A 92068-nucleotide genomic window follows, 5' to 3' on the forward strand; every position below is an offset into this window, starting at 1 on the left:
CAGGCGGCGTCGATTTTGGGTTTGAGGACGGTGTGGATGTGCTCCGGGGTGAGGGTGGTGAGGGTGGCGTCGTGCAGGGTGCCGGCGGTGTGGAACACGGCGGTGAGGGGGTGTTCGGTGGGGATGGCGGCGAGGAGTGATTGCAGCTGGTGGGGGTCGGTGGTGTCGCAGGCGACGGTGGTGACGGTGGCGCCGAAGTTTTGAAGGCGGGTGGCGAGTTCGGGGGCTCCGGGGGCGTGGGGGCCGCGGCGGCTGGTGAGGAGGAGGTGTCGGGTGCGGCCGGTGGTGGTGAGGTGTTCGGCGAGCAGGGCGCCGAGGGTGCCGGTGCCGCCGGTGATCAGCACCGTCCCCTGCGGATCCAGGGCCGGGACGGGCCCCTCCGGCGTACCCGCCCGGGCCAGGCGCGGCACGAGCAGCCTGCCGTCGCGGACGGCGAGCTGCGGCTCCCCGATCGCCAGCGCCGCCGCGAGCGAGCCGCTGCCGTCCCCGTCGACCAGGACGAACCGGTCCGGGTGCTCGACCTGGGCGCTGCGAAGCAGCCCCCACAGCGCCGACGCGGCCAGGTCGGTGACGTCCTCCTCCGGGCCGGCCGCGATCGCACCCGAGGTGAGCACGACGAGGCGGGCGGCGTCGTACCGCTCGTCGGCCAGCCACGCCTGGAGCGCCTCGGTGGTCCGGGTGACCAGGTCGTGGGTCGCCGCCGGTCCGCCGTCGGTCCCGCCGCCGGGCGCCAGGATCACCAGCCCCGGGGTGGCGTCCGAGGCGAGCAGGTCGGTGAGGCCGGCCAGGTCGAGCACCGGCGGCACGTCCACCGCCGCCCCGGCCGGCGCGTCGATCGGGGTCCAGCGGACCCGGTACAGCGGGTCACCGCCGCGCGGGCCGGCGCTGAGCTGCTTCCCGGCGAGCGGCCGGACGGTCAGCTCCCCGATGGTGACCACCGGCTGGCCGAGCGGGTCGGTGGTGTGCACGACGACCGAGTCCGGGCCGGTACGGGTCACCCGCACCCGCAGCCGGGTCGCCCCGACGGCGTGCAGGGTGATCCCGCTCCAGGCGAAGGGCAGGCGTACGCCGTCTTCGCCGGCCGTGAGCGCCATCGGGTGCAGAGCGGCGTCGAGCAGGGCGGGGTGGATGCCGTGGCCGGTGGTGTCCTGGTCGTCGGGCAGGTGGATGTCGGCGTACAGGGTGTCGCCGTGGCGCCATACCTCGTGGACGCCCTGGAAAGCCGGGCCGTACTGGAGGCCGGTGGTGGCCAGGGTGTCGTAGAAGCCGGTGAGGTCGACGGGGGTGGCGCCGGGCGGTGGCCATTCGGTGTCGGCGGCGGATTGGTGAGCCGGTGCCGTACGGGTGAGGGTGCCGGTGGCGTGTCGGGTCCAGGTGTCGTGCTGATGGCTGTGGATGGTGATGGGCCGGTGTCCCGCCTCCTCTTCGGCGCCGACCTCGACCCGCAATTGCAGGTCGCTGTCCGTGTCGAGGGTGAGCGGCGCCTCGATGGTCAGCTCGTCCAGATAGGGGTGTCCGGTGTGGTGGCCGGCGTGCAGGGCGAGGTCGACGTAGGCGGTGCCGGGGAGCAGCACGGTGCCGGTGACGGCGTGGTCGCCGATCCAGGGTTGCCGGTCAAGGGTGAGCCGGCCGGTGAAGAGGTGTCCCTGCTGGTCGGGCAGTTCGATGGCGGCGGCGAGGAGGGGGTGTTCGGCGGAGGTTTGGCCGAGGTCGGCGGCGTCGCTGATGGTGGCGGGTGCGTGCAGCCAGTAGCGCTGCCGTTGGAAGGCGTAGGTGGGCAGGTCGACCAGGGTTGCCTGCGCCGGCAGCAGCGGTGACCAGTCGACGGGCAGCCCTCGGGTGTGTGCGGTGGCCAGGGCGGTGGTGAGCTGGTCGGTGGTGTCGCGGCGCAGGGTGGGCAGGGCGATGATGTCGCGCTGGTCGGCGGTGTCCTCGATCGGCTGGATGAGCACCGGGTGGGGGCTGACCTCGATGAACGTGGCGTAGCCGTCACGCAGCAGGGCTTCCGTTGCCGTCTGGAATTGGACCGGGTGGCGCAGGTTGTCGTACCAGTAGTCGGCGGTCAACGTGTCGGCCTGGATGCGGTCGCCGGTGAACGTCGAGTAGAAGGCGACGTCGGTGGGGGCTGGGGTGATGCCGTCGAGAGCGGCGAGGATCTCGTCGCGGAGGGCTTCGACGTGGGGGGTGTGGGAGGCGTAGCCGACGGGGAGCACGCGGGCGGGGATGTCGCGGTCCTTGCAGTGGGCCACGATCGCCGCCACTGCCTCCGGGTCGCCGGCAATCACGGTGGCGTTGGGTCCGTTGACGGTGGCGATGTAGGCCTGGGGGGTGGTGTCGAGGCCGTTGACGGTGGCGCGGTGTGCCCGGACATCGGGTCCGCTGTCGCTGCCGTTGCCGTTGCGGTTTCCGTTACGGCTGTCGCTGTCGCTGTCGCTGTCGTGGGCGGGTCGGCCGTCGTCGGTCGGGGTCGGCTTGTTGGCTTGCAGGGTGGTGAGGAGTTCGGTGACCTGGTCGGCGGGTAGGGCGAGGGAGGCCATGTCACCCCGCCCGATCAGCGCCCGCAGGGCTTGGGCGCGCAGCGCGACGATCTTCGCCGCGTCCGCCAGGGGCAGGGCTCCGGCGGCGCAGGCGGCGGCGATTTCGCCTTGGGAGTGGCCGATGACGGCGTCGGGGGTGATGCCGTGGTGCCGCCACACGGCGGCGAGTCCGGTCATGACGGCGAACAGCACCGGCTGGACCACGTCCACCCGGGTGAGCCAGTCGGGGTCGTCGTCGTGCAGCACGGCGTGCAGGTCCCAGTCCACGTAGGGCCGCAGCGCCTCCGCGCAGGCGTCCAGGTGGGCGGCGAAGACCTCGCTCTGGGCGGCCAGTTCGCGGCCCATGCCGAGCCATTGCCCGCCCTGGCCGGGGAAGACGAACACGGTCCGGCCGGTGTGCGCGGCGGTGTGCCGGAGCAGGGCCGGGTGCGGCCGGTCCTCGGCCAGGGCCCGCAGCGCCTCGGTCGGGTCCGGGGTCGGCAGCACGGCGGCGCGGTGTGCGAACGCCGCCCGGGACGTGGCCAGCGCCGCGGTCAGCGCCCCCGAGGACAGGTCGGGTCGCGCGTCGACCAACTCGGCCAGGCGGGCCGCCTGCTCCCGCAACGCGGCCGGCGCCTTGGCCGACAGCAGCCACGGCAGGGCCACCACCGGCTCGGCCGCCGGCCCGGCCTCCGCCTCCGGGGCCTGCTCCAGGATGACGTGCGCGTTCGTGCCGCTGACGCCGAACGAGGAGACGCCCGCCCGGCGGGGGCGGCCGTGCTCCGGCCAGGGCCGGGCCTCGGTCAGCAGGGCCACCGCCCCGGCGGACCAGTCGACGTGCGGGCTGGGCTCCTCCACGTGCAGCGTCCTGGGCAGCGTGCCGTGCCGGAGCGCCTGGACCATCTTGATGATGCCGGCGACGCCGGCCGCGGCCTGGGTGTGGCCGATGTTCGACTTGACCGACCCGAGCCACAACGGCTCCTCGCGCTCCTGCCCGTACGTGGCGAGCAGCGCCTGCGCCTCGATCGGGTCGCCGAGGACGGTGCCGGTGCCGTGCGCCTCGACGGCGTCCACGTCGGCCGTGCTCAGGCCGGCCGCGGCCAGGGCCTGGTGGATGAGGCGTTCCTGGGACGGCCCGTTCGGCGCGGTGAGGCCGTTGCTGGCCCCGTCCTGGTTCACCGCCGACCCGCGGATCACCGCGAGCACCCGGTGGCCGTTGCGCCGGGCGTCGGAGAGGCGTTCCAGCACCAGCAGGCCGACGCCCTCGCCCCAGCCCGTGCCGTCGGCGCCCGCCGCGAAGGACTTGCACCGGCCGTCCGGGGCCAGCCCGCGCTGCCGGCTGAACTCGATGAACGTGGTCGGGGTGGCCATCACCGTCACGCCGCCGGCCAGCGCCAGGGTGCACTCGCCCTTGCGCAGGGCCTGCATGGCCAGGTGGGTGGCGACCAGCGACGACGAGCAGGCGGTGTCGACGGTCAGCGCCGGCCCCTCCAACCCCAGGGTGTACGCGAGCCGCCCCGACGCCACGCTGCCGGCGCTGCCGTTGCCGAGGTAGCCCTCGTAGCCGGCGGGCACCTGGTGCTGCAACCGGCTGGCGTAGTCGTTGTACATGACGCCGGTGAAGACACCGGTGAGGCTGGAACGCAGCCCCTGCGGGTTGATGCCGGCCCGCTCCAGGGCCTCCCAGGCGGTCTCCAGCAGCAGCCGCTGCTGCGGATCCGTGGCCGCCGCCTCGCGTGGGCTGATGCCGAAGAAGTCGGCGTCGAACTCGTCCGCCTCGTGCAGGAAACCGCCGTGCCGGGTGTACGCGGTACCCGGGTGGTCCGGGTCCGGGTGGTACAGGCCGGCCAGGTCCCAGCCCCGGCCGGTGGGGAAGTCCCCGATCGCGTCGACGCCCTCGGCGACCACCCGCCACAGCGCCTCCGGCGAGTCGACCCCGCCCGGATAGCGGCAGGCCATCCCGACGATGGCGATCGGCTCGTCCGACGGCCCGCCCGCCACCGGGGACGGCCGGGCGGTCGCCACCGCGTCCTCGGGCACCAGCCGGCCGCGCACGTACCGGGCGAGCGCCTGCGCGTTCGGGTGGTCGAAGACCAGCGTGGCCGGCAGCCGCAGGCCGGTCGCCGTGTTCAGCCGGTTGCGCAGCTCCACGGCGGTGAGCGAGTCGAAGCCCAGGTCCTTGAAGGACCGCTGCGGCTCGATCAGCTCCGGGCTGCCGTGCCCGAGCACCGCCGCCACCTGGGTGCGGACCAGGTCCAGCAGCAGCCGCTGCCGTTCGCCGTCGCCGAGCCCGGCGAGCCGGCCGGCCAGACCGCTGTCCACCGCCGCGCCCGCCGCGCCCGCCGCGGTGCGCCGTGCCGCGAGGGTACGGACCAGGCCGCGCAGGATGGCCGGGACGGTGTCGGCCCGGCGCAGCGCGGCGAGGTCGAGCAGCACCGGCACCGGCGCTGGGTCGTGCCCAGCGAGCGCGGCGTCCAGCATCCGCAGCGCGGGCGCGCTTTCCAGCGGCAGCACCCCGTCGCGGGCCATCCGGGCCCGCTCGCCCGGGTCCAGGTGGCCGGTCATGCCGCTGGCCTCGGCCCAGAAACCCCAGGCGATCGAGGTGCCGGCCAGCCCGTACGCGGCGCGGTGCTGGGCGAGCGCGTCGAGGAAGGTGTTGCCGGCGGCGTAGTTCGCCTGCCCGGCGCTGCCCAGCACGCCCGCCGCGGAGGAGTAGAGCACGAACGCGGCCAGGTCGAGGTCCAGGGTGGCCCGGTGCAGGTGCCAGGCGGCGTCGACCTTGGGGCGCAGCACGGTGTGGATCTGTTCGGGGGTGAGGGTGTGCACGGCGGCGTCGTCCAGCACCCCGGCGGTGTGGAACACGGCGGTGAGCGGGTGGGCGGTGGGGATGCCGGCGACCAGTTCGGCGACGGCGTCGGGGTCGGCGGTGTCGCAGGCGACCACGGTGGTGGTGGCGCCCAGTTCGGTGAGCCGGTCGACCAGGTCGGTTGCTCCCGGTGCGTCGGCGCCGCGTCGGCTGACCAGTAGCAGGTGCCGGGCCCGGCCGGTGTGGGCCAGGTGCTCGGCGAGCAGCGCGCCGAGGGTGCCGGTGCCGCCGGTGATCAGCACCGTACCGTCGGGGTCGAGCGGCCGCCGCGCGTCCGGGTCCGGTCGCCCGGCGCGGGCCAGCCGGGGCACCAGCACCCGGCCGGCGCGTACGGCGACCTGCGGCTCACCCGTCGCGACCGTCGCGCCGAGCGCCGCCACGCTGGCCGGGGCGCCGTCGGAGTCGACCAGGACGAACCGGTCCGGGTGCTCGGACTGGGCGCAGCGCACCAGCCCCCACAGGGCGGCAGCCGGCAGGTCGGTGACGTTCTCCTCCGGGCCGGTGCCGACGGCGTCGCCGGTCAGCACCACGAGGCGGCTCGCGGCGTACCGCTCGTCGGCGAGCCAGTCCTGCAGCAGGCGGGCGACCTGCTCGGTCAGCCGGTGGGTGGCGGCCACCACGTCGCCGCCGGAGGCCGGTACGCCGAGCACGACCAGCGGCGGCGCGGGCGCGTCGCCGGCCAGCAGGTCGGCCAGCCCGGAGGGGTCGACCGGGTACGGCAGCTCCGCCGGGCCGCCCACCGGCACCGGCGTCCAGTCGACCCGGTACGAGGGGTCGGCACCGGTGGCGACCGGGAGCTGACCGGCCGGCAGCGGCCGTACGGTGAGCGAGCCGATGGTGGCGACGGGCGCGCCGGTCGGGTCGGCGGCGGTCACGGTGACCGCGTCCGGACCGTCGACGGTGAGGCGTACCCGCAGGGCTCGGGCGCCGGTGGCGTGCAGGCCCACCGCCGACCAGGCGAAGGGGAGCCGGACGGTCTCGGCGCCGGCGGCGAGGGTGATCACGTGGAGGGCGGCGTCGAGCAGGGCGGGGTGGATGCCGTACCCGGCGTGGTCGACCTCGTCCGGCAGCCGCACCTCGGCCCAGAGGTCCCGGCCGGCGCGCCAGGCGCGGTGCAGGCCCTGGAAGGCCCGCCCGTAGCCGAGGCCGGTGGCGGCCAGTTCGGGGTAGAACCCGTCGAGGTCGACCGGGATGGCGTCGGCGGGCGGCCAGGCGCTGAGGTCCGCGGCCGGCGGCGCCGCCGTCGCCCCCAGCGCGCCGGTGGCGTGCCGCAGCCACTCGCCGTCCTGCCCGGCGCGGGAGCGGATGGTGACCGGCCGGTGGTCGGTGGCGTCGGGGGCGCCCACCTCGACCTGGACCTGGACCGGCCCGGTGCCGGTCAGGGCCAGCGGCGCCTCGATGGTGAGGTCGTCCAGGTGCGGGTGTCCGGTGTGGTGGCCGGCGTGCAGGGCGAGCTCCACGAACGCCGTGCCGGGCAGCAGGACGGTGCCGGTGACGGCGTGGTCGGCGATCCACGGCTGGCTGGTGGTGGTGAGCCGGCCGGTGAACAGGTGGCCCTGCTGGTCGGGCAGCTCGATCGCGGCGGCCAGCAGCGGGTGGTCGGCGCCGCCGAGGCCCAGGTCCGCCGGCTCGCTGAGCGCGTCCCGGGTGGTGAGCCAGTAGCGCTGGTGCTGGAAGGCGTACGTGGGCAGCGGCACCGGCGGGGTCGCCGCGGGCAGCAGCGGCGACCAGTCGACCGGCAGCCCCCGGAGGTACGCGGTGGCCAGGGCGGTGGCGAGCTGGCCGGTGGTGTCGCGGCGCAGGGTGGGCAGGGCGACGATGTCGCGCTGGTCGGCGGTGTCCTCGATGGGTTGGATGAGGACGGGGTGGGGGCTGAGTTCGAGGAAGGTGGTGTGGCCGTCGCGCAGGAGTGCTTCGGTGGCGGTCTGGAACTGCACGGGGTGGCGGAGGTTGTCGTACCAGTAGTCGGCGCTCAACGTGTCGGCCTGGATGCGGTCGCCGGTGAACGTCGAGTAGAAGGCGACGTCGGTGGGGGTGGGGGTGATTCCGTCGAGGGCGGCGAGGATCTCGTCGCGGAGGGCTTCGACGTGGGGGGTGTGGGAGGCGTAGCCGACGGGGAGCACGCGGGCGGGGATGTCGCGGTCCTTGCAGTGGGCCACGATCGCCGCGACGGCGTCGGGGTCGCCCGCGATCACGGTGGCGTTGGGTCCGTTGACGGTGGCGATGTAGGCCCGAGGGGTGGCGCCGGGTCCGCCCGCGGTGGTGGCGGGTCCGCCGGCGGTGGCGGCGGATCCGTCGGCGGTGGCGGTGGGTTCGTTGACGGTGGTGAGGTGGGCTTTTCCGCGTCGCGCGGCGCGGCCCTTCGTGCGGTCGTCGCCGGCGGTCGTGATGGTGTGCAGGAGTTCGGTGACCTGGTCGGCGGGCAGGGCGAGGGAGGCCATGTCACCGTGTCCGATGAGCGCCCTCAGCGATCGGGCGCGTAGGGCGACGATCTTGGCGGCGTCGGCCAGGGAGAGGGCTCCGGCGGCGTGGGCGGCGGCGATCTCGCCCTGGGAGTGGCCGATCACGGCGTCGGGGACGATCCCGTGGTGCCGCCATACGGCGGCCAGCCCGGTCATGACGGCGAACAGGACGGGTTGGACCACGTCCACCCGGGTCAACCAGTCCGGGTCGTCGTCATCCAGCACCTCACGCAGGTCCCAGTCGACGTAGGGGCGCAGCGCCTCCGCGCAGGCGTCGAGGTGGGCGGCGAACACCTCGCTCTGTTCGGCGAGTTCGCGGCCCATGCCGAGCCATTGGCCGCCCTGGCCGGGGAAGACGAACACGGTCCGGCCGGTGTGGGTGGCGGTGTGCTGGAGCAGCGCGGGGTGTGGGCGGTCCTCGGCGAGCGCGCGCAGGGCGTCGACCGGATCCGGGCCGGGCAGCACCGCCGCGCGCTGCGCGAACGCGGTGCGGGTGGTGAGCAGGGCGGCGGCGACCGCGCCCCGGTCCAGATCCGGGTGCTGGTCGACGTGGGCGGCGAGGTTGGCGGCCTGGTCCCGCAGCGCGGCGGGCGTCTTCGCCGACAGCAGCCACGGCAGCCCGACGACCGCTCCCGCGTCCACCGCGGGCGCTGCTTCCCCGTTGGCTGCGGCCGTCGTTTCCCCGTTCACCGTGGGCGCCGCGGCCGGGGCCTGTTCGATGATGAGGTGGGCGTTGGTGCCGCTGATGCCGAAGGAGGAGACGCCGGCGCGGCGGGGCCGGTCGTGATCCGGCCACGCGGTGTTCTCCGTGAGCAGGGCGACGTCCCCGGCCGACCAGTCCACGTGCGACGAGGGGGCATCGGTGTGCAACGTCTTCGGCAGGACGCCGTGGCGGAGGGCCTGGACCATTTTGATGATGCCGGCGACGCCGGCGGCGGCCTGGGTGTGCCCGATGTTCGACTTGATCGAGCCGAGCCAGAGGGGCTCGTCGCGGTTCTGCCCGTAGGTGGCGAGCAGGGCCTGGGCTTCGATGGGGTCGCCGAGGGTGGTGCCGGTGCCGTGGGCTTCGACGGCGTCGACGTCGGTGGGGGTGAGTCCGGCGTTGGCCAGGGCCTGCTGGATCACGCGCTGCTGGGAGGGCCCGTTCGGTGCGGTCAGCCCGTTGCTGGCGCCGTCCTGGTTGACCGCCGATCCACGGATGACGGCGAGTACCCGGTGGCCGTTGCGGCGGGCGTCCGACAGGCGTTCCAGCAGGATCAGCCCCGAGCCCTCGCCCCAACCGGTGCCGTCGGCGGCCTCGGCGAACGGCTTGCACCGGCCGTCCGGAGCAAGCCCGCGCTGCCGGCTGAACTCGACGAAGATGCCCGGGGTGGCCATGATCGTGGCGCCGCCGGCCAGCGCCAGGGTGCAGTCGCCGCTGCGTAGGGCCTGCACCGCCAGGTGCGTCGCGACCAGCGACGACGAGCACGCCGTGTCCACCGTGATCGCGGGGCCGACCAGCCCCAGCGCGTACGCGATCCGGCCGGAGGCGACGCTCGTGGCGTTGCCGGCGAGCAGGAAACCCTCCAGCTCCCGCGGCTTCTGCCCGGCACGCGGCGCGTACTCCTGGGAGATCACGCCGGTGAAGACGCCGGTCGGGGTGGTCTTCAGGGTGGTCGGGTCGATGCCGGCGCGTTCCAGGGCCTCCCAGGCGGTTTCGAGGAGGATCCGCTGCTGCGGGTCGGTCGCCAGGGCCTCGCGGGGGCTGATGCCGAAGAAGTCGGCGTCGAACGCGTCCGCGTCGTGGACGAAGCCGCCCTCCCGGGCGTACGTGCGGCCCGGCTGGTCGGGCCGGGGGTCGTAGAGCCCGTCGAGGTCCCAGCCCCGCCCGGTCGGGAAGCCGCTGACCGTGTCCACCCCGTCGACCAGCAGCTGCCACAGCTGCTCCGGGGTGTCCGCCTCCCCCGGGTAGCGGCAGGCCATGCCGACGATGGCGATCGGCTCGTCGGCCGCGGCGATCACCGTGGTCGGGGCCGCCGCCCCGGCCGACCCGGTGCCGGCGACCTCGACCCCGATCCGGTCGGCCAGCGCGGCCGGCGTCGGGTGGTCGAAGATGATCGTGGTGGGCAGCCGCAGCTCGGTGGCCGCGTTGAGCCGGTTGCGCAGCTCGACGGCGGTGAGCGAGTCGAAGCCCAGGTCCTTGAACGCGCGGTCCGGGCCGATGCCGTCCACGTCGGCGTGCCCGAGCACCAGGGCGACCTGCGCGCGGACCAGGTCGAGCAGCAGCCGGGCGCGGTCGGCGTCGCCGAGCCCGGCGAGCTGCCGGCCCAGGGAGGAGGTGGCCCGCCCGGCGGACGCGCCGGCCGAGCGTCGCCGGGGGCTCCGCACCAGGCCGCGCAGGATCGCCGGCACGCCGACCTCGGCGGCCTGGGCCCGGAGCCGGGCCAGGTCCAGCGTGGTCGGCACCAGGGCCGGCCGGTCCTGGGCGAGTGCCGCGTCGAGCAGGGCGAGCGCGTGCTCGCTGGCCAGCGGCACCAGCCCGGTACGGGCGATCCGCGCCTGGTCGGCCCGGTCGAGGTGACCGGTGATGCCGCTGGTCTGCGCCCAGAAGCCCCAGGCCAGGGCGGTGGCCGGCAGGCCGTGCGCCCGCCGGTGGTGGGCCAGCGCGTCGAGGTAGGTGTTGGCGGCGGCGTAGTTGCCCTGCCCGCCGGTGCCGAGCGTGCCGGCCACCGAGGAGTAGAGCACGAACGCGGCCAGCGGCAGGTGGGCGGTGGCCGCGTGCAGGTGCCAGGCGGCGTCCACCTTGGGCCGCAGCACGGTGTGGATCTGCTCGGGGGTGAGGGTGTGCACGGCGGCGTCGTCGACCACGCCGGCGGTGTGGAACACGGCGGTGAGGGGGTGGGCGGTGGGGATGCCGGCGATGAGGTGGGCGACGGCGTCGGGGTCGGCGGTGTCGCAGGCGACCACGGTGGTGGTGGCGCCCAGTTCGGTGAGCCGGTCGACCAGGTCGGTTGCTCCCGGTGCGTCGGGGCCGCGTCGGCTGACCAGTAGCAGGTGCCGGGCCCGGCCGGTGTGGGCCAGGTGCTCGGCGAGCAGCGCGCCGAGGGTGCCCGTGCCGCCGGTGATCAGCACCGTACCGTCCGGGTCCACCGCGGCCGGACCAGCGGCCGGCGTCGCGGCGCGGGCCAGCCGCGGGGCGAGCGCCGCGCCGTCGCGGAGGGCGAGCTGGGGCTCCCCGCCGGCCACGGCGGCCGGCAGCAGGTCGAGGCTGCCCGGGGCGCCGTCGTGGTCGGCGACCACGATCCGGTCCGGGTGTTCGGACTGCGCCGACCGGAGCAGACCCCAGAGCGGGGCGGCGGCGAGGTCCTGGACGTCCTCGTCCGGGCGGGTGCCGATCGCCCGGCGGGTCAGCACCACGAGCCGGGACGACCCGGTCCGCTCGTCGCCGAGCCAGGCGGTGAGCAGCGCCGCCGTGCGCTCCACCAGGGCGTGCGCGCCCGCGACGCCGGGTTCCGGCGCGACCGGTGCGACCACCAGCACGTCGGGTACGGCGGCGGCCGTCCCGAGCAGCTCGACGGCCCCGTCGAGGGTGCTGACCGGCCAGGGGTCGGTGTGCGCCGCGACGGTCGGCACCGGCACCCAGTCGACCTGGTACAGCGCATCGTCGGCGCGGGCCGGCGCCGGCGTGCCGCGCTCGACCGGGGTGAGGGTGAGCGCGTCGACGGTCACCACGCGCCCGCCGGCCGGGTCGGCCGCGTCGAGGCGGTACGTCCCCGCGTCGCCCGGCGTCAGGCGTACCCGCAGGTCGGTGGCGCCGCCGGCGGGCAGTGCGACGCCCCGCCAGGCCGACGCCACCCGGGCGGCCGGCGCCGGGTCGGCGAGGGCGACCACGTGCAGCGTCGCGTCGAGCAGGGCGGGGTGGATGCCGTACCCGGTGGGGTCGACGTCGTCGGGGAGCCGGACCTCCGCGTAGAGGTCGTCGCCGGAGCGCCAGGCGGCGGTGAGGGTCTGGTACGCGGGCCCGCAGGCCAGGCCGGTGTCGGCGAGGTCGGTGTAGCAGTTCGTCGTGTCCAGCGGCACCGCTCCGGGCGGCGGCCACGCGGCCGGCTCCGGCTCCGGACCGCCGGCCGGCGCGGCGGTGAGGCGCCCGGCGGCCAGCTCGGTCCACCGGTCGGCGGCCCAGTCGTCGTCCGCGCCCTCCGACGGCCGGGAGTGCACGGCCACCGGCCGGTGCCCGTCCGGCCCGGCCCCGCCGATCTCCACCTGGAGGTGGACGGAGGCGCCGGCGGCCAGCGCCAGCGGCGCCCGCACGTCGAGTTCCGCCAGGTACGGCAGGCCGACCTGTTCGCCGGCCTGCAGGGCCAGCTCGACCAGGGCCGCTGAGGGCAGCAGCACGTGGCCGTCGACGGTCTGGTCGGCCAGCCACGGGTGGGTGCCGGTGGCGAGGCGGCCGGTGAACAGGTAGCTGTCGTGGTGCGCCAGCCGGGTGGCGGCGGCGAGCACCGGGTGGCCGCTGGCGTGCAACCCGGCGGCGCTCACGTCGGCGCTGTTGCCGGCGTGGAGCCAGAAGCGCTGGTGCTGGAAGGGGTAGGTGGGCAGCGGCACCGGTGCGGGGGCGGGCACCGGGTGCAGCGGCGACCAGTCCACGGGCAGGCCGCCGGCGTGCAGTGCGGCCAGGGCGGCGAGCAGCGTGTCGGTCGGCTGCTGCCCGCGTCGCTGGGTGGCGGTGGCGCGGGCGTGCCCGGGCAGCGTCTCGTGGGTCAGCGTGGTGAGCGTGCCGTCGGGGCCCAGTTCGACGAAGTGGGTGACGCCCAGCTCGTGCAGCCGCCGGGTCCCGTCGGCGTAGCGGACGGCGTGCCGGATGTGCCGGGCCCAGTAGTCGGGGTCGGCCAGTTCCTCGTCGGTGGCGAGCGCGCCGGTGAGGTTGGAGACGATCGGGATCCGGGCGGGGTGGAAGGTGACTGCGGCGGCGGCCTGCCGGAACTCGTCCAGGATGCCGTCGGTGTGCGCGGAGTGGAACGCGTGCGCCACGTGCAGCCGCCGGCCGTCGTGGCCCTGTTCGCGCAGGGCCGCGGCGAGCGCGTCGATCTCCACGGGGTCGCCGGCGAGGACCAGCGAGCCGGGGCTGTTGTGCGCGGCGAGGCCGACCCCCGGGTGCCCGGCGAGCAGCGGGGCGACCTCGTCGAGGGTGGCCGCCACGCTGAGCATGGCGCCCGGCGGCATGGCGTTCATGAGCGCGGCCCTCGTGGTGATCAGGGCGGCCGCGTCCGCCAGGGTGAGCACCCCGGCGAGGTGGGCGGCGGTCAGCTCGCCGATCGAGTGGCCGATCAGGTGGTCGGGGGCGATTCCGAAGCTGCCCAGCAGCCGGAACATGGCGGTCTCGAAGGCGAACAGCGCCGGCTGGGTGTAGCGGGTCTGCCCGAGCAGGTCGGTGTGCCGGCCGGACATCACCTCGCGCAGCGGGTGTTCCAGGTGCGGGTCGACGGCGGCGCACACCTCGTCCAGGGCGGCCGCGAAGACTCCGAACCGCTCGGCCAGCTCCGCGCCCATCCCGGGGTACTGGGCGCCCTGGCCGGTGAGCAGGAACGCCACCGGGCCGACCGGCACGGCCGTGTCCCGCACCACGGTGGGGTGTGGCTCCCCGGCGGCCAGGGCCCGCAGGCCGGGCAGCACGTCGCCACCGGCCAGGACGGCCGCCCGGTGCTCGAACGTCGCCCGGGTGGTGGCCAGCGCGTAGCCGACCCCGGCCGGGGCGCACCCCGGCTCCTCCTCGACGTGCGCCACCATTTGCGCGGCCTGGGCGCGCAGCGCGGCGGGCGTCTTCGCCGACAGCAGCCAGGGCAGCGCGACCTGGGCGACCGGCGGCTCCGGGGTGGCGGCCGGCGGGGCCGCGGTCGGTGGGGCCTGTTCGATGATGAGGTGGGCGTTGGTGCCGCTGATCCCGAAGGAGGAGACGCCGGCGCGGCGGGGCCGGTCATGGTCGGGCCACGCGGTGTTCTCGGTGAGCAGCGCGACGTCCCCGGTGTCCCAGTCCACGTGCGACGAAGGCGTGTCGACGTGCAGGGTCTTCGGCAGCGTTCCGTGGCGGATGGCCTGGACCATTTTGATGATGCCGGCGACGCCGGCCGCGGCCTGGGTGTGCCCGATGTTCGACTTGATCGACCCCAGCCACAACGGCTCGTCGCGGTTCTGCCCGTAGGTCGATAGCAGCGCCTGAGCTTCGATGGGGTCGCCCAGGGCCGTGCCGGTGCCGTGGGCTTCGACCGCGTCGATGTCGGTGGGGGTGAGGCCGGCGTTGGCCAGGGCCTGCTGGATCACCCGCTGCTGGGAGGGTCCGTTCGGTGCGGTCAGCCCGTTGCTGGCGCCGTCCTGGTTGACCGCGGAGCCACGGATGACGGCGAGCACCTGGTGGCCGTTGCGACGGGCGTCCGAGAGCCGTTCCAGCACGAGCAGCCCCGAGCCCTCGCCCCAGCCCGTGCCGTCCGCGCCGTCGGCGAACGACCGGCAGCGCCCGTCGGGCGAGAGCCCCCGCTGGCGGCTGAACTCCACGAAGATGCTCGGCGAGGCCATGACGGTCACGCCGCCGGCCAGCGCCAGGGTGCACTCGCCGTTGCGCAGCGCCTGCACGGCCAGGTGGGTGGCCACCAGCGACGACGAGCAACCGGTGTCGATGGTGATGGCCGGCCCCTCCAGACCGAGGGTGTACGCCAGCCGCCCGGATGCCACGCTTGTCGTGTTGCCGGCGAGCAGGAAGCCCTCGACCTCGTGGTGGCGCTGCCCGGCGCGGGGCGCGTACTCCTGGGAGATCACGCCGGTGAAGACGCCGGTCGGGGTGGTCTTCAGGGTGGTCGGGTCGATGCCGGCGCGTTCCAGGGCCTCCCAGGCGGTTTCGAGGAGGATCCGCTGCTGCGGGTCGGTCGCCAGGGCCTCCCGCGGGCTGATCCCGAAGAACTGCGCGTCGAAGGCGTCGGCGTCGTGCAGGAAACCGCCGCGCCGGGCGTACGTGCGGCCGGGCTCGTCGGGGCTCGGGTGGTAGAGCGCCTCCAGGTCCCAGCCCCGGTTGACCGGGAAGTCGCTGGTGGCGTCGGCCCCGTCGAGCACGAGCCGCCACAGGTCCTCCGGGGTCCGGGCGTCGCCCGGATAGCGGCAGGCCATGCCGACGATGGCGATGGGGTCGTCGGCGGCCGAGGCCCGGGGGCGGGGCGCCGGCCCGGTGCTCACCGGGGCGCCGAGCAGTTCGGTGCGCAACCGGTCCACGACGGACTGCGGGTTCGGATGGTCGAAGACGACGGTGGCGGGCAGCCGCAGCCCGGTGGCCGCGTTGAGCCGGTTGCGCAGCTCGACCGCCGTGAGCGAGTCGAAGCCGAGGTCCTTGAAGGTCCGGTGCGGCTCGACCGCCTCCGCGCTGCGGTGCCCGAGGACGACCGCCACCTGCGCGCGGACCAGGTCGAGCAGCATCCGGTCCCGGTCGGCGCCCGCCAGGCCGGCGACCTGCTGCGCCAGGTCCGAACCGGCGACCACCGCCGCGGCCGCCGCGCGGCGGGTCGGCGTGCGGACCAGCCCGCGCAGCACCGCGGGTACGCCGGCGCCGCCGGTGTTGCCGCGCAGCACCGCCAGGTCCAGGGCCAGCGGCACGAGGGCCGGCCGGTCTCCGGCGACCGCGACGTCGAGCAGGGCCAGCGCGTCGTCGGTGGGCAGTGGGCGCAGCCCGGCGCGGGCCATCCGGGCCTGGTCGGTCTCGTCGAGGTGCCCGGTCATGCCGCTGGCCTGCGCCCAGTAGCCCCAGGCGAGGCTGGTGGCGGGCAGGCCGTGCGCGTGCCGGTGCTGGGCGAGCGCGTCGAGGAAGGTGTTGGCGGCGGCGTAGTTGCCCTGACCGGGGCTGCCCAGGATGCCGGCGGCCGAGGAATAGAGCACGAACGCGGCCAGGGGCAGGTGGGCGGTGGCCCGGTGCAGGTGCCAGGCGGCGTCCACCTTGGCCCGCAGCACGGTGTGCAACTGTTCCGCGGTCAGGGTGTGCAGCGTGGCGTCGTGCAGCACGCCGGCGGTGTGGAAGACAGCGGTGAGCGGGTGGGCGGACGGTACGCCGTCGACCAGGGCGCGGACCGCGTCCGGGTCCGCGGTGTCGCAGGCGACGACACGCACGGTCGCGCCGAGTGCCTCCAGCCGGGCGGTCAGCGCCGGTGCCTCCGGTGCGGCCGGGCCGCGGCGGCCGGCCAGCAGCAGGTGCCGGGCCTGGCCGGTGCGGACCAGGTGCTCGGCGAGCAGCGCGCCGAGCGTGCCGGTGCCGCCGGTGACCAGGACGGTGCCCGACGGGTCCAGCGGCGAGGCGGTGGGCTCGGACGGCGTCCGGAGACGGGTGAGCCGCGGCGCGAGCAGGGTGCCGGCCCGGAGGGCGAGCTGGGGTTCGCCGGTGGCGACGGCCGCCGCGACGAGCCGCGGGTCGGCCTCGTCCGCGTCGATGACGGTCACCCGGTCCGGGTGTTCGGACTGGGCCGAGCGGACGAGCCCCCACAGGGCAGCGGCGGGCAGGTCGGTGACGTCGTCGTCGGCCCGGGCGGCGACGGCCCCGCGGGTCAGCACCACCAGCCGGCTGCCGTGCAGCCGCTCGTTGGTCAGCCAGTCGCGCAGGGCGGCGGCCACCCGGCCGGCCAGCTCGTGGGTCGCCGCGGCCACGTCGTCCGTCGGTGCGGTCACCTCGACGACGACCACCTCGGGCGGGGGCTCCTCCCCGGCGAGCAGCGTGTCGAGGCCGGTCAGGTCGGTCACCGGCCAGGGCCGACGGGCCGGTGCGGCGTTCACCGGCCGCCACTCGACCTGGTGCAGCGAGTCCCGGGCGGAGCCGGCGCCGGCTCCGGCCGTGACGGGGGCCAGGGTCAGCGCGTCGACGGTCACCACGGGGGCGCCGGCCGGGTCGGCGGCGGCCAGGGTGACGGTGTCCGGGCCGGTGCGGGCGATCCGCACCCGCAGGGCGCGGGCGTCCACCGCGTGCAGGGTGACCCCGGTCCAGGCGCGGGGGAGTTGCGGCAGCGCGGGGTCGCCGTCGACGGCCAGGGCGTGCAGGGCGGCGTCGAGCAGCGCGGGGTGGATGCCGTAGCCGCCGGCGTCCACCTCCTCGGGCAGGTGGAGCTCGGCGTACGTGGTGTCACCGGCGCGCCAGACCGCTCGGACCGCGCGGAACGCCGGGCCGTACTCCCGGCCGGCCCGCGCGAGGTCGGGGTAGAGCCGGTCGGCGTCGAGCGGCTCGGCGTCGGCGGGCGGCCAGGTCGCCCGCCCGGCGTCGGGGCCGGTGCCCGGCGCCGCGCCGGCGCTGAGCCGGCCGGTGGCGTGGTGGGTCCACTCGGTGCCGGGGCTGATGCCGGTACGGGAGTGGATGGTGATCGGCCGCCGGCCGGACTCGTCGTCCTCGCCGACCTCGATCTGGATGTGCACGGCCCCGTGCTCGGGGAAGGTGAGTGCCGTCTCGACGGTCAGCTCGTCGAGGCGGGCGTACCCGACGTGGCTGCCGGCGTGCAGGCTCAGCTCGACGAAGGTGGCGGCCGGTACGACGGTGCCCGCGGCGACCACGCTGTCGGCCAGCCAGGGGTGGGCGTGCAGGGACAGCCAGCCGGTGAGCAGGTAACCCTCCCCGTCGGCGAGTTCGACGGTCGCGCCGAGCAGCGGGTGGTCCGCGCCGCTGAGGCCCAGCTCGGCGGGTTCCCCGCCCCGGGTGCCGGCCTGCAGCCAGAACCGCTGGTGCTCGAAGGGGTAGGTGGGCAGCTCGACCGGCGGCGCCGCCGGCAGCAGCGGCCGCCAGTCGACGGGCAGGCCGTGGGTGTGCGCGGTGGCCAGGGCGGCGGCGAGCTGGCCGGTGGTGTCGCGGCGCAGGGTGGGCAGGGCGACGATGTCCTGCCCGTCGGCGGTCTCTTCGATGGGTTGGATGAGGACGGGGTGGGGGCTGACCTCGATGAAGGTGGTGTGGCCGTCGCGCAGGAGTGCTTCGGTGGCGGTCTGGAACTGCACGGGGTGGCGCAGGTTGTCGTACCAGTAGTCGGCGCTCAACGTGTCGGCCTGGATGCGGTCGCCGGTGAACGTCGAGTAGAAGGCGACGTCGGTGGGGGTGGGGGCGATGCCGTCGAGGGCGGCGAGGATCTCCTCGCGCAACGCCTCCACGTGGGGGGTGTGGGAGGCGTAGCCGACGGGCAGGACGCGGGCGGGGATGTCCCGCTCCTTGCAGTGGGCCACGGCGACGGCGACGGAGTCGGGGTCGCCGGCGATGACCGTCGCGTTCGGGCCGTTGACCGTGGCGATGAATGCCCGGGCCGTGCCACGGTCGCCGTCAGCCGGGGCCGGCTCGCCGGCGTCGAGCGCGGCGAGGAGGTCGGTGACCTGGTCGGCGGGTAGGGCCAGGGAGGCCATGTCACCGTGGCCGATGAGCGCGCGTAGCGCCTGGGCGCGCAGCGCCACGATCCTGGCGGCGTCGTCCAGGGCCAGGGCTCCGGCGGCGCAGGCGGCGGCGATCTCGCCCTGGGAGTGGCCGATGACGGCGTCGGGGGTGATGCCGTGGTGCCGCCACACGGCGGCGAGTCCGGTCATGACGGCGAACAGCACCGGCTGGACCACGTCCACCCGCGTCAGCCAGTCCGGGTCGTCGTCGTGCAGCACGGCGTGCAGGTCCCAGTCGACGTAGGGCCGCAGCGCCTCCGCGCAGGCGTCCAGGTGGGCGGCGAAGACCTCGCTCCGCGCGGCGAGTTCGCGGCCCATGCCGAGCCACTGCCCGCCCTGGCCGGGGAACACGAACACCGTCCGGCCGGTGTGGGAGGCGGTGTGCTGGAGCAGGGCCAGGTGCGGCCGGTCCTCGGCGAGGGCCCGCAGCGCCTCGACCGGGTCGTCGTCGGGCAGCACGGCGGCCCGGTGGTGGAAGGTCGCGCGGCTGCCGATCAGGGTCGCCGCCACCCGGTCGTGGTCCAGGTCCGGGCGTTCCTGCGCGTACCCGGCGAGGTTGGCCGCCTGCGCGCGCAGCGCCGCCGGGGTCTTCGCCGACAGCAGCCACGGCAGCGGCACGGCGGGCTGCGCGTCAGCGCTGCCGGCCTGCTCGTCCTGGCCGGCCGGCTCGTCCGGGGCCGGATCCTCGCCGGCCGCGTCGGCCACCGGGGACTGTTCCAGGATCAGGTGCGCGTTGGTGCCGCTGATGCCGAACGAGGAGACCCCGGCCCGGCGCGGCCGGTCCCGCTCGGGCCAGGGGGTCGGCTCGGTCAGCAGGGCCACCGCGCCGGCCGACCAGTCCACGTGCGAGCTGGGCGCGTCGACGTGCAGGGTGCGCGGCAGCAGGCCGTGGCGCATCGCCTGGACCATCTTGATCACCCCGGCGACGCCCGCGGCGGCCTGGGTGTGACCGAGGTTCGACTTGACCGACCCCAGCCACAGCGGCCGGTCCGCGGGCCGGTCCTGCCCGTACGTGGCCAGCAGCGCCTGCGCCTCGATCGGGTCGCCCAGCCGGGTGCCGGTGCCGTGCGCCTCGACCGCGTCGACGTCCGCACCGCCGAGGCCGGACGCGGCGAGCGCCTGCCGGATGAGCCGCTCCTGGGACGGCCCGTTCGGTGCGGTGAGGCCGTTGCTGGCGCCGTCCTGGTTCACCGCCGAGCCGCGGATCACGGCGAGCACCTGGTGGCCGTTGCGGTGCGCGTCCGACAGCCGCTCCAGCAGGACCAGGCCGACGCCCTCGCCCCACGCGGTGCCGTCGGCGGCCTCGGCGAACGGCTTGCACCGCGCGTCCGGCGCCAGCCCGCGCTGCCGGCTGAACTCGACGAACATGCCCGGCGTGGCCATCACGGTGACGCCGCCGGCCAGCGCCATGGTGCACTCGCCCTGCCGCAGCGCCTGGGCGGCGAGGTGGATCGCCACCAGCGAGGAGGAGCAGGCGGTGTCCACGGTCACCGCCGGGCCCTCGAAGCCCATCGTGTACGCCAGCCGGCCCGAGGCGACGCTGGTGGTGCTGCCGGTCAGCAGGAAGCCCTCGTAGCCCTCCGGCGCCTGGTGCAGCCGGGGCCCGTAGTCGAGGAACGTCGCACCGACGAAGACGCCGGCGCGGGAGCCGCGCAGCCCGGTCGGGTCGATGCCGGCGCGTTCCAGGGTCTCCCAGGCGGTCTCCAGCAGCAGCCGCTGCTGCGGGTCCATCGCCGCCGCCTCACGCGGGCTGATCCCGAAGAAGCCCGGGTCGAAGTCGCCGGCGCCGTAGAGGAAGCCGCCCTCGCGGACGTAGCTGGTGCCGCCGCGCTCGGCGCTCGGGTCGTAGAGCGCGTCCAGGTTCCAGCCCCGGTCGGTGGGGAAGCCGGAGATCGCGTCGACCTCCTCGGTGAGCAGCCGCCACAGCTCGGTCGGCGACTCGGCTCCGCCCGGGTAGCGGCACGCCATGGAGACGATCGCGACGGGTTCGTCGGTCACCGCGGCCGGGGCGTCGGCCGCGCCGGCCGGCACGGCGCCGACGAGCCGGGTACGCAGGTGCGCCGCGAGCGCCTCCGGGGTCGGGTGGTCGTAGAGCAGCCCCACCGGCAGGCTCAGTCCGGCGGCGGCGGCCAGCCGGTCCCGCAGCTCCACCGAGAGCAGCGAGTCGAAGCCCAGCTCCTTGAAGGTGCGGCCGTCCGCGACCGTCTGGGCGGTGACGTGCCCGAGGACGATCGCGACGTGGGTGCGGACCAGGTCGAGCAGCACGCGCTGCCGGTCCGCCTCGGCGAGCCCGGCGAGCCGGTCGGCCAGCGGGTTCCCCGGCGCGCCCCCGGACGGCGCGGCCGGCGCGGGTGCCACCGCGGCCGGCGTGGCGGCCGGCTCGGTCCGGGCCGGGGTGGCCACCCCGTCCAGCCAGTACCGGCGGCGCTGGAACGCGTAGGTGGGCAGCGGCACCCGGCGCGGCGCCGGGCCGCCCGGCCAGGCCAGCACCGCCGGCCAGTCGACCGGTACGCCCCGCACGTACGCGGCGGCCAGGGCCAGCAGGACGGAGCGGGTCTCCGGCAGCCGGGGCCGGAGCAGGGGCACGAAGGTGCCCCCGCCCTCGGGCAGGCAGTCCCGGCCCAGGCCGGACAGCACCCCGTCCGGGCCCACCTCGACGAAGGTCCGCACGCCCTGTTCGTGCAGGGTCCGTACGCCGTCGACGAAGCGGACCGCCCGGCGGACGTGCCGCACCCAGTAGTCCGGGTCGGTGAGCTCGGCCGGCTCCGCCACGGCGCCGGTCAGGTTGGACACGATCGGGATGGTGGGCGGGGCGAAGCTGAGCCGTTCCGCCACGGCGCGGAAGTCGTCGAGCATGGCGTCCATGTGGGGCGAGTGGAACGCGTGGCTGACCCGCAGCCGCTTGGTCCGCCGGCCCCGGTCGCGCCACTGCCCGGCGAGGGCGAGGACGGCGTCCTCGTCGCCGGCCACCACCGTCGAGGTGGGACCGTTGAGGGCGGCCACGTCGACCCGTCCGCCGGCGGGCAGGCTCGCCCGGACCTCGTCCTCGGTGGCCTGCACCGCCACCATGGCGCCGCGCTCGGTGAGCGCCTGCATGAGGCTGCCGCGCGCGGCCACCAGCGCGCAGGCGTCCGGCAGCGACAGGACGCCCGCCACGTGCGCGGCGGCCAGCTCGCCGACAGAATGGCCGAGCAGCAGGTCCGGGGTGAGCCCCGACTGTTCGGCCAGCCGGTACAGCGCCACCTCGACTGCGAAGAGCGCCGGCTGGGTGAAACCGGTCCGGTCGAGCAACGCGGCGTCGGCGGAGCCCTCCGGCGCGGCGAGCAGCTCGCCCAGCGGCCGGGGCAGGTGCGGGTCCAGCTCGGCGAGGACCTCGTCCAGGGCCCGGGCGAAGGCCGGAACGGCGGCCCGCAGCTCCTGGCCCATCCGCACCCGCTGGCTGCCCTGCCCGGAGAAGAGGAAGGCGACCCGGCCGGGGTCGGTGGCCGTGCCCCGTACGACGCTCGCGGTGGGCTCGCCGTCGGCCAGCGCGGCCAGCCCGGCCCGCAGCGTCTCCGGGTCGCCGTCGTCGGCCACCACCACGGCCCGGTGCGGGAACGCGGCCCGGGTGGTGACCAGCGAGTACGCCACGTCGCGCGGCGCGTCCCCGGAGCCGTCGGCCAGCCGGTCGAGCAGCCGCCGGGCCTGCCCGCCCAGCGCGGCGTCGTCCCGCGCGGAGAGCACGTACGCGTTCGCGGCGAACGCCGGCGGGCGCCCGCGCTTTCCCGGGCGCCCGGCCGTGCCCCGCCGCGCCCGGTCCGGACCGGCGGCCCGGTCCCCGGACGCGGGCGGCTCGGTCAGCACCACGTGGCAGTTGGTGCCGCCCATGCCGAAGGAGCTGACCCCGGCGACCAGCGGCGCCGCCGGGTGGGGCCAGTCGCCCAGCTCGGTCTGCACCCGCAGGCGCAGCTCGTCCAGGGGGATGTCCGGGTTCGGGGTCGCGAAGTTGAGGCTCGGTGGCAGCTGCCGGTGCCGGATGCTCAGCGCCGCCTTGATCAGGCCGACCACCCCGGCCGCGCCCTCCAGGTGGCCGACGTTCGTCTTGGCCGAGCCGACGGCCAGCGGTGTCCCGGTACGCCCCGACCCGAGCGCGGCGCCCAACGCCGCCGCCTCGATCGGGTCGCCGACCCGGGTGCCGGTGCCGTGCAGCTCGACGTACTGCACCGTGGCCGGGTCGACGCCCGCGTTCGCGTACGCGTCGCCGAGCACCCGTCGCTGGGCATCCACGCTGGGCACCGTGAGCCCCTCGGTGGCGCCGTCGTTGTTGACGGCGCTGCCGCGGATCACGCAGTAGATCGGGTCGCCGTCGGCCAGCGCGTCGGCCAGCCGCTTCAGCACGACCACCGCGCCGCCCTCGCCCCGCACGTAGCCGTTGGCCCGGGCGTCGAAGGTGAAGCACCGGCCGTCGGGGGAGAGGCCGCCGAACCGCGCCGACCGGATGGTGCTCTCCGGAACGATCATCAGGTTCGCGCCGCCGGCCAGAGCCAGCGAGGACTCGCCGCTGCGCAGGCTGGCGCTGGCCATGTGCACGGCGACCAGGGAGGACGACTGGGCCGCGTCGATGGTGAGGCTCGGCCCGTGCAGCCCGAGGGTGTACGAGACCCGGTTGGCGATGATGCTGCGGTGCGTGCCGGTGACGCTGTGCTGGCCGATCACCTCGGTGCCCTGCCGGGACAGCAGGGTGGCGTAGTCGTCCCAGATCGCGCCCACGAAGACGCCCGTCCGGCTGCCGCGCAGGGTGCCCGGCACGATGCCGGTGTCCTCCAGCGCCTCCCAGGCCAGCTCCAGCACGAGTCGCTGCTGCGGGTCCATGGCGCTGGCCTCGCGGGGCGAGATGCCGAAGAAGTCGGCGTCGAACTCGTCCACCCGCTCCAGGAAGCCGCCGTGCCGGACCGCGCCCGGGTCGTCCCAGCGGTCCGCCGGTGTCTCGCCGATGGCGCTGCGCCCGTCGCGCAGCAGCCGCCAGAACGCCGACGGGTCGGGGGCCAGGGGGAGGCGGCAGGACATGCCGATCACGGCGATCGCCGGCCCGCCCGCGTCGACCGGCTCCGGGACGACCGGGTCGTGGTCATGCTTCATGCGGATCACTGCCCCTCACTCGACCTCGTGCGGACGCCACCGGCGCACCCCTCGGGATGGCACCCACGCCCGGCGCGCTCGACAGCGTGACCAGAGCCCCCAACGGCGGCCTTGTCGGTCGTTAAAGCCGTTCCTGACCGGTGCGGGCCGGGCCGGGCAGCTTTGCCTCCCCTTTAGCCGCCGCGCCGACGATGGCGGGATGACGCCGTCACCCGAGCTGAAGTCGAAACCCCCGAGCCTGACCGACGCCCCGGTCCTGGGGCGCACCGCGCCGGTGCGGCAGATCGCCCTCCCGCACGGCGCTCTCGCCTGGCTGATCACCAACGGAGACGAGGTCCGTCACGCGCTCGCGCACCCGCACCTGATCAAGGACGGCCCGCTGGAGGGCGGCTTTCCCGGCCTGCCGCCGGAGCTGGCCCTGGCGATGAGCAGCGACGTCCTGCACAGCAACCCGCCCGACCACGGGCGGCTGCGCAAGCTGGTCAGCGCCGCCTTCACCCGCCGGCGGACCGAGGCGCTGGCGCCGCGGATCCAGGAGCTGACCGACGATCTGCTGGACGCGTTCGCCGACCGGGACCAGGTCGACCTGGTGCCCGCGCTGACCTTCCCGCTGCCGTTCAAGGTCATCGCCGAGCTGCTCGGCGTGCCCGCCGAGGACTCGGAGATCTTCCAGGGCTGGGCCAACACCATCACCCAGGGCACCCTGGCCCGCCCCGAGGAGTTCATCGGCGCCGCCACCAGGCTGGTCGAGTACGCGCGCACGCTGATCGAGTTGAAGCGCCGGGAGCCGGCCGACGACCTGCTCTCCGGGCTGGTCGGGGTCAGCGACGGCGGCGACCGGCTCAGCGAGGACGAGCTGACCTCGATGGTGTTCCTGATGCTGATCGCCGGGCACGCCACCACCACCAACCTGATCGGCAACGGGGTGCACGACCTGCTCACCCACCCCGAGACGCTGGCCGCCGTGCGGGCCGACCCGGAGCGGCTGCCCACCGCGATCGAGGAGTTCCTCCGCTACGAGGCGCCCCTGCGGATGGCCACCCCACGCCGGGCCGCCGAGGACGTGTCGATCGGCGGGGCCACCATCCCGCGCGGGGACATGGTGTTCATCTCGCTGGTCGCGGCCAACCACGACCCGGCGCTGTTCGCCGAGCCGGAGCGGTTCGACATCGGCCGGGAGAAGAACGCCCACCTCTCCTTCGGGCACGGGCTGCACCACTGCATGGGCGCCCCGCTGGCCCGGTTGGAGGCGCGGATCGCCATCGGCACGCTGCTCGCCCGGTTCCCGAAGCTGCGGCTGGCCGTGCCGCCGGAGCAGTTGACGCGGCAGACGAGCATCCTGATGAACGGGTGGGAGTCGTTGCCGGTCGCGCTGCGCTGACCGTCCCCGTACCGCCGGAGAAGCCCGGCCCGGACATCCGGGCCGGGCTCTCGCGTGGTTCAGGCGTTCGGGACGGGGGCCCGCAGCGTCCCCAGGTACGGGTGCCACAGGTGGTCGGGGTTGTTCTCCACGGCCGCCACCGCCTCCCGCATGGCCACCAGCGCCTTCGGCTCCTCGTCGTCGTAGACGTCGCCCTGGAGCATCTTCAGCACGTCGATGCGGTAGCGCGGGTCCTGGACGAAGGCGGTGAAGAGCACGTTGAGCCGGTAGTAGATGGAGATGAACTCGTACCAGTAGCGGACGCCCCGGCGCAGCTTCCGCTCGTACTCGCCGAAGCGGGCCCGCGAGTAGTCGCCGGCCGCGTGGGCGGCGATGATGTCCTTCGCCGCGATCCGGGCGCTGTTCAGCGCGACGCTCACCCCGCTGGAGAAGATCGGGTCGACGAACCGGGCGGCGTCCCCGATGAGCACGAACCGGTCGCCGCAGATCTCCTTCATCGAGTAGCTGTAGTCGCCCTCGGCCTTGAATGGGCGGACCTGCCGCGCGTCCTGCAACGCCTTGTGCAGGTCGGGCCGGCTGGACAGGAACTCCCAGAAGAATGCCTCGCGGTCGGTGTTGGCCTCGGCGAAGAGCTTCTTCTGGGTGACCACGCCGACGCTGGTGATGGTGTCGGTGATCGGGATCTGCCACACCCAGGTGTCCTGGATCGGCAGGAAGTGGACGAAGATGTAGTCCTGCTTCTCCGCCGACGGCGCCACCGCCGCCCGGTCCAGGTCCTCGAACCAGGTGTGCACGGCGTACTGGTTGAAGACCGGGTCGGAGACCTTGTACTTCAGCTGCCGGCCGAGCAGCGTGCTCCGGCCGGAGGCGTCCACCACCATCCCCACCCGGAACGGCACCTCCCGGGGGCCGAACCGGACCGTCAGCTCCACCGCCTCCGGGTCGTCGAAGTCCACCTTGAGCACCCGCGCACCGGAGAAGACCTTGGCGCCGCGGCCCTCCGCGTGCTTGAGCAGGATCAGGTCGAACTTGCCCCGGTCGACGTGGAACGTGTAGTCCCGGTCGACGCCGGGCTGATCCCGCTCGACGAACATCACCTCGGCGGCCCGGAAGTCGTGGTCCAGGCCGGTGAAGCCGTTGTGCGGCACGTTGCGCGACTCGGCCGACGTCCAGGCCGCGCCGTACTTGCGGGGGAAGCCGGCCGCCTCGATGTCGTCCAGCACGCCGATCTCGGACAGCACCGGGGTGGTGGCCGGCACCAGCGACTCGCCGACGTGCTCCCGGGGGAACAGCTCGCTCTCGAACAGCACGACCGACAGGCCGGCCCCGGCCAGGTAGGAGGCGACGGTCGAGCCGGCGGGCCCGCCGCCGATCACCGCCACGTCATAGTCCACGCTCATGCCGGCCCCCTCAGTTCCGTGTGCTCGTCAGGCCGCCGACGAGCGCGGCGATGGTCCGGATGCTCCGGAAGTTGGCCGCGTCGATCAGCTGCGGCGGCACCGGGGTGCCGAGCCCGTCGCGGATGTAGTTGAGCAGCATCGCCGTCTTCAGCGAGTCGAGGATGCCCAGCTCCAGCAGCGGGGTGTCCTCGTCGATGTCGTACGGCGCGTCCTGCGCGAGGTTCTCCTTGATGAAGGTCGTCAACGCGGCGCTGACGTCGTCCTCGGACACGGTTCTCTCCTCTCCTGGTGGTGCCGGTCGCGCCCCGGTGGGGGCGGGTCGGGGATCGGGGGCGGTCACGGCTGGGCGCCGGCGGGGGCGGCGGTGAGCGCGTCGACCAGGTGCTCGGCGATCGCGGAGACGGTGGGCTGGTTCCACAGCAGGGTGGCCGGCAGCGGGCGGCCGAACCGCTTCTCCAGCCGCCGCCGGATCACCAGGGTCATCACCGAGTCGAGCCCCTGCTCCAGCAGGGACCGGCGGGTGTCCAGGTCGGACACCGGCAGCCGCATCTCGGCCGCGATCTGGGCGCCCACCTCGCTCTGCACGGTGGCCCGCAGCTCCTCCGGCGGCAGGTCGGCGAGCCGGGCCGCCGGCGCCTGCTCGGCCGCGGCCTCCCCGGCGTCCTCCCCGCTGGGCAGCTGGGCCAGCAGCGGCGGGCGGTCCGTGGCCGGACCGGCCGCCAGCACCCGCAGCACCGGCAGGTGACCGCCGCCGTGGCGGTGGGCGTGCTGCCAGGCGGCGAACGCCTGCTCGGGCTCGATGGCGGCCACGGCCCGGGCCTTCAGCTCGTTGTCCACCACGGCGTTGACCGCCATGCCCTGCCCCTGCCAGGAGGTCCACCCGAAGCTGGTGGTGTCGTCGGCGCCGAGCGTGCGGCGATGGGTGGCGAGCGCGTCGAGGAACGCGTTCGCCGCGCCGTAGCTGGCCTGTCCGGCCAGCCCGAGCAGCTGGCCGCAGGAGGAGAAGAGGGTCAGGAAGTCGACGCTGCCGGGCGGGAAGAGCCGGTGCAGCGCCCACGCCCCGTCGACCTTGGGACGCAGCACCCGGCGCAGCGACGCCTCGTCCAGGCCGGCGGCGAACCGGTTGTCCAGCACGCCGGCGGCGTGCACGACGCCGCACACCGGGGGCAGGCCCAGCGTGTCCGGGTCGAGCTGCCGCCGGACCGCCTCCGCGTCGGCGATGTCGACCGCGAGCACGCGTACGGTCACCCCGCGCGCCTCCAGCGCGCGGACCCGGGCGATCCGGTCGCGGGTGGCCGCGTCCGGGCCGCCGTCGCCCGCCGGCCGGTCCCAGCGGCCCCGCGGCGGCAGCCCGGCCCGCCCGGCCAGCACGAGGCGGCGGGCCCCCTGGTCGGCCAGCCAGTCGGCCACCGCCAGGCCCAGGGTGCCCAGCCCGCCGGTGATCAGGTACGTCCCGTCCGGCCGGCAGCGCAGCGGCGGTCGCACCGGGGGCCGGTCCAGCGGGACCAGCCGGGCCACCGACGTGCCGGTGCCGCGCGGGGCGAGCACGTCGTCCGGCGTGGCGGCGCCCAGCAGGCCGGGCAGCGCGTCCAGCCCGCCCTCGTCGGCCGGGTCCAGGTCGACCAGGCCGCCCCACAGCTCGGGATGTTCGGTGGCGAGCACCCGGCCCAGCCCCCACAGCGGCGCGTCGGCCAGCGCCGCCGGGTCGGCGGACTCCCGCACGCCCCGGGTCACCGCCCACAACCGCGGGAAGGCGTTCCGGTCGCCGGCCGCGAGGACGTGCGTGACCTCGGTGAGCAGCCAGGCCTGCCGGGCGGCCGCGGCCGGCACGTCGGCGTCGTCGCCGGGCAGGACCAGCACCGCGCCGGACGGGTCCGGCGGCGGGTCGAGCCCGGCCAGTCCGGCGGCGTCGGCCACGGCACGCAGCGGTACGCCGGCGCCGCTGATCCGCCCGCGGATCGCCGCCGCCAGCGGCCCCGCGCCGCCGACGAGCACCACCTCGCGGGGTGCCCGGTGGTCCGCCGGGGGCGCCGGGCGCGGCGTCCAGGCGATCTCGTACACGAGGTGTTCGGGGCGCACGGGCGCGGTGACCGGCCCGTCGAGCACGCCGAAGCGCACCCCGCGCAGCCGGGCCAGCACCGTGCCGGCGGGATCGGCGACGGTGACGTCGGCACGGTCCGGGACGCTGCCGTCGACCCGCACGTCGACGACCACCTCGGCCGGCGGTTCACCGTCCACCGTCACCTCGTCGACGCCGGCCACGACGCGCAGGACCGGCGGGCCGCCGAAGGCGGCGGGCGCGGCGGAGAGCGCGGCGTCGAACACCGGCGCCCAGGTCGGCGCGGGGGCGGGCTGGTCGACCCGGACCAGGGCGCGCAGCACGCCGTCGCCCTGGGACAGCTCGCGCACCTGCCACGGGAAGGCCATCGACGGTACGCCGACGGCGGCGAGGTGGTCGGTGACCAGGCTCGCCGCGCGGGGCGCCAGGTCGTACCCGGCCGGCGCCGGCCCGGCGGGCCTGGGCGCGGCGGCCGGGCGCAGCGCCGCCGAGGCGTGCTGCTGCCAGGCCGCGTCATCGGCGGCGAGGGTCCGGGAGGCGAGTCGTACCGTGCCGTCCTCGGCGACGACCTGGATCTCCCGGGGGTCGGCCGTGGGCAGCGGGACGCGCAGCGCCACGTCGGTGAGCACCGGCGGGAGACCCTGCTCGGCGCCCGCACGCAGGAACGTGCTCAGCAGCACGGCCGCCGGCACCACCTCGGTGCCGTGGATGGTGTGGTGGCCGGGGTAGGGACGGCTCTCGTCGTCGAGCCGGGTACGCCACAACCCCAGCCCGGCGCCGGCCACGCTGACCGGCGTGCCGACCAGGGTGTGGCTGTCCGGGTCGTGGCCCATGCCGCCGCCCGGCCCGCCGGACGGCGCGTCACGCCAGTGCCGGCGGTGCTGCCAGGGGGTCAGCGGCAGGTCGACCAGCGTGCCGGACGGCTGCAGCCGGGTCCAGTCCACCGGGACCCCGTGGCAGTGCGCCGCGCCCAGGTTGGTGAGGAAGGTGGCCCGCTCGGGGTAGTTGCGCCGCAGCGTCGACCCGACGTACGTCCGGTCCAGGTCGGCGAGGGTCTCGCCGATCGAGTGCGCCACCACCGGGTGCGCCGAGATCTCCACGAACGCCCGGTGGCCGTCCTCCGCGGCCGCCGCCACGGCGTCGCCGAGGCGCACCGGGTTGCGCAGGTTGCCGGCCCAGTAGGCGCCGTCCAGGGGCGCGGCGCCTCGCGGGTCGGCCAGCGAGGTGCGGTACATCGGCACCACCGGCACGGCGGGGGAGAGGTCGCCGAGGGCGGCGGCCAGGTCCGGGCAGAGCGGGTCCATCTGCGGGCTGTGGAACGCCACGTCCGAATTGACCTGCCGGACCAGCACCCCCTCGGCCTGCCAGCGTTCCCGCACCTCGGCCACGGCTTCCGGGTCCCCGGCGACCACGGTGGACGCCGGCGAGGCGGCGATCGCGGCCACCACGTCGGTCCGGCCGGCCAGCCGCCGCGCCGCCTCGTCGAACGGGATGGCAGCCATGGCCATGGCGCCCGCCCCGGCGACCCGGCGCAGCAGGATCGACCGCCGGCAGCTCAGCCGCGCCCCGTCGGCGAGGCTGAGCCCGCCGCAGGCCACCGCCGCCGCGATCTCGCCGACCGAGTGGCCGATCACCGCGGCCGGGGTCACCCCGTATGCCCGCCAAACGGCGGCCAGGCCGACCTGGGTCGCGAAGATCATCGTCTGGATCCGGTCCACCGCGCCCAGGTCGCCGGAGGTGAGCACCTCGCGCGGCGTGAAGCCGATCTCGGCCTGGAAGACCGGGGCCAGCTCGTCCATGACGGCGGCGAACGCCGGCTCGTCGGCGAGCAGCCCCTGCCCCATGCCGGGCCACTGGGAGCCGTGACCGGAGAAGACCCAGACCGGACGCCGGTCGTGCTCGCCGGACCCGGGCAGCGCCCGCCCGGTCGCGACGTGCTGCGCCTGCTCGCCCCGGGCCACGTGGCGTAGCCGGGCGACCAGCTCGGCCCGGTCGGTGGCCACCACCGCGGCCCGGTGCTCCAGGTGGGCGCGGCGCCGGGACAGGGTGTGCCCGAGGTCGGCCGGCGACAGCCCCTCCGCCGACTCCAGCAGCTCGACCAGGTCACCGGCGTGCCGGCGCAGCGTCTCCGGCGACCCGGCGGAGAGCGGGAAGAGCAGCCCGGCCGGGCCGGCCGGCGCCGGCGGCGCGTCGGGCGCCTGTTCGAGCAGGACGTGCGCGATGGTGCCGCCGTAGCCGAAGCCGGAGACACCGGCCCGGCGGGGGCCCGGTCGCCGCGGCCACGGCCGGTGCTCGGTGACCACCCGCAGTCCGGCGTTGGCCCAGTCGATCGCGGGGTTCGGGGTTTCGAGGTTGAGGCTGCGCGGGATCTCCGCGTACCGCAGCGCGAGGATCGCCTTGATCAGGCTGGCCACCCCGGCGGCGGCCTCCAGGTGGCCGATGCTGGCCTTGACCGACCCGATCAGGCACGGCTCGCCGGGCTGCCGGCCGGCGCCGTAGACCGCGCCGAGCGCGCCCGCCTCCAGCGGGTCGCCCAACCGGGTGCCCGTGCCGTGCGCCTCGACGTAGTCCACCGAGGTCGGCGCGACGCCCGCCTGCCGGCAGGCGCGCACCAGGAGTTGCTCCTGCGCGTCCCGGCTGGGGGCCATGATGCCGTTGGTCCGCCCGTCCTGCTGCACAGCGCTGCCACGGATCACCGCCAGCACCCGGTCGCCGTCGCGTTGCGCGTCGGCCAGCCGCTTGAGCACCAGCACGCCGCAACCCTCACCGCGGCCGTAGCCGTCGGCGGCAGCGTCGAACGACTTGCACCGCCCGTCCGGCGAGGTCGCCCCGGCGGCGTCCAGGGTGAGGGTGAGGCCGGGCGCGAGGATCAGGTTGACCCCGGCGGCGATCGCCAGCGAGCTCTCCCCGGTGCGCAGGCTCTGGCAGGCCAGGTGCACCGCGACCAGCGAGGCGGAGCAGGCGGTGTCCACCGCGAGGCTGGGCCCACGCAGGTCCAGCGCGTACGAGATGCGGTTGGCGACCGCGCACATGGCCGCGCCGATGCCGGTCCACGCCTCGATCCGGGGCAGGTCCTCCAGCAGCCGCCGGCCGTAGTCGTCGGACCCGACGCCCACGAAGACGCCGGTGTCGCCGCCGGCGAGGCGGCGGGCCGGGATGCCGGCGTGTTCCAGCGCGTTCCAGGTGACCTCCAGCAGGATCCGCTGCTGCGGGTCCATCAGCTCCGCCTCGCGGGGCGTCACGCCGAAGAACTCGGCGTCGAAGCCCTCGACGTCGCGCAGGAACGCGCCGTGCCGGGTGGCCCGGCGCAGCGCGGCGGCGAACTCCGGCCCCAGGTCGCGGTAGTGGTCCCAGCGCTGCTCGGGCAGCTCGCCGATGCCGTCCCGGCCGTCGCGTAGCAACGCCCAGAAGCTGTCCGGGGAGTCCACGTCGCCGGCCAACCGGCAGCCCATCCCGACCACGGCGACGGCCGCGGGCCGCGTGCCGCTGTTCGCATCGAACACCGGATTGCTCTCCTTCGGGGTGGACCGGTCGGCGGCGTCGGTCACGGCCAGGCCGGTGGGTGGATGATCTGGACGACGGCGCAGGAGACGGTGACGCCCGGCCCGACGCCGAGCATCAGCAGGTGGTCCCCGGGGCCGAGCTGTCCGGTGGTGACCAGGTGCTCCAGGGCGACGACCTGGTCGCTGGCGCCCAGATGCCCGAGGCCGCGCCCCCAGTCCCAGGTGGACGCCGACAGCGGCAGGCCGAGGGCGGAGGTGCACCGCTGCTCGACGATCTCCCGGGAGTAGTTCATGTAGGCGACCCGGGTGACGTCGCCGATGTCGATGCCCGCCTCCGCGAGGGTGCGGTCGACGACCTGGAGCGTCTGCCGCTGGATGTCCATCAGCACGGCGGTGCCGGCGCCGTCGCGCAGGGCGGCCCGGCGGAACTCGGCGCTGCGGGCGGTGAAGTCCAGGGGCCGGGCGGCGGTCGGCCCGGGCGGGAACAGCGCCTCCCCGGCCCGGTGCAGCTCCTCGGCGAGGGCGACGGTGACCGAGCCGACGGCGAGCAGCCGGGCGAAGCCGGGCCGGGCGGTGAGCACCAGGGCGCTGCCCGCGTCGCCCATCAGGTACCCGGGGCCGCCCAGCCAGCGGTCGATCATGGGGGTGCCGAAGTTGTCGGCGGCGACGAGTAGGGCGGTGTGTCGGTCGGGGTGGGCGGTGAGGTAGCTGGCGGCGAGTTCGAGGGCGGTGAACATGCCGTTGCAGCCGTGGTGGAGTTCGACGGCGAGGCAGGTGCCGCCGGTGAGGTGGTGTTGCAGGTAGTACTGGGGTTGCCAGCCGTCGGGTCCTTGGTGCCAGCTGTCGGCGTAGAGGAGCAGGTCGACGTGGGTGGGTGGGTGTTCGGCGCGGGTGAGGGCCTGGGTGGCGGCGTGCAGGGCCATGTGGGGGGCGGGGGTGTCGCCGGCGACGGCGGCGCCGGTGAGGCCGTGCAGGTCGACCTGGTCGGCGGGGTAGTGGCCGTCGGCGACGGCCCTCTCGACGCTGACGATGTCGGGCAGCCAGACCCCGATTCCGCTGATGAACGTCTCCGGCGTACGCACCGTCCGGTCCCTCCCTGCGCCGTTCGTCGGTCGTGTCCGGCCCGGTGCCGTCGGCACCGGGCCGCGGGGTCAGTCGCGGCCCGGCCGCAGCCGGTCGGCCAGCCGGGCGGCCCGGGCCAGCCCGCCGACCAGCACCCGTCGGGGCCCGCGCTGGCCGCGCAGCCGCAGCAGCGAGGAGAGCGTCCAGAGCTGGGAGCTGACCACGTGCCGGGGCGAGCCGTGGGTGTCGTCGTTCTCGACCAGGTGCAGCCGGCGCAGCCGCTGGGGCAGCCGGGCCGCCTCGGCCGGTGGGATGATCTCGTCACGCCGGCTGGCCAGGTACGCCACCGGGATCCCGACGGCGGCCAGCTGGGCGTCGGTGAGCGCCCAGGCGTCGAGCCCGGCGACCAGCTCGGCCCGCTTCGTGCCGGTCAGGTGGGCGAGGGTGTCCATGGTGACGTCCGGCACCCGGGCCTGCCAGGCCTGGTCGGTGAAGAACTCCCGCACCGGCGCCCCGGCGGTCACGATGCCGGCGAGCCGCGGGTCCTCGGCGGCGGCGCGCAGCGCCAGATGCCCTGCGAAGCTGAACGCGATGGCGTACGTGCGCGACACGTCGGCCCGGTCGGAGATTCGGTCGAGCAGGTCGGGCAGCATCCGCCAGCTCTCCGGGCCGTAGCGCAGGGTGTTCTCCCCGGCCCCGGGCAGCTCGGTGCCGACGGCGGCGAACCCCAGCTTCGCGAAGAGCGGCAGGGTGGGGGCCCACTGCTCCTTGACGCTGACGATGCCGCCCAGCACCAGCAGCAGCGGCCGGCGCCCGGCGCCGTCCAGCCCGGCCGTCCAGCAGCCGACCCGGCCGCCGGGCAGCTCCAGGTCGAGCCGCTCGACGCCCCCGTCGTCCTCGCGCCAGCGGTCGAAGGCCGCCACGCAGCGGCGCAGGGCCTCCGCGCGGGCCGGGCCGTCGACGTACGGGAAGCGGGCCATGGCGAAGTGCCGGGCGGCGTCGAGCGGCCGGCCCTCCCGCTCCAGCCGGTCGCCCCGGTCGCTCCACTCCCGGACCCAGGAGCCCGGCTCGTCCCCGGCGTCGGTGCGGATCCGGGCCAGCAGCGCCGGCAGGTCGGGGATCCGCTGGCCGCGGGCGTGCACGGTGATGTAGCGCTTCAGTTCGTCCAGGTCGTTCATGCCCGCTCCAGGTCCGGCTCGCGTGTCGGGTCGGCTTCGTGCGCCGGCGCGTCGCCGGTTGGTGCCGCCGCCGGCCCGGCGCCGAAGCTCTCCAGGCCGGTCTTGATCTCGGTGAGTACGTCGGCCGCCTCGGCGCCGTCGATCACGCGGTGGTCGAAGGCGAGGCTGAGCCGCATGAGCGGGGCGATGGCCAGTTCGCCGCCGCGGACCACCGGCCGGTCGGCGATCTGTCCGACCCCGAGGGTGACCGTGGTGCCGCCCACCGAGTGGAAGCTGTCCACCGGGCGGTGGCCCAGCGAGGTGACCGCGAAGGTGCCGAAGGCGTCGCCGCGCCGGCGCAACGGCCGGGTGCCGAGCCGGAACACCGCCCGGCCGAGCAGCGAGGGCGCCTGGTGCAGCTTGCGGAGCGTGGCGAACTCCGGCATCCGGTCCGGGTCGCCGTCGCGGTAGTGGTCCACCTGGCGCTGGATCTCGTCCAGGGTCGCGGTGTGCAGGTCCGGCAGGACCGCCGCGAGCACCACCCGCTGGCCGTCGACGGTCTTGTCCAGGGTGAGCTTGCCGTTCACCCGGTCGTAGCGGGCCACCCGGGCGCGCAGCCGGCCGCTGATCGCGGCGTTGGCGTCCGGGTGCGCGGCGAGCACCCGGCCGGTCACCCGCAGCAGGTACGTCACCACCGAGTACCGGCGGCCGTCCGCGCGCGCCTCGGCCCGGTGCCGGCCCACCGCCGTCATGTCCACCTCGGTGTCGAGGAAGACCGGCGAGAAGTCCCGGATCTGGTCGAGGAAGAAGAACGTGTGCCGGCGCTGCCGGGCGACGGGGGTGATCCTCATGCCGTCACCGCCAGGTCGTAGATGTCGGCGAGGCTGCGGGCTTCCAGCACGTCGGGCAGCGCGAGGGTCCGCCCGGTCCGCTGCTCCAGCACGGTGAGCAGGGTGAGCAGGTGCACCGAGTCCCAGCCGGCGACCTGGTCGAGGTCGCCGCGGGCGTCCTCGGCGCTGACCGGGATGCCCACCTCGTCGGTGACGAGGTGGAGGAAGTCGTCGAGGCTGTTCATGCGGCGTCCACTCCAATGCGGTCGGTCAGGCGGATGTGCTCGGGCACCGCGGGGATGTCGTGCAGGTCGTGGCGGAAGGTGGTGGCGCCGGCGTCCTCGCCGAGGGGCGTGAAGCCGTACCGGGGCCACAGGTCCGCGACGATCCGGTTCTTGGCGGTCGGCCGGTAGCTCGCCAGCACGGCCGAGGCCCCGCCGGCCCGGGCGTGGCGCAGCACCGCGGCCAGGCACGCCTGCTCGATCCCACGGCCGAAGACCCGGCAGCTGAGCAGGAAGTTCTCGATCCGTTCCAGGTCGCCGTCGCGGCGCAGGAACAGCGCGCCGACCAGCCCGTTCTCGCCGAACCGGTCCCGGCTGCGCACGGTGAGCACCCGGGCGTACGGGTCGTCGAGCAGGTCGCTGACGTCCCGCGGCTGCAAGCGCCAGGTGGTCGGGTTGAACTGGTTGGTGCGCAGCGACAGCTGGGACACCCGGGGCACCTGCTCCGGCCCGGCCTCGCCCAGCTCCACCTCCACGGCCAACTCGGCCAGGTAGTCGGTGAGCGAGGAGAACGACCGGCGGAAGTCCTGCCGGGCCAGCTCGTCGCGGTAGCCGGCGGCCCGGTCCCGGTCCTCGGCGGTGAGCTGGCGGGTGGTGAACCAGCCGTCACGCAGGAGCTTCACCACGTGCAGCGCCGGTTCGTCGTCGACCTGGACCACGGCGGTGCCGGGCAGGGCGTGCCGGATCAGCCCGCACTCGAAGGGGCTGTCGTCGACGAAGACGAAGCTGTCCGGGTGCAGGTTGAGTGCCTGCGCCAGCTCGGTGAGGTTGTCGTGCTTGGGCCGCCAGTTGGCCACCACCCGGACGAAGTCGTCCTCGCGCAGCGTCATGCCGGGGTGCTCGCGCAGCACCTGCTCGACGGCGCTCGCCTCGTTCTTGCTCACCGCGGTGAGCAGCACCCCCTGCGCGCCGAGCTGCCGGGCGACCCGCTGGAAGGCGCGGTGCGCCTCGCCGCGGTAGCTCTCGGCCACCTCGATGCCGTCGATGCCGTCGTCGCCGAGGATCCCGCCCCACACCGTGCCGTCCAGGTCCAGGGCCAGGCACTTCTTGGTCTGCCCGGTCAGGTTCCGGGCCAGGTGGCCGACCTCCCGGGCGTACCCGGCGAGCAGCGGCTCGGACAGGTGCGCCTTGGCGTACACGGTCAGCCGGGGGTCGCAGGCGGGGGACCCCTCCGCGAGTAGGGGGTCGAGGTCGACCACCACGAGGGCGGGGTTCGCCGCGGCCAGGCGCAGCAGCCGGGCGTTGGCCTCCCGCCAGAGCGCGCCCAGCTCGGCCCGGGAGGTCAGGTCGAGGAGCTGGGCGGTGTGCCGCCGCGCCAGCGGCAGCGTGTTCAACACGAGGGTGCCGCGCGAGGTGGACCGGAAGGTGGCGGCGAGCCGCTCGACGAGGTCGACCTTCTCGGCGAGCACGCGGGCCACGTCGGCGGGCCGCCACGGCACCGGCACCTCGTCGAAGACGACCATCGGGTCGAGCACGCAGAGCACCAGGTCCGGCGCCGCCCGGTACAGCTCGCTGCCGGGGTCGGCCAGGTCGAAGACGTACGAGTCGAACGGGGACAGCCGGGCGCGCAGCAGCAGGCCGTGCCGGGCCAGCTCGGCGGTGAGCGCGGGCAGCAGCGGGGCGAGCGTGCCGTGGCCGGTCACCGCCACGGCGACCGTGGGGATGTTCGGGTGTGCGGCGCGTACCTCGTCGGGGTCGAGGCGGGCGAGCAGCCGGCCGGCGCGGGCGAGCTCGTCGTCGTCCAGCCCGTCGAGCAGGGCGCGGACCTCCGGGTAGCGCGTCACCAGCTGCCCCGACCGGTGCAGGTCGAGCAGCGTCCCGGCGGCGGGGGTCGGGGTGTCCACTCAGACCGCCTCCAGCGCGAACCCGGCCTCGATCCACTTGCTGGACTCGATGGCCACGCCGACCGCGCGGTCGCCCGCCGCCATCTTCGGCAGCACCTGTTCGAGCTGGAAGAAGGGGAGCGCGTTGCCGGTGTTGCCGATGTCGGCCACGCAGCTCACCTCACACGCGCCGGTCAGCCCGAGGGCCGCGGTGATCCTGGTGGTCATCCGCCCGGACAACTGCGGTGGGAGCAGGTAGTCGACCTCGTCGTCCGGCCAGTCCAGCTCGTCCAGCACCCGTCGCAGGGTCCGCTGGGCCATCGGCGGCACCGACTCCTCGATCGCCTTGTAGTCCTCGACGACGGGCGCGGTGGGCGGGCCGTCGCCCGCGCCGAACCACTCGACCACCTGGCCCGGCGCCCGGCCCCGGCCGACCAGGCGCAGCTCCACGTGGCGCACCTCGAGCGCGCCGGGCGCCGGGTCGGTCCCCAGCACGGCGGCGCCCGCGCCGTCGCCGAAGAGCACGCCGTTGACCTGCTCGGCCGGGTCCGCCCCGCTGGTGTCCGCGTGCACGTCCAGGTGCTTGGCGCAGCTGTCCGCGCCGAGCACCAGGGCGGTGCGGTAGGGCCCGACCAGGAGCAGCTTGTGCGCCACGTCGAGGGCCTGCACCGCGCCGGTGCAGCCGGACTGCATCTGGTACGTGGGGACGCCGTCGATGCCCAGCCGGTCGGCGACCATGTTGACCGTCGCCGGCATCAGCCGGTCCGGCGAGGAGGTGCCCAGCACCACCAGGTCGACCTCGTCGGGGCCGACCCCGGCGGCGGCCAGGGCCCGGGCGCCGGCGGTCTCGCAGAGGTCGGTGAGGGAGTAGCGGACCTCGCCGGTGTCCAGATCCCGGGCCAGGTGCCGGTTGCGGGTGCCGATGAAGGTGTCCACCCACTGCTCCCAGACGCCGGGCAGACCGAACCGCCGGGCCAGGTGGGCGTTCGACAGGGCCGGCCCGGGCAGCGCGGTGCCGACGGCGAGGAGGTAGGCGGCACGGCCGTCCATGGGGGTCCTTTCTGCAGCGGCGATCCGGCGGCCATCATCGGCACGCCGGCTAAAGCGAGGCTTTCCCCCGGCCGACATTTCCCGTGGTCCGCCGCATTGGCCGGGGCGGATCGGTACCCCGGTCACCGGGGTATAGGGGTTGGCCCGCCCACGGTTGTGGGGTTGGCCCCCCATCCGCCGGTGGATATCTTTCTGCCGAGCCGATTCGGCGGGGGACGACAGGGACCGTCGCCAGCCCGACCAGCAATTTCCGGATCGCCGGTTCCCGGTGTGCGGAATTGGTCAGCCGAATTGGTGCTCGTCGGTGCCGTGTCCGGGGGAGGGCCGTCGACCCGCCCCTGCGTCGCGCCGCCGGCCATGACGAAGAGGTGAACGCATGACGCTGTCCTCCACCCTGGCGACATCGACGTACCGTCCGGTCGTCGACGTCAGCGCGATCCGCTACGGCCTGCTCGGGCCGTTGCGGGTGTTCGGCGGCGCGGGTGACACCACCATCGGTGCCCGCAAGATCCAGATCCTGCTCTGCGTGCTCCTGATCCGGTCCGGCCAGGTGGTCTCCATCGACCAGTTGACCGCGGAGCTGTGGGGCGACAACGCGCCGCGGCGCTCGACGGCCGCGCTCCAGGTCTACGTCTCCCAGTTGCGCAAGTTCCTGCAGCGTCCGGAGGACGCGCAGAACCCGATCGTCACCCGGCTGCCCGGGTACGTGCTCAACGCCGGCGCCGAGCAGGTCGACGTGCACGTCTTCCAGAACCTGGTGCGCCAGGGCCGGCAGGCGGCCCGCGGCCACGACCACGAGGCCGCGGTGGCACTGTTCGAGGAAGGGCTGGCGCTGTGGCGCGGGCCCGCCCTGATGGGCCTGCGGGACAGCCCCGCGGTCAGCGTCTTCGCCACCTGGCTCGACGAGTTCTACCTGGAGTGCGTCGAGGCGATGGTCGAGTCGAACCTCGCTCTCGGCCGGCACCGCGACCTCATCGGCACGCTCCAGGCCCTCGCTGCGGAACATCCGCTGCGGGAGGCGTTCTACCGCCAGCTCATGCTGGCCCTGTACCGCTCCGAACGGCAGGCCGACGCGCTGCGGGTCTACCAGAACGCACGCGCCGTGCTCAGTGACGAACTGGGCCTGGAGCCGTGTCGGGGCCTGCGCGATCTCCAGGCGGCGATCCTCTCCGCCGACGACCGGCTGGACTTCCGGCCGGCCGCGTGATCGCGCGATTCCGCACCCCCTCGCAAGGAGGCTCCATGACCGATCTCGACAGCTCGGTGACCGGCCTGCCCGTCACCCGGCGCTGCCCCTTCGACCCGCCGGAGGAACTGGCGGCCCTGCGGACCCGGGAACCGATCACCCGGATGCGCTACCCGGACGGCCACGACGGCTGGTTGGTGACCGGGCACGCGCTGGCCCGGGCCGTGCTGGCCGATCCGCGGTTCAGCGCCCGGCACGAGCTACGGCACTCGCCGGTGCCCACCCCCGCGAAGCCGATGGCGGCGATGCCGGGCGTGTTCATCGGGATGGATGCACCGGACCACACCCGGTACCGGCAGCTGATCAACCGGCACTTCACCGTCCGGCGGGTCCGTGAGCTGGAACCGATGATCGAGCGGGTGGTGGCGCACCGGCTCGACGCCATGGCCGCCGCGGGCCCCACGGTCGACCTCATGCGGGCCTTCGCCCTGCCGGTTCCGGCGCAGATCATCTGCGAGCTGCTCGGCGTGCCGGAGGAGAGCCACGAGGAGATCCAGCGGCACCGGATGGCCACCGTGGACCCGGAGTCCAACCCCCAGGCGGCCATGGCCGCCACCCGCGCGACCATGGCGTTCATGCTGGAACTGGCCCGCCGCAAGCGCGCCGAGCCCGGCGACGACCTGCTCAGCGGGCTGATCGCCGACGGCGGGCTCGACGACCAGGAGCTGGCGGGCATCGCCCTGCTGATGCTCATCGCGGGTCACGAGACCACCGCCAACATGCTGGGGCTCGGGGTGTACCTGCTGGTGGAGCGGCCGGATCTGGCGGAGGGGATCCGTGGCCGTGACGGCGCGCTGACCGAGACCGCGGTCGACGAGTTGCTGCGGCACCTCGCCGTGGTGCAGTTCGCCTCCCGCGCGGCGCTCACCGACGTCGAGCTCGACGGGGTCACCGTCCGGGCGGGGGAGACGGTCACCGTCTCGCTCTCCGCCGCCAACCGGGACGCGGCGCGGTTCGACGACCCGGAGGAGTTCCGGGCGGACCGCCCGAGCGGCGGGCACCTCTCCTTCGGCCACGGCGCCCACCAGTGCCTGGGCCAGCACCTGACCCGCGCCGAGCTGCGCATCGGGCTCTCCGCGCTGCTGCGGCGCTTCCCCGGCCTGCGGCTGGCCGTCTCCCCGGCGGAGATCGCCTTCCGCGAGGCGGTGCCGACCGTCGGGGTGACCAGGTTGCCGGTGAGCTGGTAGCCGTCCGGCGACCTGCCGGTCAGACGCGGTGGACGGGAGCCACCGCGTCTGACCGTGCGCCCAGCCCGGCCGCCACGGCCGCCCCGGAGCGCACGGCCGTCCGGGGCCGCAGCCCGAGCACGGCGCGCAGGATGGCGAAGAACTCGGCGGGTGCGTCCCGGACGAAGAAGTGACCGCCCGGCACCCGGTGCAGCCGGAACCGCCCGTCGGTGTACCGCACCCAGCCGGCGGCCTCGGCCAGGGCCATCAGCGGGTCGCTGTCGCCCGCGAAGGCGTGCAGGTCGCAGGGGATCGGCACCGGTCCGGGCGTGTAGCTGTGGCAGACCAGCAGGTCGTCGCGGGTCAGCCCGGTGGCCGCGTCCCGCCAGGCGGGGTAGCGCAGCACCAGCTCGGACATCCCGCCGATGCGCCGCAGCAGCCGGGTCAGGTCCTCCGGTGACATGTCCGGCACCTCGCGGATGAAGCGGTGCTGGTCCGGCGCCGGATACGCCCCGACCAGCACCGCCTCCGGGAGGGCGCGGCCGCGGGCGTGCAACGCCTCGGTCAGCGCGTACGCCACCAGCGCGCCCATGCTGTGCCCGTAGAACGCGTACGGCGGGCGCAGGTCTCCACCGAGCTCGGCGATCAGCTGGGCGACCAGGGTGTCCATCCGGCGCAGCCGGGGCTCGCCGATCCGGCCCTCCCGACCGGGCAGCTGGATCGGCAGCAGGTCCACCTCGTCGCCCAGCGCCCCGGCCCAGTCCGCGTACGCCGACGCGGCGCCGCCGGCGTGGTGCAGGCAGAACAGGCGCAGCCGGCGATCGGGCGCCGGGGCCCTGGTCAGACAGCCGGTCAACACAGCACGATCGTCACGTCGTAGCGGGGCGACTCGTCGTCGCCCTCGGTGAGCACCAGCGTGCGGAAGCCGGCCCGGCCCGCGTACCGGCCGCTGATCCCGGTGACCGGGATGGTGGCGGTGAGGCCCTGCACGATGGACGTGGCGTCGACCACCCCGACCGCTTCGAGGCTGCCGTCCGGGAGCTCCGTCACGTTGCGGTGCAGCTGCCACATGTGCGGCATCATGTCGAGCACGACGGCCCGCCCGGTGATCGTGCCGACCCGGCGGCCCTCCGCGTCGAGCAGCGCGTCGGTGTACTCGGCGATCGTGCCAGGGCCGGGCCCCGCCTCGCCGGCGTGGATGACCATCTTCTCCACGACCTCGGTGAGCCCCTCCAGGACGACGCACTCGGCCAGCACGTCCGCGCCGGCCACCTCGTGCGGCTGGATCCGGCCGGCTGCCAGCGCCGCGGCGGTGGCCAGCGCGCGGATGCTGATCGGGTTGGCGTCGGACTCCTTCTCCTGCTCCTTCGCCAGCTCGGCGCGGATGTCGGTCAGTTCGGTCTCGGGCATCGCGCGGTTCCTTCCGCCGGAGCCGGCCGTGGTCGACCGGCCGCGCCGCCAGCCGGCGCGAGCCCATGGTCGGCGGGCGTCCCAAAGCCGGCCCAAACTCCGGCCGCCGTCCGATGTGGGCCGCTCGTGGCCTTGTGCCCGACGCGTGACGTTGGTGCCGCCTTGTCGGCGGTTCAGCCGGAACTGCTGCGCTGGCCCTCCCTCGCAGCCGCCCCGACCGAGAGGAGCCTCCCGTGCGCGTCCTGTTCCTGCCGATGGCCTGGCCCAGCCACTACTACCCGATGGTGCCGCTGGCCTGGGCATTCCGCGGCGCCGGTCATGACGTCCGGGTCGCGGTCCAGCCCACCGCGGCCGCGTCGGTCACCGCCTCCGGGCTCACCGCCGTCCCGGTCGGCGGCTCGTACGACCTGATGGCCGGGCTGGCCCAGGTCAACGAGGCGGTACGCCGCCAGGGCGGCCAGTTGCCGTCGAGCTTCGAGGCGTTGCGGGCGCTGCCCCCGGCCGAGCTGCGCCGCTTCGTCGAGCTGCGCACCGCCCCGCACGTGCACGCGGCCGAGGCGATGGCCGACGATCTGGCGGCGCTGATCCGGGTGTGGCGCCCCGACCTGGTGGTCGCCGATCCGATGGTGATGGTGGCGCCCCTGGTCGCCGAGCTGGCCGGCGCGCCGCTGGTCCGGCATCTGTGGGGTCCGCAGGTGCCGTCGCTGCTCGGGTCGCCGGGGGCCGGGGCGCCGGTCGACCAGTGGCCGGAGGACCTGCGCAAGCTCTTCGACCGGTTCGGTGCCGAGGTACGCGAGGAGTACGGCTCGCGCACAGTCGACCCCACCCCGTCCAGCCTGCAGAGCCAGACCGTGCCGCAGCGGCTGGCCACCCGGTACGTGCCGTACAACGGCCCGGGGGAGCTGCCCGGCTGGCTGCTGCGCCCCGCCGAGCGGCCCCGCATCGGCATGTCCTGGACCACGTCCAACCGGGTGCAGCTCGGTGCCGGGCACTCGCCCGTGCGCGACGCCGTCCTCGCCCTGTCCGCGCTCGACGCGGAGATCGTGCTGACGGTGCCCGCGGCGTCCCGGCCGGGGCTGGGCGAGCTGCCGGAGCGGGTACGCGTGGTGGAGGAGGTGCCGCTGCAGCTGCTGATGCCCAGTTGTGTGGTGACGGTGCACCACGGCGGGGCGGGTTCCATGCTCACCGCGGCCTGCTTCGGCGTGCCCCAGGTGATCGTCCCGCAGGCGCCCGACCAGATGCTCAACGCCGAGCGCCTCGCCGCGGCGGGCGCGGGGGTGACCCTGCCCGCCGAGGCGGCCGCGCCGGAGGCGGTGCTGGCCGCCGTGGAGGGGATGCTGACCGACGACCACTGGGCCGCCGGGGCGGCCCGGCTCTGCGACGAGATCGCCGGCCAGCCGTCGCCCGCCGAGGTCGTCGCGGAGCTGTCTGCCGGCCGCTGAGCCGGCGCGTCGTCCCTGCTCAGAGCCCGTCGGCGCGCGGATTTGTCAGCTAAGGTTGACGCCGCGCGCCGGCGCTCCTAAGCTGGAGGCATGGAAGTCACTCGGCTGGTGAGTCTCGTGAACGCCACCGACGACGACGACCCCCGGGTCGCCCTCGCCGCCACCGCGGAGGCGGCGAAGGAGTTCGAGCGGATCCAGACGGTCCTGGTCCGCCGGGCGCGGGCGCAGGGCGTGACCTGGGCGGAGATCGCCGCCGCGCTCGGCGTCAGCAAGCAGGCGGTGCACAAGAAATACGGCGGCCGGGGGCTGTTCCGCAAGGAGGACTGAATTCCGGTCCCGCCCATCATTCGTCGACACTTCACCTGAAATTGTCCTGAACGACGTCGTGCCCATGTGCGAATCGTCGTTGTAACAACCTGTCAATAAATTGACGATTCCTCGCTGCCCGAAGGATGGCAGGGGCGGCAATTCCTGCCCGGAATCAGGCCGTACCGGTGGGTCGTGACTATGACGAGGAGCAATGCGATGGGAAAGCTGTCGGTGGTACGAGAGGCGGTCGCCGTGGCGGTCTCGGCGAACCTGCCGGTGATCCTGTGGGGTTCCCCCGGCACCGGCAAGACCTCGTCCGTGCTTGCCCTGGGTGAATCGCTCGGCCTGCCCGTCGAGGTCGTGGTCGGCTCCATCCGGGAACCCAGCGACTTCGCCGGGCTGCCGGTGCTGCGCGACGGGCACACCTGGTTCGCCCCGCCGCGCTGGGCCGAGCGGCTCGCCGCCACCGGCTCCGGGCTGCTCTTCCTCGACGAGCTGACCACCGCGCCGCCCGCCGTGCAGGCGGCCATGCTCCGGGTCGTGCTCGAACGCACGGTGGGAGACCTGGTCCTCCCCGCCGACGTGCGGATCGTCGCCGCGGCCAACCCCCCGGCCGAGGCCGCGGACGGATGGGATCTCTCCGCACCCCTGGCCAACCGCCTGATCCACCTGCACTGGGAGGTCGACGCCACCGCGATCGCGGAGGGCTTCACCCACGGATTCGGCGTGCCCGAGCTGGCCCACAAGGAACCGCCGGGCACCGACGAGATCGCCCGGGCGCGGGCCCTGGTCGGCGCCTTCCTGCGCATCCGGCCGGAGCTGCTGCTGGTGGTCCCGTCCACACCCGACCAGGCCGGCCGGAGCTGGCCCAGCCCGCGTACCTGGGAACTGGCCGCGGTGGCGCTCGCCGCCTGCGCGGCCGCCGGGGTCGACGACGCGGTCCGCGCCCAGCTGGTCGTCGGCGCGGTCGGGGAGGCGGCCGGCTTCGAGCTGCTCACCTGGATCCGCAACCTGGACCTGCCGGACCCGGCCACCCTGCTGGCTGATCCGTCGGCGCCGCTGCCGTCCCGGATGGACCAGCTGCACGCGCTGCTCGGGGCGGTCGTGGCGTACGTCCGGGCCGACGGCACCGCGCAGACCTGGCAGCAGGCCTGGACGGTGGTGGCCCGGGTGGCCGGCACCGCCCCGGACGTGGCGGCCAGCGCGGCCAAGGGGCTGGCCCGCTGCCGCCCCACCGGGACCAGCCTGCCGACCACGATGCTCGACCTGGTCCCGATCCTCAGAGCCGCGGGACTGCTGCGGTGAGCCGGCCCGTCGCCCCGTACAGCGAGGAGTTGGCCACCCGCCTCGCGGCGGCCCGGGTCTGGGCCGCGCACCGGGCGCCGTACCTGGCGAACGCGGTGTTCTCGCTGGTGATGGAACCGCTCGCGCCGAGCACGGCGGAACGCACCGGGGAGCTGGTCGCCGATCCGGAGTTCGCCGCGTTCCCCACCGACACCCGCTGGGTGATGCACGTCGACCCGGGCACCGCGCTGACCACCCCGGTCGAGGAGACCGGCTGGTGGATCCTGCACCAGATCGGGCACCTCGTCCGCGGTCACGCCCAGCGCTCGCCGGTCCGGCCGGCCTCCGGACCCGACGCCCCGCTGCACGCGGTCGGCTACGCCGGCGCCCGGGACGAGGACGCCCACCGGTGGAACCAGGCCGCCGACGCCGAGATCAACGACGACCTCGAAGCGGAGGAGCTGGCCGGGCCGGCCGGGGTGATCTCCCCACCGGCGCTGGGCCTGCCGTCGAACCGGCTCGCCGAGGAGTACCTGCCGATGCTCGACGAGCTGGTGGAGCTGCTGCGTGGCACCGGCCGGGACCTCTCCGCCGGGCTGGACTGCGGCAGCGGCGCCGACGGTATCGACCGGCGCTGGGATTCCACCGGCGCCGGCGGGCTCGGCGAGCTGGAGCGGGAACTGCTGGAACGCTCGGTCGCGGTGGGCATCCAGGAGCGGGTCAGCGCCCGCAGCGAGGTGCCCATGGGATGGCAGCGGTGGGCCGAGGAGCGGCTGCGGCCGCGGGTCGACTGGCGCGCGCGGGTCGGCTCGCTGGTCCGCAAGGCCGCCAACCGCAGCTCCGGCCGGGTCGACTACAGCTACCGCCGGCCGTCGCGGCGCTCCGCCGGGCACCCCGACATCATCACCCCGCAGCTGGTCCGCCCGGTGCCCGACACCGTCCTGGTGCTGGACACCTCGGGCAGCGTACGACGCCCGCAACTGGACCAGCTGGTCGCCGAGGTCGCCGAGATCCTGGCGAAGGTCGGCCGGCGGCGACTCCGGGTCATCTGCTGCGACCTGCAGGCACATCCGGTGCAGGAGATCCGCCGCGTCGAGGAGCTGCGCATCGTCGGCGGGGGCGGCACCGACATGCGGGCCGGCCTCGCCGCCGCGACGGAGCTGCGTCCCCGACCCGACCTGGTGGTGGTGCTGACCGACGGGCACACACCCTGGCCCGACCGCCGGCCGCCCTTCGAGTCACTGGTCTGCCTGGTGGGTGACGGCGGCGAGGCGCCGGACTGGGCGTCGTCCGTGCACATCCCCGAGATGGGAGCGACATCATGACCGTGTTCGCCACGGGCGAGGAGGAGCCCCGCCCCAACCCTCTGCGTGAGTGGCTCGACCGGGGATTCACCCTGGCCGAGGCCCGCCGCTGGCGGGAGGCCGGTTTCGCGCCGCAGGGCGCCGAGCGGTGGCGGGAGGCGGGCGTGTACCGGCCGCGGACCGCCGCGGAGTGGCGTACGGCGGGAGCGACGCCGGCCACCGTGGACACCTGGATCCGAGCCGGCATGTCCCCCCGGGACGCGGTGCGCTGGCGCGAGTTCGGGGTGTCGCCCGAGGACGCGGTGCAGCGGTACCTCGCCGGTGAGGAACCGGGCCTGCGCAGTTTCGTCTCCCGGGTGCTGCGGCACCGCTCCGTGCGCGCCGCGGGGCGAGCCCTGGAGCCGAAGAAGTCCGAGGCGATCCGGCGGCTGCTCAAGGCCGGGGTCAGCGCCGAGACGGCCCGGGGGTACGTGGAGAGCGGCTGGGACGGCAAGACGGCCCTGGAGTGGGCCCGGCGCGGCGTGGCGCCGGTGGACGCGGCGGTCCTGCACGCGCTCGGCTTCACCGCCGCCGAGGCGCAGCGGGTGCTGGCCGACGACGTCCCGGCCACCGAGGTGATGACCACCTGGTGGCGTGCGGGCGTCCCGATCGACGAGGTCGCGGCCTGGTGTGCGGCGGGTTTCACCGCCGAGGAGGCGGCCGAGCAGCGCCGACAGGGCGCGGACGTGGAACGGGCCAAGGTGCTGCGGGCCCTGACCGAGGACGAGCAGTGAGCAGTTCCGACAGATCCGACCGGCGAGCAGAAGGAGCAACCATGAGCACGGCACCGCAGCCGGCGGCCGGTGCGCCGCAGGCGTCGATAGGCAAGCTGGCCCTCGTCATCCTGCTGGGCGGCGTCATCGTCCAGCTCGACTCGACGATGACCAACGTCGCGATCAACACGTTCATCCAGGACTTCCACTCCACCATCTCCACCATCCAGTGGGTCGGCACCGGCTACCTGCTGGCCATGACCCTGGCCATCCCGGCCACCGGGTGGGCGATGGAGCGGTTCGGTCCGCGTACCCTCTGGACCGCCACCGTGCTGGTGTTCCTGCTCGGCTCGGTCCTGGCCGGCTTCGCCTGGTCGGCGGAGAGCCTGATCATCTTCCGGATCCTGCAGGGCCTCGGTGGCGGCATGATCGTGCCGATCGCCCAGGCGGTGCTCGCCCAGGCCGCCGGGCCGGACCGGCTCGGCCGGCTCATGGCGGTGATCGCGGTCCCCGCCATGCTCGCCCCCGTGCTCGGGCCGGTGATCGGCGGCTGGCTGGTCACCGATGTCAGCTGGCGCTGGATCTTCTTCATCAACGTGCCGATCTGCCTGCTCACCATCGCGCTCGCCTGGCGGTACATGTCGGGGGCGAAAGCGGTCGTCAACGGCCGGCTGTCCCGCCTGGACTGGATGGGTCTCGCCCTGCTCTCACCGGCCTGCGCCGCGGTGGTCTACGGCCTGGCCCGAGCCGGCAACAAGGGCACCTTCGGCGAGTCCGGCGTCATCGCCTTCGTGATCGCCGGGGTCGTGCTGCTCATCGGTTTCGTGCTGCACGCGCTGCGGGACGACGAGCCGCTGCTGGACCTGCGGCTGTTCCGGGCCCGCAGCTTCGCCGCCTCGGCGTCGGTGGTGTTCCTGTCCGGCATCGTGCTCTTCGGCGCGATCATCCTGCTGCCGCTCTACTACCAGCAGGTGGCCGGGCTGACCCCGCTGCGGGCCGGCCTGCTGCTCGCGCCGCAGGGCCTCGGCATGGCGATCGCGCTGATCATCGCGGGCCGGCTCAGCGACAAGATCGGCCCGCGGCCGATCGTGCTGGTCGGCATCGCCCTGGCCGCGGCGGGTGCGCTCGTCTTCACCCAGGTCGAGGCCGACACCAGCCGGTGGCTGCTGAGCGTGGCGCTGGGCGTCAGCGGCGCGGGGCTCGGCGCGGCGACCGTGCCGGTCCTGGTCGGCGCGTACCGGGGACTGCGGCAGGAGCAGATCCCGCGGGCGACCACCGCGATCCGGATCTTCCAGCAGCTCGGCGGAGCCTTCGCCGGCGCCGTGCTGGCGGTGGTGCTCCAGCACGCCAGCGCCAGCGCGGCGACCGCCGGCCGGGGCGTACGGCCGGACCCGTCGGCGCTGGCCGACGCGTACGGGCAGACGTTCTGGTGGGTGCTCGGCTTCGCCGCCGTCGCGCTCATCCCGGCGCTGCTGCTGCCCGGCAGCCCGCCGGAGAAGCGGACCCCGCCGCAGACCCCGGCCGCGGAGGAGACGCCGGTCGCCAGTTGACCCGGCCACCCGCCCGCCGGCGGCCCCGCGACCGCCCCTCCGGTCGCGGGGCCGTCGGCGTACCAAGCCGGCACAAATGCGGGCTTGGTACCGCTTAAGCCGCCCGGCTCACAGTGGGCGGACCTGAGCGGGAGGAGACGTGGTGCGTACGCCGGAGACGTTCATCAGCGGAATCGGGGTCTGGCTGCCCGACATCGTCAGCGTCGAGAGGGCCGTCGCCGACGGCCACTACCCCGCCGACCAGGTCGACCTGCATGGCCTCACCGGCGCCGCCGTCGCCGGCGACACCCCCGCCCCCCACATGGCCCTGCACGCCGCCACCGAGGCCCTCACCCGCGCCGAACACCCACCCACCCAGGTCGACCTGCTCCTCTACGCCGACAGCTGGCACCAAGGACCCGACGGCTGGCAACCCCAGTACTACCTGCAACACCACCTCACCGGCGGCACCTGCCTCGCCGTCGAACTCCACCACGGCTGCAACGGCATGTTCACCGCCCTCGAACTCGCCGCCAGCTACCTCACCGCCCACCCCGACCGACACACCGCCCTACTCGTCGCCGCCGACAACTTCGGCACCCCCATGATGGACCGCTGGCGGTCCGGGCACGAACACCTGATCGGGGACGCCGGCAGCGCGGTCGTGCTCACCACCCGGCCGGGCTTCGCCCGGCTGCTGGCGGTGGGGGCGGTCGCCGTACCGGAGGCGGAGGAGCTGCACCGGGCCGGCGAGCCGCTGTTCCCGCCCGGGGCGACGCTCGGCCGGACCGTCGACTTCGTGGCCCGGGGCGAGGCGTTCCAGAAGCAGCTGGCGGACAGCCCGGACGCCGCGGCGATGGCGAAGATCGGTGGCAACCTGGTGGCGCTGATCCACCGGACGCTGGACGAGGCGGGCCTGGGCATGGGCGACGTCACCCGGGTCGCGCCGATGAACTTCTCCCGGGCGCTGATCGAGCGTCTGATGGGCGGGCTCGGCCTGACCATGGCGCACTCCACCTGGGACTGGGGCAGCACGGTCGGCCACCTTGGCGCCAGCGACCAGGTGGTGGCTCTGGACCACCTGCTCGCCACCGGCGGGCTCGGCCCCGGGGACCACCTGCTCATGCTCGGCATCGGGCCCGGCGTCACCCTCTCCTGCGCGGTGGTCGGCATCGAGAGTCTCCCCGGGTGGCTGCCGTGACCGAGGCCGGGACGGCGACCCTCGCCGCGACCGCCCCGGTCCCCGTGATCCCCGCTCACAGCCTGCTCGTCTTCCTCCTCGGGCTGGGCGTGCTGCTGCTCGTGGCGCTGCTGCTCGGCCGGCTCGCCCAGCGGTGCGGCCTGCCCGCCGTGGTGGGGGAGCTGACCACCGGGATCCTGCTCGGGCCCACCGTGCTGGGTGCCGTGGCCCCCGGCGTGTCCGACTGGTTCCTGCCCCGGCAGGCGGAGCAGTTCCACCTGCTCGACGCCGTCGGGCAGGTCGGCGTGCTGCTGCTCGTCGGGCTGACCGGGGTGGAGGTCGACCTCGCGTTCGTCCGCCGGCGGGGCGGCGCCGCCGCCCGGATCAGCCTCGCCGGCCTGCTGCTGCCGCTCGGGCTCGGCATCGCGACCGCGTACCTGCTGCCGGGGTCGCTGCTCGGCGCCGACACCGACCGTGACGTCTTCGCGCTCTTCCTCGGTGTGGCGATGTGCGTCAGCGCGATTCCGGTCATCGCCAAGACGCTGCTCGACATGAAGCTGCTGCACCGCAACATCGGTCAGCTCACCCTGGCCGCGGGCGTCATCGACGACATCTGCGGCTGGCTGCTGCTCTCGGTCGTCTCGGCGCTCGCCACCACGGGGGTGCGGGCGGGAACGGTGCTCTTCTCGGTCTGCGCGGTGATCGGCTTCGTCGTCTTCGCGGCGCTGGTCGGCCGGCCGGCCGGCGCCGCGGCGCTGCGGGCCGCCGGGCGCGCCGAGGGCTCCGGGCCGCTGGTCGCGACCACGGTGGTGCTGATCCTGCTCGGCGCGGCGCTCACCCAGTCGCTGGGTCTGGAGGCGGTGTTCGGCGCGTTCGTGGTCGGCTTCGTGATCGGCTCGGTCCCGGGGCTCGACCGGGCGCGGCTCGCCCCGCTGCGCACCACCGTGCTGGCCGTGCTGGCGCCGATCTTCTTCGCCAGCGCGGGCCTGCGGATGGACCTGACCGCGCTGGCCGACGCGCCGGTGCTGGCCGCCGCGCTGGCCGTCATCGCCGTGGCGATCCTGGGAAAGTTCACAGGTGCGTTCCTCGGCGCCTGGAGCAGCCGGCTGAACCGGTGGGAGGCGCTGGCGCTGGGCGCCGGGATGAACGCCCGGGGCGTCATCGAGGTGGTGGTGGCCACCGTCGGCCTCCGGCTCGGTGTGCTCAACACGGCGACGTACACCATCGTGGTGCTGGTCGCCGTGGTCACCTCGGTGATGGCGCCACCGATCCTGCGCCGGGCCATGAGCCGGGTCGAGCAGACCGCCGAGGAGGAGCTGCGCCGGCTCGGCGCCGGCGACCGCTCCGGCGTGGCCGACCTGCGCGGCGGCTGAGCGCCGCGAATCCTGGGAGGATCCCAGGAACCTCGGGACCGTGTCCAGCTTCGCCGGGAAGGCTGTTGCCGTGATCGAGACGACCCACCTGACCAAGCGGTACGGCCCGACGACGGCCGTCGACGACCTGACCTTCGAGGTACGCCCCGGGCTGGTCACCGGCTTCCTGGGGCCCAACGGCGCGGGCAAGTCGACCACCATGCGGCTGATCCTCGGCCTGGACGCCCCGACCAGCGGCTCCGCCCGGGTCGACGGGCGGCGCTACACGGACCTGCCGGCGCCCATGCGGCACGTCGGCGCCCTGCTCGACGCCCGGGCGGTCTACGGTGGCCGGACCGCGCACCAGCATCTGCTCTGCCTGGCCCGGAGCAACGGCATCCCGCGCTCCCGGGTCGCCGAGGTGCTCGGCCTGGCCGGGCTCGAGGCGGCGGCCGACCGGCAGGTGGGCGGCTTCTCGCTCGGCATGAGCCAGCGGCTGGGCATCGCAGCGGCCCTGCTCGGTGACCCGGCGGTGCTCATGTTCGACGAGCCGGTGAACGGCCTGGACCCGGAGGGGATCGTCTGGATCCGCTCGCTGATCCGGAACCTGGCCGCCGAGGGGCGCACGGTGCTCGTCTCCAGCCACCTGATGAGCGAGATGGCGCTCACCGCCGACCACCTGATCATCATCGGCCGCGGCCGGTTGATCGCCGACACCGGCGTCGACGCGTTCCTGCGGTCGCACACCGAGCAGAGCGTGCTGGTGCGGACCGAGCGCGGCGAGGAACTGGCCGCGCTGCTGGTCGAGGCGGGCGCGAGCGTCCGGACGGGCACTGAGGGCGCCCTGCTGGTCTCCGGACTGGACAGCGCCACCGTCGGCCTGGTGGCCGCCGGCCGGTCGATCCCGCTGATCGAGCTGACTCCGCAGCGTACGTCGCTGGAGGAGGCGTTCATGTCGCTGACCCGGGACAGCGCCGAGTTCAGCTCGGCCCGTACGGAGGAGCTGGTCTGATGAGCACCGACACCGATTTCGCCGCCCCGCGGCCGACCACCGTCGCACCGGAGCGGCGACCGACCTTCGCCGACGTGGTCCGTTCCGAGTGGACGAAGTTCCACACCATGCGCTCCACCCGCGTCGTCGTCATCGCCGTGGTGGTGGCGATGGTCGGGCTGGGCGCGGTGATCAGCGCCGGCACGGCCCGCGGGTTCGTCCGGCTCACCCCCGAGGAGCAGGCCGCGTTCGACCCGACGCTCGTCAGCCTCCGCGCCTACTTTCCCGTGCAGTGGCTCGTCGGTGTGCTCGGCGCGCTGGTGATGACCGTCGAGTACCGCACCGGCATGATCCGGTCCACCCTGGCCGCCGTACCCCGGCGTGGCCGGCTGCTGGCGGCGAAGGCCCTGGTGTACGGCGTGGTGGTGGCCGTCCTCGGCCAGGCGGTCGCGTTCGGCGCGTTCCTGGTCGGCCAGCCGATGCTGGCCGCCCAGAATGCGCCGACGGCCGCCCTCGGCGACCCCGGGGTGACCCGGGCGGTCTGCGGCGCCGGGCTCTACCTGGCCGGGATCGGGCTGCTCGGGCTGGCCCTCGGCACCCTGGTCCGGGCCACCGTCGGCGCGTTCGCCATCCTGGTCGCGCTGCCCCTGCTGCCCACCGTGCTGCCGTTGCTGCCCGCCGGGATCGGCGAGGACATCGCCGAGTACTGGCCGACGGTGGCCGGTGAGCGGGTGATGTTCGTGGTGGACATCGACGGGGGACTGGCCCCCTGGCCCGGTCTGGCCCTGTTCCTGGGCTTCGTCGCGGTGGTCCACGTCGCCGCCTACGCGGCGCTGCGCGTCCGGGACGCCTGAAACCCGGGTCCCGCCACTACGGTGGGGACGAAGCCTCGACGGTCGGGACGGTGGTGCGGGTGACCCAGCCGGAGCGCGGCGCCGGCCAGCCGGCGGAACGGCTGCTGGTGGTCGACGACGAGCCGACGCTGCGCGAGCTGCTCTCCGCGACGCTGCGCTTCGCCGGCTTCGAGGTGACGTCGGTGGCCACCGGCGCCGAGGCCATCGAGGCGGCGCGCAGCCGGCAGCCGGACCTGGTCCTGCTCGACGTGATGCTGCCCGACCTCGACGGGTTCGAGGTGGCCCGCCGGCTGCGCGCCGGTGCCCGGGGCGCCGGCGCGCACCTGCCGCTGCTCTTCCTCACCGCCCGGGACACCACCGAAGACAAGATCAACGGCTTGACGCTGGGCGGCGACGACTACGTGACCAAGCCGTTCGACCTGCACGAGCTGATCGCCCGGATCCGGGCGGTGCTGCGCCGCTCCGGCGCTGCCGTGCCGGGCCGGCTGCTGGTCGGCGACCTGGAGCTCGACGTGCCCGCGCAGCGGGTGTCCCGCGGCGGCCGGCCGGTCCGCCTGTCCCCGACGGAGTTCCGCCTCCTGCACCACCTGATGGCCAACGCCGGCCGGGTGGTGCCCAAGGCGGAGATCCTCGCCCACGTCTGGCGGTACGACTTCGGCGGCGACCTGAGCATCGTCGAGACCTACATCAGCTACCTGCGGCGCAAGCTCGACACCGGCCGCCCGAAGCTGATCACGACGGTGCACGGCGTGGGCTACGTGCTGCGCGCGCCCGGGCCGTGATCCCCCGGCCGGGGCGGCTCTCGCTGGCCGCCCGACTGCTGCTGATCACGGTCACCCTGCTGGCGGTCGGGCTGGCGGTCGGTGGCGGCGTGGTGCTGCACACCCTGCGCGACCACCTCGTCGGCCAGGTCGACGCGCGGCTGGAACCGATCGCGCAGGCGGTCTCCCGGCTGCCGTCGGTGCCGGCCGGCGAGGCCGGCGCGCAGGTCGGTGCCGGCCGGCTGGACCTGGCCCGGGATCTGCACCTCATCTACCTGGACGGCGGTGGCCGGACCACCCGGGTGGTCACCCTCGGCCCGGGCGGGAGCGCCCCGGCCGTCGGGGCGACGGCGCTGGCCCACCGGGACGGCCGCCCGTTCGAGCTGCGGCAGGGCGGCCACGACTGGCGGGTGGTGGCGCTGCCGCATCCGGCCGGCGGCGACCCGCACGACACGGTCGCGGTCGCCGCCTCGCTGGACGACGTGACCGCCACGGTCGGGCAGAGCAGCCGGGTCGCCCTGCTGACCGGGCTGGGTCTGCTCGTGCTGCTCGCCGTGACCAGCTGGGCGGCCATCCGGGGGAGCCTGCGGCCGCTGCGCCGGGTCGAGCAGACCGCGGCGGCGATCGCCGCCGGTCACCTGTCGCGCCGGGTGCCGGAGGTGGGCGGCCCGCGTACCGAGGTGGGGCGGCTGGTGGCCGCGCTCAACGGGATGCTGGGCCAGATCGAACGGGCGTTCACCGCCCGGGCCGAGTCGGAGGCGCGGATGCGCCGGTTCGTCGCCGACGTCAGCCACGAGCTGCGGACCCCGCTCTTCGGGATCACCGGCTTCACCGACCTCTACCGGATGGGCGGCCTGCCCGAACCGGCCGACGTGGACCGGACCATGGCCCACATCGCCGCCGAGGCCAGCCGGCTGGCCCGGCTGGTGGAGGACCTGCTCCTGCTCGCCCGGCTGGACGAGTCGCTCGGCCGGTCCACCGGGGACGGCGGCGACCACGGCCTGCCCGTGCGGGCGGCGCCGATGGACCTGCGTACCCTCGCCGCCGACGCCCGCCACGATCTGACCGCGCTCGACCCCGGGCGGCCGATCACGTTGACCGGGCCCGGCGGCGGGCCGGTCGGCAGCGCACCGGCGCTGGGGGACGAGGCCCGCCTGCGCCAGGTGGTGCTCAACCTGGTCGGCAACGTCGTGGCCCACACCCCGCCGGGCACTCCGGTGCGCATCGGGGTCGGCACCGTCGGCGGCGAGGCGGTGATCGAGGTCGCCGACCGGGGACCGGGGCTCTCCGCCGAGCAGGCGGCGCGGGTGTTCGAGCGGTTCTACCGCGCGGACAGCTCGCGCAGCCGGGCCGGCGGCGCGGGCGCCGGGCTGGGGCTCGCGATCGTCGACTCGCTGGTGCGCGCGCACGGCGGCCGGGTGGAGCTGGCGACCGTGCCGGGCGAGGGGGCCACGTTCCGGGTCGTGCTGCCGGTGCCGGCGACCTGACCCCCGCCACGGGACGGGCGCCTTGCCGGCGCCCCCGCGGCGGGGGTCAGCGGATCCGCCGTCAGCTCCCGACCGCGGCGACGGCGGTCGCGGCCGGGCCGAACCAGGTGGCGAGGGCGCGCCGCAGTCCCTCGGTCGGTTCCGTCCGGTCCGCGCCGGCCGGCTGCGCCCAGGCCACCCGCCCGTCCGGGCGGAGCAGCACCAGGCCCGCGTCGATCTCCTCGGACCCCGCCGCGGCCACCACGTCGACCCGGTCGGCCCACCCGGGCAGCGCCACGGGCTCCGCCTCGCCGCCCAGGTCGAGCAGGATTCCCCGGCCGGGGTGCAGCAGCTCGGCCAGCGAGGTCTCCCCGGCGGCGGTCCGCAGCGGCACGTCCGGCAGCCGCCGGCCCAGCAGCGGATGCGTCTCGCCGGCCACCTCCTCGGCCGGGATCTGATAGTCCACGTCGAGCGCGTACGCCAGCTTGACCAGGAACTCGTTGACCTGGTCCAGCTCCACCATCTCGGTCAGCAGCTCGCGCAGCGGAGCGACGTGCCCGAGCGGGTGCAGCAGCACCATCTGGGCCAGCGTGGTGCGGCCGGCCCGGGCGCCCACCGGGTACCGCTCCGCCTCGTAGGTGTCGAGCAGCCCGGTGGGGGCGTGGCCGCGGATCGTGGCGGCGAGCTTCCAGCCGAGGTTCACCGCGTCCTCGATGCCGGTGCTCATCGACTGCCCGCCCAGCGGGAAGTGCACGTGCGCCGCGTCGCCGGCGAGCAGCACGTTGCCCTCCCGGTACCGGTCGGCCTGCCGGGTCGCCGCGTCCCACCGGCCCAGCCAGCGCGGTGTGGCGTCGCCGAGTTCCGCGCCGTCCAACCGCCGGATGCTGTCACGCAGCTCGTCCACGGTGACCGGTGCGGTCCGGTCCGGCGGGCGCAGGTCGAACTCGGCGGTGGCTATCCGTACCACGCCGGGCTCCAGCGGGCCGACCGTGAGGAGGCCACCGGGGAACTCGCCGGCACCGAGGTACGCCAGCAGCGGGTGGTCCTCGCCCACCTCCAGGTCACCGACGATGCCGAGGAACGGCAGGTCCTGGCCGGGGAAGTCGATCCCCGCCAGCCGCCGGACGCTGCTGTCCGGGCCGTCGCAGCCGACCAGGTAGCGGCCCGCGAGCACGTCCTGCCCGCCGTCCGGGGCGCGGACGGTGACCCGTACGCCCGCGGCGTCCTGGGCGAGGTCGACCACCTCCCGCTCCCAGCGGATCTCCGCGCCCTGCTTGGCGGCCCGCTCGGCGAGCACCCGCACCAGGTTGGTCTGGCTGATCACGAAGTTGTAGCCGTGCCGGCCCGGCACGCGCACCGGGTCCAGCCAGATCTGCGCGAAGTGGGCGCGGGGGAACTCGAAGCCGTACTCGCCGACGTGCTCCATCAGCCCGCGCTGGTGCAACAGGTCGACGACGGTGGCGTTGATGGCCATGCCGGGCAGGGCGTCCGTCGGCCCCGACCGCCGCTCGACCACGACCACCGGCACCCGTTGCAGGGCCAGCTCGTGGGCCAGCATCAGGCCGGTGGGGCCCGCGCCGGCGATGATGACGGTGTCGGTCATGAGGAACTCCCTGTCGGTTGTGGTGTCCGGTCGGATCCGGTGGTCTCGTCGCGCAGCAGGGTGCTGAGGTGCCGGGCCAGGTCCAGCGGGGTGGGGTGGTCGTAGAAGAACGCCGGTTCCAGCCGCAGGCCCAGCGCCTCCAGCCGGTTGCTCAGCTCCAGCACGGTGAACGACGAGAACCCCAGCTCCAGGAAGTTGCCCGCCGGGTCGATCGGCTCGGCGTCGTCGTACCCGAGCACCAGCGCCGCCTCCCGGCGCAGCAGGTCGAGCAGCACGGTGTGCTCCTCCCCGGGCGGCGCGGCGGCCAGCCGGTCGCGCAGCGCGGCGAGCGCGTGGCCGCCGTCCGCCTCCTCGACCGGGCCGGCCGCCGCGTCCGCCGGCACGCACGGGCCGGACCGTCGGCGGTGCCAGCCGGCCAGCGACGGCAGCACCGCGTGCAACGCCGCCCGCGCCTCCTCGTCCGCGCCCAGGAGGGTGGCCAGGGCAGCCGTGTCGGCGTTCTCCACCGCCGTCCAGAACGCGGCCTCCTCCCCGGTGCGGGCCGGGCCGGTCGCCGCGGCGGGCTGGTCCGGCCAGAAGCGGACCCGTTCGAACGGGTACGTCGGCAGGTCCGCCACCGGTGCCCGGCTCGGGCGCAGCGGCGACCAGTCCACCGGCGCGCCGGCCACGTGCAGCCTGGCCAGCCCGGTCAACAACGTCCGGACGGCCGGCCTGCGCCGGGCCGCGAGCGGCACCAGCGGCGGGGAGTCGTCCGGCGCGTGCGCGCGCAGCCACTCCTGGGTGAGGGTGGTGAGGGTGGCGTCGGGGCCGAGTTCGACGTACCCGGTGGCCCCGAGCCGGTGCAGCGCCGCGGTGCCGTCGGTGTACCGGACGGTGTGCCGGATGTGCCGGGTCCAGTAGTCCGGGTCGGACAGTTCCGCGTCGGAGGCGACCTGGCCGGTGAGGTTGGAGACGATCGGGAGTCGTGCCGGGTGGTAGGTCACCGTGGCGGCGACCTCCCGGAACCGGTCGAGGATCGGCGCGGTGTGCGCCGAGTGGAAGGCGTGCGGCACGTGCAGCCGCCGGGTCCGCACGCCGTCCTCGGCGAGCCGGGCCGCGACGGCGTCCAGGGCCGCCGGGTCGCCGGCGAGGACCAGCGAGGCCGGGCTGTTGTGGGCGGCCAGGTCCACCTCGGGGTGGTCGGCCAGGACCGGCTCGACCCGGTCCAGGGGCGCGGTGACCGCGAGCATCGCGCCGGCCGGCATCTCGTGCATCAGCCGGGCCCGGGTGGTGATCAGCCGGGCCGCGTCGGCCAGGTCGAGCACCCCGGCCACGTGGGCGGCGGTCAGCTCCCCGACGGAGTGGCCGATCAGCAGGTCCGGGCGGATGCCGAAGCCGGCGAGCAGGGCGTGCATGGCGGTCTCGTACGCGAACAGGGCCGGCTGGATGTAGGTGGTCTCGCCGAGCAGGTCGCCGTGCCGGCCGGACATCACCTCCCACAGCGGCCGGTCCAGGTGCGGATCCAGCTCCGCGCAGGCGGCGTCGAGGGCGGCCGCGAAGACCGGGAAGCGCTCGTACAGGTCGGCGCCCATGCCGGGGTGCTGCGCGCCCTGTCCGGTGTAGAGGAAGGCGAGCTTCCCGCCGGTGGTGGCCCGGCCCACCACCACGCTGCTGGCCGCCTCACCCCGGGCGAGGAAGCCGAGCCGCTGGCGGGCCTCGGTCCGGTCGTCGGCGATCACCACCGCGCGGTGCGCATGCAGGGCGCGGCGGCCGGCCAGCGTGTCCGCCACCGCCGACGGGTCCAGACCGGGATGCCGGTCGAGGTGGTCGGCGAGCCGGGCGGCCTGGGCGCGCAGCGCCGTCGGCGTCTTCGCCGACAGCAGCCAGGGCAGCGGTACGGCGGGCGCGGTCCCGCCGTCCGGCGCGTCCTCCGCCGGGGTGTCCGCCGGCGCCTGCTCGACGATCAGGTGTGCGTTGGTGCCGCTGATCCCGAACGAGGAAACCGCGGCCCGGCGCGGCGCGCCCTCCCGCTGCGGCCACGGCCGCGCCTCGGTGAGCAGGCCGACCGCCCCGCTGCTCCAGTCGACGTGCGGGCTGGGCTGCTCGGCGTGCAGCGTCTTCGGCAGCACCCCGTGGCGCAGCGCCTCGACCATCTTGATGATGCCGGCCACGCCGGCGGCGGCCTGGGTGTGCCCGATGTTCGACTTGATCGAACCGAGCCACAACGGCTCGTCGCGGTTCTGCCCGTACGTGGCGAGCAGCGCCTGGGCTTCGATGGGGTCGCCGAGGGTGGTGCCGGTGCCGTGCGCCTCGACCGCGTCGACGTCCGCCGGGGTCAGGCCGGCGGAGGCGAGGGCCGCCCGGATGAGCCGCTCCTGCGACGGCCCGTTCGGGGCGGTCAGCCCGTTGCTGGCGCCGTCCTGGTTCACCGCCGACCCGCTGATCACGGCGAGCACCCGGTGGCCGTTGCGCCGGGCGTCGGAGAGCTTCTCCAGCACCAGCAGGCCGACACCCTCGCCCCAACCCGCGCCGTCCGCGCCGGCGCCGAACGACTTGCAGCGGCCGTCCGGGGCGAGCCCGCGCTGGCGGCTGAACTCGACGAACACCCCCGGGGTGGCCATCACGGTCACCCCGCCGGCCAGCGCGAGGGTGCACTCGCCGGCGCGCAGCGCCTGCGCCGCCAGGTGGGTGGCGACCAGCGACGACGAGCAGGCGGTGTCCACCGTCACCGCCGGCCCTTCCAGGCCCAGCTCGTACGAGATCCGCCCGGACGCCACGCTGCCGGCGCTGCCGGTGCCCACCTGCCCCTCCAGCCCGGCCGGAGCCAGGAACCGCAGCCGCGCGCCGTAGTCCCCGTACATCACCCCGACGAAGACGCCGGTGCGGCTGCCGGCCAGCCGGTCCGGGTTCAGCCCGGCGTGTTCCAGCGCCTCCCAGCTCGCCTCCAGCAGCAGCCGCTGCTGCGGGTCGATCGCCAGCGCCTCGCGCGGCCCGATGCCGAAGAAGCGGGCGTCGAAGTGGTGAGCGTCGTAGACGAAGCCGCCGGTGCGCGCGTAGCTCGTCCCCTCCCGCGCCGGGTCGGGATCGTAGAGTTCCGCCACGTTCCAGCCCCGGTCGGTGGGGAACTCGTCGATCGCGTCGGTGCCGGTGCTGACCAGCTCCCACAGGTCCTCCGGCGACCGCACGCCACCGGGGTAGCGGCAGCCCATCCCCACGATGGCGATGGGCTCGTGGCCGGCCGACTCGACCTCGCGCAGCCGCTGGCGGGTCTTGTGCAGATCAGCCGTGACCCACTTCAGGTAGTCGATCAGCTTCTCTTCGTTCGTCATGTCGGCACACTTTCCGTGAGCTGCGGCAGGGTCAGCCTCGACCCAGGTCGTTGTCGATGAAGGCGAAGATCTCGTCGGCGCTGGCGGCGTCCAGGCGCTCCCGCACGTCGGCCGCCGCGGGCCGGTCCGCGCCGTCCAGCCGCGCCAGCAGCGCGCGCAGCCGGCCGGCGATCGTCACCCGGTCGTCGTCGGCGGGCCCGCCCCCGGTGGCCAGCACGGCCGTCTCCAGCTCGTCGAGGTGGCGCAGCGCCGCGGCGGCGCCGCCGTCGCCCGGTCCGGCGGTCCGCGCCACCAGGTGCTCCACGAGCGCGGACACGGTCGGGTGGTCGAAGACCAGCGCGGCCGGCAGGCGCAGTCCGGTGGCCGCGGCCAACCGGTTGCGCAGCTCGACGGCGGTGAGCGAGTCGAAGCCGAGGGTCCGGAACGCCCGGTCGGGCGCCACCTGGTCGGCGTCCGCGTGACCGAGGACGGCGGCCACGTGGCCCCGTACCAGGCCGGTCAGCACCCGCCGGCGCTCCGCCTCGGCCAGCCCGGTGAGGTCGGGCGGCGGGGCGGCCACCCGGGGCCGGGCCGCGGGAAGCAGGGACCGCAGCAGCGGCGGGAGACCTGGGTCGTCGGCGTGGGCGCGCAGCGCCGCCAGGTCCAGGGCCGCCGGTACGATCACCGGCTGCTTGTCGCCGGGCAGGGCGGCGTCGAGCAGGTCCAGGGCCAGCTCGGTCGCCATGGGCCGCATGCCCCGGGCGATCCGTGCCCGGTCCACCTCGCCCAGCGTCCCGGTCATCGCGCTGGTCTCGGCCCAGTAGCCCCACGCCAGCGCGGTGGCGGGCAGGCCGGCGGCGCGCCGGTGGTGGGCCAGCGCGTCGAGGAAGGTGTTCGCGGCGGCGTAGTGAGCCTGACCCGGGCCGCCGAGTATGCCCGCCACCGACGAATAGAGCACGAACGCGGCCAGGTCGAGGCCCCGGGTGGCCCGGTGCAGATGCCAGGCGCCGTCCACCTTGGGCCGGAGCACGTCCCGGATCTGCCGGTCGGTGAGGCTGTGCAGGGCGGCATCGTCGAGCACCCCGGCGGCGTGGAAGACGGCCGTCAGCGGGTGGTCGGGGTCGACCGAGTCGAGCGCCGCGGCCACCGTCTCCGGGTCGGCCACGTCCCCCGCCACCACCGTCACCCGCGCGCCCCGCTCGTCGAGGTGCCGCACCAGCTCCGCCACCCCGGGCGCGTCGGCCCCGCGGCGGCTGGTCAGCACCAGCCGCCGTACCCGGTGGCGGTCGAGCAGGTGGGCGGCGAGCAGGCCGCCGAGGGTGCCGGTGCCGCCGGTGATCAGGACCGTGCCGTCGGGGTCGAGCGGGGAGACCACCGGTTCCACGTGGGAGACCGCCCGCACCAGCCGGGGTACGACCACCGCGCCGTCCCGGACGGCCGCCTGCGGCTCGGCCAGGGGTACGCCCGTGGGCTCGCCGTCATGGTCGAGGAGCAGGAACCGGTCGGGGTGCTCCGACTGGGCGCTGCGGACCAGCCCCCACAGGGCGGCCGCGGCGAGGTCGCCGATCTCCTCGTCGGGCCGGGTCGCCACGGCCTGCCGGGTCAGCACCACCAGCCGGCTGGTGGCGAACCGGTCGTCGGCCAGCCAGGCCCGCAGCGCCTCGGCGGTCCGGCTCACCAGCTCCGCCACCGCCCGCGGCGGGGACCCGTCCGGGGCACCGGGCGCGACGAGCACCAGGGCCGGGGCCGGTCCGTCGGCGGCGAGGAGGTCGGCCAGGCCGGCGAGGTCCCGGACCGGTTCCCGGCCCGTCAGCGCGGTCATCGGGGCGGGGCTGGGTTTCCAGTCGAGCTGGAAGAGTGCGTCGCGGGTGCTGTGGCGGCGCAGGTCGGCGGCGGGGAGTGGGCGGACGGTGAGCCCGTCTACCGTGACGACGGGGGCGCCGGCCGGGTCGGTGGCGTGCAGCCGGACGGTGTCGTCGCCGGTCGGGGTGAGCCGTACCCGCAGGTGCCGGGCGCCGGTGCGGTGCAGGGCGACCCCGGTCCAGGCGAACGGGAGCTTCAGCTCGCCGGCGGTGGCGGCGACGGGGTGCAGCGCGGCGTCGAGCAGGGCGGGATGCAGGCCGTACCCGTCGGCGCCCACGTCGTCGGGGAGCTGGACCTCGGCGTGCAGGGTGTCCCCGTCCCGCCAGACAGCCCGGACCCCCTGGAACGCCGGGCCGTAGTGCAGGCCGGCGGCGGCGAGGGTGTCGTAGAGGTCGGTGCTGTCGACGGGGACCGTCCCGGCGGGCGGCCAGGCGGCGGGGGAGTCCGCGGCGGCCGGCGACGGTTCGCCGGTGAGCGTGCCGGTGGCGTGGCGGGTCCAGGCGTCGTCCTCGGTGGGACGGGTGCGGATGGTGAGGGTCCGCCGGCCGTCCGGCTGGTCCGGGCCGACCTCGACGTGCAGTCGCACGTCACTGTCGGCGTCGAGGGTGAGCGGAGCCTCGATGGTCAGCTCGTCCAGATAGGGGTGTCCGGCGTGGTGGCCGGCGTGCAGGGCCAGGTCGACGTAGGCGGTGCCGGGCAGCAGGACGGTGCCGGTGACGGCGTGGTCGCCGATCCAGGGTTGCCGGTCGAGGGTGAGCCGTCCGGTGAACAGGTGTCCCTGCTGGTCGGGGAGTTCGATGGCGGCGGCGAGGAGCGGATGTTCGGTGGTGGTCTGGCCGAGGTCGGCGGCGTCGGTGACCGTGGCGGCGGCGTGCAGCCAGTACCACTGCCGCTGGAAGGGGTAGCTCGGCAGGTCGACCAGGGGCGCCCCGGCCGGCAGCAGCGGCGACCAGTCGACGGGCAGCCCGTGGGTGTGCGCGGTGGCGAGCGCGGTGGTGAGTTGGTGGGTGCCGTCCCGGCGCAGGGTGGGGATGGTGACTGCGTCCCGGTCGCCCAGGGTGTCCTCGATGGGCTGGATGAGCACGGGGTGGGGGCTGACCTCGATGAAGGTGGTGTGGCCGTCTCGCAGCAGGGCTTCGGTGGCGGTCTGGAATTGGACCGGGTGGCGGAGGTTGTCGTACCAGTAGTCGGTGGTGAGGGTGTCGGTGTCGATGCGGTCGCCCGTGAACGTGGAGTAGAAGGCGACGTCGGTGGGGGTGGGGGTGACACCGTCGAGGGCGGCGAGGATCTCCTCGCGCAGTACTTCGACGTGCGGCGTGTGGGAGGCGTAGCCGACCGGCAGGATGCGGGCGGGGATGTCCTGCTCCTTGCAGTGGGCCACGATCGCCGCCACTGCCTCCGGGTCGCCGGCAATCACGGTGGCGTTGGGTCCGTTGACGGTGGCGATGTGCGCCCGTCCGTCGAAGGCGGCCAGGAGTTCGGTGACCTGGTCGGCGGGGAGGGCGAGGGAGGCTATGTCACCTCGGCCGATGAGTGCCCGCAGGGCTTGGGCGCGTAGGGCGACGATCTTTGCGGCGTCGTTGAGGGTGAGGGCGCCGGCGGTGTGGGCGGCGGCGATTTCGCCTTGGGAGTGGCCGATGACGGCGTCGGGGGTGATGCCGTGGTGTCGCCACACGGCGGCGAGGCCGGTCATGACGGCGAACAGCACGGGCTGCACCACGTCCACGCGGGTCAACCAGTCGGGGTCGTCGTCGTGCAGCACCTCACGCAGGTCCCAGTCGACGTAGGGCCGCAGCGCATCGGCGCAGGCGTCGAGGTGGGCGGCGAACACGTCGCTCTGCTCGGCGAGTTCGCGGCCCATGCCGAGCCATTGCCCACCCTGGCCGGGGAACACGAACACCGTCCGGCCGGTGTGCGTGGCGGCGTGCTGGAGCAGGGCGGGGTGCGGCCGGTCGGCGGCGAGGGCCCGCAGCGCCTCGATCGGATCGCTGCCGGGGAGCACCGCCGCGCGCCGCGCGAACCCGCACCGGGTCAGCAGCGTCGCGGCCACCCCGTCGACCTCGACGTCCGGGTGCTGCCCCACGTACGCGATCAGGCGGTCGGCCTGGTCCCGCAGCGCGGCCGGGGTCCGGGCGGAGAGCAACCACGGCAGCGGCGCGGCCGGGACCCGCGCCGGGCGGGCGGCGGGGGCCGGGGATTCCTCCAGGATCAGGTGGGCGTTGGTGCCGCTGATGCCGAACGAGGAGACGCCGGCGCGGCGGGGCCGGCCGCGCTCCGGCCACGCGGTGTTCTCGGTGAGCAGGGCGACCGCGCCGGACGTCCAGTCGACGTGCGGGGTGGGCGCGTCGACGTGCAGCGTCCGGGGCAGGACGCCGTGCCGGAGGGCCTGGACCATCTTGATGATCCCGGCGACGCCGGCCGCGGCCTGGGTGTGCCCGATGTTCGACTTGATCGACCCGAGCCACAGGGGCTCGTCGCGGTCCTGCCCGTAGGTGGCCAGCAGCGCCTGGGCCTCGATGGGGTCGCCGAGGCTGGTGCCGGTGCCGTGGGCCTCGACGGCGTCGACGTCGGTGGGCGTGAGGCGGGCGTTGGCCAGGGCCTGGCGGATGACCCGCTGCTGGGACGGCCCGTTCGGGGCGGTCAACCCGTTGCTGGCCCCGTCCTGGTTGACCGCCGATCCACGGATCACCGCGAGCACCCGGTGGCCGTGGCGGCGGGCGTCGGAGAGCCGCTCCAGCACCAGCAGCCCCACGCCCTCACCGAGCGCGAAGCCGTCCGCCGCCGCGGCGAACGGCTTGCACCGCCCGTCGGGAGCCAGCCCGCGCTGGCGGCTGAACTCGGCGAAGATGCCCGGCGCCGCCATCACCGACGCGCCACCGGACAGCGCCAGGGTGCACTCGCCGTTCCGCAGGGCCTGCACGGCCAGGTGGGTGGCCACCAGCGACGACGAACAGGCGGTGTCCACGGTGATCGCCGGCCCCTCGAACCCGAACGCGTACGCCACCCGGCCCGAGGCCACGCTGGTGGTGCTGCCGGTCATCAGGTACCCGGCGACCTCCGGGTGCGCGTCCACCGAGGCCGGCGCGTAGTTCTGCGCCACCACACCGGCGAACACCCCGGTCGCGCTGCCCCGCAGCGCCGCCGGGTCCAGCCCCGCCTGTTCGAGCGCCTCCCACGCCGTCTCCAGCAGCAGCCGTTGCTGCGGGTCGGTGGCCAGCGCCTCCCGCGGGTTGATGCCGAAGAACTCGGCGTCGAACCCGCCCGCGTCGGGCAGGAACGCCCCACGCGTGGTGTACGTGCGTCCCGCCTGCGGCTCGGCCGAGTAGATACCGGCGATGTCCCAGCCCCGGTCGGTCGGCATGGTGGAGGTGGCGTCGAGCCCGGCCTGGATCGCCGACCAGAGCTGCTCCGCCGAGTCGGCGCCCGGATACCGGCAGGCCATTCCCACGATGGCCACCGGCTCGTCCAGCCCGGCCGCGGCCGGTGCCGCCGTCGCCACGGGCAGCGGCGCGCCGCCGCCCAGCTCGGCGACGAGGAACCGGGCCAGCGCCTCCGGCGTGGGGTGGTCGAACACCAGCGTGGCCGGCAGCCGGAGCCCGGTCGCCGTGTTGAGCCGGTTGCGCAGCTCCACCGCGGTCAGCGAGTCGAACCCCAGCTCCTTGAACGGCCGGCCCGCCGCCACGCCGGCCGGGGTGTCGTGGCCGAGCACGGCCGCCGCCTGCGCCCGTACCAGGTCGAGAAGGTGGTCGCGGCGGCCGGCGTCGTCGAGGGCCGCGAGCCGGTCGCGCAGCGTCGGCCCGCCGTCGAGCGCCGACGCGACCCGGCGGGCGGGCGCGCGTATCAGGTCGGCGAGGACCGCCGGCAGCCCCGCGCCGGCGACCTGGCGCCGCAGCCCGGCCAGGTCCACCACCACGGGTACGAGATGGGGCTGCGCCCCGGCGAGCCCGGCGTCGAGCAGGCGCAACGCCTCCTCGGTCCCGAGCGGGCGCAGGCCGCGGGCCAGCCGGCCGGTGGCGCGCTCGTCGAGCCCGCCGGTCAGGCCGCTGCGCTGCGCCCACGGGCCCCAGGCCAGGCTGACCGCCGGCAGGCCACGGGCCGCGCGGTGGTGCGCCAGGGCGTCCAGGAACGTGTTCCCGGCCGCGTAGTTGCCCTGCCCCGCGTTGCCCAGCGCACCGGCCGCCGAGGAGAACAGCACGAACGCCGCGAGGTCCAGGTGCGCGGTGGCCCGGTGCAGGTGCCAGGCCGCGTCCACCTTCGCGCGCAGCACCGCGTGCCACTGCGCCGGGCTGAGCGACCCGACGGTGGCGTCGTCCAACCCGCCGGCGGCGTGCACCACCGCCGTGAGCGGGTGGGCGGCCGGTATGCCGGCGACGAGGTCGGCGACGGCGGCCGGGTCGGCGGTGTCGCAGGCGACCATGGTGACCGTCGCGCCGGCGTCCCGCAGCCGCTCGACCAGCTCGTCCGCGCCGGCCGCGGCGGCGCCGCGGCGGCTGGCGAGCACCAGGTTCGCGGTCTGTCCTGTCCGCACCAGGTGGGTGGCGACCAGGCCGCCCAGCGTGCCCGTCCCGCCGGTGATCAGCACGCTGCCGTCCGGGTCGAGCGGCCGCCCGTCGCCGGCGCGCAGCCGGCGCGGCACGGTCACCGCCAGCTTGCCGACCGTCCGGCCCTGGCCCAGCTCGCGCAGGGCGGCCGGCGCCAGCCGTACGTCCCGGGCGGTCACCGGGAGGGGCCGCAGCCGGCCGGAGGCGAAGAGCCCGGACAGCTCGACGAGGATCTCCTGGATCCGGTCCGGTCCCGCCTCGGTCACGTCGAACGCCCGGTACCGCACCCCGCCATGGCGGGCCGCCACCTGCTCGGCGTCGCGGACGTCGGTCTTGCCCATCTCGACGAACCGGCCGTTCGGAGCGAGCAGCCGCAGCGACGCGTCGACGAACTCCCCGGCCAGGGCGTTCAGCACGACGTCCACTCCGCGCCCGCCCGTCGCGGCCCGGAACGTCGCCTCGAAGCGCGTGTCGCGGGACGAGGCGACGCGCTCACCGGTGAGGCCCTGTCCGGCCAGCGCCGCCCACTTGCCGGGGCTGGCCGTGCCGTACAGGTCGAGCTGCCAGAGCCGGGCCAGCTGCACGGCGGCGGCGCCGACCCCACCGGCGGCGGCGTGCACGACCAGCGACTCGCCGGCCCGGATCTCCGCCAGGTCCCGCAGCGCGTGGTACGCGGTCACGAAGGCGACCGGCGCGGTGGCCGCCGCCACGTCCGACCAGCCCGGCGGCACCGGCGCCAGGAACCGCCGGTCCACGTCCGCGACCTGGGTCAGCGCCCCGGTGAACAGGCCCATCACCCGGTCGCCCACGGCCAGGTCGGTCACCCCGACCCCGACCGCGGTCACCACACCGGCCGCCTCGCTGCCCAGCTCCACGCTGCCCGGGTACGTCCCGAGCGCCGCCATGGCGTCCCGGAAGTTCAGGCCGGCGGCGCGCACCGCGACCCGGACCTCGCCCGGTCCGGGCGTCTCCGGCAGCGCGTCGGCCGGGGCGAGCGCCAGCCCCGCGTACGACCCTTCCGTCGCCACGGCCAGCCGCCAGCGGCCCTCGGCGGGCGCGACCAGCGCGGCCCCGGCCCGGGGCCGGCCGAGTCGCGGCACCAGCAGGGTGCCCTGCCGGACGGCGAGCTGCGGCTCGCCGGTCGCGACGGCCGCCGCGAGCGCGTCCCGGCTCGCCCGGTGGCCGTCGTGGTCGACGAGGACGAACCGGTCCGGGTGCTCCGACTGCGCGGCCCGGACCAGCCCCCACCCGACCGAGGCGGCCAGGCCGGGGACGTCCTCCCCGGGGTACGCGGCGACCGCGCCACAGGTCAGCACGACCAGCCGGCCCTCGTGCCCCCGCTCGCCGGCGGACCAGGCCTGGAGCAGGCCGAGCAGCTCCTCCCCGGTGGCGTGCGCCGCCGCCGGCAGGTCCGGGTCGTCCGACGTCGGCACCGCGATGACAACCACCTCGGGCAGCGGCCCGGCGCCGGCCAGCAGCAGCCGAGCCCCGGCCACGTCCAGGACCTCGGGGACCGGGTGCTCGCCGGCGGGCGGGGCGACGGGCTTCCAGTCGAGCTGGAACAGGCTCTCCCGGACGGTGCGGTCGCCGCCGAGGTGTCCGGCGGGCAGGGGCCGGACGGTGAGGGCGTCGACGGTGACGACGGGCGCGCCGGTGGGGTCGGTGGCGTGCAGCCGGAGGGTGTCGTCGCCGGTCGCTTCGAGCCGGACCCGCAGGTGCCGGGCGCCGACGGCGTGCAGCGTGACCCCGGCCCAGGAGAACGGCAGCTTCGGGTCGGTGGCGGTCGCGGCCATCGGGTGCAGGGCGGCGTCGAGCAGGGCGGGGTGGATGCCGTGGCCGGTGGTGTCCTGGTCGTCGGGCAGGTGGATGTCGGCGTGGAGGGTGTCGCCGTCGCGCCAGACGGCTTGGACGCCTTGGAAGGCGGGGCCGTAGTGGAGGCCGGTGCCGGCGAGGGTGTCGTAGAAGCCGGTGAGGTCGACAGGGGTGGCGCCGGGTGGTGACCATTCGCTCGGGGTGGCCGGTCCGGGTGCTGGTGCGGTGCTGGTGAGGGTGCCGGTGGCGTGTCGGGTCCAGGTGTCGTGCTGGTGGCTGTGGATGGTGATGGGGCGGTGTCCCGGCTGCTGCTCGGGTCCGACTTCGATGTGTAGTTGCAGGTCGCTGTCCGTGTCGAGGGTGAGCGGCGTTTCGATGGTGAGCTCGTCGAGGTGGGGGTGTGCGGTGTGGTGGCCGGCGTGCAGGGCGAGGTCGACGTAGGCGGTGCCGGGGAGCAGGACGGTGCCGGTGACGGTGTGGTCGCGGATCCAGGGTTGCCGGTCGAGGGTGAGTCGGCCGGTGAACAGGTGTCCCTGCTGGTCGGGGAGTTCGATGGCGGCGGCGAGGAGGGGGTGTTCGGCGGAGGTTTGGCCGAGGTCGGCGGCGTCGCTGATGGTGGGTGGGGCCTGGAGCCAGTAGCGCTGGCGTTGAAAGGGGTAGGTGGGCAGGTCGACCTGGGGTGTCGTCGCCGGGAGCCGCCAGTCGACGGAGAGGCCGTGGGTGTGTGCGGTGGCGAGGGCGGTGGTGAGTTGGTGGGTGGCGTCCCGGCGCAGGGTGGGGATGGTGACTGCGTCACGGTCGCCCAGGGTGTCCTCGATGGGCTGGATGAGCACGGGGTGGGGGCTGACCTCGACGAACGTGGTGTGGCCGTCGCGAAGCAGCGCCTCCGTTGCGGTCTGGAATTGGACCGGGTGGCGGAGGTTGTCGTACCAGTAGTCCGCGCTCAGGGTGTCGGTGTCGATGCGGTCGCCGGTGTAGGTGGAGTAGAAGGCGACGTCGGTGGGGGTGGGGGTGATCCCGTCGAGGGCGGCCTGGATCTCGTCGCGCAGTGCTTCGACGTGCGGGGTGTGGGAGGCGTAGCCGACCGGCAGGATGCGGGCGGGGATGTCGCGCTCCGTGCAGTGGGCCACGATCGCGGCGACGGCGTCGGGGTCGCCGGCGATGACGGTGGCGTTGGGTCCGTTGACGGTGGCGATGTGCGCCCGTCCGTCGAAGGCGGCCAGGAGTTCGGTGACCTGGTCGGCGGGTAGGGCGAGGGAGGCCATGTCGCCGTGTCCGATGAGCGCCCGCAGGGCTTGAGCCCGTAGGGCGACGATCTTCGCGGCGTCGGCCAGGGTGAGGGCTCCGGCGGTGTGGGCGGCGGCGATCTCGCCCTGGGAGTGGCCAATCACCGCGTCGGGGGTGATCCCGTGGTGCCGCCAGACGGCGGCGAGTCCGGTCATGACGGCGAACAGCACCGGTTGGACCACGTCGACGCGGGTGAGCCAGTCCGGGTTGTCGTCGTGCAGCACCTCGCGTAGGTCCCAGTCGACGTAGGTCCGTAGCGCATCGGCGCAGGCGTCGAGGTGGGCGGCGAAGACCTCGCTGTGGGTGGTGAGTTCGCGGCCCATGCCGAGCCATTGCCCGCCCTGGCCGGGGAACACGAACACGGTCCGGCCGGTGTGGGTGGCGGTGTGCTGGAGCAGGGCGGGGTGCGGCCGGTCGGTGGCGAGGGCGCGCAGTGCCTGGGTGGGGTCGTCGGTGGGGAGCACGGCGGCGCGTTCGGTGAAGGTGGTGCGGGTGGTGAGCAGGGCGGCGGCGACCGCGTCGGGGTCCAGATCCGGGTGTTGGTCGAGGTGGGTGGCGAGGTTGGTGGCCTGGTCCCGCAGCGCGGCCGGGGTTTTCCCCGAGAGCAGCCAGGGCAGCGCGGGCGTTGCTTCTGCGGTCGTCGCGGGTGCCGCTTTCCCGTTCGCCGCGGCCATTGCTTCGTTCCGCGCGGGCGCTGTTTCCCCGTTCGCTGCGGCCGTCGCTTCGCCGTTCATCGTGGGCGCCGTGGCCGGGGCCTGTTCGATGATGAGGTGGGCGTTGGTGCCGCTGATGCCGAAGGAGGAGACGCCGGCGCGGCGGGGCCGGTCGTGATCCGGCCAGGGTCGGGCGTCGGTGAGCAGGGCGACGTCCCCGGTGTCCCAGTCCACGTGCGACGAAGGGGCGTCGACGTGCAACGTCTTCGGCAGCGTTCCGTGGCGGATGGCCTGGACCATCTTGATGATCCCGGCGACTCCGGCCGCGGCCTGGGTGTGGCCGATGTTCGATTTGATTGACCCCAGCCAGAGCGGCTCGTCGCGGTTCTGCCCGTAGGTGGCGAGCAGGGCCTGGGCTTCGATGGGGTCGCCGAGGGTGGTGCCGGTGCCGTGGGCTTCCACGGCGTCGACGTCGGTGGGGGTGAGGCGGGCGTTGGCCAGGGCCTGCTGGATGACCCGCTGCTGGGAGGGCCCGTTCGGCGCGGTGAGTCCGTTGCTGGCGCCGTCCTGGTTGACCGCGGAGCCGCGGATGACGGCGAGCACCTGGTGGCCGTTGCGTCGGGCGTCGGAGAGGCGTTCCAGCAGGATCAGTCCGGCGCCTTCGCCCCAGCCGGTGCCGTCGGCGGCCTCGGCGAACGGCTTGCACCGGCCGTCCGGGGCCAGCCCGCGCTGCCGACTGAACTCCACGAAGGTGGTCGGCGTGGCCATGATGGTCACGCCGCCCGCCAGGGCCAGGGTGCATTCCTCGTTGCGCAGCGCCTGGATGGCGAGGTGGGTGGCGACCAGCGACGACGAGCAGGCCGTGTCCACGGTCACCGCCGGCCCTTCGAGCCCGAGCACATACGAGATGCGACCCGACACGACGCTCGCGATGTTGCCGGTGGCCAGGAACCCCTCGACGTCGGGGACCGCGCCGGAGAGGTGCTTGACGTAGTCCTGGCCGTTCGTCCCGACGAAGACGCCCGTGCTGCTGCTGCGGAGCCCGGCCGGATCGAGGCCGGCACGTTCCAGGGTCTCCCAGGCAACCTCCAGCAGGATCCGCTGCTGCGGGTCGGTTGCCAGGGCCTCCCGCGGGCTGATGCCGAAGAAGTCGGCGTCGAACTGGTCGGCATCGGTGACGAACGCGCCGGTGCGGACGTAGGAGCTGCCGGGGTTGTCGGGATCGGGATCGTAGAGCCGGTCGGTGTCCCAGCCGCGGCCGGCCGGGAAGCCGGTCACGGCGTCCTGTCCCGCCACCAGCAGCTCCCACAACCGCTCCGGCGAGGTGCTGCCGGCCGGGAAACGGCAGCCCATGCCCACGATGGCGATGGGCTCCCGCGCCCGCTCCTCGTACTCCCGCAGGCGCCGCCTGGTCTGCCGCAGGTCGGTCGTGGCCCGCAGCAGGTAGTCGTGCAGCTTCTCCTGGCTGACCGTGACCTCGGCCCGCTGGGTCCTGGCGTTCATCGCAGCTCACCGCCCTGGTGGAGTCCGAGTTCGTTGTCGAGCACGTCGAAGAGCTCCTCGGTGGTCGCCGACAGCAGGTCGTCGTCGCCCGGTTCCGGGTTCCGGCTGCCGACGCTCGCCAGCAGCGAACGCAGCCGCGCGGCCACGACCTCCTGCCCGGTGTCGCCGCCGGGGATCGTCGCGATCAGCGCCGCGAGTTCGTCGAGCTGGGCGAGCGCCCGGGCCGACGGGGCGACGACCGGGGGCGCCAGCCGGGTGTGCAGGTGCGCGGCGAGCGTGCCGACCGTCGGGTAGTCGAAGACCAGCGTCGCCGGTAGGCGCAGGCCGGTCTGGTGGTTGAGCCGGTTGCGCAGTTCCACCGCCGTGATCGAGTCGAAGCCGAGTTCCTTGAACGCCCGGTCCGCGTCGACCGACTGGCCGGAGGTGTGTCCGAGGACGGCGGCCACGTGGTCGCGTACCAGATCCTGCAGGACCTGTTCCCGCTCGCCCTCCGGCAGCTGCGCGACCCGGTCGACCAGCGCCGCCGGGTCGGCCGCCGGGCCGGCCGGCGCGGCCGGCACCAGCGGGGCGAGCAGCGGCGGGATCGACGCCCGCTGCGCCGCGTCCGGCGGGGTGGACAGGTCGAGCCGGGCGGCCACCAGCACCGGGGTGCCCGCACCGCCCATCACCCCGTCGAGGACGGCGAGGCCGTGCCGGACGGGCAGCGGCAGGATCCGCGAGCGGGCCATCCGGGCCCGGTCGGCGCTGCCCAGGTCACCGGCCATCCCGGCGTCGTGCGCCCACACCCCCCAGGCCACCGAGGTGCCGGGCAGGCCCGCCGCGCGCCGCTGCCCGGCCAGCGCGTCGAGGAAGGTGTTGGCGGCGGCGTAGTTGGCCTGGCCGGGGCTACCGAGCAGCCCCGCCGCCGAGGAGAAGAGCACGAACGCGGTCAGGTCCAGGTGCCGGGTCAGCCGGTGCAGGTTCCAGGCCGCGTCCACCTTGGGTCGCAGCACCCGCTCCACCTGCTCGCGGGTCAGCGTGGGCGCCAGGCCGCCGTCGTGGACGCCGGCCGCGTGGATGACCGCGGTGAGCGGCCGGTCCGCCGGAATGTCGGCGATCACCCGCGCCAGCGCCCGCTCGTCGGCCGTGTCGCACGCGGCGACGGTGACCTCGACGCCCAGTTCCCGCAGCTCGGCGGCCAGCTCGGGCGCCCCGGGCGCCGCCGGCCCGCGCCGGCTGACCAGCAGCAGGTGGCGGGCGCGGCGGCTCCGGGCCAGGTGCCGGGCGACGAGCTCACCGAGGGTGCCGGTGCCGCCGGTCACCAGGACGGTGCCACCGCCGCCGGGCGCCCGCTCCGGCTCGGGTACGTCCACAGCGGCCCGGACGAGTCGCGGACGTAGCGCCGTCCCGCCGCGCAGGCAGAGCTGTGGATCCTCCCCGGCCAGCGCGTCCGGCAGGGCCCGCGCGGACGCCTCGTCGTCGTCCAGGTCGATCAGCGTGATCCGTCCCGGGTTCTCCGACTGGGCCGTGGTGACCAGCCCCCAGGCGGCCGCGCCGGCCAGATCGCGTACACCCTGGTCCGCGCCGGCGGCCACCGCGCCTCGGGTGACCACGGCCAGTCGGACGGCGGCCAGCCGTTCGTCCGCGGACCAGTCGCGCAGCAGGGTGAGCAGCTCGTCGAGGACGAGTCGGACCCGCGCGGGCGGCTGCCCGTCCGGGGCGGTCGGGACCGGGACGATCAGCAGGTCGGGGGCGGATTCGCCGCGCTCCAGACGGTCGCCCAGCACGGCGAGGGTGGCCAGGCGTTCGGCGCCGGGCAGGGTGACGCCGTCCCGGCCGTCCGGGTCCAGCACGGCCCACCGGCCGGCGTCCACCGGCTCCCCGCGCCGGCCGTCGACCGGTGTCCACTCCACCGCGAAGAGCGAGTCCGCCGGGATCCGGGTGGCCGCCGCGCCGAGCTGCGCGGCCCTCAGCGGCCGGGCGGTCATGGTGTCCACGGCCACCACCGGGGCGCCGGTCGAATCCCACGCGGCGAGCCGGACGGCGTCGGGGGCCGGTCGCTGGATGCGTACCCGCAGCGCGGCCGGGGCGTCGGCGTGCACCGAGACGCCCCGCCAGGAGAAGGGCAGCATGACCGCGTCGTCGTCCGCGACGAGCGCGGCGGGGTGCAGGGCGGCGTCGAGCAGGGCCGGATGGATGCGGTGGCCGCCCGGGCTGAGCGCGGCCGGCAGTTCCACCTCCGCGTAGACGTCGTCGTCGCGCCGCCACGCCCGGCGCAGGTTCCGGAACGCCGTCCCGTACGAGATGCCGGCCGCGTCGAGCCCGTCGTACAGGCCGGCGGTGTCGACCGGGGTGGCATCGGCGGGCGGCCACGACGCGGGCGCGGCGTCGACGTCGGCGGGTTCGCGGGTGAGGGTGCCGGTGGCGTGGGTGGTCCAGCCCGGCGCGGCGCTCGCCCTGGAGCGCACGGCGACGGTCTGGCTCCCGTCCACCTGCTCGGGGCCGACCTCGACGTGTAGTTGCAGGTCGCTGTCGGTGTCGAGGATCAGCGGGGTTTCGATGGTGAGGTCGTCGAGGTGGGGGTGTGCGGTGTGGTGGCCGGCGTGCAGGGCGAGGTCGACGTAGGCGGTGCCGGGCAGCAGGACGGTGTCGGTGACGGCGTGGTCGCCGATCCAGGGTTGCCGGTCGAGAGTGAGTCGGCCGGTGAAGAGGTGTCCCTGGTGGTCGGGGAGTTCGATGGCGGCGGCGAGGAGGGGGTGGTTGGCCGGGTCCTGGCCGAGGTCGCTGGCCTGGCTGATGGTGGGTGGGGCCTGGAGCCAGTAGCGCTGGCGTTGGAAGGGGTAGGTGGGTAGGTCGACCTGGGGTGTCGTTGCCGGGAGCCGCCAGTCGACGGGGAGGCCGTGGGTGTGTGCGGTGGCGAGCGCGGTGGTGAGTTGGTGGGTGGTGTCGCGGCGCATGCTGGGCAGGGCGATGATGTCGCGCTGGTCGGCGGTGTCCTCGATGGGTTGGATGAGGACGGGGTGGGGGCTGATTTCGATGAAGGTGGTGTGGCCGTCGCGTAGGAGTGCTTCGGTGGCGGTCTGGAATTGGACCGGGTGGCGGAGGTTGTCGTACCAGTAGTCGGTGGTGAGGGTGTCGGTGTCGATGCGGTCGCCGGTGAACGTCGAGTAGAACGCGACGTCGGCGGGGGCTGGGGTGACACCGTCGAGGGCGGCAAGGATTTCGTCGCGCAGTACTTCGACGTGGGGGGTGTGGGAGGCGTAGCCGACCGGCAGGATGCGGGCGGGGATGTCCTGCTCCTTGCAGTGGGCGACGATCGCCGCGACGGCGTCGGGGTCGCCCGCGATCACCGTGGCGTTGGGTCCGTTGACGGTGGCGATGTAGGCCCGGGGAGTGGCGTCGGGTCCGTCGGCGGTGGCGGCGGATCCGTCGGCGGTGGCCGCGGGTCGGTCGGCGGTGGCGGCGGGTCCGTTGACGATGGCGGCGGATCCGTCGGCGGTGGCGGCGGGTCCGTCGGCGGTGGCCGCGGATCCGTCGGCGGTGGCCGCGGGTCCGTCGGCGGTGGCCGCGGGTCCGTTGACGGTGGTGAGGTGGGCTTTTCCGCGTCGCGCGGCGCGGCGGCTCTTCGTGCGGTCGTCGCCGGCGGTCGTGATGGTGTGCAGGAGTCCGGTGACCTGGTCCGCGGGCAGGGCGAGAGAGGCCATGTCACCTTGGCCGATCAGGGCCCGCAGCGCCTGGGCGCGTAGTGCGACGACCTTGGCCGCGTCCGCCAGGGGCAGGGCTCCGGCGGCGCAGGCGGCGGCGATTTCGCCTTGGGAGTGGCCAATCACGGCGTCGGGGATGACCCCGTGATGCCGCCACAGCGCCGCGAGGCCGGTCATGACGGCGAACAGCACCGGCTGGACCACGTCCACCCGGGTCAGCCAGTCCGGGTCGTCGTCGTGCAGCACGGCGTGCAGGTCCCAGTCCACGTAGGGCCGTAGCGCATCGGCGCAGGCGTCGAGGTGGGCGGCGAAGACCGGGCTCTGGGTGGCGAGTTCGCGGCCCATGCCGAGCCATTGGCCGCCCTGGCCGGGGAACACGAACACCGTCCGGCCGGTGTGCGCGGCGGTGTGCTGGAGCAGGGCGGGGTGCGGCCGGTCGGCGGCGAGGGCGCGCAGTGCCTGGGTGGGGTCGTCGGTGGGGAGCACGGCGGCGCGTTCGGTGAAGGCGGTGCGGGTGGTGAGCAGGGCGGCGGCGACCGCGTCGGGGTCGAGGTCGGGGTGCTGGTCGAGGTGGGCGGCGAGGTTGGCGGCCTGGTCCCGCAGCGCAGTGGGGGTCTTGGCCGAGAGCAGCCAGGGCAGCGCGGGCGTTGCTTCTGCGGTCGTCGCGGGTGCCGCTTTCCCGTTCCCCGCGGCCATTGCGTCGTTCCCCTCGGGGGCTGCTTCCCCGTTCGCTGCGGCCGTCGCTTCGCCGTTCACCGCGGGCCCCGCCGCCGGCGGCGCCTGTTCGATGATCAAGTGGGCGTTGGTGCCACTGATCCCGAAGGAGGAGACGGCGGCGCGGCGGGGCCGGTCGTGGTCAGGCCACGCGGTGTTCTCGGTGAGCAGCGCGACGTCCCCGGTGTCCCAGTCCACGTGGGACGAGGGTGTGTCGATGTGCAGGGTCTTCGGCAGGGTTCCGTGGCGGATGGCCTGGACCATCTTGATGATGCCGGCGACACCGGCGGCGGCCTGGGTGTGACCGATGTTCGACTTGATCGACCCCAGCCACAACGGCTCGTCGCGGTCCTGTCCGTAGGTCGCCAGCAACGCCTGAGCTTCGATCGGGTCGCCCAGGGCGGTCCCGGTGCCGTGGGCTTCGACGGCGTCGACGTCGGTGGGGGTGAGTCCGGCGTTGGCCAGGGCCTGCTGGATCACGCGCTGCTGCGAGGGGCCGTTCGGTGCGGTCAGCCCGTTGCTGGCGCCGTCCTGGTTGACGGCCGATCCACGGATGACGGCGAGTACCCGGTGGCCGTTGCGGCGGGCGTCCGACAGGCGTTCCAGCAGGATCAGTCCGGCGCCTTCGCCCCAGCCGGTGCCGTCGGCGGCCTCGGCAAACGGCTTGCACCGCCCGTCCGGAGCAAGCCCGCGCTGCCGACTGAACTCCACGAACGTGGTCGGCGTGGCCATGACGGTCACGCCGCCGGCCAACGCGAGACTGCAGTCGCCGTTGCGCAGCGCCTGGATGGCGAGGTGGGTGGCGACCAGCGACGACGAGCACGCCGTGTCGATGGTGACCGCCGGCCCCTGCAGCCCGAGGGTATACGCCAGGCGGCCGGAGGCGATGCTGCCCGCGCTGCCGTTGCCGAGGTAGCCCTCGTACCCGGCCGGAGCCTGGTTCTGCAGGCGGCTGGCGTAGTCGTTGTACATGACGCCGGTGAACACCCCGGTCGCGCTGGCGCGTAGCCGGTTCGGGTCGATGCCGGCCCGTTCCAGGGCTTCCCAGGCGGTTTCGAGCAGGAGCCGCTGTTGGGGGTCGGTGGCGGCGGCTTCGCGGGGGCTGATGCCGAAGAAGTCGTTGTCGAACTCGTCGGCGTGGTGCAGGAACCCGCCGTACCGCGCGTACGTGGTGCCGGGGTGCTCGGGGTCGGGGTCGTACAGGCCGGTCAGGTCCCAGCCGCGGTTGGTCGGGAAGCCGCTGATCGCGTCGACGCCGCCCGCGACGAGCTGCCACAGATCCTCCGGTGAACCCACCCCGCCCGGGTAGCGGCAGGCCATCCCGACGATCGCGATCGGCTCGTCATCGGGTGCGCTGGCGGCGGCCGGCGCGACGGGGCCGGAAGCGGTCGGCGCGAACCGGGTCAGGAGGTGGTCGGCGAGGGCTTCGGCGGTGGGGTGGTCGAAGACCAGGGTGGCGGGGAGCCGCAGGCCGGTGGCGGTGGCGAGCTGGTTGCGCAGGTTCACGGCGGTGAGTGAGTCGAAGCCCAGTTCCCGGAAGGCCCGCCGTGGGTCGACGGCGTCCGCGTCGACGTGGCCGAGCACGGCCGCGACCTCGGTGCGGACCAGCTCCAGGAGGTGACGGGCCCGCTCGGTCTGGTCGAGGCCGGCGAGCCGGCCGGCGAGGCCACCGGCTGCGACGGCGGCGGCCCGCCGTTCCGGGGCGGGGTTGAGCAGGCGCAGGGCGGTGGGGGTGAGCTTGGCGGGGATGAGGGTGGGGTGGCCGGTGTGCAGGGCGGTGTCGAGCAGTCGTAGGGCTTCGTGGGTGGGCAGGGGGAGGATGCCGGCGCGGGTTATCCGGGTCTGGTCGGTGGTGTCGAGGGTGGCGGTGATGTTGCTGGTGTGGGCCCAGAGTCCCCAGGCGAGGCTGGTGGCGGGTAGGCCTGCGGTGTGGCGGTGGTGGGCGAGGGCGTCGAGGTAGGTGTTGGCGGCGGCGTAGTTGGCTTGTCCGGGGCTGCCGAGGGCGCCGGCGGCGGAGGAGTAGAGGACGAACGCGGCGAGGTCGAGGTCGAGGGTGGCGTGGTGCAGGTGCCAGGCGGCGTCGACTTTGGGCTTTAGGACGGTGTGGACCTGTTCCGGGGTGAGGGTGGTGAGGGTGGCGTCGTCGGTGGTGCCGGCGGTGTGGAACACGGCGGTGAGGGGGTGTTCGGCGGGGATGCCGGCGAGGAGTGATTGCACCTGGTCGGGGTCGGTGGTGTCGCAGGCGACGGTGGTGACGGTGGCGCCGAGGTCCTGAAGCCGGGTGGCCAGTTCGGGGGCGCCGGGGGCGCCGGGGCCGCGGCGGCTGGCGAGCAGGAGGTGTCGGGTGCGGCCGGTGGTGGTGAGGTGTTCGGCGAGCAGGGCGCCGAGGGTGCCGGTGCCACCGGTGATCAGGACCGTTCCCTCCGGATCCCACGCTGCGGCACCGCCGTCCCCGGCGGCCGTGGCGCTCATCCGGGCCACCCGCGGGACGAACAGCGCGCCGTCGCGGACGGCCAGTTGAGGCCGACCGGTGGCGGCGGCCGCCGCGAGCAGTTCGTCACCGGCCAGGTCGGTGTCGACGAGAATCACCCGCTCCGGGTTCTCCGACTGCGCCGAGCGGACGAGCCCCCACAGCGCCGCCGCGGGCAGGTCGGTGACGGCGTCGCCCGGCCGCACGGCGAGCGCGCCGCGGGTCACGACGACCAGGCGGCTCGCCGCGGCCCGGTCGTCGGACAACCAGCGGCGCAGGGCCGCCAGGGTACGGTCCACCAGGTCATGCGTCCCGGTGACGACCTCCTGACGCGGCGTCGTGGGGCGCACGACCACCACCGCCGGGACCGGCTCCGGGCCGTCGAGCAGGTCGTCGAGGCCCGGCAGGTCGACGGCCGGCGGCGCCGCTGCCGGAGCCGGCGTCGGCACCGGAACCCATGTGGTCCGGTAGAGGGCGGCGGCATGCGGGTCGATGTCGCCCGTGGACGCGGCGCGCAGCGTCAGCCGCCCGAGCCGCACGGCAGGAGCACCGGCCGGGTCCACGGCATCCACGGCGACGCTCTCCGGTGCCATGCGGGTGAGCCGGACCCGCAGCGAACGGGACCCTCCGGCGGGCAGCGAGACGTCCGACCATTCGAACGGCAGCCGTACGCCCCGGTCGGCGTCATCGAGCAGGACGAGGGGATGCAGGGCGGCGTCGAGCAGGGCTGGGTGGATGCCGTACCCGGCGCTGGCGAGGTCCTCCGGCACCTCGACCTCGGCGTAGACCGTCCCGCCGTCCCGCCAGGCGGCCCGTACGCCCCGGAACGCGCGCCCGTAGTCCACGCCCGCATCGGCGAACCCCGTGTACATCAGCTCGACGTCGATGGGCGTGGCACCGGCGGGCGGCCAGGCCGGGAACGGATCGGCCGCCACCACCGACCCGTACGACAGTCCACCGGTCGCGTGCACGGCCCACTCGCCGTCCGGGTCGTCCTGGACGCGGGAACTGATCACCAGGGACGCCTGTCCCGACTCCCCGGCCGGCCCGACCTCGACCCGCAACTGCCGGCTCGTGTCGGGGTCGAGGGCGAGGGGGGTCTCGATGGTGAGGTCGTCCAGGTGGGGGTGCCCGGTGTGGTGTCCGGCGTGCAGGGCGAGGTCGACGAAGGCGGTGCCGGGTAGCAGGGTGGTGCCGGCGATGGTGTGGTCGGCGAGCCAGGGGTGGGTGGCGGTGGAGATCCTGCCGGTGTAGAGGTGTCCTTGCTGGTGGGGGAGTTCGATGGCGGCGCCCAGGAAGGGATGCCCGGCGCTGCTGAGACCGAGGTCGGTGGCATCGGTGACGGTGGCGTCGGCGTGCAGCCAGTAGCGCCGGTGCTGGAACGGGTAGGTGGGCAGCGGGACGGGTGGGGTGGGGGTCGCGGGGAGCAGGGGTGTCCAGTCGACGTCGATGCCGCTGGTGTGGGCGGTGGCGAGCGCGGTGAGCAGTGTCGTGGTGCCGTCGTGTCCGCGCTGCTGGGTGGGGATGGCGGTGGCGTCGGTGAGGGTTTCCTGGGTGAGGGTGCTCAGGGTCGCGTCCGGGCCGACTTCGATGTAGTGGGTGACGCCGAGGCTGTGCAGGGTCTCGGTGCCGGCGGCGTAGGACACCGTCTCGCGGATGTGCCGCGTCCAGTAGTCGGGGTCGGACAGTTGCTCGTCAGTGGCGAGCTGTCCGGTCAGGTTGGACACGATGGGCAGCGCCGCCGGCCGGTAGGTGACCTGCGCGGCTGCTTCCCGGAAGTCGTCGAGGATCGGGTCGGTGTGTGCGGAGTGGAAGGCATGGGCGACGTGCAGCTTCCGCGCTCGCACCCCGTCCGCGGCCAGGTGACTGGCGATCGACTCGATGTCGTCGGGGTTGCCGGCGAGGACGAGTGAGGTGGGGCTGTTGTGCCCGGCCAGGCTCACGTCCGGATATGCGTCCAGGAGGGGTTGGATGCGGTCCAGGGGCGCGGTGACGGCGAGCATGGCCCCGGGCGGCATGGCGTGCATGAGTCGGGCCCGGGTGGCGACCAATCGTGCGGCGTCGTCAAGGTTTAGGACGCCGGCGATGTGCGTGGCGGTCAGCTCGCCGATGGAGTGCCCGATGAGGAAGTCGGGTCGCACTCCGAAGCTGTCGAGGAGCCGGACCATGGCGGTCTCCGCCGCGAACAGGGCCGGCTGGGTGTAGCGCGTCTGCCCGAGCAGGTCGGCGTGCTCGCCGCACATGACCTCGCGCAGCGGGTGGTCCAGGTGCGGGTCCAGAGCGGCGCAGACCTCGTCCAGAGCGTCGGCGTAGACCGGGAAGCGGGCGTACAGGTCGGCGGTCATGCCGGGGTGCTGGGCGCCCTGGCCGGTGAACAGGAACGCCACCTTCCCGCCGCGGACGGTGGTGCCGCTCAGCAGGTTCGGGTGCGAGCCGCCGGTGGCGAGGGCGTGCAGGGCAGCGATGAGGTCGGCGGCGGTGTGCGGCTCGTTGTCGGGTCTGTCGGGCGGCGGGACGATCGCCGCCCGGTGGATGAACGTGGCCCGGGTGGTGGCGAGGGCGTGCGCGATGGTGGCCGGTTCCAGCTCGGGGTGCTGGTCGAGGTGCGCGGCCAGCCGTGCGGCCTGGGCGCGCAGCGCGGCCGGCGTCTTCGCCGACAACAGCCACGGTGGGACGAGGCCCGTTGCGCCACCGCCCGCAGCCGACCGGCTGGGGACGAGGCCCGGCGCGCCACCGCCCGCAGCCGACCGGCCGGCCTTCGCCGTCGCGTCCGGGGCCGCTGCCTCGGCCACTGCCAAGCCGGTTGCTGCCGAGCCGGTTGCTGCCGAGCCGGCCGCGGTCGGTCGGCCTGCCTCGGGGGCGCCGCCGCTGAGATCGGGGGTGGGGGCCTGTTCGATGATCAGGTGGGCGTTGGTGCCGCTGATGCCGAAGGAGGAGACGGCGGCGCGGCGGGGCCGGTCGTGGTCGGGCCAGGGGGTGTTGTCGGTGAGCAGGGCGACCGCCCCGGCCGACCAGTCCACGTGCGTCGAGGGCGCGTCGACGTGCAACGTCTTGGGCAGCTCGCCGTGTCGTAGTGCCTGGACCATCTTGATGATGCCGGCGACGCCGGCGGCGGCCTGGGTGTGCCCGATGTTGGACTTGATCGACCCGAGCCAGAGCGGTTCGGTCCGGTCCTGCCCGTAGGTGGCCAGCAGCGCCTGGGCCTCGATGGGATCACCGAGGGTCGTACCCGTGCCGTGGGCTTCGACGGCGTCGATGTCAGTGGGGGTGAGGCGGGCGTTGGCCAGGGCCTGGCGGATGACCCGCTGCTGGGCGGGACCGTTCGGCGCGGTCAGTCCGTTGCTGGCGCCGTCCTGGTTCACCGCCGACCCGCGGATGACCGCGAGGACGTGGTGGCCGTTGCGCTGGGCGTCCGACAGTCGCTCCAGCAGGATGAGGCCCACCCCTTCGCTCCAGCCCGTGCCGTCGGCGGCGTCCGCGAAGGACTTGCACCGCCCGTCGGCGGCCAGCCCGCGCTGGCGGGCGAACTCGATGAACGTGCCGGGGGTGGCCATCACGGTCGCCCCGCCGGCCAGGGCGAGCGTGCAGTCGCCGTTGCGCAGCGCCTGGATGGCGAGGTGGGCGGTGACCAGGCTCGACGAGCAGGCGGTGTCGACGGTGAGCGCCGGCCCCTGCAACCCCAGCGTGTACGCGAGCCGCCCGGAGGCGATGCTGCCGGCGTTGCCGTTGCTGAGGTGACCCTCGTAGTCGGCGGGCGTGTGTTGCAGGCGGGCGCCGTAGTCGCCGTACATGATGCCGGTGAACACGCCGGTGTCGCTGTGCCGCAGGGCGTGCGGGTTGATGCCGGCGCTCTCGATGGTCTCCCAGGCGGTTTCGAGCAGCAGCCGGTGCTGCGGGTCGGTCGCGGCGGCGTCGCGCGGGCTGAGGCCGAAGAAGTCGGCGTCGAAGGCGTCGGCGTCGTGCAGGAAGCCGCCGTGGCGTGTGTAGGTGGTGCCGGGGTGGTCGGGGTCGGGGTGGTGCAGGCGGTCGAGGTGCCAGCCGCGGTTGGTGGGGAACTCGCTGATGGCGTCGACCCCGCCGGCGACGAGCTGCCACAGCTGGTCGGGGTTGCTCACGCCACCCGGGTAGCGGCAGGCCATGCCGACGATGGCGACGGGTTCGTCGACCGGCGCGGTGGTGGCGGTGGCCGGGCCGGCGGCCGGCCGGCCGGCGGGGGCCAGTCCGGCGAGCAGGTGGGTGGCGAGGGCGTCCGCGGTGGGGTGGTCGAAGATCAGGGTGGCGGGCAGCCGCAGGCCGGTGGCCGCGGTGAGCCGGTTGCGCAGGTCCACGGCGGTGAGCGAGTCGAACCCGAGGTCCTTGAACGCCCGGTCGGGCTCGACCTGGTCGGCGTCGGCGTGGCCGAGCACCGCGGCGACCTCGGTGCGGACCAGCCGGGACAGCACCCGTGCCTGCCCGGCGCGGTCCAGCCCGGCCAACACACCGGCCAGGCCGGTGGCGTCGGCGGTGGTCGCCGCGCTGGGCCGTACCCGGGACGGCCGGAGCGCGGGCAGGGTCCGCGCGTCCAGGTCGGCCGCCACGAGCAGCGGCCGCCCGTCCGCCAGCGCGGCGTCGAGCAGGGCGAGGCCCGCCGCGTCGGTCAGCGGCCGTACACCGTGGCGGGCGGCCCGGGACCGGTCCCGCGCGTCGAGATGCCGGGTGATGCGGGTCTCCCGCTCCCACAGGCCCCAGGCGAGGGAGGCGCCCGGCAGGCCGCGGGCCGCGCGGTGCTGCGCCAGGGCGTCCAGGAAGGCGTTCGCCGCGGCATAGTTGCCCTGCCCGGCGCTGCCGAGCGTGCCGGCCACCGAGGAGTACGTGACGAACGCGGCGAGGGGCAGCTCCGCCGTCGCCCGGTGCAGGTGCCACGCCCCGGCCACCTTCGGGGCCAGCACCCGGTCCAGTTGCGCGCCGGTGAGGGTGTGCAGCGCCGCGTCGTCGACCACCCCGGCGGTGTGGAAGACGGCCGTGAGCGGGTGCCCGGTCGGGATTCCGGCGACCAGGGCGGCCACCGCGTCCGGGTCGGTGACGTCGCACGCCGCGACGGTCACCTCGGCGCCCGCCTCGGCCAGCCGGTCGAGCAGGTCACCGGCGCCGTCGCCGCCACGCCGGCTCGCCAGCAGCAGCCGCCGGGCCCGGCCGGTCGCCGCGAGATGCTGGGCCAGCAGCGCACCCAGTCCGCCCGTACCGCCGGTGATGAGGACCGTGCCCTCCGGGTCCAGGCCGGCGTCGGCGCCGGTGCCCGGCAGCGTTCGGGTGAGCCGCGGCCGGAGCGCCCTGCCCTCGCGCAGGGCCAACTCCGGCTCGCCGGTGGCGATGGCGTCCGGCAGGGCGGCCCGGCTGGCCGGGTCGGCGTCCCAGTCGACGAGGACGAAACGTCCCGGGTGTTCGACCTGCGCCGAGCGGACCAGCCCTCGCACGGCCGCCCCGGCCAGATCGGCGACCTCGTCGTGCGGGGTCGCGGCGACCGCGCCGGTGGTCAGGACCACCAGGCGGCCGGCGCCGCACCGGTCGTCGGCCAGCCAGCGCCGCAGCAGCGCGAGGGTCTCGTTGGCCAGCGCCGCGACGCCGTCCGGTCCGGCCCCGCCGGCGACGGCCAGGACGACGACCTCGTCGGGCGCGGCGTCCGCGTCGAGCAACCGGTCGAGTCCCGCCGGGTCGAGAATCGGGTACGCCGTGGTTCCGGCCGAGCGGGCCACGTCGACGGCCGTCCACGCCACCGTGAACAGACCGGCCGCGTCGCGGCGGGCGGTCTCGGGCAGCGGCCGGAGGGTCAGCGATTCGACGTCGATGACGGGCCTGCCGGCCGGGTCGGTGGCGCGCACGGTCACCGCGTCTTCGCTGATCCGGCGGAAGTGCACCCGCAGGGTGGTGGCGTCGGTGGCGTGCAGGGCGACGCCCGACCAGGCGAACGGGAGGCGTAACCCGCCGTCTTCCGTGGTGAGGGCGAGCGGGTGCAGGGCGGCGTCGAGGAGGGCGGGGTGGATCCCGTACCCGCTGGTGGTGACCTCCTCGGGGAGCCGCACCTCGGCGTGGATGGTGTCGGCGGAGCGCCACGCGGCCCGCAGGCCCTGGAAGGCGGGCCCGTAGTCGACGCCCGTGCCGGCCAGCGCGGCGTACAGGCCGGTCACGTCCACGGCGATCGCGCCGGTGGGCGGCCACGGCGCCGGCTCGCGCTCGGCGGCCGGCCCGCCCCGGGCGGTCAGAGCGCCGGTGGCGACCACCCGCCAGGTCAGGTCGGTGGCGTACCGGGTCCGGAAGGTGACGGCCCGCCGGTTGTCCCGGTCGGGGGTGCCGACGTGGATCTGGAGCGGGACGTGCGGCGTGTGGCCGTCGAGGACCAGCGGCGCCTCGATGGTGAGGTCGTCCAGGTACGGGTGTCCGGTGTGGTGCCCGGCGTGCAGGGCGAGGTCGACGAACGCGCTGCCGGGGAGCAGGACGCTGCCGGCGATGGCGTGGTCGCGCAGCCAGGGATGGGCGTCGAGGGTCAGCTGGGTGGTGTAGAGGTGCCCCTGGTCGTCGGGGAGTTCGATGGCGGCGCCGAGGAGTGGGTGCCCGGCGCTGCTCAGTCCCAGGTCCGCCGGCTCGGTCAGGGTGGTCCCGTGGTGCAGCCAGTACCGCTGGTGCTGGAACGGATAGGTGGGCAGCGGCACCGGCGGGACCGGGCCGGCGGGGAGCAGCGGTGCCCAGTCCATGCCGACGCCGCTGGTGTGGGCGGTGGCGAGGGCGGTGAGCAGCGTGGTGGTGCCGTCGTGTCCGCGTTGTTGGGTGGGGAGGGCGGTGATGTCGGTGAGGGTTTCCTGGGTGAGGGTGCTCAGCGTCGCGTCTGGGCCGACTTCGATGTAGTGGGTGACGCCCAGGTCGTGCAGGGTTCTGGTGCCGGCGTTGTAGTCGACGGTTTCGCGGATGTGGCGGGTCCAGTAGTCGGGGTCGGCGAGTTGTTCGTGGGTGGCGAGGTGTCCGGTCAGGTTGGACACGATGGGCAGCGCAGCCGGGTGGTAGGTGATCTGCGCGGCGGCTTCCCGGAAGTCGTCGAGGATCGGATCGGTGTGGGCCGAGTGGAAGGCATGGGCGACATGTAGCTTCCGGGCGCGCACCCCGTCCGCGGCCAGGTGACTGGCGATCGACTCGATGTCGTCGGTGTTGCCGGCGAGGACGAGTGAGCTGGGGCTGTTGTGTCCGGCCAGGCTCATGTCCGGATATGCGTCCAGGAGGGGTTGGATGCGGTCCAGGGGTGCGGTGACGGCGAGCATGGCCCCGGGCGGCATGGCGTGCATGAGTCGGGCGCGGGTGGTGACGAGGCGTGCGGCGTCGTCAAGGTCGAGGACGCCGGCGATGTGGGCGGCGGTGAGTTCGCCGATGGAGTGCCCGATGAGATGGTCGGGCCGGACGCCGAAGCTGTCGAGGAGCCGGACCATGGCGGTCTCGGCGGCGAACAGGGCGGGCTGGGTGTAGAGCGTCTGTCCGAGCAGGTCGGTGTGCTCGCCCGCCATGACCTCGCGCAGCGGGTGCTCCAGGTGCGGGTCTAGAGCGGCGCAGACCTCATCGAGAGCGGCGGCGTAGACCGGGAAACGGGCGTAGAGGTCGGCGGTCATGCCGGGGTGCTGGGCGCCCTGGCCGGTGAAGAGGAACGCCACCTTGCCGTCGCGCGCGGATCCGTGTACCAGGCTGGGGTGTGGCTCCCGGGCGGCCAGGGCGTGCAGGGCGGTGATCAGGTCGGCGGTGGTGTGCGGCTCGCCGTCCGGGCCGGCCGGCGGTGGGATGACGGCGGCCCGGTGGGTGAAGGTGGCCCGGGTGGTGGCGAGGGCGTGCGCGACGGTGGCCGGTTCCAGCTCGGGGTGCTCATTGAGGTGCGCGGCCAGCCGGGCCGCCTGGTCCCGCAGGGCCGCCGGGGTCCGCGCCGACAGCAGCCACGGCATGGGTGCGGGCGTCCGGACCGGCGCCGGGGCTTCGGTCGGCGGCGCCTCCTCGATGATCAGGTGGGCGTTGGTGCCGCTGATACCGAAGGAGGAGACGGCGGCGCGGCGGGGCCGGTCGTGGTCGGGCCAGGGGGTGTTCTCGGTGAGCAGGGCGACCGCCCCGGCCGACCAGTCCACATGCGTCGAGGGCGCGTCGACGTGCAACGTCTTGGGCAGCTCGCCGTGTCGTAGCGCCTGGACCATCTTGATGATGCCGGCGACGCCGGCGGCGGCCTGGGTGTGCCCGATGTTGGACTTGATCGACCCTAGCCTCAGCGGCTCGTCGCGGTTCTGCCCGTAGGTGGCGAGCAGGGCCTGGGCTTCGATGGGGTCGCCGAGGGTGGTGCCGGTGCCGTGTGCTTCGACGGCGTCGATGTCGGTGGGGGTGAGCCGGGCGTTGGCCAGTGCCTGCAGGATGACCCGTTGCTGGGCGGGCCCGTTGGGGGCGGTCAACCCGTTGCTGGCGCCGTCCTGGTTGACCGCCGACCCGCGGATGACGGCGAGGACGTGGTGGCCGTTGCGCTGGGCGTCCGACAGCCGCTCCAGCAGGACCAGGCCCACCCCCTCACCCCAGCCGGTGCCGTCCGCCGACTCGGCGAACGGCTTGCACCGCCCGTCGGCGGCCAGGCCCCGCTGCCGGGCGAACTCCACGAAGATCTTCGGCGTGGCCATCACCGTGGCGCCCCCCGCGAGCGCCAGGGTGCACTCGCCGTTGCGCAGGGCCTGCATGGCGAGGTGGGTGGCCACCAGCGACGACGAGCAGGCGGTGTCGACGGTCAGCGCGGGCCCTTCGAGACCGAGCGCGTAGGCGAGCCGGCCGGAGGCGACGCTGGTCGTGTTGCCGGTGAGCAGGTAGCCGGCGACCTCCGCGGGCGGTGCCAGCGCGGCCGGGGCGTACTCCTGGGAGACCACGCCCGCGAACACGCCGGTGGCCGTGCCGCGCAGGCTGGTGGGCTCGATCCCCGCCCGTTCCAGGACCTCCCACGCCGTCTCCAGCAGGAGCCGCTGCTGCGGGTCCGTCGCCAGGGCCTCCCGCGGGCTGATCCCGAAGAACTCCGCGTCGAACAGGCCGGCGTCGCGGAGGAAGCCACCCTCCCGGGCGTACGTGGTGCCGGGCCGGTCCGGGTCGGGATCGTGCAGGGTCGTGAGGTCCCAGCCCCGATCGGTCGGGAAGCCGGCCATCGCGTCGACCCCGCCGCGTACCAGCTGCCACAGCCGCTCCGGAGAGTCCACTCCACCGGGGAAGCGGCAGGCCATGCCGACGATGGCGATCGGCTCGTCGGCGACCGCCGGCGCGGCGGCGGTGGCGCTCGGCGCGGGTGCCGGCGCCGCCGACAGCAGCGTGCCGAGGTGCCGGGCCAGCGCCAGCGGCGTGGGATGGTCGAACACGAGCGTGGTGGGCAGCTTCCACCCGGTCAGGGCGGTGAGCCGGTTACGTAGCTCGACGGCGGTGACCGACTCCAGACCCAGCTCCTTGAACGGCTGCTGCGCCGGCACGGCCGCGGCATCCGAGTGCCCGAGCACGACGGCGACCTGGGCCCGGACGAGGTCCAGCAGCTGCGCGTTCCGCTCGTCGCCGGTCAGGCCGGCGAGCCGGTGCGCGATCCCGGCCGGGCCGTCGGGGCCCGCCGCGGGCCGGGCCGCCGCCGGGACCAGACCGCGCAGCAGCGGGGGCAGGTTGCCCGTCTCGGCCCGCGCACGGAGTGCCGGTCGGTGCCACCGCGTCGGTACGACGGTCGGGGCGCCCCCGTCGAGCGCGGCGTCCAGCATCGCCAGCGCCTCGTCGGTGGGCAGCGGGAGCAGCCCGCCCCGGGCGAGCCGCTCGTGGTCGGCGTCGTCGAGGTGGCCGGTCATGCCGCTGGCCTGTGCCCAGAAGCCCCAGGCCAGGCTGAGCGCGGGCCGGCCGTGCGCGGCCCGGTGCTCCGCGAGCGCGTCGAGGAAGGTGTTCGCCGCCGCGTAGTTGGCCTGCCCGGCGGCGCCGAGGGTGCCGGCGATCGACGAGTAGAGCACGAACGCCGCCAGCTCAAGGTGCTCGGTGGCGCGGTGCAGGTGCCAGGCCGCGTCGACCTTGGGCCGCAGCACGGCGTGCACCTGCTCGGCGGTGAGCCCCGTGAGTACAGCGTCGTCGAGGACGCCGGCGGTGTGGAACACGGCCGTGAGCGGATGCGCGTCGGGTACCCCGTCGACCAGCGCGGTGACCGACTCCTCGTCGGCGGTGTCGCACGCCACCACCGTCGCTTCGGCGCCCAGCTCCCGCAGCCGGGCCACCAGCTCGGTCGCGCCCGGGGTGTCGGCGCCCCGCCGGCCAACCAGCAGCAGGCGCCGGGCCCGCCCGGTGGCCGCCAGGTGGGTGGCGAGCAGACCGCCCAGGGTGCCCGTACCGCCGGTGATGAGGACCGTGCCGTCCGGGGAGAGCGGGGCGGTCACGCGGCCCGGCGCCGGCGCGACCGGCGCCAGGCGCGGGGCGAGCAGCCGGCCGTCGCGGAGCGCGACCTGCGGTTCGCCGGAACCGACTGCCGCCGCGAGGGCGGCCTCGCTCGCCGCCGTGCCGTCGCTGTCCACCAGGACGAACCGGTCGGCGTGCTCGGTCTGGGCGGCCCGCAGCAGCCCCCACAACGCGGCGGCCGCCAGGTCGGTCACGTCCTCACCGTCGCGGACGGCGACGGCGTTGCGGGTGAGCACCACCAGGCGGCAGCCCTCCAGGTCGGGCTCGCCCAACCAGCCCTGCAGGACGGCCAGCATGCGCGCCACCGCGTCGTGCGTGCCGGCCACCGGTTCGCCGCCGGTCGCCGGCGGATACACCACCAGGTCGGGGGCGTTCATCGAGGTACGCAGCAGGTCGGTGAGCCCGTCCTCGTCGACCACCTCGTACCCGTCGGTGCCTGGTGCGGCCGCGACGGGCTCCCAGACCACCCGGTGCAGCGGGGCGGCCCGCAGCGCGGTGACGTCCAGCGGCCGGGTGTCGAGTCGCTCGACGTCCAGGACCGGCGCGCCCTGCGGCGTCGTGGCCCGTACGCCGACCGCGCCCGGCCCGGTGCGGGTGAGCGTGACCCGCAGCGCGGTCGACCCGGTGGCGTGCACCGTGACCCCGGTGAACGCGAACGGCACCGCCACCCTGTCGCTGGTACGCAGCGCGGCGCCCACGTGGATCGCCGCGTCCAGCAGGGCCGGGTGGATGCCGTAGCCGGCGGGATCGGCGTCCGGGTCCAGCGCGACGTCGGCGTGGACGCTCTCCCCGTCCCGCCACGCCCGGACCACGTTGCGGAACGCGGGGCCGTAATGCAGGCCGAGATCGTCCAGGCCGGCGTAGAACGCGGCCACGTCGACGGGCTCCGCCGAGGGCGACGGCCCCGCAAGGACCGGGACGGGCGCCGGGCCCGGCGCGGCAGTGAGCAGGCCGGTGGCGTGCCGGGTCCACGGCTCGTCCGGCTGCCCCTCAGGCCGGGTGCTGATCGTGATGGCGCAGCCGTCCTCGGCCGGCCGGCCGACCTCCACCCGCAGGTGCAGCGGGTCGGCCTCGGTCAGGGTCAGCGGCGCGTGGACGGCCAGGTCCCGCAGGTGCGGCCGACCGGCCTCGGTCCCGCAGTGCAGGGCCACGTCGACCAGGGCCGCGGCGGGCAGGATCCGCTGGTCACCCACCGTGTGGTCGCTCGTCCACGGCTGGCCGTCCACGGTGATCCGCCCGGTGAAGACCCGCGTGCCGTCCTCGGTGGTGATCGTCGCGGCGAGCAGCGGGTGCCCCGCGGCGGACTGGCCGTGGTGGGCCGGCGTCGACGCCACCGGCACCGGGTCGAGCCAGTAGCGCTGGTGCTGGAAGGGGTAGGTGGGCAGCGGCAGGTGGGTGGCGGGCGCCGGGAGGTGCCAGTTGACGGTGAGGCCGTGGGTGTGGGCGGTGGCGAGGGCGTGCAGGAATTGGCGTTGGCTGTTGTGGTCGCGTTTGAGGGTGGGGATGGTCTGCGGTTCGTCGGCGGTGTCCCAGGTGTCGAAGGTTTGTTGGAGGGTGGGGGTGAGGATCGGGTGGGGGGTGGCTTCGATGTAGGTGAGGTGTCCGTCGGTGAGCAGGGCCTTGGTGGCGGTGTGGAGTTGGACTGGTTGGCGGAGGTTGTCGTACCAGTAGTCGGCGGTGAGTTCGGTGGTGTCCCGCTGGGCGCCGGTGACGGTGGAGTAGAAGGCGGTCTGGGACGGCTGTGGCTGGACGTTGCCGAACCCGGCGAGGAGGGCGTCGCGGAGGGGTTCGATGTGGGGGGTGTGGGAGGCGTAGTTGACGGCGATGATCCGGGCTCGGACGTTCTGGTTCTGCAGGGCGTCGACGAGTGCGTGCACTTGGGTGGTGTTGCCGGCGATGACGGTGGTGGTGGGGCTGTTGTGGGCGGCGATGTGTAGGTCGTCGTGTTCGGTGAGGAGGGGGGTGACGTGGTGGGCGGGTAGGGGGATGGAGGCCATGGTGCCGGTGCCGTGCAGGGTGGTGATGTGGCCGGCGCGGGTGGCGGTGATGGTGATGGCGTCTTCGAGGGTCAGTGCGCCGGCGTGATACGCGGCGGCGATTTCGCCTTGGGAGTGGCCGAGGACGGCGTCGGGGGTGATGCCGTGGTGGTGCCAGAGGGCGGCGAGGCCGGTCATGACGGCGAAGAGGGTGATTTGGGTGGTGTCGTCGCGGTCCAGGGGCGCCCCGCTGGTGAGGGTTTCTTCGATGGACCAGTTGAGGCCGTGTGTGGTGAGGGCGGTGTCGCAGGCGTGGATGTGGGCGGCGAAGACGGGGTGGGTGAGCAGTTCCTTCGCCATGGCGGGGTGTTGGGAGCCTTGGCCGGCGAAGACGAGGGCGATGCGGCCGGGGTCGGTGGCGTGGCCGGTGACGACCTCGGGGTGCGGCTGGTCGTCGGCGAGCTGACGCAGCGCGTCCATGGCGTGCGTGTGGTTCGTCGTGACGACGACGGCGCGGTGGTCGAGATGGGCGCGCTGGTGGGCGAGCGCCCCGGCCAGGTCGCTCAGCGGGGTGTCGGGGTGGGCCTTGAGGTGCGCGGCGAGACGGGCGGCCTGAGCCCGCAGCGCGGCCGGGGTCTTGCCCGACAGCAGCAGCGGCACGGGCACGGCGTCCGCGTCGACGCCGGCCGGCGCGACCTCCGGCTCGGCTCCCGTTCCGCTCGCGGTTGCGGCCGTGGTGCCGTTCGTGGCTGCGGCTGCGCTCGTGGCCACGACCTCGGCCACGGTTCCGGCCCTGGTCCCGTTCGTGGCTGCGGCTGCGCTCGTGGCCACGACCTCGGTCCCGACGACGGGCCTCGCGGTGTCTGCCGGGGGTGCTTCGAGGATGAGGTGGGCGTTGGTGCCGGAGAGGCCGAAGGAGGAGATGGCGGCGCGGCGTGGCCGGTCGGGGTGTGCGGGCCAGGGTTGCGGCTGGGTCAGTAGTGCCACCGACCCGCTCGACCAGTTGACGTGGCTGCTGGGGGTGTCGACGTGCAGGGTTTTCGGGAGCTGGCCGTGGTGTAGGGCTTGGATCATTTTGATGATGGCGGCGACGCCGGCGGCGGCTTGGGTGTGTCCGAGGTTGGATTTGATGGAGCCGAGCCACAGGGGTTGGTCACCGTGGCGGTGGCGGCCGTAGGTGGCCAGGAGTGCTTGGGCTTCGATGGGGTCGCCGAGGGTGGTGCCGGTGCCGTGGGCTTCGACGGCGTCGATGTCGGCGGGGGTGAGGCCGGCGTTGGTGAGGGC

At 75.0% G+C, this 92068-nt stretch carries 31 protein-coding genes and 1 pseudogene; 15 read left to right on the forward strand and 17 right to left on the reverse strand.

Translation table 11 applies throughout. The annotated features are described in order from the left end of the window. Positions 1-23363, reverse strand: a 23363-nt coding sequence (locus ABZ452_RS29645) for an SDR family NAD(P)-dependent oxidoreductase (RefSeq protein WP_357949845.1), incomplete at its 3' end; no start/stop codon positions are given. A 199-nt stretch (positions 23364-23562) separates the two neighbouring features. On the opposite strand from ABZ452_RS29645, the gene ABZ452_RS29650 reads away from it, so the two are divergent. Continuing rightward, positions 23563-24744, forward strand: a complete 1182-nt coding sequence (locus ABZ452_RS29650) for a cytochrome P450 (RefSeq protein ID WP_357949848.1) — start codon at positions 23563-23565, stop codon at positions 24742-24744. A gap of 59 nt (positions 24745-24803) precedes the next feature. Here ABZ452_RS29650 and ABZ452_RS29655 read toward each other — a convergent pair whose 3' ends face one another. The 9 genes from ABZ452_RS29655 to ABZ452_RS29695 all read right to left on the reverse strand — a co-directional run bounded on the left by ABZ452_RS29655 (position 24804) and on the right by ABZ452_RS29695 (position 37909). Continuing rightward, positions 24804-26144: an NAD(P)/FAD-dependent oxidoreductase gene (locus tag ABZ452_RS29655; protein WP_357949851.1), complete on the reverse strand. Its 1341-nt coding sequence runs from the start codon at positions 26142-26144 to the stop codon at positions 24804-24806. A gap of 10 nt (positions 26145-26154) precedes the next feature. Continuing rightward, positions 26155-26415 carry an acyl carrier protein gene (locus tag ABZ452_RS29660; RefSeq protein ID WP_357949854.1) on the reverse strand — a complete coding sequence of 87 codons (261 nt, stop codon included), beginning with the start codon at positions 26413-26415 and terminating at the stop codon, positions 26155-26157. 65 nt (positions 26416-26480) lie between these two features. After that, a complete protein-coding gene (locus ABZ452_RS29665; RefSeq protein ID WP_357949857.1) occupies positions 26481-31751 on the reverse strand; it encodes a type I polyketide synthase in 5271 nt (1756 codons plus the stop codon). Continuing rightward, complete coding sequence (locus tag ABZ452_RS29670; protein WP_357949860.1) at positions 31748-32788, reverse strand: ketoacyl-ACP synthase III family protein; 1041 nt, start codon at positions 32786-32788, stop codon at positions 31748-31750. The genes ABZ452_RS29665 and ABZ452_RS29670 overlap by 4 nt, the downstream gene beginning before the upstream one ends. Before the next feature lie 69 nt (positions 32789-32857). Continuing rightward, positions 32858-33946 (reverse strand): alpha/beta fold hydrolase, encoded by a 1089-nt coding sequence (locus ABZ452_RS29675; RefSeq protein ID WP_357949863.1) that lies wholly within the window; start codon positions 33944-33946, stop codon positions 32858-32860. Further along, positions 33943-34776 (reverse strand): 2-oxo acid dehydrogenase subunit E2, encoded by an 834-nt coding sequence (locus ABZ452_RS29680; protein WP_357949866.1) that lies wholly within the window; start codon positions 34774-34776, stop codon positions 33943-33945. The genes ABZ452_RS29675 and ABZ452_RS29680 overlap by 4 nt, the downstream gene beginning before the upstream one ends. Continuing rightward, the gene (locus tag ABZ452_RS29685; RefSeq protein ID WP_357949869.1) at positions 34773-35000 is read right to left on the reverse strand and encodes a phosphopantetheine-binding protein; all 228 of its coding nucleotides are present in this window, start codon (positions 34998-35000) and stop codon (positions 34773-34775) included. Before ABZ452_RS29685 ends, ABZ452_RS29680 begins: the two co-directional genes overlap by 4 nt. Continuing rightward, a complete protein-coding gene (locus tag ABZ452_RS29690) occupies positions 34997-36880 on the reverse strand; it encodes an HAD-IIIC family phosphatase (RefSeq protein WP_357949871.1) in 1884 nt (627 codons plus the stop codon). Before ABZ452_RS29690 ends, ABZ452_RS29685 begins: the two co-directional genes overlap by 4 nt. Continuing rightward, the gene (locus ABZ452_RS29695; protein ID WP_357949874.1) at positions 36881-37909 is read right to left on the reverse strand and encodes a 3-oxoacyl-ACP synthase III family protein; all 1029 of its coding nucleotides are present in this window, start codon (positions 37907-37909) and stop codon (positions 36881-36883) included. It abuts the gene before it with no gap. A 376-nt stretch (positions 37910-38285) separates the two neighbouring features. Here ABZ452_RS29695 and ABZ452_RS29700 point away from each other — a divergent pair, with 376 nt between their 5' ends. Both ABZ452_RS29700 and ABZ452_RS29705 read left to right on the forward strand, forming a co-directional pair. Continuing rightward, complete coding sequence (locus ABZ452_RS29700) at positions 38286-39116, forward strand: AfsR/SARP family transcriptional regulator (RefSeq protein WP_357949877.1); 831 nt, start codon at positions 38286-38288, stop codon at positions 39114-39116. Positions 39117-39151: 35 nt separating this feature from the next. Beyond that, complete coding sequence (locus tag ABZ452_RS29705; protein WP_357949879.1) at positions 39152-40342, forward strand: cytochrome P450; 1191 nt, start codon at positions 39152-39154, stop codon at positions 40340-40342. Positions 40343-40361: 19 nt separating this feature from the next. On the opposite strand, the gene ABZ452_RS29710 is transcribed toward ABZ452_RS29705, so the two are convergent. Together ABZ452_RS29710 and ABZ452_RS29715 are read right to left on the reverse strand one after the other, a co-directional pair. Continuing rightward, positions 40362-41177, reverse strand: a complete 816-nt coding sequence (locus ABZ452_RS29710; protein WP_357949882.1) for an alpha/beta fold hydrolase — start codon at positions 41175-41177, stop codon at positions 40362-40364. Continuing rightward, complete coding sequence (locus ABZ452_RS29715) at positions 41174-41731, reverse strand: hypothetical protein (protein WP_357949885.1); 558 nt, start codon at positions 41729-41731, stop codon at positions 41174-41176. Before ABZ452_RS29715 ends, ABZ452_RS29710 begins: the two co-directional genes overlap by 4 nt. A 233-nt stretch (positions 41732-41964) precedes the next feature. On the opposite strand from ABZ452_RS29715, the gene ABZ452_RS29720 reads away from it, so the two are divergent. From ABZ452_RS29720 to ABZ452_RS29775, 12 genes are all read left to right on the forward strand, one after another. Next, positions 41965-43173 (forward strand): nucleotide disphospho-sugar-binding domain-containing protein, encoded by a 1209-nt coding sequence (locus ABZ452_RS29720; protein ID WP_357949888.1) that lies wholly within the window; start codon positions 41965-41967, stop codon positions 43171-43173. 90 nt (positions 43174-43263) lie between these two features. Next, entirely contained in the window at positions 43264-43500 is a 237-nt protein-coding gene (locus tag ABZ452_RS29725) for a helix-turn-helix domain-containing protein (protein WP_046562917.1), read from the forward strand. A 198-nt stretch (positions 43501-43698) separates the two neighbouring features. Beyond that, positions 43699-44787 (forward strand): ATP-binding protein, encoded by a 1089-nt coding sequence (locus tag ABZ452_RS29730; protein WP_357949891.1) that lies wholly within the window; start codon positions 43699-43701, stop codon positions 44785-44787. After that, a complete protein-coding gene (locus tag ABZ452_RS29735; RefSeq protein WP_357949893.1) occupies positions 44784-46091 on the forward strand; it encodes a VWA-like domain-containing protein in 1308 nt (435 codons plus the stop codon). The genes ABZ452_RS29730 and ABZ452_RS29735 overlap by 4 nt, the downstream gene beginning before the upstream one ends. Continuing rightward, positions 46088-46843, forward strand: coding sequence for a hypothetical protein (locus ABZ452_RS29740; RefSeq protein WP_357949896.1), 756 nt, complete (start codon positions 46088-46090; stop codon positions 46841-46843). Before ABZ452_RS29735 ends, ABZ452_RS29740 begins: the two co-directional genes overlap by 4 nt. Before the next feature lie 41 nt (positions 46844-46884). Continuing rightward, positions 46885-48372 (forward strand): DHA2 family efflux MFS transporter permease subunit, encoded by a 1488-nt coding sequence (locus ABZ452_RS29745; RefSeq protein WP_357949898.1) that lies wholly within the window; start codon positions 46885-46887, stop codon positions 48370-48372. A 142-nt stretch (positions 48373-48514) separates the two neighbouring features. After that, a complete protein-coding gene (locus ABZ452_RS29750) occupies positions 48515-49552 on the forward strand; it encodes a ketoacyl-ACP synthase III family protein (RefSeq protein WP_357949901.1) in 1038 nt (345 codons plus the stop codon). Then, on the forward strand, positions 49540-50904 hold the full coding sequence (locus ABZ452_RS29755) for a cation:proton antiporter (protein ID WP_357949904.1): 1365 nt from the start codon (positions 49540-49542) through the stop codon (positions 50902-50904). Before ABZ452_RS29750 ends, ABZ452_RS29755 begins: the two co-directional genes overlap by 13 nt. A 70-nt stretch (positions 50905-50974) precedes the next feature. After that, a complete protein-coding gene (locus tag ABZ452_RS29760; protein ID WP_357949907.1) occupies positions 50975-51895 on the forward strand; it encodes an ABC transporter ATP-binding protein in 921 nt (306 codons plus the stop codon). After that, complete coding sequence (locus ABZ452_RS29765; protein ID WP_357949909.1) at positions 51895-52728, forward strand: ABC transporter permease; 834 nt, start codon at positions 51895-51897, stop codon at positions 52726-52728. Before ABZ452_RS29760 ends, ABZ452_RS29765 begins: the two co-directional genes overlap by 1 nt. A 59-nt stretch (positions 52729-52787) precedes the next feature. Beyond that, positions 52788-53510 carry a response regulator transcription factor gene (locus ABZ452_RS29770; protein WP_357949912.1) on the forward strand — a complete coding sequence of 241 codons (723 nt, stop codon included), beginning with the start codon at positions 52788-52790 and terminating at the stop codon, positions 53508-53510. Beyond that, positions 53507-54976 carry a HAMP domain-containing sensor histidine kinase gene (locus ABZ452_RS29775; RefSeq protein WP_357949914.1) on the forward strand — a complete coding sequence of 490 codons (1470 nt, stop codon included), beginning with the start codon at positions 53507-53509 and terminating at the stop codon, positions 54974-54976. The genes ABZ452_RS29770 and ABZ452_RS29775 overlap by 4 nt, the downstream gene beginning before the upstream one ends. Positions 54977-55037: 61 nt before the next feature. On the opposite strand, the gene ABZ452_RS29780 is transcribed toward ABZ452_RS29775, so the two are convergent. From ABZ452_RS29780 to ABZ452_RS29800, 5 genes and pseudogenes are all read right to left on the reverse strand, one after another. Next, entirely contained in the window at positions 55038-56558 is a 1521-nt protein-coding gene (locus tag ABZ452_RS29780; protein WP_357949917.1) for an FAD-dependent monooxygenase, read from the reverse strand. Next, positions 56555-59866, reverse strand: a complete 3312-nt coding sequence (locus tag ABZ452_RS29785; RefSeq protein ID WP_357949919.1) for a beta-ketoacyl synthase N-terminal-like domain-containing protein — start codon at positions 59864-59866, stop codon at positions 56555-56557. The genes ABZ452_RS29780 and ABZ452_RS29785 overlap by 4 nt, the downstream gene beginning before the upstream one ends. 31 nt (positions 59867-59897) lie before the next feature. Further along, positions 59898-71504 carry an SDR family NAD(P)-dependent oxidoreductase gene (locus ABZ452_RS29790; RefSeq protein ID WP_357949922.1) on the reverse strand — a complete coding sequence of 3869 codons (11607 nt, stop codon included), beginning with the start codon at positions 71502-71504 and terminating at the stop codon, positions 59898-59900. Beyond that, the gene (locus ABZ452_RS29795; protein WP_357949924.1) at positions 71501-91858 is read right to left on the reverse strand and encodes an SDR family NAD(P)-dependent oxidoreductase; all 20358 of its coding nucleotides are present in this window, start codon (positions 91856-91858) and stop codon (positions 71501-71503) included. The genes ABZ452_RS29790 and ABZ452_RS29795 overlap by 4 nt, the downstream gene beginning before the upstream one ends. Positions 91859-91870: 12 nt before the next feature. Further along, positions 91871-92035, reverse strand: a pseudogene (locus tag ABZ452_RS29800) (hypothetical protein); the annotation flags it as partial. Positions 92036-92068: the final 33 nt, after the last annotated feature.

The sequence above is a fragment of the Micromonospora sp. NPDC005707 genome (assembly GCF_040631005.1).
Taxonomy (GTDB): domain Bacteria; phylum Actinomycetota; class Actinomycetes; order Mycobacteriales; family Micromonosporaceae; genus Micromonospora.

Coding starts and splice junctions, on each gene's coding strand:
- ABZ452_RS29650 (WP_357949848.1), top strand. CDS start 23,563: ATGACGCCGTCACCCGAGCTGAAGTCGAAACCCCCGAGCCTGACCGAC.
- ABZ452_RS29655 (WP_357949851.1), bottom strand. CDS start 26,144: ATGAGCGTGGACTATGACGTGGCGGTGATCGGCGGCGGGCCCGCCGGC.
- ABZ452_RS29675 (WP_357949863.1), bottom strand. CDS start 33,946: ATGAACGACCTGGACGAACTGAAGCGCTACATCACCGTGCACGCCCGC.
- ABZ452_RS29680 (WP_357949866.1), bottom strand. CDS start 34,776: ATGAGGATCACCCCCGTCGCCCGGCAGCGCCGGCACACGTTCTTCTTC.
- ABZ452_RS29685 (WP_357949869.1), bottom strand. CDS start 35,000: ATGAACAGCCTCGACGACTTCCTCCACCTCGTCACCGACGAGGTGGGC.
- ABZ452_RS29695 (WP_357949874.1), bottom strand. CDS start 37,909: ATGGACGGCCGTGCCGCCTACCTCCTCGCCGTCGGCACCGCGCTGCCC.
- ABZ452_RS29700 (WP_357949877.1), top strand. CDS start 38,286: ATGACGCTGTCCTCCACCCTGGCGACATCGACGTACCGTCCGGTCGTC.
- ABZ452_RS29705 (WP_357949879.1), top strand. CDS start 39,152: ATGACCGATCTCGACAGCTCGGTGACCGGCCTGCCCGTCACCCGGCGC.
- ABZ452_RS29715 (WP_357949885.1), bottom strand. CDS start 41,731: ATGCCCGAGACCGAACTGACCGACATCCGCGCCGAGCTGGCGAAGGAG.
- ABZ452_RS29725 (WP_046562917.1), top strand. CDS start 43,264: ATGGAAGTCACTCGGCTGGTGAGTCTCGTGAACGCCACCGACGACGAC.
- ABZ452_RS29730 (WP_357949891.1), top strand. CDS start 43,699: ATGGGAAAGCTGTCGGTGGTACGAGAGGCGGTCGCCGTGGCGGTCTCG.
- ABZ452_RS29740 (WP_357949896.1), top strand. CDS start 46,088: ATGACCGTGTTCGCCACGGGCGAGGAGGAGCCCCGCCCCAACCCTCTG.
- ABZ452_RS29745 (WP_357949898.1), top strand. CDS start 46,885: ATGAGCACGGCACCGCAGCCGGCGGCCGGTGCGCCGCAGGCGTCGATA.
- ABZ452_RS29765 (WP_357949909.1), top strand. CDS start 51,895: ATGAGCACCGACACCGATTTCGCCGCCCCGCGGCCGACCACCGTCGCA.
- ABZ452_RS29780 (WP_357949917.1), bottom strand. CDS start 56,558: ATGACCGACACCGTCATCATCGCCGGCGCGGGCCCCACCGGCCTGATG.
- ABZ452_RS29785 (WP_357949919.1), bottom strand. CDS start 59,866: ATGACGAACGAAGAGAAGCTGATCGACTACCTGAAGTGGGTCACGGCT.
- ABZ452_RS29790 (WP_357949922.1), bottom strand. CDS start 71,504: ATGAACGCCAGGACCCAGCGGGCCGAGGTCACGGTCAGCCAGGAGAAG.
- ABZ452_RS29795 (WP_357949924.1), bottom strand. CDS start 91,858: ATGATCCAAGCCCTACACCACGGCCAGCTCCCGAAAACCCTGCACGTC.